The organism is Bacillus sp. KS1 (assembly GCF_020075515.1).
GTDB classification, from domain to species: Bacteria; Bacillota; Bacilli; order Bacillales; family Bacillaceae; genus Bacillus; species Bacillus velezensis.
Map to the genome: position 1 here is coordinate 1 of NZ_JACAWW010000013.1, position 115,343 is coordinate 115,343.

The 115,343-nt window shown below is 46.5% G+C and carries 106 protein-coding genes, 1 pseudogene and 2 riboswitches (1 of these 109 running past the window's edge); of the genes and pseudogenes, 25 read left to right on the forward strand and 82 right to left on the reverse strand.

Going from position 1 to position 115,343, the window contains the following annotated elements; all coding sequences use genetic code 11:
- The 5 genes from HWY38_RS19240 to HWY38_RS05940 form a co-directional block, all read right to left on the reverse strand.
- Positions 1–3,290 (reverse strand): NTTRR-F1 domain (locus tag HWY38_RS19240; RefSeq protein ID WP_411908466.1); only part of this gene is annotated, 3,290 nt, incomplete at its 3' end.
- A gap of 114 nt (positions 3,291–3,404) precedes the next feature.
- Positions 3,405–4,103: a hypothetical protein gene (locus tag HWY38_RS05925; RefSeq protein ID WP_224181436.1), complete on the reverse strand. Its 699-nt coding sequence runs from the start codon at positions 4,101–4,103 to the stop codon at positions 3,405–3,407.
- Between the two features lie 105 nt (positions 4,104–4,208).
- Positions 4,209–5,645: an anion permease gene (locus HWY38_RS05930; protein ID WP_007408966.1), complete on the reverse strand. Its 1,437-nt coding sequence runs from the start codon at positions 5,643–5,645 to the stop codon at positions 4,209–4,211.
- 124 nt (positions 5,646–5,769) lie between these two features.
- Complete coding sequence (locus HWY38_RS05935) at positions 5,770–7,035, reverse strand: polysaccharide lyase family 1 protein (RefSeq protein ID WP_224181437.1); 1,266 nt, start codon at positions 7,033–7,035, stop codon at positions 5,770–5,772.
- Between the two features lie 164 nt (positions 7,036–7,199).
- Positions 7,200–7,547 (reverse strand): general stress protein, encoded by a 348-nt coding sequence (locus HWY38_RS05940; RefSeq protein WP_003155650.1) that lies wholly within the window; start codon positions 7,545–7,547, stop codon positions 7,200–7,202.
- Between the two features lie 191 nt (positions 7,548–7,738).
- Between HWY38_RS05940 and HWY38_RS05945 the strand changes: the two genes are divergently transcribed.
- On the forward strand, positions 7,739–8,089 hold the full coding sequence (locus HWY38_RS05945; RefSeq protein ID WP_224181438.1) for a DUF3212 family protein: 351 nt from the start codon (positions 7,739–7,741) through the stop codon (positions 8,087–8,089).
- Between the two features lie 128 nt (positions 8,090–8,217).
- Complete coding sequence (locus tag HWY38_RS05950; RefSeq protein WP_224181439.1) at positions 8,218–9,237, forward strand: NADP-dependent oxidoreductase; 1,020 nt, start codon at positions 8,218–8,220, stop codon at positions 9,235–9,237.
- A 53-nt stretch (positions 9,238–9,290) separates the two neighbouring features.
- Here HWY38_RS05950 and HWY38_RS05955 read toward each other — a convergent pair whose 3' ends face one another.
- Together HWY38_RS05955 and HWY38_RS05960 are read right to left on the reverse strand one after the other, a co-directional pair.
- Positions 9,291–9,737, reverse strand: coding sequence for a GNAT family N-acetyltransferase (locus HWY38_RS05955; protein ID WP_224181440.1), 447 nt, complete (start codon positions 9,735–9,737; stop codon positions 9,291–9,293).
- A 71-nt stretch (positions 9,738–9,808) separates the two neighbouring features.
- Entirely contained in the window at positions 9,809–10,939 is a 1,131-nt protein-coding gene (locus HWY38_RS05960; protein ID WP_032872449.1) for a DEAD/DEAH box helicase, read from the reverse strand.
- A 171-nt stretch (positions 10,940–11,110) separates the two neighbouring features.
- Here HWY38_RS05960 and HWY38_RS05965 point away from each other — a divergent pair, with 171 nt between their 5' ends.
- Positions 11,111–12,667 (forward strand): ABC-F family ATP-binding cassette domain-containing protein, encoded by a 1,557-nt coding sequence (locus HWY38_RS05965; RefSeq protein ID WP_072588884.1) that lies wholly within the window; start codon positions 11,111–11,113, stop codon positions 12,665–12,667.
- Between the two features lie 43 nt (positions 12,668–12,710).
- Here HWY38_RS05965 and HWY38_RS05970 read toward each other — a convergent pair whose 3' ends face one another.
- From HWY38_RS05970 to HWY38_RS05980, 3 genes are all read right to left on the reverse strand, one after another.
- A complete protein-coding gene (locus tag HWY38_RS05970; protein ID WP_224181441.1) occupies positions 12,711–13,895 on the reverse strand; it encodes an MFS transporter in 1,185 nt (394 codons plus the stop codon).
- 63 nt (positions 13,896–13,958) lie between these two features.
- Positions 13,959–14,381 (reverse strand): MerR family transcriptional regulator, encoded by a 423-nt coding sequence (locus HWY38_RS05975; RefSeq protein WP_032872453.1) that lies wholly within the window; start codon positions 14,379–14,381, stop codon positions 13,959–13,961.
- 190 nt (positions 14,382–14,571) lie between these two features.
- Entirely contained in the window at positions 14,572–16,461 is a 1,890-nt protein-coding gene (locus tag HWY38_RS05980; RefSeq protein ID WP_224181442.1) for an ABC-F family ATP-binding cassette domain-containing protein, read from the reverse strand.
- Between the two features lie 158 nt (positions 16,462–16,619).
- Here HWY38_RS05980 and HWY38_RS05985 point away from each other — a divergent pair, with 158 nt between their 5' ends.
- The gene (locus HWY38_RS05985) at positions 16,620–17,687 is read left to right on the forward strand and encodes a glycosyltransferase family 2 protein (RefSeq protein ID WP_224181443.1); all 1,068 of its coding nucleotides are present in this window, start codon (positions 16,620–16,622) and stop codon (positions 17,685–17,687) included.
- A 46-nt stretch (positions 17,688–17,733) separates the two neighbouring features.
- Here HWY38_RS05985 and HWY38_RS05990 read toward each other — a convergent pair whose 3' ends face one another.
- The 3 genes from HWY38_RS05990 to HWY38_RS06000 form a co-directional block, all read right to left on the reverse strand.
- Positions 17,734–18,633 (reverse strand): SDR family oxidoreductase, encoded by a 900-nt coding sequence (locus tag HWY38_RS05990; RefSeq protein ID WP_224181444.1) that lies wholly within the window; start codon positions 18,631–18,633, stop codon positions 17,734–17,736.
- 128 nt (positions 18,634–18,761) lie between these two features.
- Positions 18,762–19,616, reverse strand: coding sequence for a methyl-accepting chemotaxis protein (locus HWY38_RS05995; RefSeq protein WP_007609984.1), 855 nt, complete (start codon positions 19,614–19,616; stop codon positions 18,762–18,764).
- Between the two features lie 15 nt (positions 19,617–19,631).
- On the reverse strand, positions 19,632–21,089 hold the full coding sequence (locus tag HWY38_RS06000) for an aldehyde dehydrogenase family protein (RefSeq protein WP_038457244.1): 1,458 nt from the start codon (positions 21,087–21,089) through the stop codon (positions 19,632–19,634).
- 244 nt (positions 21,090–21,333) lie between these two features.
- Between HWY38_RS06000 and HWY38_RS06005 the strand changes: the two genes are divergently transcribed.
- Both HWY38_RS06005 and HWY38_RS06010 read left to right on the forward strand, forming a co-directional pair.
- Positions 21,334–22,719, forward strand: a complete 1,386-nt coding sequence (locus HWY38_RS06005; protein ID WP_044802030.1) for an amino acid permease — start codon at positions 21,334–21,336, stop codon at positions 22,717–22,719.
- A 117-nt stretch (positions 22,720–22,836) separates the two neighbouring features.
- The gene (locus tag HWY38_RS06010; protein ID WP_224181445.1) at positions 22,837–24,066 is read left to right on the forward strand and encodes an MFS transporter; all 1,230 of its coding nucleotides are present in this window, start codon (positions 22,837–22,839) and stop codon (positions 24,064–24,066) included.
- A 29-nt stretch (positions 24,067–24,095) separates the two neighbouring features.
- Here HWY38_RS06010 and HWY38_RS06015 read toward each other — a convergent pair whose 3' ends face one another.
- The 12 genes from HWY38_RS06015 to HWY38_RS06070 form a co-directional block, all read right to left on the reverse strand.
- Complete coding sequence (locus HWY38_RS06015; RefSeq protein WP_224181446.1) at positions 24,096–25,034, reverse strand: putative nucleotide-diphospho-sugar transferase; 939 nt, start codon at positions 25,032–25,034, stop codon at positions 24,096–24,098.
- Between the two features lie 15 nt (positions 25,035–25,049).
- The gene (locus HWY38_RS06020; RefSeq protein ID WP_007408950.1) at positions 25,050–26,210 is read right to left on the reverse strand and encodes a glycosyltransferase family 2 protein; all 1,161 of its coding nucleotides are present in this window, start codon (positions 26,208–26,210) and stop codon (positions 25,050–25,052) included.
- 28 nt (positions 26,211–26,238) lie between these two features.
- Positions 26,239–27,150, reverse strand: coding sequence for a putative nucleotide-diphospho-sugar transferase (locus HWY38_RS06025; protein ID WP_014417151.1), 912 nt, complete (start codon positions 27,148–27,150; stop codon positions 26,239–26,241).
- Positions 27,151–27,174: 24 nt separating this feature from the next.
- Positions 27,175–28,143, reverse strand: coding sequence for a GDP-mannose 4,6-dehydratase (locus HWY38_RS06030; RefSeq protein WP_012117042.1), 969 nt, complete (start codon positions 28,141–28,143; stop codon positions 27,175–27,177).
- 6 nt (positions 28,144–28,149) lie between these two features.
- Positions 28,150–28,914, reverse strand: coding sequence for a glucose-1-phosphate cytidylyltransferase (rfbF, locus tag HWY38_RS06035; RefSeq protein ID WP_224181447.1), 765 nt, complete (start codon positions 28,912–28,914; stop codon positions 28,150–28,152).
- A gap of 215 nt (positions 28,915–29,129) precedes the next feature.
- Positions 29,130–31,058 carry an LTA synthase family protein gene (locus HWY38_RS06040; protein ID WP_082999075.1) on the reverse strand — a complete coding sequence of 643 codons (1,929 nt, stop codon included), beginning with the start codon at positions 31,056–31,058 and terminating at the stop codon, positions 29,130–29,132.
- 457 nt (positions 31,059–31,515) lie between these two features.
- Entirely contained in the window at positions 31,516–32,328 is an 813-nt protein-coding gene (locus tag HWY38_RS06045; RefSeq protein WP_224181448.1) for a class I SAM-dependent methyltransferase, read from the reverse strand.
- Between the two features lie 24 nt (positions 32,329–32,352).
- Complete coding sequence (locus HWY38_RS06050) at positions 32,353–33,030, reverse strand: type II CAAX prenyl endopeptidase Rce1 family protein (RefSeq protein ID WP_224181449.1); 678 nt, start codon at positions 33,028–33,030, stop codon at positions 32,353–32,355.
- Positions 33,027–33,836 (reverse strand): SagB/ThcOx family dehydrogenase, encoded by an 810-nt coding sequence (locus HWY38_RS06055; RefSeq protein ID WP_029973720.1) that lies wholly within the window; start codon positions 33,834–33,836, stop codon positions 33,027–33,029. The genes HWY38_RS06050 and HWY38_RS06055 overlap by 4 nt, the downstream gene beginning before the upstream one ends.
- A gap of 26 nt (positions 33,837–33,862) precedes the next feature.
- Complete coding sequence (locus HWY38_RS06060; protein ID WP_224181450.1) at positions 33,863–35,209, reverse strand: YcaO-like family protein; 1,347 nt, start codon at positions 35,207–35,209, stop codon at positions 33,863–33,865.
- Between the two features lie 2 nt (positions 35,210–35,211).
- On the reverse strand, positions 35,212–36,204 hold the full coding sequence (locus HWY38_RS06065; RefSeq protein WP_224181451.1) for a TOMM precursor leader peptide-binding protein: 993 nt from the start codon (positions 36,202–36,204) through the stop codon (positions 35,212–35,214).
- A 21-nt stretch (positions 36,205–36,225) separates the two neighbouring features.
- On the reverse strand, positions 36,226–36,921 hold the full coding sequence (locus HWY38_RS06070) for a hypothetical protein (RefSeq protein ID WP_224181452.1): 696 nt from the start codon (positions 36,919–36,921) through the stop codon (positions 36,226–36,228).
- A 968-nt stretch (positions 36,922–37,889) separates the two neighbouring features.
- Between HWY38_RS06070 and pznA the strand changes: the two genes are divergently transcribed.
- On the forward strand, positions 37,890–38,015 hold the full coding sequence (gene pznA / locus HWY38_RS06075) for a TOMM peptide plantazolicin (protein WP_157662605.1): 126 nt from the start codon (positions 37,890–37,892) through the stop codon (positions 38,013–38,015).
- Between the two features lie 61 nt (positions 38,016–38,076).
- Here pznA and HWY38_RS06080 read toward each other — a convergent pair whose 3' ends face one another.
- The 6 genes from HWY38_RS06080 to HWY38_RS06105 form a co-directional block, all read right to left on the reverse strand.
- On the reverse strand, positions 38,077–38,799 hold the full coding sequence (locus tag HWY38_RS06080) for a pentapeptide repeat-containing protein (protein WP_224181453.1): 723 nt from the start codon (positions 38,797–38,799) through the stop codon (positions 38,077–38,079).
- 54 nt (positions 38,800–38,853) lie between these two features.
- Positions 38,854–39,594: an ABC transporter permease gene (locus HWY38_RS06085; protein WP_007609959.1), complete on the reverse strand. Its 741-nt coding sequence runs from the start codon at positions 39,592–39,594 to the stop codon at positions 38,854–38,856.
- A 14-nt stretch (positions 39,595–39,608) separates the two neighbouring features.
- Positions 39,609–40,499 (reverse strand): ABC transporter ATP-binding protein, encoded by an 891-nt coding sequence (locus tag HWY38_RS06090; RefSeq protein WP_128575050.1) that lies wholly within the window; start codon positions 40,497–40,499, stop codon positions 39,609–39,611.
- Positions 40,500–40,811, reverse strand: coding sequence for a winged helix-turn-helix domain-containing protein (locus tag HWY38_RS06095; RefSeq protein WP_007609957.1), 312 nt, complete (start codon positions 40,809–40,811; stop codon positions 40,500–40,502).
- Positions 40,804–41,397 (reverse strand): hypothetical protein, encoded by a 594-nt coding sequence (locus tag HWY38_RS06100; RefSeq protein ID WP_088461609.1) that lies wholly within the window; start codon positions 41,395–41,397, stop codon positions 40,804–40,806. The genes HWY38_RS06095 and HWY38_RS06100 overlap by 8 nt, the downstream gene beginning before the upstream one ends.
- Before the next feature lie 478 nt (positions 41,398–41,875).
- Positions 41,876–45,058: a bifunctional cytochrome P450/NADPH--P450 reductase gene (locus tag HWY38_RS06105; RefSeq protein ID WP_224181454.1), complete on the reverse strand. Its 3,183-nt coding sequence runs from the start codon at positions 45,056–45,058 to the stop codon at positions 41,876–41,878.
- A gap of 164 nt (positions 45,059–45,222) precedes the next feature.
- Between HWY38_RS06105 and HWY38_RS06110 the strand changes: the two genes are divergently transcribed.
- Complete coding sequence (locus HWY38_RS06110; protein ID WP_007609950.1) at positions 45,223–46,293, forward strand: DUF3900 domain-containing protein; 1,071 nt, start codon at positions 45,223–45,225, stop codon at positions 46,291–46,293.
- A 36-nt stretch (positions 46,294–46,329) separates the two neighbouring features.
- On the opposite strand, the gene HWY38_RS06115 is transcribed toward HWY38_RS06110, so the two are convergent.
- Positions 46,330–47,451 carry an FAD-dependent oxidoreductase gene (locus HWY38_RS06115; protein ID WP_023356765.1) on the reverse strand — a complete coding sequence of 374 codons (1,122 nt, stop codon included), beginning with the start codon at positions 47,449–47,451 and terminating at the stop codon, positions 46,330–46,332.
- A 150-nt stretch (positions 47,452–47,601) separates the two neighbouring features.
- Here HWY38_RS06115 and HWY38_RS06120 point away from each other — a divergent pair, with 150 nt between their 5' ends.
- A complete protein-coding gene (locus tag HWY38_RS06120) occupies positions 47,602–48,114 on the forward strand; it encodes a MarR family winged helix-turn-helix transcriptional regulator (protein WP_224181455.1) in 513 nt (170 codons plus the stop codon).
- Between the two features lie 38 nt (positions 48,115–48,152).
- Here HWY38_RS06120 and HWY38_RS06125 read toward each other — a convergent pair whose 3' ends face one another.
- The 4 genes from HWY38_RS06125 to HWY38_RS06140 all read right to left on the reverse strand — a co-directional run bounded on the left by HWY38_RS06125 (position 48,153) and on the right by HWY38_RS06140 (position 50,573).
- Entirely contained in the window at positions 48,153–48,797 is a 645-nt protein-coding gene (locus HWY38_RS06125) for a Bax inhibitor-1/YccA family protein (RefSeq protein ID WP_007408941.1), read from the reverse strand.
- 90 nt (positions 48,798–48,887) lie between these two features.
- A complete protein-coding gene (locus HWY38_RS06130; RefSeq protein WP_224181456.1) occupies positions 48,888–49,190 on the reverse strand; it encodes a hypothetical protein in 303 nt (100 codons plus the stop codon).
- Positions 49,191–49,219: 29 nt separating this feature from the next.
- Positions 49,220–49,393, reverse strand: a complete 174-nt coding sequence (locus HWY38_RS06135) for a YezD family protein (RefSeq protein WP_003155693.1) — start codon at positions 49,391–49,393, stop codon at positions 49,220–49,222.
- A gap of 313 nt (positions 49,394–49,706) precedes the next feature.
- Positions 49,707–50,573 carry an STAS domain-containing protein gene (locus HWY38_RS06140; RefSeq protein ID WP_007408939.1) on the reverse strand — a complete coding sequence of 289 codons (867 nt, stop codon included), beginning with the start codon at positions 50,571–50,573 and terminating at the stop codon, positions 49,707–49,709.
- A 160-nt stretch (positions 50,574–50,733) separates the two neighbouring features.
- On the opposite strand from HWY38_RS06140, the gene HWY38_RS06145 reads away from it, so the two are divergent.
- Positions 50,734–51,096 (forward strand): VOC family protein, encoded by a 363-nt coding sequence (locus HWY38_RS06145; protein ID WP_029326180.1) that lies wholly within the window; start codon positions 50,734–50,736, stop codon positions 51,094–51,096.
- An 83-nt stretch (positions 51,097–51,179) separates the two neighbouring features.
- A complete protein-coding gene (hmoA, locus tag HWY38_RS06150) occupies positions 51,180–51,506 on the forward strand; it encodes a heme-degrading oxygenase HmoA (protein ID WP_003155696.1) in 327 nt (108 codons plus the stop codon).
- 32 nt (positions 51,507–51,538) lie between these two features.
- Here hmoA and HWY38_RS06155 read toward each other — a convergent pair whose 3' ends face one another.
- From HWY38_RS06155 to HWY38_RS06195, 8 genes are all read right to left on the reverse strand, one after another.
- Positions 51,539–52,228 (reverse strand): YetF domain-containing protein, encoded by a 690-nt coding sequence (locus HWY38_RS06155; RefSeq protein ID WP_007609925.1) that lies wholly within the window; start codon positions 52,226–52,228, stop codon positions 51,539–51,541.
- Between the two features lie 113 nt (positions 52,229–52,341).
- Entirely contained in the window at positions 52,342–52,620 is a 279-nt protein-coding gene (locus HWY38_RS06160; protein ID WP_012117023.1) for a YesK-like family protein, read from the reverse strand.
- 28 nt (positions 52,621–52,648) lie between these two features.
- The gene (locus tag HWY38_RS06165) at positions 52,649–53,182 is read right to left on the reverse strand and encodes a GNAT family N-acetyltransferase (protein ID WP_007609923.1); all 534 of its coding nucleotides are present in this window, start codon (positions 53,180–53,182) and stop codon (positions 52,649–52,651) included.
- An 88-nt stretch (positions 53,183–53,270) separates the two neighbouring features.
- The gene (gene cotJC / locus HWY38_RS06170; RefSeq protein WP_003155700.1) at positions 53,271–53,840 is read right to left on the reverse strand and encodes a spore coat protein CotJC; all 570 of its coding nucleotides are present in this window, start codon (positions 53,838–53,840) and stop codon (positions 53,271–53,273) included.
- A gap of 14 nt (positions 53,841–53,854) precedes the next feature.
- Positions 53,855–54,118 (reverse strand): spore coat protein CotJB, encoded by a 264-nt coding sequence (gene cotJB / locus HWY38_RS06175; RefSeq protein WP_007408934.1) that lies wholly within the window; start codon positions 54,116–54,118, stop codon positions 53,855–53,857.
- Positions 54,102–54,350 (reverse strand): spore coat-associated protein CotJA, encoded by a 249-nt coding sequence (gene cotJA, locus HWY38_RS06180; protein ID WP_003155704.1) that lies wholly within the window; start codon positions 54,348–54,350, stop codon positions 54,102–54,104. Before cotJA ends, cotJB begins: the two co-directional genes overlap by 17 nt.
- 144 nt (positions 54,351–54,494) lie before the next feature.
- Positions 54,495–54,788, reverse strand: a complete 294-nt coding sequence (locus HWY38_RS19245; protein WP_411908467.1) for a spore coat protein — start codon at positions 54,786–54,788, stop codon at positions 54,495–54,497.
- A 179-nt stretch (positions 54,789–54,967) separates the two neighbouring features.
- Positions 54,968–55,687, reverse strand: coding sequence for a YebC/PmpR family DNA-binding transcriptional regulator (locus tag HWY38_RS06195; protein ID WP_003155709.1), 720 nt, complete (start codon positions 55,685–55,687; stop codon positions 54,968–54,970).
- A gap of 298 nt (positions 55,688–55,985) precedes the next feature.
- Between HWY38_RS06195 and HWY38_RS06200 the strand changes: the two genes are divergently transcribed.
- From HWY38_RS06200 to HWY38_RS06230, 7 genes and pseudogenes are all read left to right on the forward strand, one after another.
- On the forward strand, positions 55,986–57,992 hold the full coding sequence (locus tag HWY38_RS06200; RefSeq protein WP_224181457.1) for a T7SS effector LXG polymorphic toxin: 2,007 nt from the start codon (positions 55,986–55,988) through the stop codon (positions 57,990–57,992).
- A gap of 1 nt (position 57,993) precedes the next feature.
- Positions 57,994–58,470, forward strand: a complete 477-nt coding sequence (locus tag HWY38_RS06205; protein ID WP_224181458.1) for an antitoxin YezG family protein — start codon at positions 57,994–57,996, stop codon at positions 58,468–58,470.
- Between the two features lie 84 nt (positions 58,471–58,554).
- Positions 58,555–59,043 (forward strand): immunity protein YezG family protein, encoded by a 489-nt coding sequence (locus tag HWY38_RS06210; RefSeq protein ID WP_224181459.1) that lies wholly within the window; start codon positions 58,555–58,557, stop codon positions 59,041–59,043.
- Between the two features lie 77 nt (positions 59,044–59,120).
- The gene (locus HWY38_RS06215) at positions 59,121–59,327 is read left to right on the forward strand and encodes a bacteriocin immunity protein (RefSeq protein WP_224181460.1); all 207 of its coding nucleotides are present in this window, start codon (positions 59,121–59,123) and stop codon (positions 59,325–59,327) included.
- Between the two features lie 85 nt (positions 59,328–59,412).
- A pseudogene (locus tag HWY38_RS06220) lies at positions 59,413–59,880 on the forward strand (antitoxin YezG family protein); the annotation flags it as partial.
- A gap of 88 nt (positions 59,881–59,968) precedes the next feature.
- A complete protein-coding gene (locus HWY38_RS06225) occupies positions 59,969–60,439 on the forward strand; it encodes a TIGR01741 family protein (protein ID WP_263433281.1) in 471 nt (156 codons plus the stop codon).
- 19 nt (positions 60,440–60,458) lie between these two features.
- A complete protein-coding gene (locus tag HWY38_RS06230) occupies positions 60,459–60,935 on the forward strand; it encodes an antitoxin YezG family protein (protein WP_224181461.1) in 477 nt (158 codons plus the stop codon).
- Positions 60,936–61,097: 162 nt separating this feature from the next.
- On the opposite strand, the gene HWY38_RS06235 is transcribed toward HWY38_RS06230, so the two are convergent.
- Together HWY38_RS06235 and HWY38_RS06240 are read right to left on the reverse strand one after the other, a co-directional pair.
- A complete protein-coding gene (locus tag HWY38_RS06235) occupies positions 61,098–61,973 on the reverse strand; it encodes an ABC transporter permease (protein WP_007609910.1) in 876 nt (291 codons plus the stop codon).
- Positions 61,974–62,927: an ATP-binding cassette domain-containing protein gene (locus tag HWY38_RS06240; RefSeq protein ID WP_224181462.1), complete on the reverse strand. Its 954-nt coding sequence runs from the start codon at positions 62,925–62,927 to the stop codon at positions 61,974–61,976.
- A 352-nt stretch (positions 62,928–63,279) separates the two neighbouring features.
- Between HWY38_RS06240 and HWY38_RS06245 the strand changes: the two genes are divergently transcribed.
- Positions 63,280–63,747 (forward strand): hypothetical protein, encoded by a 468-nt coding sequence (locus tag HWY38_RS06245; protein WP_224181463.1) that lies wholly within the window; start codon positions 63,280–63,282, stop codon positions 63,745–63,747.
- Positions 63,748–63,936: 189 nt separating this feature from the next.
- On the opposite strand, the gene rlmD is transcribed toward HWY38_RS06245, so the two are convergent.
- From rlmD to HWY38_RS06260, 3 genes are all read right to left on the reverse strand, one after another.
- Positions 63,937–65,322 (reverse strand): 23S rRNA (uracil(1939)-C(5))-methyltransferase RlmD, encoded by a 1,386-nt coding sequence (rlmD, locus tag HWY38_RS06250; RefSeq protein WP_224181464.1) that lies wholly within the window; start codon positions 65,320–65,322, stop codon positions 63,937–63,939.
- A gap of 147 nt (positions 65,323–65,469) precedes the next feature.
- Complete coding sequence (locus tag HWY38_RS06255) at positions 65,470–66,381, reverse strand: diacylglycerol kinase (protein WP_007609891.1); 912 nt, start codon at positions 66,379–66,381, stop codon at positions 65,470–65,472.
- 152 nt (positions 66,382–66,533) lie between these two features.
- Complete coding sequence (locus tag HWY38_RS06260) at positions 66,534–69,677, reverse strand: efflux RND transporter permease subunit (RefSeq protein ID WP_032872515.1); 3,144 nt, start codon at positions 69,675–69,677, stop codon at positions 66,534–66,536.
- 128 nt (positions 69,678–69,805) lie between these two features.
- Between HWY38_RS06260 and HWY38_RS06265 the strand changes: the two genes are divergently transcribed.
- Positions 69,806–70,654: a TetR/AcrR family transcriptional regulator gene (locus HWY38_RS06265; protein ID WP_224181465.1), complete on the forward strand. Its 849-nt coding sequence runs from the start codon at positions 69,806–69,808 to the stop codon at positions 70,652–70,654.
- Positions 70,655–70,717: 63 nt separating this feature from the next.
- On the opposite strand, the gene gatB is transcribed toward HWY38_RS06265, so the two are convergent.
- The 3 genes from gatB to gatC are packed head-to-tail and all read right to left on the reverse strand — an operon-like array spanning position 70,718 to position 73,924.
- Complete coding sequence (gene gatB, locus HWY38_RS06270; protein ID WP_003155730.1) at positions 70,718–72,148, reverse strand: Asp-tRNA(Asn)/Glu-tRNA(Gln) amidotransferase subunit GatB; 1,431 nt, start codon at positions 72,146–72,148, stop codon at positions 70,718–70,720.
- A 13-nt stretch (positions 72,149–72,161) separates the two neighbouring features.
- Positions 72,162–73,619, reverse strand: coding sequence for an Asp-tRNA(Asn)/Glu-tRNA(Gln) amidotransferase subunit GatA (gene gatA, locus HWY38_RS06275; protein ID WP_007609878.1), 1,458 nt, complete (start codon positions 73,617–73,619; stop codon positions 72,162–72,164).
- 14 nt (positions 73,620–73,633) lie between these two features.
- A complete protein-coding gene (gene gatC, locus HWY38_RS06280; RefSeq protein WP_003155732.1) occupies positions 73,634–73,924 on the reverse strand; it encodes an Asp-tRNA(Asn)/Glu-tRNA(Gln) amidotransferase subunit GatC in 291 nt (96 codons plus the stop codon).
- 421 nt (positions 73,925–74,345) lie between these two features.
- Between gatC and putP the strand changes: the two genes are divergently transcribed.
- Positions 74,346–75,824 (forward strand): sodium/proline symporter PutP, encoded by a 1,479-nt coding sequence (gene putP / locus HWY38_RS06285; protein ID WP_224181466.1) that lies wholly within the window; start codon positions 74,346–74,348, stop codon positions 75,822–75,824.
- A 120-nt stretch (positions 75,825–75,944) separates the two neighbouring features.
- Positions 75,945–76,637 (forward strand): MgtC/SapB family protein, encoded by a 693-nt coding sequence (locus HWY38_RS06290; protein ID WP_007609875.1) that lies wholly within the window; start codon positions 75,945–75,947, stop codon positions 76,635–76,637.
- Between the two features lie 37 nt (positions 76,638–76,674).
- Here the strand turns inward: HWY38_RS06290 and HWY38_RS06295 are convergent, their stop codons facing one another.
- The 5 genes from HWY38_RS06295 to HWY38_RS06315 form a co-directional block, all read right to left on the reverse strand.
- Positions 76,675–77,670 carry a phosphotransferase enzyme family protein gene (locus HWY38_RS06295; RefSeq protein ID WP_224181467.1) on the reverse strand — a complete coding sequence of 332 codons (996 nt, stop codon included), beginning with the start codon at positions 77,668–77,670 and terminating at the stop codon, positions 76,675–76,677.
- Between the two features lie 237 nt (positions 77,671–77,907).
- Positions 77,908–79,104, reverse strand: a complete 1,197-nt coding sequence (locus tag HWY38_RS06300; RefSeq protein ID WP_007609871.1) for a CamS family sex pheromone protein — start codon at positions 79,102–79,104, stop codon at positions 77,908–77,910.
- Positions 79,105–79,119: 15 nt separating this feature from the next.
- Positions 79,120–81,126 (reverse strand): NAD-dependent DNA ligase LigA, encoded by a 2,007-nt coding sequence (gene ligA, locus HWY38_RS06305; protein WP_224181500.1) that lies wholly within the window; start codon positions 81,124–81,126, stop codon positions 79,120–79,122.
- Positions 81,127–81,150: 24 nt separating this feature from the next.
- Complete coding sequence (gene pcrA, locus HWY38_RS06310; RefSeq protein ID WP_105938001.1) at positions 81,151–83,370, reverse strand: DNA helicase PcrA; 2,220 nt, start codon at positions 83,368–83,370, stop codon at positions 81,151–81,153.
- 57 nt (positions 83,371–83,427) lie between these two features.
- A complete protein-coding gene (locus HWY38_RS06315) occupies positions 83,428–84,117 on the reverse strand; it encodes a heptaprenylglyceryl phosphate synthase (protein WP_003155740.1) in 690 nt (229 codons plus the stop codon).
- A gap of 195 nt (positions 84,118–84,312) precedes the next feature.
- Between HWY38_RS06315 and HWY38_RS06320 the strand changes: the two genes are divergently transcribed.
- The gene (locus tag HWY38_RS06320) at positions 84,313–85,887 is read left to right on the forward strand and encodes an FMN-binding glutamate synthase family protein (RefSeq protein ID WP_045206930.1); all 1,575 of its coding nucleotides are present in this window, start codon (positions 84,313–84,315) and stop codon (positions 85,885–85,887) included.
- Between the two features lie 34 nt (positions 85,888–85,921).
- Here the strand turns inward: HWY38_RS06320 and HWY38_RS06325 are convergent, their stop codons facing one another.
- From HWY38_RS06325 to HWY38_RS06335, 3 genes are read right to left on the reverse strand one after another with little or no spacing between them, the layout of a single operon-like run.
- Positions 85,922–86,233 carry a YerC/YecD family TrpR-related protein gene (locus tag HWY38_RS06325; protein WP_029326169.1) on the reverse strand — a complete coding sequence of 104 codons (312 nt, stop codon included), beginning with the start codon at positions 86,231–86,233 and terminating at the stop codon, positions 85,922–85,924.
- A gap of 2 nt (positions 86,234–86,235) precedes the next feature.
- A complete protein-coding gene (locus tag HWY38_RS06330; protein WP_088461593.1) occupies positions 86,236–87,231 on the reverse strand; it encodes a DUF3048 domain-containing protein in 996 nt (331 codons plus the stop codon).
- A 24-nt stretch (positions 87,232–87,255) separates the two neighbouring features.
- Positions 87,256–88,998, reverse strand: a complete 1,743-nt coding sequence (locus HWY38_RS06335; protein ID WP_224181468.1) for an adenine deaminase — start codon at positions 88,996–88,998, stop codon at positions 87,256–87,258.
- A 121-nt stretch (positions 88,999–89,119) separates the two neighbouring features.
- Here HWY38_RS06335 and HWY38_RS06340 point away from each other — a divergent pair, with 121 nt between their 5' ends.
- Complete coding sequence (locus HWY38_RS06340; protein ID WP_017419030.1) at positions 89,120–89,350, forward strand: DUF2892 domain-containing protein; 231 nt, start codon at positions 89,120–89,122, stop codon at positions 89,348–89,350.
- 169 nt (positions 89,351–89,519) lie between these two features.
- Here HWY38_RS06340 and purD read toward each other — a convergent pair whose 3' ends face one another.
- From purD to HWY38_RS06435, 19 genes are all read right to left on the reverse strand, one after another.
- On the reverse strand, positions 89,520–90,788 hold the full coding sequence (gene purD / locus HWY38_RS06345; protein WP_032871756.1) for a phosphoribosylamine--glycine ligase: 1,269 nt from the start codon (positions 90,786–90,788) through the stop codon (positions 89,520–89,522).
- Positions 90,789–90,803: 15 nt separating this feature from the next.
- Positions 90,804–92,342 carry a bifunctional phosphoribosylaminoimidazolecarboxamide formyltransferase/IMP cyclohydrolase gene (purH, locus tag HWY38_RS06350; RefSeq protein ID WP_224181469.1) on the reverse strand — a complete coding sequence of 513 codons (1,539 nt, stop codon included), beginning with the start codon at positions 92,340–92,342 and terminating at the stop codon, positions 90,804–90,806.
- Positions 92,339–92,926: a phosphoribosylglycinamide formyltransferase gene (purN, locus tag HWY38_RS06355; protein ID WP_007609858.1), complete on the reverse strand. Its 588-nt coding sequence runs from the start codon at positions 92,924–92,926 to the stop codon at positions 92,339–92,341. The genes purH and purN overlap by 4 nt, the downstream gene beginning before the upstream one ends.
- A complete protein-coding gene (gene purM, locus HWY38_RS06360; RefSeq protein WP_224181470.1) occupies positions 92,923–93,963 on the reverse strand; it encodes a phosphoribosylformylglycinamidine cyclo-ligase in 1,041 nt (346 codons plus the stop codon). The genes purN and purM overlap by 4 nt, the downstream gene beginning before the upstream one ends.
- A gap of 91 nt (positions 93,964–94,054) precedes the next feature.
- A complete protein-coding gene (purF, locus tag HWY38_RS06365) occupies positions 94,055–95,485 on the reverse strand; it encodes an amidophosphoribosyltransferase (protein ID WP_007609856.1) in 1,431 nt (476 codons plus the stop codon).
- Positions 95,461–97,689: a phosphoribosylformylglycinamidine synthase subunit PurL gene (purL, locus tag HWY38_RS06370; RefSeq protein ID WP_224181471.1), complete on the reverse strand. Its 2,229-nt coding sequence runs from the start codon at positions 97,687–97,689 to the stop codon at positions 95,461–95,463. Before purL ends, purF begins: the two co-directional genes overlap by 25 nt.
- Positions 97,673–98,356, reverse strand: coding sequence for a phosphoribosylformylglycinamidine synthase subunit PurQ (purQ, locus tag HWY38_RS06375; protein WP_007609853.1), 684 nt, complete (start codon positions 98,354–98,356; stop codon positions 97,673–97,675). The genes purL and purQ overlap by 17 nt, the downstream gene beginning before the upstream one ends.
- The gene (gene purS / locus HWY38_RS06380; protein WP_003155758.1) at positions 98,353–98,607 is read right to left on the reverse strand and encodes a phosphoribosylformylglycinamidine synthase subunit PurS; all 255 of its coding nucleotides are present in this window, start codon (positions 98,605–98,607) and stop codon (positions 98,353–98,355) included. The genes purQ and purS overlap by 4 nt, the downstream gene beginning before the upstream one ends.
- Complete coding sequence (gene purC / locus HWY38_RS06385) at positions 98,607–99,326, reverse strand: phosphoribosylaminoimidazolesuccinocarboxamide synthase (protein WP_224181472.1); 720 nt, start codon at positions 99,324–99,326, stop codon at positions 98,607–98,609. The genes purS and purC overlap by 1 nt, the downstream gene beginning before the upstream one ends.
- 75 nt (positions 99,327–99,401) lie before the next feature.
- A complete protein-coding gene (purB, locus tag HWY38_RS06390; protein ID WP_007408896.1) occupies positions 99,402–100,694 on the reverse strand; it encodes an adenylosuccinate lyase in 1,293 nt (430 codons plus the stop codon).
- On the reverse strand, positions 100,694–101,875 hold the full coding sequence (gene purK, locus HWY38_RS06395; RefSeq protein ID WP_101670760.1) for a 5-(carboxyamino)imidazole ribonucleotide synthase: 1,182 nt from the start codon (positions 101,873–101,875) through the stop codon (positions 100,694–100,696). Before purK ends, purB begins: the two co-directional genes overlap by 1 nt.
- The gene (gene purE / locus HWY38_RS06400) at positions 101,829–102,317 is read right to left on the reverse strand and encodes a 5-(carboxyamino)imidazole ribonucleotide mutase (protein WP_007609846.1); all 489 of its coding nucleotides are present in this window, start codon (positions 102,315–102,317) and stop codon (positions 101,829–101,831) included. The genes purK and purE overlap by 47 nt, the downstream gene beginning before the upstream one ends.
- 132 nt (positions 102,318–102,449) lie before the next feature.
- A riboswitch (purine riboswitch) is annotated at positions 102,450–102,551 on the reverse strand.
- Between the two features lie 78 nt (positions 102,552–102,629).
- Entirely contained in the window at positions 102,630–102,827 is a 198-nt protein-coding gene (locus HWY38_RS06405; protein WP_007609843.1) for an NETI motif-containing protein, read from the reverse strand.
- On the reverse strand, positions 102,824–103,378 hold the full coding sequence (locus HWY38_RS06410) for a DUF2179 domain-containing protein (protein WP_007609840.1): 555 nt from the start codon (positions 103,376–103,378) through the stop codon (positions 102,824–102,826). The genes HWY38_RS06405 and HWY38_RS06410 overlap by 4 nt, the downstream gene beginning before the upstream one ends.
- 121 nt (positions 103,379–103,499) lie before the next feature.
- Positions 103,500–103,673 (reverse strand): Fur-regulated basic protein FbpA, encoded by a 174-nt coding sequence (locus tag HWY38_RS06415; protein ID WP_012116994.1) that lies wholly within the window; start codon positions 103,671–103,673, stop codon positions 103,500–103,502.
- A gap of 138 nt (positions 103,674–103,811) precedes the next feature.
- Positions 103,812–104,594 (reverse strand): hypothetical protein, encoded by a 783-nt coding sequence (locus HWY38_RS06420; protein WP_224181473.1) that lies wholly within the window; start codon positions 104,592–104,594, stop codon positions 103,812–103,814.
- A gap of 197 nt (positions 104,595–104,791) precedes the next feature.
- Positions 104,792–106,114 carry an NCS2 family permease gene (locus tag HWY38_RS06425; RefSeq protein WP_007408891.1) on the reverse strand — a complete coding sequence of 441 codons (1,323 nt, stop codon included), beginning with the start codon at positions 106,112–106,114 and terminating at the stop codon, positions 104,792–104,794.
- A gap of 131 nt (positions 106,115–106,245) precedes the next feature.
- A riboswitch (purine riboswitch) is annotated at positions 106,246–106,347 on the reverse strand.
- A gap of 123 nt (positions 106,348–106,470) precedes the next feature.
- Positions 106,471–107,913, reverse strand: a complete 1,443-nt coding sequence (locus HWY38_RS06430; RefSeq protein WP_224181474.1) for a DUF4179 domain-containing protein — start codon at positions 107,911–107,913, stop codon at positions 106,471–106,473.
- Positions 107,895–108,428 (reverse strand): sigma-70 family RNA polymerase sigma factor, encoded by a 534-nt coding sequence (locus tag HWY38_RS06435; protein WP_224181475.1) that lies wholly within the window; start codon positions 108,426–108,428, stop codon positions 107,895–107,897. Before HWY38_RS06435 ends, HWY38_RS06430 begins: the two co-directional genes overlap by 19 nt.
- A gap of 527 nt (positions 108,429–108,955) precedes the next feature.
- Here HWY38_RS06435 and HWY38_RS06440 point away from each other — a divergent pair.
- Positions 108,956–110,707 carry a retron Ec67 family RNA-directed DNA polymerase/endonuclease gene (locus HWY38_RS06440; protein WP_224181476.1) on the forward strand — a complete coding sequence of 584 codons (1,752 nt, stop codon included), beginning with the start codon at positions 108,956–108,958 and terminating at the stop codon, positions 110,705–110,707.
- Between the two features lie 87 nt (positions 110,708–110,794).
- On the opposite strand, the gene guaA is transcribed toward HWY38_RS06440, so the two are convergent.
- The 3 genes from guaA to HWY38_RS06455 form a co-directional block, all read right to left on the reverse strand.
- On the reverse strand, positions 110,795–112,336 hold the full coding sequence (gene guaA / locus HWY38_RS06445) for a glutamine-hydrolyzing GMP synthase (RefSeq protein WP_007408887.1): 1,542 nt from the start codon (positions 112,334–112,336) through the stop codon (positions 110,795–110,797).
- A gap of 163 nt (positions 112,337–112,499) precedes the next feature.
- On the reverse strand, positions 112,500–114,707 hold the full coding sequence (locus tag HWY38_RS06450) for a DUF4129 domain-containing transglutaminase family protein (RefSeq protein ID WP_224181477.1): 2,208 nt from the start codon (positions 114,705–114,707) through the stop codon (positions 112,500–112,502).
- Between the two features lie 18 nt (positions 114,708–114,725).
- Positions 114,726–115,343, reverse strand: the 3' portion of a protein-coding gene (locus tag HWY38_RS06455; protein WP_224181478.1) for a DUF58 domain-containing protein. 567 nt of this gene lie beyond the right edge of the window; the window shows 618 of its 1,185 coding nt (coding positions 568–1,185); its start codon lies beyond the right edge, outside the window; the stop codon is at positions 114,726–114,728.

Here is a 115,343-nt window from a genome sequence, read left to right on the forward strand (position 1 = left end):
GTTGAGCCCGTGACCCCAGTTGCGCCAGTCGCTCCGGTTGGACCCGTGATTCCAGTTGTGCCTGTCGATCCCGTTGGGCCTGTTATTCCGGTTGGACCGGTTGCGCCAGTCACACCCGTTGAACCGGTTGGGCCGGTTATTCCGGTTACACCAGTTGCGCCTGTTGATCCGGTTGAGCCCGTTATTCCGGTCGCTCCCGTTGGGCCCATTTCTCCAGTTATACCGGTTGCGCCGGTTGGGCCGGTTTCTCCTGTTGCTCCGGTTACTCCTGTTGCCCCAGTTACTCCTGTTGCTCCGGTTGCTCCCATGGCTCCGGTTGCCCCGGTTACTCCTGTTGCTCCGGTTTCTCCTGTTGGACCCATGATTCCGGTTGGACCAGTTTCTCCGGCTGAACCAGTTACACCAGTTGAGCCCGTGACCCCAGTCGGGCCAGTTACTCCTGTTGCCCCTGTTACTCCGGTTATGCCAGTTGGGCCGGTTTCTCCTGTTACTCCGGTTGCTCCTGTTACTCCAGTTGCTCCTGTTACTCCTGTTACTCCAGTTGCTCCAGTCAAGCCCGTTGGGCCTGTCGATCCTGTTGGGCCCGTTATTCCTGTTACTCCGGTTGAGCCTGTTGAGCCTGTTGAGCCTGTTGGCCCTGTTACTCCAGTTGCTCCAGTCAAGCCGGTTGGGCCTGTTACTCCGGTTATGCCAGTTACACCAGTTGGACCAGTTGCGCCGGTTGAACCTGTTACCCCTGTTGCGCCAGTTTCTCCAGTTACACCGGTTGCGCCTGTTTCTCCCGTTGAACCGGTTACACCAGTCGAGCCGGTTGGGCCTGTTACTCCAGTCATTCCGGTTGGACCGGCTTCTCCAGTTACCCCCGTTGCGCCGGTTGGGCCGGTTGATCCAGTAGCTCCGGTATCCCCGGTCGAGCCTGTTTCTCCGGTTGCCCCAGTAACTCCAGTTGGACCGGTTGCTCCAGTCACTCCTGTTGATCCTATTGGACCCGTTGCCCCTGTTATTCCTGTTGATCCGGTTGGACCGGTCTCTCCCGTTGGGCCGATTTCTCCAGTTACACCCGTTGCCCCTGTTGGGCCGGTTGGACCAGTTGATCCTGTTGCTCCCGTTGCTCCAGTCGATCCGGTTTCTCCAGTTGATCCTGTTGCTCCCGTTGCTCCAGTCGATCCGGTTACTCCCGTCGCTCCAGTTTCTCCTGTTGGGCCAGTTTCTCCGGTTGCGCCAGTAACTCCTGTTGGCCCTGTTGAGCCAGTCGCGCCTGTTTCTCCTGCCGATCCCGTTGGACCAGTTTCTCCCGTTGCACCAGTTACACCAGTTGAGCCCGTGACCCCAGTCGGGCCAGTAACTCCTGTTGCACCGGTCTCTCCAGTTAATCCCGTCGCACCAGTTGAGCCGGTTTCTCCAGTTGATCCTGTTGCTCCAGTCGCCCCTGTTACTCCAGTCGGTCCTGTTGCTCCAGTCGAGCCGGTTGGTCCCGTTACTCCTGCTGGGCCGGTTTCCCCGGTCGAGCCAGTTTCTCCGGTTGCGCCAGTAACTCCAGTTGGACCGGTTGGGCCTGTTGGACCGGTCTCTCCCGTTGGACCGGTTGGGCCGGTTGCTCCGGTTGCGCCTGTCGATCCCGTTACACCAGTTGGACCCGTTTCTCCGGTTGCGCCTGTTTCTCCAGTAGCTCCGGTATCCCCGGTCGAGCCAGTTTCTCCGGTTGGGCCGGTTGCTCCTGTTACTCCAGTTGATCCCGTTGAGCCAGTCGCGCCAGTTTCTCCGGTTGAGCCCGTTACTCCAGTTGATCCTGTTGAGCCCGTTACTCCGGTTATCCCCGTTGCCCCAGTCACTCCAGTTGATCCTGTTGAGCCCGTTACTCCGGTTGCGCCGGTTTCTCCCGTTGAGCCCGTGACCCCAGTTGCGCCAGTCGCTCCGGTTGGACCCGTGATTCCGGTTGTGCCTGTCGATCCCGTTGGGCCTGTTATTCCGGTTGGACCGGTTGCGCCAGTCGCGCCAGTTGAACCGGTTGGACCGGTTGGACCGATTTCTCCAGTCACACCAGTTGCCCCTGTCGGTCCTGTCGATCCTGTTGATCCTGTTGCTCCTGTTGGGCCGGTTGCTCCGGTTGAACCTGTTGCTCCTGTTACTCCAGTTGATCCCGTTGAGCCAGTCGCACCAGTTTCTCCAGTCGCTCCGGTTGGACCGATTTCTCCAGTTACACCCGTTGCCCCTGTCGGTCCTGTCGATCCTGTTGCTCCTGTTGGGCCGGTTTCTCCTGTTGCCCCAGTTACTCCAGTTGCTCCGGTTTCTCCTGTTGGACCCGTGATTCCGGTTGGGCCAGTTTCTCCCGTCACCCCTGTTACTCCGGTTGAGCCGGTTATCCCCGTCGCCCCGGTTGGACCTGTTGCTCCTGTTGACCCAGTCACTCCAGTTGATCCGGTTACCCCTGTTGAGCCAGTATTCCCGGATGCACCCTTTGAGCCGGTTTCTCCTGTTGAACCAGTTGGGCCTGTTTGACCGGTCGAGCCGGTTGTACCTGTGGCTCCGGTTGAACCAGTTCCTCCTGTTGGCCCGGTTGCACCCGTTGGACCTGTGGCGCCAGTTGAACCGATTGCTCCTGTTGCTCCGGTGGCTCCCGTTATTCCGGTTACCCCAGTCGTTCCTGTTGCCCCTGTTGTACCTGTTGCGCCAGTTGGGCCTGTAACCCCGGGTGCACCCGTTGACCCAGTCGCTCCTGTTGCCCCGGTTGAACCAGTTGATCCCGTGACACCAGTTACTCCGGTCGCTCCTCTTGGTCCGGTTACTCCTGTGGGGCCCGTCACTCCTGTGGGACCTGTAATTCCCGTTACGCCAGGTTCACCCCCGGTTTGCGCCAATGAAACATCGTCTATTAAAACCGTGCCGGTAGAAACTTTACTTAATACAATGACGGCAGAGGCCGCGCCAGAAGGCACACTGCTTGTTTTATAGATTTCAGACCATGTGTGGAAGAGCACGTTCGGCAAATTTCCGGGTGTTATATTTTCTTGAATGGAACTGATTTGTTCACCTGCCGCGCTGACATAGATGATCTGGAGAGTTACTTGGGGACTTGGCTCATTTCCGAGCGTTGCGAGTGATACGAATAGAGTCACTGACTTGGCTGAAATTGGAACGATTTGACTGAGGTAAGCATATGGCTGAGCTCCAATAAATTGCGCAGAATATCTCCCTGAATGTGCAAACAAACTGTTAATCTGGGTATTTGCCGAACTCCACCCCGCTAATGTGCCGGTTTCAAAGCTTCCGTTTATAATCGGATTATTCATTCAATCTTTTTCCCTCTCCTTCCCGTTGTTGACCGTCTTACTTATTAAGACAGCATATTAATACGGGCTGTGTTTTGACAACCTAAATAAAAAAGGTGATTTCTTTTCATCACCTTAATCCGATCCTTGAATGGGGAATCCCGTCGCAATGAGGGAGCGGTTTGCCGCTGCGACTTGTGTTACGTAGTTCGAAGAAAGGACGGATAAATAGAGCTGGTACGCGGCTGTTTCATCCGCCTTCATTTCGTCAATGTACGTAAAAGGAATTCCTATGATTTGTCCGCCTGAAGAAAAGAGGTTCCGCTCTTGTCTCTGTGTTTGTATCGATACGCCATTTCTTTGCAGATCGACAGCTAAGACCAATGAGAAATGAGACGCGAGCGGGTCTAATTCCACGTTTACTTGTATGACGGCATCCGTTTTCACCAATTGATCTGTCGGTGCGGATATCACTGCGCTTAACACGTTTATCGGTGTTCCTTCTAACGGAATCATCATCTGGTCTGCTGTATTTTGAAAAGCTACCGCAGGAACCGCTCCCGGCGGTCCCTCAGGCCCCGGGGGACCGGGCGGACCCGCCTCCCCTTGCGGACCGCGGGAGCCGGCGGGTCCTCTTTTGCCTTCGGGACCTCGCAGCCCGGGTACGCACAAGGCAGATCGATTTTCATCTGAAGACGGGAACCGTTTTTCCGTCCCTGTTTCCGGTCTTTCAAGTTCACATGGTAATTGTTCATACCGGCGTTTCATATGTCTGCTCATATATTTGTAAGGTTTCTGTTTCAATATCATGTATTGATTACGGCCGCTGCTCATATTATCACCCCGGCCATATTCTATTCGAACTGGAGTCATCATGTGCAGGCCTTTCCCCTTCCTTACAGAAATAAAAAAAGGCAGACCTGCGTCTGCCTTTTTCTTCTACCATAACCCTAATACTTTCCACCATAATCCGCCGATCACAAGCCATGTCACAATATGGACGATTGACAGGATAAAGCCGATGGACCACCATTTGCTTTGCGATATATAGCCCGCTCCGAAAAAGACCGGAGCCGCTCCTGAGCCGTAATGCGTCGTCGAACCGAAAAGGTTGCTGAAAAACGCCAGGCTGAGCGCCGCCAACAGCGGCGGAGCGCCTGCCGCCACGATGACGGCGAGAAATGCCGCATACATGGCGCTGATATGCGCGGTTGCGCTCGCAAAGAAGTAATGCGTGTAATAATACACGACAATCAGAATCATAAATGCCACAATCCATGAAAAACCGGAAACAGAAGATTTCATCATATTGCTGAACCAAGACACCATACCGAGCTCATTCAGGAAATTCGCCAGCATCACAAGCGCCGCGAACCAAGTCAGCGTATCCCATGCACCTTGTTCCTTTTTGATGTCCTCCCATGTTAATACCTGTGACAAAAGCAAAACGGATAATCCGATCAGGGCCGTCGTCGTTGCGTCAATATTTAAGCTTCCTCCGAAAATCCACAGCGCAAGCACCAATAAAAAGACGATGACCATGGAGAGTTCGGATTTTTTAAACGGACCCATTTCTTTCAATTTTTCTGTTGCGATTTTAGCCGCATCCGGTGTTTCTTTAATTTCCGGCGGATACAGCTTATAAATGACGAGCGGCGTAATGATTAAGCTCGCCAATCCCGGTACAATGGCCGCGATTGCCCAGCTTGTCCATGTGATGTCCACCCCTGCGACATCGTGGGCCAGCTTGGCGATCAGCGGGTTCGCCGCCATTGCCGTCAAAAACATCGCAGACGTAATCAAGTTTCCTTGAAAACCGGTTTTTAATAAGAAAGCGCCGATTTTCCGCTCTGTTCCGTCTGCCGGCGTTGATCCGAAAGTTTCGGATAATGATCTGATAATAGGAAAAATAATGCCGCCCGCCCGTGCCGTGTTGCTCGGAATGGCAGGTGATAAAATTAAATCACTGAAAAGCAGTGAATAAGAAAGGCCGAGTGTTTTCTTCCCGAACCGTTGTACGAATACGTAAGAAATCCTGGCGCCGAGCCCGGTTTTGATAAATCCCCGGGAAATAAAAAAGGCGATGACAATCAGCCAGATTGTCTTGTTTCCAAATCCGCTTAACGTATTTTCAATAGATAGCGTTCCCGTTAACGCGGTGACTGCCAATGCAAAAATTGCAATTGCGCCCATTGGCAAGGGCTTGGAGATAAAGCCGATAATTGTTGCGACAAAAATAGCGAACAAATGCCATGCTTTAGGTTCAAGTCCGGACGGCGCGGGAATAAACCAAATGATTAATCCCACAGCAACGGTAATAAGCAAAGGAATAATTTTTACCGCCTGCTGTTTTTTTGCGTCTTTTTCTGAAGCCATTACAGGTCTCCTCCTATTTTGTTGTCTTCCATCCCCTATCCCATTTTACTACTTAACTAAGTTAATAAACGTTTTTGTTAATTAAAAAACACAAAGGAATATTTTCCTTTGTGCTTCTTGTTTATTATTTTAATATGCCCGACCCGGCTTTAGATATAACATCTGATTTTACATTTGATGATGAGCCGATGGAACCGTGCAATGACGGTGTCCAGCCGACGGACTGACTTAATCCGTTGGCGGCTGACGCGTTAATGGCGGCGCCGTTTAAAAGAGTGCCGTCTTCATGAAGCGCTTTTCCGCCGCTGAAGACGCTGATGACTTTATCAGCAGCCAGTCCCGGCACTTCAAAAACATTATTCTGGGCATATATTTTCGACGCGTGGCCCGCGCCCCACGCATAGCTGAACGGGTATGCGGCGCTTTTAGAGCCTGCGTAAAAATTATTATAAATATGAACCTGCCCGTACCGGACCCGCGGCGCGCGCTGGACGATGTTCTGGTAATAGTTATGGTGAAGGGTCACCTTCAGTTTTCCCTCATCCGACGTCTTGCTGTCGCTGTTTCCGATGACGGAGCCTTTGTCATGGTCATGATATTTATTATAGGACAATGTAATATAATTCGCCCCGTTGGCTATATCCGTCTGGCCGTCATGGTGCTGAAATTTTCTCCCGTAATAGTAGGGAAAACCGCTGTCGGGATTCGATCCGTCATTAAAGGTGCAATGATCGATCCAGATGTGCGTCGCGCCGTTAATGGTGATATTGTCATATTCCGAGTTCCAGTTGCCGCTGCTGCCGTCCGTCGGGTCCCATTGCGGAAAATAGTCGTAAGCGTCTTGAAATTCAATGTTGCGGATGATGACATTGTCGACACCGTTCTTTATATTAAAACTTCCGCCTGTCACTTTGGCATTTGAACCCGAGCCGATGATCGTCGTATTTGAAGGGATGTCAATCACGACCCGTGCCTTCTGGTTTTTTTGCGATCGCTGTCTGGCGTCTTCCTGGGTGCCTGACGGCGCTTTTTTTCCCCATTTGTCCGGGTCGTACGCCTTCAGATAGGCGTTGAGATCATATGCCGGATCTTTATAATCATTAAAGCCGAGCGTTTTATTGCGGTCGTCCGTATTCATATTGATTGTGCCTTGTATGTAAATAATCTTCGGCGTGCTGTTGGCGCTTCCCCCTAATGCAGAAACGAGCTGCTGTCTGTTTGATACGGTGTATACATTCGATGAAGAGGCTTTCGCGCCGCCGGTTGTCCCGCCGGAAGCGGCTCCCCAGCCGTCATTTGTTCCTAACGTCTGCCGCCCCAGATCAGCGGCATAGACGTCCGCAGGGATCATACATAAACAAACCGCCAGCATAAATAACATTTTTTTCATGAATTGTGCTCCTCCTGATTTTTAATTCCAATTTATTACAACCAAATTGTATCAAATCAGTTGAGGACCAGCACCGAAAATGTACAGAATGTGCCTTTTCGGTTTTATTGCGGAAACCGCAAAAAAATCCCAAGGGACCGAAAACCCCTTGGGATCTGTTCAGCTTACGCCCATGATTTCACTTTTTCATTATCCGTGACAAACAGAAGAACTTTTCCTTCATCTAAGCGCTTTTCAAATTGTGACGCTTCCTCTTCTGAAAAGCCGATTTCGTGAATTTTGTTGCGGAGCTCGTCGCCTTTTTTATTAAACATATTGCCGACCGCGTGTTTAATGCCCGTTTCTTTCGCTCCGATGGTATTGACATCAGTATTATCGGCCAGGCGGTCCGTTCTGTCGTCATCATGTGAAAGCACATATACGTCCTCTTTTGCAACACCCAGCTGCTGAAGCTCTTTTACGTCCTGCATCAGTTTTTGATCATTTGTATATTCTCTTACTACCGGTTTCATTGATAAGTCCTCCCTTTTGTTTTTGTATATTTGATGTTTACCCGCTCAATCAAGGATCAAACAAAAGAAAGAGAGTTCCGTGAAAAAACGGGCAGGTTGTCGGTGGATATTTTCTTGCGGGACATGTTACAGTAGAGGAAGCTACATTTATCAGAAAAATAAAAATCTTCATGAGCCGATCAAGCAGGGAGGTGGTTCCTATTCATTACTTTTCACCGGAACAGCGATTTAACGCTTGGGTTGTCAGTGATTTAGTGAAGCAGGTATTCCGCCGGCATACCCGCTGCCCGGATGGAATAAAAGAGCTTACGGCCTTTGCTGAAGATACTTTTCATATTAATATCGATTTCGTTTTCTCTATCATTATCAATATCGGTGATATCGAATCCGTTCTGCCGAAAGAAATTGAAAATAGGCTGGGTTCTTATCTGACCACGCTTCAGCCCGTCGTTACCGCTGACATGCTTCATTCTTCAAAAACGAATGCCTATGAATATTTGGAACATGAGAAAAACACCGATGTATACCGATTATTCTATTAAATATGCATATAAGGAAAGAAGGGCCCTGGGCCCTTCTTTTTTTATGACCGCTGACGGTTTGATTTTGTAATCGGGAAATGGTTCGTGTTACATTTGGAACAACCACTTATCTTGAAGGAGGATTCAGTATGCCGAATAATCAGCAGCAAATTCAATTGGCAAGACGCCCCAAAGGCGTTCCCGCCCATGACGATTTCCGCTTTGAAACGATTGCCGTTCCCGAACCGAAAGACGGCGAAGTGCTTGTGAAAACGAGTTATGTGTCCGTTGATCCGTACATGCGCGGACGGATGCAGGATACAAAATCATATGTAGAGCCGTTCGCTTTAGATGAAGCCATAACAGGCGGAGTGATTGCCGAGGTTCTGACAGACGGCGATAAGCTGAAAAAAGGAGATGTTGTGATCGGAAATCTCGCATGGCAGGAATATTCAGCCGTCAATGAGTCCGCCCTCCGCAAGTTGGATACGGATATCGCACCCGCCCAGGCGTATCTCGGCATTTTAGGGATGACCGGACTGACCGCTTACTTCGGGCTGCTCGATATCGGCCGTCCGAAAAAAGGCGAAACCGTCGTCGTTTCAGGCGCGGCGGGCGCCGTCGGCTCAACAGTCGGACAGATTGCCAAAATCAAAGGCGCACGGGTTGTCGGTATCGCCGGATCTGATGAAAAAATCGCGTATTTGAAAGAGGAGCTTCAATTTGATGAAGCCATTAATTACAAAACGGCGGATAATATTCAAAAAGCGCTGGAACAGGCATGTCCTGACGGCGTCGATGTCTATTTTGACAATGTCGGCGGACCGATTTCAGATGCGGTGATAAACCTGCTGAATGAATTCGCCCGCATTCCGGTATGCGGAGCGATCTCATCGTACAATACCGAAAGTGAAGAAGAAGACATGGGCCCCCGCGTCCAGCCGAAGCTGATCAAAACAAAAGCGCTGATGCAGGGATTCATCGTCAGTGATTATGCTGACCGCTTTTCCGAAGGTGCGAAACAATTGGCCGAATGGCTTAAGGACGGAAAGCTTCATTATGAAGAAACGATTACGGAAGGATTCAACAATATTCCTGACGCGTTCCTCGGCCTGTTTAAAGGAGAAAATAAAGGCAAACAGATCATCAAAGTCAGTGATCTAAGTTAACATGATGATAAAAAAAGGAGGGCTTTGTCCCCTCCTTTTCTGTTTATTTGGGATCAGCCGCGAAGAATCAAAGTAAGAAAGCCGTCTTCATCCGGCTCCATATCTTCCAAAGTGAATCCCGCTGCTTGAAAGCAGGCTAAACTGATTTGATTGTCTTTTTCGATGCTTGCCGCCCATTCCCGCACGCCGGTAAACCCAGGATCAGTCAGCAGTTTTTGCAAGATCTGTTTTCCGTACCCTTGAAGCTGGTACAAAGGATTGACGATCAATCCGATATACGCCCGCTCCTCCACAAACTCTATAGAGACCATGCCTGCCGGAAGCTGCCCGTCATATGCCATAATGACAGTATCGTCTTCATCTTTACTCAATCGTGCATACCACGCGTCTAATGGCAGCATCGCATCCATTCTCCGTCTGATATTATCGTTCTTAAACCAGTGTTCAAGTATTTTCAGCTCAGGTTCCTTCAATATTTGAAATCTGTCTATTGAACCCATCTTCCCGCCCCCGCCTGAATCTTTTCTATTATTTTACAATAAAAAAAGAAGGGCTTCCCGCCCTCCGTTTCTTATTTCTCAGATAATTTTCCGCCTGAATAAACGGCCTCTTTCAGCTCAATTCCGAGTGATTTGGCCATTTTTTTCAGTTTGGATTCTTCCATCGGCGTGACAAGGCTGAGTACGGTTCCTTCTTTACCGGCCCGCCCCGTCCGGCCGGATCTGTGGATATATCCGTCTTCATTCGGTATGTCCGCGTGAATGACATATGGAAGATCATCGATATCGAGTCCGCGCGCCGCAATGTCAGTCGCCAGAAGAAGCGGAAATTCTCCCCGTTCAAACGCTGATAATATCTTTGCCCGCTCCATTTTTTTCGCTTCTCCGTGCAGGATGCCGAGGTCCACGTGATGATAGGCAAGTTTTTCCGCATAAACGCTTAAATTTCCGATATCTCTGACGAACACGAGCGCCTGCATGCCGTTCAGCCGTGACAGTTTTTGCAAAAGCTTCACTTTATCCCGCTGATCACAGACGAGATATTGATGTGTGACGCGCGCTTTTTCCGCCGTATTCCGCTCCACTTTCAAAACGGCCGGTTCGTGCGCGATGGTATTCAGCACCTGTTCTGTTTCCGGCTGCAGCGTAGCGGAAAAGCTTAAAAGCTGTCGGTCTTTCAGCGTCGTTTTAATGATTTTTTTCATCGTTTCGCGGTGTTCCTTTGTCACGAGCTGATCCGCTTCATCAAGAACGATCGTCTTGACTTCATGCATTTTCAGCTTTTTCGCCTGAATCAATTCGAGCACCCTGCCCGGTGTGCCCGCAATGATATGCGGTTTATTTTTTAGCTTCTCCACCTGCTTTTTCACGTTTGCCCCGCCGATCAAAGACAAAGCGCGAAGATCAGAGCCTTTTTTCCAATCCTGAATCACTTGAAAAATCTGCATCACAAGCTCGCGGGACGGCGCTAAAATGATCACTTGCGGATGTTTCTGTTCCGGGTTGATCCGCTCCAGAACCGGAAGCGTGTACGCCAATGTTTTTCCCGTTCCCGTCGGGGATTCGGCAATGACGTCTTTCCCTTCCATAATCACCTGAGCGGCTTTTTCCTGAATGACGGTCGGCTCCTGAAAACCTGAGGCCTCCCAGTTTTCGGCGATAAATGGTTGTGTATGCTGTAAAAATGGCCATGTTTGGGTCATGTCGTTCTCCTCAATTCTTAAAATCTACTCCATAGTATCTCAAATGCACGCGCCAAACGCAATTTTCTTTTTCCTTCCAAGCCTTTTAACAAACGGTCTCCTCCTTTATAATCATAAATGAGAAAGACACATGATAAATAAAGCGTGTCTGATAACGATAGAGGTGTAATGATGAGTATTTTATCCGTAAAAGATTTAAGCCACGGCTTCGGTGACCGTGCGCTTTTTAACAATGTATCGTTCCGTCTTTTAAAAGGGGAGCACGTCGGCTTAATCGGAGCAAACGGCGAAGGTAAATCAACGTTTATGAATATTATTACCGGAAAACTTGAGCCTGATGAGGGTAAAGTTGAATGGTCGAAAAACGTGCGTGTCGGCTACCTCGATCAGCATACCGTGCTTGAAAAAGGAAAAACGATCCGCGACGTGCTGAAGGATGCGTTCCATTACTTATTTGCAATGGAAGAGGAAATGAATGAGATTTACAACAAAATGGGCGAAGCAGACCCTGATGAGCTTGAGCAGCTGCTTGAAGATGTCGGTGTCATTCAAGACGCCCTGACAAACAATGATTTCTACGTGATTGACAGCAAAGTTGAAGAAATCGCCCGCGGCCTCGGCCTGCAGGATGTCGGACTTGACCGCGACGTCACAGATTTAAGCGGCGGACAGCGGACGAAAGTGCTGCTCGCCAAACTGCTTTTGGAAAAACCGGAAATCCTTCTGTTGGACGAACCGACCAACTACCTTGATGAACAGCATATTGAATGGCTGAAACGCTATTTGCAGGAATATGAAAATGCGTTCATCTTAATTTCTCACGACATTCCGTTTTTAAACAGCGTGATCAATTTGATTTATCATGTGGAAAATCAGGAGCTGACGCGTTATGTCGGCGACTACCATCAGTTTATGGAAGTATACGAAGTGAAAAAACAGCAGCTCGAAGCCGCCTATAAAAAACAGCAGCAGGAAGTGGCTGAGCTGAAAGATTTCGTCGCCCGCAACAAAGCTCGCGTCAGCACGAGAAATATGGCGATGTCCCGCCAGAAAAAGCTTGATAAGATGGATATGATCGAACTGGCGGCCGAAAAACCGAAACCGGAATTCCATTTCAAGCCTGCGAGAACGTCAGGCAAGCTCATTTTTGAAACGAAGGACTTAGTCATCGGCTACGATACTCCGCTGTCACGCCCGCTCAATCTCAGAATGGAGCGCGGACAGAAAGTCGCCCTGTACGGCGCAAACGGCATCGGGAAGACGACGCTGTTAAAAAGCCTGCTCGGTGAAATCCAGCCGCTGGAAGGCACAGTGGAACGGGGCGAGCATCAATACACGGGCTATTTCGAGCAGGAAGTGAAAGAAACCAATAACAATACGTGCATCGAAGAAGTGTGGAGCGAATTTCCTTCCTTTACCCAGTACGAAATCCGCGCCGCCCTCGCCAAATGCGGCCTGACGACCAAACACATTGAAAGCCGCGTCTCCGTTCTCAGCGGAGGAGAAAAAGCGAAGGTCAGACTGTGCAAGCTGATCAATTCAGAAACAAACCTGCTCGTGCTTGACGAACCGACAAACCACCTGGATGTCGATGCGAAAGAAGAGCTGAAACGCGCGCTGAAAGAATACAAAGGCTCCATTCTGCTGATTTCCCACGAACCCGAGTTCTACATGGATATCGCGACGGAAACATGGAATTGTGAATCTTGGACGACGAAAGTGCTGTAAACACAAAAAGGAACTCCCGCCTGTGCGGAAGTTCCTTTTTTTCTTAATGTCCGGCTTTTATTCCCGCGAGATGTTTGCGTCCCATGAGAAGGACAAGCATGCCGGCAAAAACGACGATCCCGCCTACTGTATATGGAGTGCTTGCGGTGAAGTGTTCTGACAGCATTCCCGCAATCCACGGAGCGAGCGCACCGCCGATAAAACGGACTGAGCTGTAGGCTGAAGACGCGATTGAACGTTCAACCGGCGCAGAACCCATCACAGCGGTTGTCATGATCGTATTCACCATACCGAGAACAGCACCGGCGACAACGATACACGTAATGATCAACGTCTGATGGTCAGTCCAGATCCCCATGACGATGAGAATGACCGCAAAGGCGATAAAGAGAACGACGAGCGAACGCACTGTTCCCAGCGCTTTGTGCAAGAGCGGCGCCGTAAAGACTGACGTAATTGCCAGCAATAACCCCCAGCCGAAGAAGACGTATCCAAGGCCGTGTTCATCTAAATCCAGCACGAACGGAGAATAAGCAAGCAAAATAAAAAATCCAAAGTTGTATAAGAATGCAGATACTGCCATTGTCAAAAGACCTTTATATTTGAGCGCCTTCATCGCATCAAACACACCGACGCGTTTCGCCGGTTTCGGCAGCTTCGGCAGCATGAGTGAAATCGCGCATAGCGCTATGAACATGAGGACAGACACTCCGAAGAACGGAGCGCGCCATGAAATGCTGCCAAGCTCTCCGCCGGCAAGCGGCCCGACGGAAATCCCCAAGCCGAGTGCGGCCTCATACAGAATAATGGCTTTGGCGCTGCCGCCGACAGATACCCCGACAATGACGGCAAGCGCGGTTGAAATAAAGAGAGCATTCCCAAGCCCCCAGCCGCCGCGATAGCCGACAAGCTGAGCGATTGAACTTGAGCTTCCGCCAAGGGCGGCAAACACGATGATAAAAATAAGTCCGAGAAGCAGCGTCCATTTTGCGCCGATCCGGCTTGAAATCGCGCCGGAGAAAAACATCATAAAACCGGTAACGAGCAAATAACTTGTAAATAACAGAGATACTTCACTAGGTGAAGCATGTAATTGTGCGGCGATCGCCGGAAGAATCGGATCGACAAGACCGATTCCCATAAAGGAAATAACACAGGCAAACGCAACCGCCCAAACGGCTTTCGGCTGGCTGAATAAGCCTGTTTTCTGTTGTGATGATGTATCCATTTGACCAGACCTCCTGTTTCATCCATTAAAAGAAACGCTATATACATAGCGTTTACAGCAAAATCATTCGATTGATTGAATGGCGCGTTCAGCTTTTTCTTTCATTCCGTTAAGGCGCGTTTTAAAATGCTGAAATGTGCTGATCTTCTCATCAATCATCTCAAGCTGGTGGTTCAAAGCGTGCTGAATCTCTTCCAGCTTTTCTTTCCGTTCCTTCGGATCCAGTGACAACAAGTACCCCTCTTTGTTTAATTCCAGCTGACGGCTCATCTCCATAAACTGCTGAAGCTCCTGAAGGGAAAAACCGAGCACTTCTTTTGTGCTGGTTACTTTTTCGAGCTCCTCCATATCATCTTCAGAGTAAAGCCGGACGCCGCCTTCTGTCCGTTTAGGAGCAGGAATCAAACCAATCTCCTCGTAAAAACGAATGGTTCGTTTTGTCAATCCGCTTCGCTTGGCAACTTGATCAATCTTCATCCATTCCAAGGTGAATCCCCCTCTTGTCGTATCTGTTTCTATTATACACCATTTGAACCTTAACGTAAACGTAAACTTTTTATGCCTGATAAACTTGGTTTGGACAAAACGTTTGTCTTTAAATCGCCGGGAAACATCTGTGCAAGATATAAAAAGCCGGTATGACCCGCCATCTTCTCGGGGGCCGTACCGGCTTTTCTTAATTCTCAAGTTCTTCAATCATCAGTGACAATTCGGTCCAGCGCTCCATCGCCGCTTCAAGCTCTTCAGCCGTTTTTGCCTGTTCGGCCATCAGTTCTTGAATCTTTCCGAAATCACTTCCCGCTTCAGCGATTTCCGCTTCCAGACGCTGATGCTTTTCTTCAAGGCCGGCGATTTTGTCTTCGATGCCGTCCCATTCGATCTGATCCTTATATGAAAGCTTTTTGCGCTTTTTCTTCGGCTCTTCTTCCGCCTTTTTCTCTTCGGCCGGCTGTTTTACCGCCGTCTTCTTCGCTTTTGCGTGTTCCATGTATTCACTGTACGAACCTTGGAAACGGGAAATGACACCTTGTCCTTCAAATACGATCAGGCGGTCAATGACGCGGTCAAGGAAATAGCGGTCATGGGATACGGTGATGACGACACCTGGGAACTGTTCGATATAATCTTCGAGCACGCTTAATGTTTCCGTGTCCAGATCATTGGTCGGCTCATCTAAAAACAGCACATTCGGTTCCTGCATCAGTACATTCAGCAAGTACAGACGGCGCTTTTCCCCGCCCGACAGCTTTCTGATATATGTCTGCTGCATCGGACGCGGGAACAGAAAACGCTCAAGCATTTGTTCCGCGGTGATGACATCGCCTTCCGCCGTTTTGACGATTTCAGCCGTCTCTTTTATATATTCAATGACTTTCATATCGCCGTTCATTTCGCTGTGGTCCTGGGTGTAGTAGCCGATCCGGACCGTCTGCCCGATGGTGATATTGCCGCTGTCAGGCTGAATTCTGCCGGCGAGGCTGTTTAAAAGTGTCGTTTTTCCGATTCCGTTCGGCCCGATGATGCCGATTCTTTCCCCCGGGATGACAAGCTCATTAAACCGGCTGATCAGCGCTTGGCCGTTATAGGTAATGGTCACGTTATCGGCTTCGATCACCTGTTTTCCGAGACGGTGTGAGCCGATCGCGAAATCGAGTGCTCCGGAGACTGCCGGCCCTTTTTGCTCCTTGAGCGCCTCCGCTCTGTCCACTCTCGCTTTTTGTTTCGTCGAGCGCGCTTTCGCCCCTCTTCTGAGCCACGCCAATTCGCGGCGCAGGAGGTTTTGACGTTTTGTTTCTTTCTGCTCCGCCAGCGCTTCCCGTTCGGCCCGTTTTTCCAAGAATACTTCATAGTTTCCTTTATACGTATAAAGGCTGCCTCTCTCAAGCTCGTAAATTCTGTTCGTCACCCTGTTCAGAAAATATCTGTCGTGCGTGACAAGCATAACGGCGCCCGGATATTGCGATAAGTAGCCTTCCAGCCATTCAATCGTTTCATTGTCCAAGTGGTTTGTCGGTTCATCCAAAATGAGCAGGTCAGCCGGCTGGATGACGTTTTTCGCAATCGCGACGCGCTTTCTCTGGCCGCCGGACAGCTCACTGACATCCTTCATCAGATCGGTGACGCCAAGTTTGGTTAAAACCGTTTTGGCTAACGTATTCGCCTCCCACGCATCATTCGCGTCCATTCGGGCCTGCGCATCAAGCAGCTGTTTCTGGCGCTGGTCATTTTCCGGTTCTTCATTCAGCGCCTGAAGCGCTTTTTCGTACTCTCTCATCGTTCTCATGACGGCTGATCCGCCGGAATAAATATGCTCAAGTACGGTTTGTCCGGCCGGAAGCTCAGGGTCCTGATGCAAAAACTCAATATGCACGCTTCCTGAAGCCGTAATCTCGCCTTCCTCCGTTGATTCAAGGCCGGCAATGGTTTTCAGAAGCGTAGACTTCCCCGTTCCGTTCGGGCCGATTAAACCGATTCTTTCATTCTCTTCAATATGAAAGGAGATATGGTCGAATAATGTCTTATCTCCGTATGTTTTATAAAGGTTTTCCGCTTTTATGATGCTCATGGTCCCTATCAATCCTCACGTAAGTTCATGTGTTCATTTTAAATCAGGCGCTGGAATAAAACTAGTAAAAGGACAGACAAATTTCTTGGAAGAGATCATTTTGTCCGAAGAATGTTTCCGCCTCTCCTTTTATACACTGGAGGGGAAGAGGTGATGACATGATCAGCGTCAGTTTGTGCGTTATCGTGAAAAATGAAGAGGAAGTGCTTTCGGGCTGTCTTGATTCCGTCAAAGACATTGCGGATGAAATTGTGATTGCTGATACGGGCTCGACCGACCGGACGAAAGAAATCGCGGCCCGTTATACGGATAAGATTTATGATTTTGAATGGATCGATCACTTTGCGGCCGCCCGTAATTTTGTGTTTTCGAAAGCGGAAATGGATTATATTCTGTGGCTGGACGCCGACGATATCCTGACGGAAAAGGACCGTGAAAAGCTGATTGAACTGAAGGCTTCGCTTTCAAAAGAGGTGGACGCGGTATCCATGTATTATCACGTCGGCTTTGATGCTCGGGGAGAGGTCAGCTTCAGATACCGCCGCAACCGACTCGTCAAACGTGAAAAAGGGTTCCGCTGGATCGGAGCCGTGCATGAGTATCTTGAAGTATACGGAAACATCATAGAAACCGATATTGCCGTCACACACCGGAAATCCGAGAAAAAGCACTCGCCTCCCTCAGACCGCAACTTGAAGATTTATGAGAAAATGGCGGAAAACAGTGAAACGATGACACCGCGCGATTTGTTTTACTTCGCGAATGAATTAAAGGATCACGGCCAGTATCAGCGCGCCATCACGTATTATCACCATTTTCTTTCCACAAAACAGTGCTGGATCGAAGACGAGATCAGAACGTGCCAATATCTATCCGATTGCTACAGGGCGGTCGGCCATGAAGAGGCCGCCATGACGTCTCTCTTAAAATCATTTCTGATCGATTGTCCGCGGCCGGAGTTCTGCTGCAGGCTCGGCGACTATTTTGCGGAGAAACGGCAATACCAGCAGGGCGTATTTTGGTATGAGCTCGCCCTATCCGCCAAAAGCAGTGATGCAGGCTTTACCCAGCTCGAATATTCCACCTGGTATCCCCATCTGCAGCTCTGCGTCTGCCACTGGCAGCTCGGCGACAGAGAAAAAGCGAAGATTCATAACGACAAAGCTGCCTCCTATCATCCATCACATCCGAGTGTCCTGTATAATCAAAACGTGCTCGGCACATAACATCAAAAAAAGAGCTGCCCCCGTATGTAGGGCAGCTCCTTATTGATTACGCTGTCGGAATTCCTCCGCTTACACTGTAAATCTGGGATGTCACATAGCTCGATTCTTCTGAGGCCAAAAAGACATAAATCCCTGCAAGCTCCGCCGGCTGTCCGGCGCGCTTTAATGGAACGGCCGGTGTTTCCTTGCCGAATTTCGGAATGTTTTCACCTGGCTGTCCTCCCGAAATCTGCAGCGGCGTCCAGATCGGCCCCGGCGCTACCGAGTTGACTCTGATTCCTTTATTCGCCAGCTGCTTTCCTAAGCCGACGGTAAAACCGATAATGGCATGTTTCGTCGCGGCATAATCCAACAGCATCGGGCTTGGATTATACCCTTCTACGGACGTTGTCGTGATAATAGACGCGCCTACCGGCAGATACGGAAGCGCGGCTTTGACGAGCCAATACAGCGAGAATACGTTGACTTCAAATGTTTGATAGATTTGTTCTGTGGCAAGATCGCTGATATCATCCACTGCCTGCTGTTTGCCGGCGACAAGAGCGAGCGTGTCAAGACCGCCAAGCTCTTGATACGCTTTTTCCGCCAATTCTCCGCAAAACGCTTCATCGCTTAAATCTCCCGGCAGCAGAACGGCTTTTCTTCCCTCTTTTTCAATTAACGCTTTCACTTCTTCGGCATCCGGCTGTTCCTCAGGCAGATAGTTAATCGCCACATCCGCCCCTTCCCGGGCATAAGCAATCGCGGCGGCCCGGCCGATACCTGAATCGCCGCCGGTGACGAGGGCTTTTCTTCCCTTCAGCTTGCCGGCTCCTTTATAGCTCGTTTCACCGCAGTCCGGCAAAGGCTTCATCTCTTTTTGCAAACCGGGCGGTTCTTGATATTGTTTTGGAAATTCATCATGATCATATTTCGTCAGCGGGTTGTGCAGATTTGCATCAGACATACAAGACTCCCCTTTATCATTGGTGATGTATTCGTATGTGTACCCCTGAGCATGATGGATCAAACGTGTAAGTGCAGTTTCCGATTGATAAAGGGAAAACAAAAAAGGAGCCCGTAAGCTCCCTTTTTTTATGACTCTCCGAGTACGTTTTCAGCCATTTTCGCTAAATGCTGGGCGCTTCCCGAAATTTCCTGCATCGTGGCAGAAATTTGTTCAACCGCCGCCGCTTGGCCGTTTGTGTTCTGGTTGATGGATTCAATAGAGTCCTCCAGCCCTTTCAGCAGGCTGTGGATTTTTTTCGTAATCTGATCAATTTGGCCGACATTGTCTTTTGAATGAGTGGCAAGCTTGCGGATCTCATCCGCCACCACGGAAAAGCCCTTGCCGGATTCTCCTGCTCTCGCGGCTTCAATGGCCGCATTCAAACCGAGCAGATTGCTTTGATCCGAGATGCCCTTGACAGTGACGGAAATGTCGGCGATTTCTCCCGCGCTTTCACTGACTTGTTTCGCCTGAGTGGAAATCCCGGTCATCTGTGCTGAGAAACCGCTGATGGATTCTGAGATATCCGCGATGGCCGAAGCGGTCTGTTCCACGACGGCGGACAGGCTTTCAGCGACATCGTGAAGCTTGGCTGATTTTTCAAGGCTGGTGCCGAGGCCGACGCCGCCGATGACTTTTCCGTTTTCATCGTGAAGCGGAATCGCTCTGGCGATCAGCGGAAATCCGAACAGCTCTTTCGGCACCATGCTTGTCTTCTTCTGATTCATGCGGATCGCGTCTGTAATGATATCCCCTTTTTGCAGCGGGTCTCCCGGCTTTACATTAAGAGAAAACGTTTTAGCCGGGATATTCACGATTAATTTTTCTGTATCATAAATTCCGATGGTGATGTCATCTTGGATCAGGCTGTTTAAAAAAGGCGCAACTTTGACAAAGGCGTCAAGCAGGCTGTGCGTTTGCTGCTCCGTCTGTATACTCATTTCTTTCACTCCTTCTTAATATGGGAATTGCCGTTTTTCATGCTGAACCGAAATCCATTTCAGCGTGGTGAATTCTTCAAGGCTCCATTCGCCGTTCAGCCTGCCGAGACCTGATTGTTTCTCGCCGCCGAACGCGACGTTCGGTTCATCATTAATGGTCGTATCGTTGACGTGAATCATGCCGGTTTCGATCCGCTTGGCAAACTCAACGCCGCGCTCAACGTTTGCCGTATGCACGGCTCCGCTTAAACCGAACGGTGTCGCGTTTGCTATGCTTACCGCTTCATCCTCCGTTTCAAACGGCATGATGCAGACGGCCGGTCCGAACAGCTCCTCCTTCGCGATGCTCATCTCAGGTTTCACATCTTTTAAAATGACGGGCTCAGCGACCGTTCCGCTGAATCGGCCGGACAGCACCGGAACCGCTCCCTCTTCTATCGCTTTTTCGACAGACCGTCTCAGACCTTCCGCCTGCCTCTCATTGATTAAAGGACCGATAACCGTATCAGGGTCCATCGGATCGCCGACTTTCAGCGATGACACTTTCGCTTCGTAAAGCTCTGTAAATTTGTCATATACAGATGTGTGAACGAGCACGCGGTTCGCCGACATACAGATCTGGCCTTGATGCGTAAACCGGCTGAATACGGCCGCATTGACGGCGTATTCAAGATCAGCATCCTCAAGCACGATCAGCGCGCTGTTTCCGCCAAGCTCCAACAGCGGTTTTTTAAAGTGTTTGACCGCAAGCTGTCCGATATAGCTGCCCACTCCGGTTGAGCCTGTAAATGAGATAATCCGCGGCACGGGATGCTCAACAAAGCTGTCGCCGATCTCCCCGATATCCGTCACGATAACATTGAGCAGCCCGTCCGGTACGCCGGCCGCTTCAAAAATTTTCGCGATAAGCGTTCCGCCGCAGATCGGTGTTTCTTCATGAGGCTTCAGCACGACGCCGTTCCCCGCGCCGAGTGCCGGCGCAACAGATTTCATCGAAAGGAAAAATGGGAAATTAAACGGGCTGATCACCCCCACGACTCCGGCGGGTATTCTGTACAGTCTGTTTTCTTTTCCGTCAATCGTGGACGGGAGAATTTTTCCTTCCATCCGCACCGGAAATGTTGCGGCTTCTTTTATCATATTTTTGACAAGTCCGATTTCAAACTCAGCCTTCAGCCGTGTTCCGCCAAGCTCCTCCATGATTAAGTAAATAATCGCTTCTTCGTGCTCTTCAATGAAAGAAACGGCGTTTTCCAAAATGGCCCGCTTTTTAAAAGGGTTTACTTTGTCCCATTCTTGTTTCGCAAGAGCCGCGGCGCGATATGCCGCATCCACGTCATCAGACGTCGCTTTTTGGAATGAGGTGATGACTTTTTGAGTATAAGGATTTCTGTTTTCCAATACGTTCCGGCTGCTTCCATCCCTCCATCGGCCGCCGATAAACTGCTTATTTAGTTCTTCATATTGAAACATGTAAACATCTCCCTTTCACCGAAACTTGAAATTAGTTGATGAGTCATCTTTTGTATCGGTCTTAAGGTGAGAAAATTGAACTATTTCACAATAAAATTCCCGTTCCTTCCGTGCATCGACGCTTTTTAGCTTTGTCCTTTTAAAGTGGAAAATTCTTTAATTGACTGCGAGAAATTTCGACAATATAATACAAACGTCAGTGTATATAATGATAAGAATATTATGAATTTTCAGGAGGACCCATATGTCTTTACTATTTCGGAAAAAGCCGCTGGCTGACTTAAAGGCCCAGAGCAAACAGACCAGCCTGTCCCGCTCGTTAAGCGCTTTTGACTTGGTTTTGCTCGGAATCGGCTGTGTTGTCGGCACTGGGATTTTTGTGATTACCGGGACTGTGGCTGCGACAGGCGCAGGACCGGCTTTGATTCTGTCGTTTGTGCTCGCGGGCCTTGCCTGCGCGCTCGCCGCGTTTTGTTATGCGGAATTTTCTTCATCGATTCCGATTTCAGGCAGCGTATATACGTATTCATATGTCACTCTCGGGGAGTGTCTCGCGTTTTTAATCGGATGGGACTTAATGCTTGAATATGTCATCGCGCTCGCCGCCGTCGCAACCGGCTGGTCATCCTATTTCCAGTCGCTTCTTGCAGGCTTCGGGCTGCATCTTCCGGAGGCGCTGACCGCCGCACCCGGCAGCAAAACGGGTGCCGTGTTCAACCTGCCGGCCGTTATCATTATTTTGGTCATCACCGCGATTGTTTCAAGGGGCGTGAAAGAAAGCACTCGCTTTAACAATGTCATTGTATTGATGAAAATTGCGATCATTCTGCTGTTTATCATCGTCGGTTTCGGCTACGTGAAACCGGAAAACTGGTCGCCGTTTATGCCGTTCGGAATGAAAGGCGTCATCACGAGCGCCGCGACCGTTTTCTTCGCGTATCTCGGATTTGATGCCGTGTCAAACGCGTCGGAAGAAGTGAAAAACCCGCAGAAATCAATGCCGGTCGGAATCATCGGCGCGCTCGCCATCTGCACCATCCTTTACATTACGGTATCGCTCGTCCTGACGGGAATGCTTTCGTACACCAAGCTGAACGTCGGAGATCCGGTATCTTTCGCGCTCCAATTTGTCGGCCAGAACAAGATAGCAGGCATTATTTCCGTCGGCGCGATTATCGGGATTACAACAGTGATGCTCGCTCTGCTTTACGCTCAGGTGCGCCTTACATTTGCGATGAGCAGAGACGGCCTTTTGCCACGCATGTTTTCCAAGGTTCACCCGCGTTTTAAAACACCGTTTCAAAACACATGGGTGACGGGGATCGTTGCCGCCGGGATCGCGGGTTTTATTGATCTGGGAACCTTGGCGCATCTCGTCAATATGGGAACCTTGGCGGCCTTTACGGTCATTGCGATCGCCGTCATCGTTTTAAGAAAGAAACATCCGGAGATCAAATCTTCCTTCCGTGTTCCTTTCGTGCCTGTTGTGCCGATCATCAGCGCATGCTTATGCGTGTATCTCGCAAGCAGCCTGCCGGGCGTGACATGGCTCGCCTTTGTCATCTGGATCGCCGCCGGGATCGTCGTTTATATGATGTATTCGAGAAAACACAGTTTGTTAAATAAATAAAAAGGGAGGCTCTTTTTTCTGTTTGAGAAAGAAGAGCCTTTTTTGCACTTGATAATTCATTCACCTTATGAATAATATGGTGTATGCTTCGTTTACATAAAAAGGAGGAGAATCACTTTGGCCATTGCCGCCCCGCTTAAAGAAAAACCTGTCCATCGTCCCGAGACAACCATGTATTCTATTTTGTTCATTATCGGGATTTGTCATCTGCTGAACGATTCACTGCAAGCGGTGATTCCGGCGATGTTTCCGATTTTGGAACGTTCCATGAATCTTACATTTACGCAGCTCGGAATGATCGCCTTTACGCTGAATATGGTGTCTTCCGTGATGCAGCCCGTCATCGGCTGGTATACGGATAAACGCCCGATGCCGTATGCTTTGCCGCTCGGACTCACCGCAAGCATGCTCGGCATTTTAGGTCTCGCGTTCGCCCCGTCTTTTCTGACGATTTTATGCTGTGTCTTTTTTATCGGCCTTGGCTCCGCCGTCTTTCATCCTGAAGGATCGCGTGTCGCTTACATGGCCGCCGGCGAAAAGCGCGGATTGGCGCAATCGATTTACCAAGTCGGAGGGAATACCGGCCAGGCGATGGCGCCCTTGATTACCGCGCTGATTCTCGTTCCGCTCGGTCAATTCGGCTCTGTCTGGTTTACGCTAGTCGCCGCAATCGCTGTGCTGTTTCTCATTTATATCGCCAAATGGTATAAAGGCCGCCTTATTCATTTGCGCGCCGCAAGTAAAAAATCACCGGCCGCCGCTGTGCAGACCGTGATTACAAAACCGATTATTCTTGCACTTATCATGATTATCTTCTTAATTTTCGCGCGCTCCTGGTATGTGAGCGCGATCGGCAACTTTTATACGTTCTATGTGATGAATGCCTATCATGTCAGCATTCAGCAGGCACAGAGCTACATCTTCGTCTTTTTATTTTTCGGAGCTGTCGGAACGTTTCTCGGCGGGCCGCTTGCAGACCGTTTCGGAAAGCGGAACGTCATCATCGTTTCCATGACGGCATCGGCTCCCTTGACGATTTTCCTTCCGTTTGCGGGACCTGTCATCGCCTATGGCGTACTGGCGCTGATCGGCGTTGTTCTGATGTCCAGCTTCTCCGTGACGGTCGTCTACGCGCAGGAGCTTGTTCCCGGCAAAATCGGAACGATGTCAGGGCTTACGGTCGGGCTCGCCTTCGGAATGGGCGCGATCGGAGCGGTTGCGCTCGGAGCTCTTATTGATTCAGCGGGATTGACGCCGACCATGACTGCCGTCGCCTTTCTGCCCGTTTTAGGTCTGCTCGCCTTTGTCCTGCCGAGTGACAAAACATTAAAAGAATGGCATTCATAAAAATAATCCCTGCCTTTTCGGCAGGGATTTTATGTTTCAACCGTATAAAAATGAGTGTCAGGAACAGCATATTTCGGAATAAACCCGTCTCTGAAATCAGGAAATGCTTTTTGAATTTCATCAATCCATTTTTTTACGTTTTTGATGTACGGCACGTAAATCATATTGACTGTCGCCTCGTCATCAATGTGATAGTACCAGCACAGATTGAATTCGTTCTCCGTGACGAGCGTAAAGCCTGAAAAATGATAAAAAATCAACGGGGTGTCATTGACATATACAGCCCCGTCGCGCAGGCTGACGTCATATTGCTCAATATTCCACAGCGCCGCATTCGCGCCGATCGACTCCGTGACATGAACGTCTTCAAACTGCGCGGGCCACTTTTCAACATACCTTTGGTCACCGTATGTCTTTTTTTCTTCATTCATCTCCACCGTACAATAGGAGATGCAATCCTGTCTCCACTGCCAGACCGCCCGATACGCTTCCCCGGTATTCCGCGCGCCGACAAACCCGGTGTTGTACTGCCCCGTCAGCTTGTAATAAGACGCAAACCGTTCTGAATTGCGGTGATCCGTCAGAAAAAGGGAAGCATCCGGCTTTTCCGCAAACAGCTCGCCCGCATCTGAGAAGAAAAAGAGATCGGTGTCCAAGTGGGCAAAATATTCAGCTTCATCATACTCTGTCATCACATGGAACAGAAATGCCGGCTTCAGCGTCCAGCAATATTCATGAAACGTCCGGCCGCCCTTTGCTTCAAGCAGCTCCGGGTCCTCCATTTCATGGAGCTGAACCGCCGTGACATGTTCCCACGGCACCTGCTGAATCAGTTCGTACGCTTTCTGGTCGACACACAGCACATACAGATGAAAATCCCGGCAATGCTCATGGAGAGAATGAATCATCGGCATCAGTTTAAAGATATGCGTTCTGGAAACAATGGTTGAAAAATGATATTTACTCACCATATCACATCCAATTTATTTAAGATCCACATGCAGTAAATCAGCAGCCAGCGCTTTGAACGCCCTTGCAAAGTGCGTGACGCCCAGCTTTTTTTCCGCTTTTGCCAAAAGCTTTCCGACCTCCGGCAGATTGAAGCTGTTCGCCGTGATACGCGGGCTTTTCGTCTTCCAGTCCGGGTCGAGGTTGCGGTCTTTAACCGCGTGCAGCAGCTCGAGAAAAATGTGCAGCAGACTTTCATATTTCTCATAATCAAGCAGCACTTCGATGTCTGCCATCATGCTGTTGGTTAACTCCGCGTCAAACGGGCCGTTAAACGCGAGGTGCACGTCAAGCGAATGAATGTCATTGTACTTGTCGCACATGTACGCGATATTCGCCCTGATGTCATCAACGGAAGCGCAGTTGCTCGGATGCTCCTGATGGACGCTCATGATATCGCGCCGCAGCTGAAATCTCATTCCCGACTGATGAAGCCTGATGCCGAGATCATAATCTTCAAAGCCGTATCTGACAATGCCTTCATCAAACAGGCCGAGATCTGCCACGTGCTGTCTCTTGACTGACGAATTGTTCGTAATGAAAAAACGCCACGGCAGACGGTAGCCGTTCAAATCATCTCCGTATTTTTCCAAAATGCTTTTCAGCACACGGATAAAGTCGGTATCTAAATCAAAACATTGGTCAAGAAAACTTCCGTCTCTGATGTCACTTTCATCAAGGAGCGGCTCTTTATCGCCCGGCAGCTCTTCATACAGTTCGGCGAGTTTTTCCTTATGCTCTTTTTCAAAACGGTCATAATAAAAGCTGTAAATCCGCTTCCAGAACATACCGCATACGACAAGATCGTCCCGGTTCTCATGAGCCTTGATATGCTTCGCCACCAAATCTTTTTCAGCAAGCATATCGCTGTCATGGAAGATCAAAATATCACCTCTGGCATTGCGGACCGCCTGATTCCGGCCGTAAGCGATCCCTCTGTTTTCTTTAATTCTCACAAAAATCAGCGGAAAATTCGCGCTGAATGATTCAAGCATGGATAAGGTTCCGTCTTCCGAACCGTTGTCAGCCACAATCACTTCGAACGGCTCTGTGCATTCCTGTTCATTCAGGGACAGCAGGCTGTTATAAAGCCTCTCCTTGGAATTATATGCGGGAACAATGACGCTTGCCTTCACTTTTCGTTCACTTCCTGTATATGATCATTTATTTGTTATCATCCTCAGATGCAAAACCGCTGAACTCCGGGCAGACGGCGCTGACCGTCCCGATCACCCGCTTCAGAATGTCCTGATAAAGCTGATGGACAAACGGCAGGTCGGTCCGGTCCGTCTCATGAATCTGCCGAATGTCGCCGGCTGTAACGATCCGGTATCCGCTGAAATGATAGAAAATCAGCGGACTTCCGTCTTCAAGCACAAGACGCCCGTCCTTCCATGAAAACGTGTGGCGGCCGTAATTCCAATGTCCGATATTCACGCCGGGCGTGGTGATGTCACACACATTCGGGAACAGGCCGGACATGTAATCCAAGTAGCCTTGATCTCCGAATTTTCCTTCGCCCGGCGCATTTTTGCATTCTTCAAGGCAGCGTTCTTTCCACCATCTGAGACAATCTGTGCCGGCACTGTCGGTTTTGAAGCTGAGAAAACCGGAATTATACCGGCCTAAAAGACGCTGCAGCATGTCGATTTCCTGTTTTTCAAATGAGGGAATGACGATATCGCCCCGTGACAGAAGCACCGAACAATCCGGCTGATTGTCAAAAATCGCGCGCGGATCAGCGAAGAAAAACAAATCGGCATCAATGTACGTGACACGCTCTAATTCCGGATGTCCGTCCAGCACGAATTCGAGAAATACCGGCTTCACCGTCCAGCAGTATTCGCTCTGATCTCTCGTCCGCTTCAGTTCAAGGAGCTCCTCATTTTCCAGTGCGGACACCTGAATCAAGGTAACATTATCCGGCCGCATTGCCTGAAGCACGTCATAGGTGTCTTGATCCATACACAACGTAAAAATGGGGGCGTCCGCCTGAACCGCTTTCAATGAGCCGAACAAAGCGATAGCCTGATACAGCCTTCCTTTTGATAAAACTGTGCAATATGCGCTTGTCACGTCTTTCTCTCACCTCTGTTTCTGTTACTTTTGAAAAAAGGCTTTATACCATTCGATCGTTTTTTCCAATCCTTCATCAATGGTATGCGCGGGCGTCCAATTCAGAAGCTTCCTCGCCTTTTCCGCCGATAAATATTGGTGCTTGATTTCATGGCTTCCCTGGTTGAGCACTTTCGGCTTGAGGTCACTGTCCATGGCCTTAAGAATTTTTTCTACAAGCTCCAGCACCGTCAGCTGAATCTCATTGCTGAAGTTGAACGCTTCTCCCGCGAGATTGAGCTCCTCCATCTTTTCCGCCAGCAAAAGGTATGCCTCGACCGCATCCTCGATGTAAAAATAATCACGGATAAATGTGCCGTCGCTGCGGATTTCCGGCGCTTCACCGTTCAGCACGAGCTGAATCGTCTGCGGAATAATCCGATTGAAGTTCAAATCTCCGCCGCCGTACAAGTTGCCGCAGCGCGTAATACAGACCGGAAGTCCGTACGTATTAAAATATGTGTGGCTTAATAAATCGGCACAGCTTTTTGATACGTCATACGGATGTTTGCCCTGAAGAGGCATGTTTTCATCGTACGGCAGTGTCGGCTGGTCGCCGTACGCTTTATCACTGGACGCGACGATCACCCGCTTGATGAGCGGATGCCTGCGGCACGCTTCAAGGATGTTCCATGTGCCGAGAATATTGGCTTCAAATGTGGAAATCGGATTGCGGTTTGCGACGCCGACGATCGCCTGAGCGGCTAAATGAAAGACCGTGTCAATTTCATATTCGCCCAGCGCCCGTTCAATCACATCCAGATCTTCAAGCGCGCCCTGCACGATATTCATTTGCTTCACTTGTTCTCCCTGATACAGGTTCGACTTGGGCACAGTGTCACGGACAAGTCCCGTCACATTAGCCCCCTGATCGATCAGTTCCTTCACCAAGCAGCTTCCTAAAAGACCTGTACATCCCGTCACAAACACATTTTTATTTTTCCAGAAACTCAAACTTGATCACCATACCTTCCATACATGTTGTCCCCGGTCCCACATGTTGTTGATTTCCAGCAGATTTTTATACGTATCGATCGCCGTCCAGAAACCGTAATGCCGGTATACCGCCAATTCGCCGTCTTTCGCCAGCTCCTTCAGCGGTTCTTCTTCAAACATGACGTCCCTGTCTTTCGGCAGATAATCAAATACCTTCGGGCTGAGCACGAAAAATCCGCCGTTGATGATGCCGTCACTTGAGGTTTTTTCAGAAAAGCTTTTCGCCATACCGTCTTCAACCGTCAGCGTTCCGAATTGCGAGGTCTTTTCTATACCGGTGACGGTTGCCGAAGCCCCTTTTGATTGATGATAGCTGATCAGATGAAACAGGTTGATGTTCGCCAGTCCGTCCCCGTACGTCATAAGAAAGGTTTCATCACCGATGATGTCCTTCGCCTGTAAAAGCCGTCCCGCTGTCTGCGTGTGTTCCCCCGTGTCTAAAAAAGTGATTTTCCACGGCTCGGATTTTCCCAATATCCGCACTTCTCCGGTAGAGCTGTCCAGCGTCATGCTGTGATTCTTCCAGTCATAATCTAAGAAATATTCCTTAATCATCTCTCCTTTGAAACCAAGAAGCAGGATAAATTCGTTCACGCCATAGTATTGATAGAGTTTCATAATATGCCATAGAATCGGTTTACCGCCTATCATGGCGAGCGGTTTGGGACGTTCATTGGTGATTTCGCTCATTCTCGTTCCTTTTCCGCCGCAGAGAATGACTGCTTTCATCTCTACCCCTCTTCTCTGTGAATATTGGATTCGAAACCGCCCGTATAAGAGAAACCAACCCGATAATTTGTCCGATTCTCTATCACCGGTTTCAAAATCTACTGTAAGATATGAGAGATTGGCGCCCTTTGTGACCAAAAGCTCTCTCTTTTTTCAGATTGGTGAAGATACACACAAAAAAAGAGCCTCACGGAAATTCCGTAAGGCTCTTTCTATTATTTATTATCCTGATTCAGCTTTTCTTTGCCGTAATGATATTTAGACGGATCAACCGGCGTAAAGTCGCTCAATTTGTGGAATCTGAGCAAGTCTTTGTACATCACGCTGTCAGACAGCTTCAGCTGCTCTGTGACTCTGGCTTTCAGGTTTTTCGTTTCCTGATTGCCTTTCAGTTCTTTACCTGTCTTCGTATCGTATACGACATTGGAGATGGAAGTATATTTCGGCGTGACGTAATCTCCGTTACGGAACGTCACCGTATCATCATGGTCTTTCGAGAAGAGATCGGTGCCGAAATTAATATATTTCTTAGAATCGATGCCTTCCAAGTGAAGGATCGTCGGCACAACGTCCATTTCACCGCCGTACGTATGGTTCACCCCGCCTTTTTTGCCGGGGATGCGAAGCATAAGCGGCACACGCTGATTCTGCGCGTTTTGATAAGGCGTAATTTCTTTGCCGAGAATTTCTTTCATCGCGCGGTTATGGTTTTCAGAGATTCCGTAATGGTCTCCGTAAAGCATAATCACCGAGTTGTCATATAAACCGGATGACTTCAGATCTTTAAAGAACTGTTCAAGCGCCTCGTCGAGATAACGCGCCGTCTGGAAATAGTCATCCACAGTCGCGTCGCCCGTTTTCGCTTTTTCGATCGTTGCGTCTTTTTCATCAAGCGTAAACGGATAATGGTTCGTCAGCGTGAGCAAATGCGCGTAGAACGGCTGTTTCAGCGATTGAAGCTTCGGTACGGATTCTTTGAAGAATGGTTTATCCTTCAGTCCCATATTGACAAGGTTGTCATCAGACATATCGTATGTGCTGGCGTCAAAGAATTTATCGTAGCCGATATGTTTGTAAATCTGGTCACGGTTCCAGAATGATTTGTAGTCACCGTGTAAAACGGCGCTTGTATAGCCCTCACTTTGGTCAAGGATGGCAGGAAGCGATTGATACGTGTTTTCCCCTTTTGTCACGAAGGCTGACCCTTCAGGCAGTCCGAACAGGCTGTTATCCATCATCAGCTCGGCGTCAGATGTTTTACCTTGGCCCGTTTGGTGGAAAAAGTTATCAAAGTACGTCATGTCCTCTCCGCCGCGGGCGAGTTTATTCAGGAACGGCGTGACTTCTTTTCCGTCAAGTTTGTAGTTGATCAAAAACGATTGGAAACTTTCCAAGTGAATCTTAATAATGTTTTTGCCTTTGGCCTTGCCGAAATACTCGGCGTTCGGCTTCGCATAATGCGACGATGTGTAGTTTTCAACGCTCGTCAGGTCATCGCTGCTGGCATATGCCCGCTGTGATTCCGTCTGCGCCGTCTGTACGCCGTCATAAATCGTGTAATTATAAAGGCCTAAGTATTTTACAATGTAATTGCGGTCAAACGTTCTTGTCAGCAGCTCCGGGCGGTCCTCTTCGGCAATCGCCAGGTTCACGAAGAACAAAACAATACCCGTCACGATAATTAATGACGTATACCGTTTTTTCAGCTTGAATTCCTTCAGCTCACGTCTCCACACCAGAAGCGCGATTAAGATAATAATATCAACAAAGTATAAAATATCATGGCCGGACATAATGCTGAAGATGCCGTCTCCCATATTTCCGACATTACCGGATTGCTTTAAGTTAGGGAATGTCAAGAAATCATCGAAGAATCGATAGAATAGGATATTTGCATACAAAATAAACGTCATGATGAAATCAATAATCACCATGATAATCGCTGATTTGCGACCTTTCGCAAACAATGCCAGTCCTAAAAAGAAAATGGCGCTTGAGAACGGATTGATCACAAGCAGAAACTGCTGCGTCGGACCCTTCACCCCAAGGTTGAATTCAGCATGATAGGCTAAATACGTTTTGGCCCAAAACAAAATAATAGCCAGTACAAAAAAACTAAGTCTGTAAGAAAATAATTTCTTCATGGCAACCTCTACTTTCCTAAACACTTTAAATCTGTATTCTTACTTTTTGCTTCAATTCCTGCTTTCCGAGCAAAACGAAAGCATCACACAGCCCCATAAACACACCATTTAAAAAAACGATATATTTATCATTCGTGTCATGCCCATTGAACATCTTATCCCGCCAGCCATTAGACGCAGGATATCCGTTCTTCGTTTCACATTTTTTTCTGGCATTAAAAGGTACCGTATTCAGACCCGGTCTGAAAATAGGAGATACCAAATATAAGAATAACACAAACTTCTAAAAACGAAAAATGAATATCAAAGACAGCCGCCCAACAGGCGGGCTGAAGTTATTGTATGCAAAGGGGCTGAAAAACTTGAAGGTTTTTTTGGCTGATGTAAAAAAAAGGACTGGAATCATCCAGTCCTTCACCTGTCAAATTATCGCTTAGACCCTAAAGATATACTTTCTTCATGTATACCTTTTGTTTTTTATAATCCAACCATGCAGCAGAGCTGGCATTTGTGACTGCTTAAACTGGTCCCCAACACTGGTCCTTAACGCGTCTTGCAAATTTCTGTTTCTCATTAGCGAAAAAAATTGTGAACTGGTTTCATCAAACCCGCCAATAAAGGAATTACCTACATGAAATGACACCCCATGTTGTTCTTTGGTCACAACATGCAGCAGCTGTTTAAATTCTTCAAGTGTTAAAGAAGCACGATATTGATCTTTTAAATAGGCTTCTTCCTCACGAGATTGCGCTGTGTTAAGGCCCTCTCCCAAACTGTTCCTGTTCAAGTCTACAATATAGATACATGATTGATCTGATAATAGATGGATGAGTGTATTTACAATAGCAATAGGATTCTTAAAGAGTCCAAAACATAGATGTATGAATATAATGTCTTGCTTCTTAGACACATATTGCATAATATTTTCTGCATTTGAACATATAAAAGATGCATTAATACCGAGTTTTTTTGCTGAAGAAATTGCTTGGGCAGAGGAATCAATACCTGTCAGTTCGATCTTTTGAAACCGACTGTTCAAATATTGAATTACTTGCCCCTGTCCGCAACCAATATCTAATACAGAATACGGCTCTCTATTAAATTTACTGGAGTAAAACGACAGAAATGTTTCAATTGAAATACTTCTAATGGATGAGGTTTCCCTCTCATCATACCGAAAGCTCACTTTACTTTTCTCGGGATGAGAAAACCATGTTTGTGCTTGAATTCTGTTGGCTTCTGACTCTCTAACAATTGTTTCAATTTCCATATAACTGTGACACCTCCAAAGAGTTTACCACTCTGCTTGAGACATTGTCGGCGAAGATGTATTTATTTTCTTTTTGCTGACAGGACGAAAATACTGGATAGTTAAATTGTGCACAATATGGAATGCAGCTGCTGATAAAAAATCAAATTGTGCAGCTATTACAGCTATTACAGTAAATACAGTCATATAGGGGGCTGACTTTACACCACCAAGGGGACTATGGAGCAGTAAAAATCCTATCGAGCTAATACACGTACACAATAAGACAGAATCAAAGAAGTATAGTTTAAATAGAAAAGGAATACAAATTCTCCATATTAATTCCTCTGAAACTGCGCATAAAGGCAGAAAAATCAATGTATCAAGTTTATTTACTTTTCTTTTAACAAATACAACAGATTTGTTTTTCCCCTTCCAGATAACATAAGGAAAAAAGAAACCTAGGGCACTAAATAATAAAACACCGTACGCATTATTGCTATGTATTAAAAAAAAGTTATCATCTATTAAGAAGATGCTGCAACACATAATTCCACCAAAAACGGTGATAATATCATAACTGCGCTGCGGTGTTATATGACGAGTCAGTTTATATTCCTTAGTTCTATGCTTGATTTGATACATAACTGTTAGCTTTGAAACATAGGGACCCATCAAATGAATCAGGATCCCTATAAAGATGCATGCCCTTAACTCCATCATGTTCCTGCAACTAAAGTATATATAGGGGCATCGTCTACTCCATTATGGCCGCCAATAAGATCCATGAGTTCATCATCTATAAACCCTCCGTATGGACGGCTCTGGATACATTGGGCTGTGGCCAATAAAATCATATTCTGCATCAGATGACCCGCTTCAATAAATATAAATCGATATGAACGATGGCCATATTTAAACCTTGATCTCCAAAAGCTAGCCGATATGATTACAGCGAAAGAAAAGTCCTTTACAGCTTCTTCTTGTAACATTATTCTTCCGAAATCCTCTTCAGAGTACTCACCTAGATGAACTAGGCCCTTTCGATAAGGATCAAAGTGATATAGACCTTTTTCCAAAGAATCCACCTTGTTGCTAACAACATACAGATCCAACGGATAAAGAGCTCCGCCAGAAGGAATAGGGCGTCTAGGACCTTCAGGGCGCTCTATTAATCCATAACTACCCTGCAGAATGGTAGAAAGCTGTGCTAGTGTTGTACTACCACCGTTAAACTGTTCGATACTTCTTCTATTTTGAATAACTTCATCTAATGATACACTTGTCCTCAATGGGGAAGGTAATGTAATCAATGGCAAGTCATCAAATCGTTTACCTGCATGAGTAGCGATCTTCTGTAATGTTGCGGATCTCATTAGGCCAGCTACTCCTGGCGCGTCCCACGCCATAGAATTTCGATAAACTTTTGAAGCCTCAAACCAGTTCTCAGAAGGATCATCAAATCTTAGTTTTTCATTGCCATAGACTACATCAACCAAATTAGTGGCATGCCTTTCAATCTCTTTCATTTCGTTAACCCCTTTCACGTTAGTATTTATGGGAATGGATGAGGTACTGGATTAAGTGTTTCGATTGTAAACGGCTCTGGTACTAACCCTAAATCGTAAGAATGTCGTAATATACGTTCTCCACCCAACATTCTTCCCCTGTAAAGGACATCTATAGGTTTAAACCCTGGAATGATGGACTTTACTACATGAGCTCCGGCATCTTTTATATCAGGACTTGTTAAATCAAATGTAGCCACTTTAAAACCTTTTTCATATAGGTGATTATTTAGATTATTCCAAAGTGCATCAGGAGAACTATCATCGAATGACTCAAATTGGTTTACATCAACTAAAGTGCTGTTGCTTGTAAGGAAATCAGCTTCCTTAACGATATCGGTTCCTGCGTAAAGCTTGATATGATCCTCAAAACTATTGATATCCCTATTAAAATCCGCATTCACTAATGCGTTACCTAAGCGCTGTTCTGTCTTAACCCAAGTTCTTGTATACATACCTTCAATTGCTGCCTTTTCACAAGCCTTTTCTATCGAATAGGAGGAGGCGGCTCCAATTGCAAAAGGGGCTAAATTCGTATGAGGGTTTCTGACAACTGCCAGCACAGAAGGAATACCTGAAAATACAGTCATATCAACTAAGTGCAGCCGCAATGATGTTGGTTTAATATATCTTTCATGAAAGCGTTTTAATCTCGGAGAAGAATTCACATCAATCTGAGGCAAGCTCAGCTTGTTATACCAGGTAAGCATAAAAGCATCCCGTTCAACCGTTTCAAATAAACCGGATATTGCTGCTTCTACAAAGGTAATTCCGCAAGCAAGACCGTTACTTGTAGCATGACCTATATTAGTGTCCCCAGGCCATTCCGTATGATTGGCGATATGGATTAGTTGCCCTGGGGTCCATACCTCCTCATTTGTTTTAGCATATGTCCCTTTTCTCCACCATAGCTTAGTATTTTCATCCCAAACTTCATGAGGAAATATAGGATCTTTGAATTGAGTTGGAGCGTACAATTCCCAATCTTTATATCCAATGAAACGCTTATTCTCCTTCTCTAATTCCTTTTGTGATCCAAAACATACAACATCAGAATCAAATGGAAGATAAGCTGCACTATATCTTTCCACCGTTTCCCCAATAGCAGCTAGTCTTGCCGCAGCCGCATTATCCGATCCGCCTCCATTATAAGAATTAGAGGGGATTCCGAATAAAATTTTACTGTCTGTCCCATGAGCACCGTACGAGTGTCCCCAAACGTCATCTACATCGCGTAATTTCCGATACTCTCTTCTTACTATACCTACATATGGATCAGCAAGACTATCAAGGACTTTCCATGAATCTTCTAATGTCGTCCATTTACTCACCATAATTATTTGGCCACCTCGCCGTGATACCATACTTGAGGAAACCCTGTGTCAGCGGCAGGAGAACACTTTTGGCATCTCGGTACTCTATATACACGATGATTATCCACTGAAACTCCCCTGTCATCCAAATTGACAGTTATAAAACCACCTGGAACGGCGCTTGGTGCATAGTCTCTTAGTGTAATCCACTCTGTGACAAGATTATTCGCTATTCCTGCCTGTACCAAATGAACTGGCTGATTATATACCGGTTGTTTCGCAGTGTTGACTGGCTTGACCTTCATCAATTCTGAACGAAATACCTCATCTGAAAAGTTTGCTGATTTACGTAAGTTATAACAATGGAGACATGCAGACTTGTGTGGAATGAAAAATGGACCAACCCAAGCTGTCTGACCATCATATGAAATAACACACAACCAAGGAACATGATCTTCTAATGACTGATCATTTACTTGTTCTAACAGCGGATCCAAATGTGAAGCTGCTACAGCAATACGTATCGAAGGCTTCCCATTATCCGGTTTTTCTTTCCAATCTATGTTTAACCCTGTTTCCTGCAAGCTATTAGTAAGGGTTATTGCTAGGTTATTTTCCCCATGTGCTACAACTTCCACTATGCTTGTCTTTAATCTATGTAAGATCTGGTTGACTTCCACTTGCCCCCCTGCCCTCTCATATGCCAAAAAAGCAGTCATGTCAAAACTAGAAGTAGATTGTATACACAATCCGTTCGTCACCAGGAAATCGAAGACGTTTCTTAACTGATCTTTCTCTAGGTTGAACCTTTGGTGCAGTTCTTCAATTGAGACTCCATTCTCACATACAAGATATTCTGAAATTGCATCAAAGAATTCAACGATTCCTTCTCCATCAACTTTTGTAATGGATTGTGCTTTAAAGCTTAACAGGCTTCCTTCCAATTCTCCCAAAGTAATATGAGGAGATAATTTGAACCTTACAACCGTTTGAATAGATTGAGTTTGTTGAGACATCTGTATTCCTCCTTAATTAATTTATTTATTTTCAAATAATTGAGCTGCATTTGGCGGATGCCCAATTATCTGTTCCAGAATATTTGTAGTTGGTTCTAGTCGGTCATCGGAAGACAGTATCTGATATTCTACTAACCATTCTATTAGATCCAATGGCATGTTATTTTGCATCAGCATACTAATCGCTTCCTCTTTATTTTTACATTGTAAATCTATCTGCATCTCCAAATCTTGTTCAAATATATCTTTGAGTCTTTTCATACTAATAACTTCCGCTCCGGTTAGGTCAAAGGCTTTCCCTGCGCGAACATTTACATCTTTTTTTGAGATTAAACATGCAGATGCAACATCTTGAGTGGAAATCCAATTTACACCTACCGGAGAAAAAGCAGTGAGCAGTATTCCTGTGGCTGCTGCCCATCCTCTGTACAACTCGATTCCAATGTCCAAAGGGGATGTTCTGTACAAAATACTTTTTTTATATTTTTGTAGTAACTCTGTTTCCACGTAACCCAATTCATCATTCAAATTATATCTCCGGTTTGAAAGTATGATTGTTTCAGCATCCAAGTCAAAAGAGTTGATGAAAGAATCACTTTCGTACTTTATTGATCCGCCTAAATCTACAATCTGCAATGGATAATCATGGAGCTCAGCCGCCTTATCCTCCAATATTTGTTTCAGGGGTTCCCTAACTCCCATGTAGTGAATTTTCACGTCCAATACCTCCTAATCAATAATCTCACACGATCTATCTCATGATTTGTCATCAGAAAGATAAGCAAAAAGTTAATATAACCAATTAATACTCAATATGGAAATTATAAGTTTGATAATCGCCGTGATCTTAACAAAAGATGGTTGAACCATAACAGTTAGGACAATGCAGCAGCAAATAGAAAACAGCATACAAGATTAAGTTAGTTAGGATCAGAAGTTAAATACCTTTCTTAAAAGTAAACAAAGGATGGTGTCCTGAGAAAAACAAATAAGTTAATAACGTATTACTTCTCCCTACTTTAGATCGCCAGGGGCGGCCTGGTTCATCTCTCTGCGACAAAATAATACAGGGAGTTACGAATACACAAAATATCATTAAATCAATTATTGATTTTGTAATACTATCTGAAGAGCTTCTGAAGAATGCTGAGGTAATACAAAGAAGAGTAAATCTTTCGTAGGTGACACCAGAATCATTACAATACCAATGGGGTACAAAAAGCCTTAGTAAATTTAAGCTTTATTCTAAGCAGTCGGGCAGTCACCCTTTTGTCCAACAGACAAAGCTCAAGCTCCCTTGAATTTTGACATTTCCTGTTAATAATCACCCAGAGCCCCGATCAGCCTATGCGATTCGCCTGAATTGGCTTAGCTTTAACTTCAAACAACGTTTCCTTTTTCCTAACAAGTTGGGTTATTCCGCTTAAAAAATAGTATTTATTCCCATAACTCTATTAAAACACATACTAACCCTCTGATCAAATATAAAATTCAGAATTATTAATTTTCATTTTTAACTAAATTTAGAGTGATTCAGCTTCTTAAACCAAATTGCTCATTATAAATTCATTATCTATGTCACAAATAATTCCATATTTAGGTTGACAATATTGTCCATATAAATCACAATATGGTACATATCGATGAATTCTTTGTCGATAAATTTTATGGAGGAGGTAACAATTATGACTCAAATTAAAGTGCCAACTGCTCTTATTGCAAGTGTACACGGAGAAGGTCAACATTTATTCGAGCCAATGGCTGCACGCTGTACCTGTACTACAATCATCTCTAGTTCATCTACGTTCTAACCTCTAAGACAAATAGACCAATAAGATGATTCTTATTGGTCTATGCTTCTTTATATTAAATTTAAATTAATTCTACTGAATGTAATGAAGTCCCCTCTTCTTGCAGTATATGGTATGTTGTTTTATCCATTTTGCCTCCTGTAATTTTAACGTTTGCAATATCACAAGATTCAAATCGAATATTAATTAGATTGCAGTTCGTAAAGGATACTTTCTTTAGATAGCAGTTCTTGAAGAACGTATGCAGGATGGAGGTGTCTGTAAAACTGACTTTTGGCAGGTGACAACCGGTATAAAGCATATACTCAAGTTTACATGTGTCATAATTTGACTGGCTGAGATCACTTTTTTTAAATGTCGATTCTATGATGGTGGAGTCTTTACATGAGAAATTCTTGAAGTAGCAGTTTTTGAAGACAGAGTGTTCGACATCGATATTCTGAAGAGTTGCACTTTTAAAGTCACTGAGATAGTACTCGGCATTTACCGGCTCAAAATCCTCCGTTTTTTGCAAATTCTTATTTACAAAAGTCTTTTTTTTGAGTTTTAAGACATTGGATTTATCTATATTCAGGTCACTGGTATCGACCGCCAAGCTTTTGGATTCTATTTCGCGTATAAGCAACTTCTCAATATCCAGCTTTGTCATACCCTCTGCTTCCAGGCTAATATTTCTATCATGAATCTTAGTTAAAAGCTCCGTTTTTTTTCTGCTCAGTAACGAATTTCTTTCGTACTTTTTAAATAGAGCCTCGACATACAGTTTTAGTTTTTCACTTATCATTTCCCGCTCTCCTTTTAGTCCCAGCTGCGTTTTAATGATCCATTCTTCAGCGGTCTAATTTCTTGCCATTTTAATGTAATGCCGGTATCCAATTAGAGAAACTATAAATCCCAGTATTGTATAGCTCAGTACAACAAGGGTTACCCATATTAGACTTTCTCCTCCCGATATCGTCGAGACCGATTGAATTAACCCTTGATGCGCCCAGTACTGAGGAAAGAGCATTCCAATAGTTTGAAGATAGCTTGGCAATTGATCATAAGGGGTCCATAAACCACATACAACAGCGGTACCTAATGCAATCACATTTGTCATGACCAAGCCGGTATTTTCAGTCTTTGCAAAGACTGAAATAGCAACTCCCCAGGATGTAACCAGTAAAGATATCAATACAACAACCCACATATACGCCGGAAAATTATTAATTTCAATATCATACAGAAATATTCCTAAAACAGATAGGAGAAGAATTTGCATAAAAGTTATGACTAAAAAAGGAATGCTTTTTCCTAAGAAGAAGTTATAAGGCTTTAAAGGGGTACTTGCCAGTCTTGATACAATTCCTTTTTCCCGATCCTTTACAAAACTTATAACGATGGAGATAATAATGAATGTAGAAAAGAATACGCTCATACCGGTTACGGATTGAGAAGCTACTAAAGTTTTGTTTGTACTGTCTGTCGTAAATAGCTCAATCAGCAATATGATGGACACAATGGGTAATATAATCGTCCAAAAAAACAGAGACTTATCCTTTAACTGTTTTAGCGTTTCAATTTGAGCGAGCGGTAACATGATAAATTCCCCCTTTATTCTTCATCACGCAAATCAGTGCCGGTGAGTTTAAAGAATACATCTTCTAATTTTGGCTTATATAAAAACAACTGATGAGGCACAATATTGTTTTCCTTACTGATCCTAATTAAGTGCTCCATGGTTTCTAAAGGTTCTTTGGTTTTTATTATCAGCCCTGAATTAACGACTGAAAACTCAAAACCATGGCTCTTTATTAATTCATGAGACAATGAGGAGTTAAACATAATAGATGATTCTTCATGTCGTTTAAGCAGTTCATTTATTTCTCCTTCATCGATAATCTGCCCTCTGTCGATAAAAGCTACATAGTCACAAAGAGTTTCAATCTCTTCCATGTAATGACTCACATAAATAATGGTTTTACCGGCTTTTTTGAGACGATTTACGATGTTAAAAATGTATCGGCGTGATTGCGGATCCACGCCTACCGTCGGCTCATCTAGAATAATTAAGTCTGGATCGTGCATTAATGCACACCCGATATTTAAACGGCGCTTCATTCCTCCGGAAAAGTTCTCCACAACGTCGTTTGTCCTTTCTGACAACCCGATATCTTCTAACAGTTTTTTTGTTGTTTGCTTTAGTTTTAAGCCATTCAGTCCATGCACCTTTCCGAAAAATTCCATGTTGGTCTTTGCGGTTAATTTTTCTTCAAGGCTGATATCCTGTGGAACATAACCCAATCTGCCATTTTCATTACCGACAAATTCAACCTTACCGTCATATTCCCGGATGATGCGCGAGATGATCTTAATTAAGGTAGATTTGCCGGATCCGTTCGGTCCAACAAGTCCATAGCAGACTCCTTTCGGAATTGTTAAAGCAACATTGTCCAAAGCCAGAGTCGTGCCATAGCGCTTACTTATATGTTCAACTTGCAGCATTTACACCATTCCCCCACTGTTATTTATTTTAAAAATGGATTCAATCGTATTAATGTACTCCTTGTAGGCTGCTTTCCCTTCTTTCGTAATCTGAACAATAGTCTTCGGCTTTTTGGATACGAACTTCTTGGTTAGTTCTATATAAGCTGCATCTTCTAACTTTTTCAGATGCGAACCTAAATTCCCATCTGTGATGTCTAATGACTTTTTCAAGAAAGTAAAATCACATTGATCATAAGTCATCAATAAACTCATAATTCCCAACCGTACTTTGGCATGTATTAAATCATTGATATTGTTAACATTACTCATTTCCTTGCCCTTTTCTTTTCAAAATCATTCCTGTAAGTAATAGGCTGCCTCCGCCAATAAATGCAAAAACAATATTCATTGCCTCAGGAAATAAACAGAATGTAAGCATACCGAGTATGCTCAGCCAAAACCCCATAACAAAAATCTCTTTTGTTAACACGATGCCTAAGAATATGTACATAATAGACACCATCAAAACAATCAAAAATGATAGAAATTCTCCTGTTCGAGGCAATAATCCCATTAAAATCAGGAAAACAAAAATGAATACCATGAAGCTGAATCCAATCCATGCATATTTTAATTGATTCTTTAAAAAAGTGGGCATAGGATCAAATTGTTTCTGCTTAAGATATGTCTTCAAAGTTAGTATCCATCCTACTATTGCCAGTATAAACCAGACACAAGCGAGGACTACAGAAGGTACCTTACATAAAGAAACGGAATACGCAATAATCCATATACAGCCCCAAATAATGAAATATGGACTGGTTTGCCTTGAGTACTCAGTCTTGTAATTCGTCAAGACCTTGATATGAGATAGGTTTTCGGCTATCTCTGTTTCACGAAAATTCTGATTTGACATAAGACAGGCTCCTCTTTTTGCAAAGTACTTTGTGAAACAGAGTATATTCTAATTCCATATATTTGTAAAGAGGTTTTATCCAAAATAGGCGCAACTATTTAGTCTTGGAAACAGCAGATGGGACTTCTTGCGCCGGTATGCCTCCAATACAGCCGAGACGTCCTTTATATAAACATGCTAATAAAAAATAACAAAGCAAGCTTATCTCCAAACAAAATGAAATGATTAATTAATAGCATGCAATGGCTGTCTGAATTTCTGGCTTAACGGAGGAACATGCGGTAAAGCTTTTAAAGACACACTTCTGATGACAATTTCTGCAGATTTTAGAAATGACCAAAATAGAAGGTCCGGGAGTCAAGCAGGGAAGACATCTTGACCAGGCGGCTGGACAAACCGAATGTATATCGATTGGAAAGCAATTCATTTTATTGAAGGAAAAAGGACTGGAGTCATCCAGTCCTTTTCATCAAATCGGTCAAATCCCCGCCCAAACATCTTTTGCGTAAATGCCTTTTGTCTGGAGGTCCAAAAGCCATTCTTGCGCTTGCCGCTCGTCTGTTTCGTGGACCGACTGATACGCTTTTTGCAGCGTTGCCTCTACATCGGGCGCCATTTTGCTGCCGTCGCCGCATACGTAGAGGCGCCCTCCACGGCCGAGGATGAAAATTAAAGCGCCGGCGTCTTTCGCCATTAAGTGCTGCACATACGTTTTCGGTACGCCTTCTTTGCGGGAGAAAGCCGTATGAAGCGTCACGATTCCGTCTTTTTCATAAGCTTCAAGCTCGTCACGGTAAATAAAATCATGATCGTTTCTGCATCCGAAATACAAATGAGCCTCCCCCAGCTCTTTTCCTTCTTTTTTTAACGCCGCCCGGGCTTGCAGAAATCCGCGGAACGGGGCGACTCCTGTGCCGGGACCGACCATAATAATCGGTTTTTCCGGATCTTCCGGCAGCCGGAATCGTGTTTCCGGAGTGCGGACAAACATCACGATACCATCCTCAGGGCCGCGGTCCGCTAAATAATTCGAAGCGACTCCGCGATACTCACCCAAACCGCTCCGGGCGGGGCCGCGAACGACGCCGACGGTAATTGAGGCCTGCCCGGGATGTTTCCGAGGCGAGCTTGAAATCGAATAATACCGCGGCTTCAGCGGACGCAAAAGCTCCAGAAATCGCTCAAACGGAAGTTCACACGCTTCATATTTTTCAAGGAGATCGAGCATCGAGACGCGCGATGTTAAGATTTGCTCCTGATAGACGCCCTCCTCCAGAAAATCTTCCAATTCCCGTTTGTGCGGCGGACAGACCGTATAAGCGGCCATTTCCCGGATTTGAGCCCTTGATGCCGCTTCCTGCAATTCGACACAGCTGCTCAGAAGATCATGCAGCCTGACCGGCCGATCGAGCGGGAGATGAGCCGCGCTCTGCCCGCTGGCCGTCAGCAGCACTTGATCATTCCCGTTCAGATTGAACCGGCGGAGAACACGGCTGACCTGCTCTTTGCTGTTTACCGGCAGCACGCCGAGATGATCCCCTTCATGATAGGCAGCCTCTTTCGGCAGAGTGATTTCGATATGCCTTGTGCTCCGGCCGCTTTCCGGCGCCTGAAGTTCCCTGTTTTCCGCAACGGATGCGTAAACCGCTTCATACGTCTGTGCCAAAGGAGACCCGCCAAGCCCGCTGACAAATTGAAGGCCCAGCGCACTCCGCTCTTTTTCGGCATTTTCATTCAGCTTGAGACCGAATGCCTTCATGGCGTCCGTCCACATGCTTTTTTTCCATTCATCAAGCTTTCCTTCAAAATCGCCGCTGACGTCCCCTTCGCCCCGGGAGGAAAAGCGTTCCGCCCCTTTTTCGGCAAGCTTCTCATCAATAAGCCTCGGTACAGCCTGATATGTCGCCGCCCAGTTATGATCACCGCAGCCGAAGACGGCATATCGGACGCCTTCAAGTTCCCCGGGTTTGACTTCTTCAAGCCATTGAACGAATTGTGCCGCGTTGCTCGGAGGCTTTCCGTTATAAGAGGACGTAATGATCAAGAGAGCCCCTTCTTTCGGCAATTTTCCGATCCGGTCATTTAAAGGCGCCGTTTCAGTCCGGACGCCGTGCATCCCGGCAGTATCGGCAAGCTCCCGCGCCACGCCTTCTGCGGTTCCCGTATCTGAGCCGTACAGAATCAGAAGCGGTCGGTTATCAAGCCCGATAATGGATGCGCCTTTTGTTTCCCGTTTTTCTTTTTCGACGTCTTCCGCCGCTTTTTCAGCCGCCGGGAGAGCAGCCGCAACGGCTTCTTTGTTTCTCGGCCGCACCCGGATATGAAAGTCGCCGGGCTTGATCGTTAGTGTCTGTTTAATATCGAGCTCATAATCGGTGTGATCGATAAAGGTAAAATGCTGCAGAATCATCCCCAGAACAAGGGTTGCTTCATGCAGGGCGAACTGCATACCGATACACGCCCTCTGACCGTTTCCGAACGGCTTATACGCATGGTGAGGCACTTGATCAGGATGTTCAAACCGCTCCGGATAAAATTCCTCCGCATTGTCTCCCCACGCGTCTTTATCACGGTGAAGCCGGGGAATTAAGACGGAAATCCTGTCTTTCGGCGTGATCGGATATTTCCCGCCGATCACCGTATCCTCTTTCGCATAAAGGCTGAACGCAGGCGCAGTCGGCCATAAGCGCAATGACTCCTGCAAAATCATTCGGATATAAGTAAGATCCAGCACTTGTTTATATGAAGGAACGGGATCAGTCAAAACCCGATCGGCTTCTTCATAGGCTTTTTCCAAAACACGGGGATGTTTCAGCAGAAAGTAGATGGCAAAGGAAAGCAGGCCGCTGGTCGTTTCGTGGCCGGCAATTAAAAACGTGATGATTTGAAACCGGATATTTTCATCATCAAGTTTTTCGCCCGTTTCCGGGTCTTCCACATTCAGCATTCTGGCCAGCAGATCCTTTTCATCCCGGCCGCCTGACCGGCGCTCTGCGATAATACTGTCAACTAACGAAAACATCGCCTGAATGTCATGATGAAATTGGCGCTTCGTCCTGATCATAAGCTTATCCTGAACATCAAGGCGCTGCATTTGGTGCATCGCTTCATCAAGGGCGCGCACCATGCTGTTGATAAACGGATGAGGCGTTTCCCTGTAATAACTGTTAAACCGATAGTTAAAGCCACAAAGCCCGATCGTATCGAGCGTCAGGCGGGTCATATCAGCAGGCACATCAACGGCCTCATCCGGGTTCAGCCTAACCCATTTTTGAATCAGCTGCACCGCGATATCAGTCATCATCGAATGATAATCTTTCATCGCGCGCTGGCTGAAGGTCGGCATCAGAATATTATGCGCCTTTCGCCAGTTAGGCTCATGCGTCCAGCTTGTAAACAGCCCGTCACCGGCAAACGCCCGGACTTTCTCCAAAGCACCTTCAATGCTTTTATCGAACCGCTCTTCATCACATACCTCTTTCACCAGTTCATGTCCGGACACGACGATAATGGCGCCCGCCGGGGTATGCAGCTGAAAAATAGGCCCCTGCTCGTTTGCCAGTTTGATCAGCGACATTGTAGGCTTGTCTTTATCAAGCAAAGGAAGATTGCCGAGAGGACCGAATGTCTTCGGCTGCGGAATCGGACCTGTTTCCTTCATGAATAACACCCTTTCTTACACATTGATGCGTTCCTTCCAACTACAGTGCCCTTTTCACCGGCCAATTATCCGCCGTTACGGATCAATCCCCGGATTGACGATCAATAACGGTTTTTTCTATACTGGAGAGGCTTGTTAAATACAGAAATAAGGTGAGTTCACATATGGATTTTGAAATCAAGTTTTTATCGTTTTACGTCATTCAAGTGGAAGGAAAAGACGAACAGGCAAACAAACAGTTCAAACATTTCCAGACGCTTGACACGGAAGAATTTGAAGAAAGCGAGCTGAAGGATTTTCTTGACGGGGAATTGAAGAAAATCGTCAAACGGAAAGCCGAACGGCATCCGCAATCCGAGCAGGTCCCAACAAAAATCGGCCATTTTATCACGGAGCCGGGCCATGAGCTTGATTCAAATCCGAATTACAACCTTTTCAACCGCGCCAGACTTGCGGATACGAAGGAAGCATTTATCGAGGCAAGCGAGCAGTTCGTCCGCACTTACCTTGACACGAGCGCCGTGCGCGGCGGTGTCTTTATCGTGGCATCGGCCGTTCCGCGCAAGTATTTTGAAGACAAATTCGTCTTTATGATGAAATGCGATTTCGAGCCGAAGGTCGCCCGCATCTCAGACGCCTCTTCTCTCATTAAAAAGGTCGAAATGGCCATCACGACAAAAAACATGAAAAGCATTCAATATCCGTATATGCCGGAAGAAGGCATGACTGAGGAGCATGAGCTGAAAATCCACCAGGCCTCGCACGCCCGTTATTTCGAAGATTTTCTCAAATTTGTCGAATACGGCGAATCGATGCCGGAAATCATGAAAAGCCAAGTCATGAACATGGTGCAGGAACACGTGTATGAAACGTTTGAAGAAAACAGCGAAGAGCTTCAGCAGTTTGAGCACGACATTGAAATTTGGGAAGCAAGTGAAAAGCGGGAAATTCAGGAGCGCCTCGACACCCATCAAGTCATCGAGGCATCCGCGCAGATCATTGAACACACGCCGGAAGCCGAGCTGAAAATGAAAGTCGGAGAAACAGAGATTAAAGGATTACTGGCTGATTTCGGCGAATCCATCCATCTCGCAAAAGTGAACGGGCGCTATGTCGCGCTCATTGAGGCGGAGACGATCTCGTTTGAAAAAGGCAGTTCGCCGGTGGAGTTTCACAAGCCTGAGGGGCTGCATGAGGTGATTGAGCGGATACGGAATAAATCTGAACAAGACTGACAAAAGTCCAGACGCTATGTTCTGGACTTTCTTTATTTAATAAGGCTCTTTGAGCAATCGATAGCATTCACTTATGATGTCTTGGACGCCGGGCGTTCCCTTTATCTCGCGGCGGACGATTTCAGATGAGAGATTCTGCACCTGTAATGCCCGCTCCGCCCGTCTTTCGAAGTATGCTTGACATGCAGTTTCATGGTTTTCGTGCTTTTGCAGTTCTTCACTAAGCACAATCGCGTCTTCAATCGCCATCGCCGCTCCCTGCGCCAATGTCGGCGCCCCTGCATGGACGGCATCCCCGCCCAGAACGACGCGGCCTCTGTGCCACGGTTCTTTAACCGCCATCTGCTCAATCTTATGAAACAAAACGGGATATTCCTTTGACATATTCTCTGTCACAAACTTCACTCCCGGAATTCCGCGCAGCAAGTCTTTCACCCGTTCAAAACGCGTGTCCTCGTCATCCCTGAAGTCAGCGTCATACGGCCGGATGATAAATACGTATCCTGTTTTTTCAGAGAGAGGCACGACTCCGACCTGCGTCTGCCCTTTTTTATACATCAGTGTCGAATCATGAAATATCGGCTCGGGAAAAGAAATGTAAAATCTGTGCGCTCCCATGCCGAGATACTCCGTTTTCACTTCTCTTTGCAGCATTTGATCGCGGACAGCGGAGCGGATGCCGTCAAAGCCGGCGAGAATGTCAGCCGTCATCGCGGTTCCGTCTGCACAATGCACCGTTATGTCATCTGCCGTTTCTTCGTAAGACACGACTTTTTTACCGAGCAGAATCGTGACCCCCGCCGCTTCAGCATGCTTTTTGAGGATATCGTTTAATGTTTGCCGCAATATATTATTCCGCCCCGGCAATGAATCATCTAAAAACGCCTCACTCACTTTAAACTGCAGCGTTCCGTTTTCATCATGCTGCTTCAGCCATTCCGTTTGAAAGCCGTGTTGACAGCATTCATCATACACACCGATTTCCCGAAGCACCCGCAGCGCATTTTGAGGCTGGAGAATGCCCGCTCCGCTTTTTCGCATGTCGGACGCCGCCTCGCAAAGGGTCACTTCAAAACCCGCTCTGCCGAGAGAAATCGCTGCGGACAGGCCGCCGATCCCTCCGCCCGCTATGATGATCTTTTTCACTTCATGGTTCATCACGATACCGCCTTATCTATTTATTTATTATTCATTAACTATTAGCCACCTTACTATATAGGCTGAAAAACTGTCAATCTTTATAGGTTGCCTTTTGAATCCGGCAAGCTTATACTTTGAATCACTAAAATGGTACGGAGGCTTACAAAAATGGAGTTGAGACATTTGCCGGATTACTCGCAGATTGCCGGACGCGCTGAGATTTACGCCGATATGGATGCTGAATCATTGAAAACATTTTTGACGTTATTTGATATGTCTAAAAAAATGAATCAGGTCATGGAGCATTATTTCTCAAGTCACGGATTGTCCGAAGGGAAATTCAAAATTTTGATGTTTCTGTTTGACGCACCCGGCCACAGCCTGAGTCCGACGGAGCTGGCGAAAAAATCCAATGTCACCAAAGCGACCATCACCGGATTGATCGACGGACTCGCACGGGACGGCTTTGTAAACCGCAGCCGGCATACCGGCGACAGACGAAAAATCAGCATCGAACTCACAAGGGAAGGAAAAGAAAAGCTGATGCTGTTTCTTCCCGGCCACTTCTCCAATATTTCAGGAGTCATGGAAAGCTTCACCGCTGAACAAAAAGCGGAATTGACAAAAATGCTTGAAGTATTATTTGATAAGCTTCTGCTGTTTTCCGGCGGCAGAACATAAAAAGGCGCCCCTCTCAGCAGGGCGCCTTTTTCGCGCGGTTAATCATCACTGTTTAAAATTCCGAAAAACCGTAGCAGGTTGATAAACAGGTTAATAAAGTCGATATAAAGCGTCAATGCCATCAAAGGAATCAAGTCAGCCGTGATGTCCCGGTGCTTGATCTGGTTCAGATCGTATAAGATGTACATTGAAAACACAATCGTCCCGATGACGGAATACGCCATCATGGCGGCGGAATTCAGCGGGCTGAAAATATTAAAGATCCCCACTGCGAGAAGCGCGATAACAGCGACAAGCAAAAAGGACCATAAAAACGACAAGTCCTTTTTCGTCTTAGCGCCGATCGTGCCGAGCACCGCAAAAATCACAAACGATGAACCGAATGCCTCCAATACGACATAGGCCCCCGCTGCGGACGCATAATGGCTGATAATCGGAAACAGCGTCATTCCGGAAATGAAAGCGAATGAAAACACAAACACATATCCGACGGCTTTTTTTCGGCGCAGCCAAAATGCGGCGATGATCATGACGACCTCTAAGACCGACAGCGGCAGCATCAATGCCGGCGGAATGAACTGGCCCGTATACAGGCCGATTGTCGCAACTAACAGTGTAAACACAAATACCGTTATAATGCGCTGCATAATAGATTGTTTGCTCTCATAAGCAGCAGTTTGCATGTCAAAAGTCCTCCCAAAAAATGATCGTGATAGGTCTATTATAAATAAAATGGGAGAAATTTGTATGATTTTAAGAAGATTTTAAGGATGTCAGGCCTGACGTTTTGCTGCGCACTCCTGCATATCCATGAAATCATTCAGTTTTTTCGTCAATCCGCCGTGCCCGAATCGGATATTCCCCTTCTGCCCCGGCGTTTTCGCGAAATCGAGGAATGCCAGCACATAAAGACGCCTGACGGGAATCGGAATGACGCCCGCATCATAAAACCAGCCGTCAATTGTATTGAGCACGCCTTTGTTAATGCCGTATTGCTTCGTGCACCAATGCAGAAAGCGCACTTCGGGCAGGTGCAGATACCGGCTCTCCCGGAAAGGAACAGTTGAATGCTTCATATGTACCGCCTCCTGTCATTGGCTGTTTTTTAAGATTGTTTTACTTCTTTGCTCTTCAGGGAAAATCGATATTTCTCCACCTTATCAATTTGTGTCACTTGGGAATTATGAACCGTAATCTGAACTGTCCCGAAATCGAGCGTTTCCAGCGCGCTGATAATCTTTTCGATCACATGCGGATCTACGTTTCCTTTGGACGTCATCATGCTCCCCCTTTATGTCTGGCCGTTCGTCTTTTGACAATGAGCGTTTTAATTCATACTATTCTGATAAGAAATATATAATTATACTATTATGTTTTCATTCAGAAATCAATAACATTTACACAATTTTTGGATATGTTTTCTTTGCGATTACTTTCACTTCCTTCGCTTTGACATAAACCGTGTCACCGACACCGGACCCCAAGGCGTCATATTGCTCTTTTTAAGAACGCAATCTTCACGTTCCGACATATTTACGTTGTTTTCCGCTGACAAAAAAAGCGCCCCGCCTCTGGCCGGAGCACCTTTTTTTCTATGCTTTTGCTTCCTCGATCACACATGTGACGCCCATGCTGGCGAGCGCCTGCTCCAGGGAGCCGTAGGTTTGATACTCTGAAAAATCAAGCCCCAATTGGATAGAAGTCTGTGCCACATCAGGCCGAATGCCGGAAAACACGGTTCTGATGCCGAGGAGAAATAACGTTTTCGACAGCATATACAATTGCTGCGCCACCATCGTATCGACAATGGGTACACCGGACAGATCAATCACAAGATTTGTGATCCGTTTGGCGACACAGTTTTCCGGCACCGACTCCAAAATCACGCGCGCCCGTCTCGTATCAATCGATCCGATGAGCGGCAGAGTGCCGATCGTATCCGCGATCAAAATAACCGGACAGCTCAATTCGGAAATAAGCTCCTGCTGAGATGACAGCCTCGCGATCATTAATTTCTGAAACTGTTCAGTAAAATCCGTCATCAGCTGATCAAACGAGCCGTTGACAAGGTGATTCCAGCGGCGGGCATCCTCGTTTGTTACGATGTCCTGATGCTCATCCATAAAACGGGTGACCGCCTCCCAAAAGACGGTTCTTGAATTGCCGATCGCCTCAACAACCTCATGAACCTCCGCGTCTTGCTCCACTCTGCTTTTCGCTACCTGTGCGGCCCATTTTTCTTTGTTATGCTGAAAAACGGCCGGATCTTCCAAAAAAGCGCTTGCGATGACCGTGTTTGTAAAGGTATGCTGCTCGATCAGCAGCCGTTTCATTTCCTCACTTAATTGATCCGCAGAATAAAAACGCCCTCTCAGCTTCCGTCTCAGCTTGAGCCATTTTTCCGTCAGCTCTGCCGAATGTGTAATAATATAATCATGAAGTAATTGGTCTTTGTTCACTGCCGTCTCCTCTTTCAAGAATATGTACTTTTGTCTAAATTATAAATCGGAATCGCCGATCGCACTAGAGAAATTAAAAAAACCTGCACATTAAAGCTTTTGATTGCTTTTTTCGGCAGGAGGATACACTATAAAAGAAATGAAACAGGAGGTCAGTATGATGATCAAAAAAATCGCGACAGTCGCCGTATACACTGATGATCAGCAAAAAGCGAAAACATTCTGGACGGAAAAAGCGGGGTTTGAAACCGTCGCCGAGCATCCGATGGGACCGGGCGCCTTCTGGCTTGAGGTAGCGCCCAAAGGAGCCGCCACTCATTTGGTTATTTATCCGAAAGCGATGATGAAAGGGGCCGAGCATATGAAGGCTTCTATCGTATTTGAGTGTGAAGATGTCTTTGCCGCATATGAACAGATGAAAAAGAACGGCATCACCTTTTTAGATGAACCGAAACAAATGGAATGGGGCAGCTTCGTGCAATTTAAAGATGAGGATGGTCATGTCTTTCTCCTGAAATCGTAATCCGTCAGGCACCCCAATTGACTTTGAGAATCATTTTCATTTAAAATGTTGGATAAAGCGTGAAATGATTGGAGAGCTGCCAGATGTTCGTACAAATCAGAAAAATGACCGTAAAAGAAGGACATGCCGACAAAGTAATCGAACGCTTCAGTTCAGAAGGCGTGATTGAAAAGCAGGAAGGTTTAATAGACGTAACAGTCCTGGAAAAAAAAGTCCGCCGCGGTGATGAAGAAGTCGTCGTGTTAATCCGCTGGGAGTCAGAAGACCATTGGAAACAATGGGAAAAAAGCGAAGACCACATCGCGGCCCACAAAGCAAACCAAGGCAAGCCAAAACCTGATTATATGCTTGGAACGGATGTCGGTATGTATCATGTCAGAGCCGTTAAAACAGGCGTACATGAAAAATAATAAAGAGCATTTGCCCCAGGGCAATGCTCTTTTTATTTTTTCTCCTCATACGGCAGGACAAACAGCGGTTTATCGGGCTTCCATTCTGCATACAGCACGTCCTCCGTTTTTTTGATGTTCAGCTTTTTCAGCTCCTGAGTCAGCTGCTTTTCTTCCAGCCCGGCTTCTTTCAGATTTTCATACAGCACTTCGCCGTCAATAATCAGTGTGACCGGCAAAGAGACCTGCTTCGGCTTTATTTGCATGTCGCCGTTTTTCGTCGTGTCATATTGAAATTTCGGCAGGACACTGACCATCCCGTTTGTTTCTAAAATCGCGTACTCCGCTTCCTGTATGGAAAAGCAATTCGCCTGTCTGAGAAGGCTTTGCAATTGATTAATGTCCAGCTTATTCTTTTTCAGCACATCATATTTCAGTTTTCCTTTATGTATGATAATACTCGGCTCGCCTTCCAACAGCTTTCTGGAGCTTTTTACTTTCTGCGTAATCAGTTCGATGAGATAAATTAAAATCCCCCATAACAGAGAGGCAAAAATGATTTCAAAAATCCTGACGCCTTTATCATACACCGCATTTCCGACCAGTTCGCCGAGGATGAGCGCGGAAATAAAATCAAACGGCGTAATTTGCGAGAATTGAGTTTTTCCAAGCAATTTTAAAATCACAAATAAAATACCCAAACCGCATACTAACTCCCAAGCCACTGTAAGTAAATGTCCCATATTCGCACCTTCTTCTTAAAAGTCATTACCATTATGGACATTCGCCTGTTTTCTATACAGCGGCCGGCAACACACAAAAAAACGCAGCCGAGGCCGCGTTTTTTCACTTCTGCTTACTGTTTTCGATTCGATCTGACGACCCGTAAGCACACCTCAGCGGCATAACCGGCGGCCGCTCCGGAACCCGCAAACATCGCGGCAAGCCCCAAGCCCATTCCTTCCCAGCCGCCGACACCGAAAATGCTGTAAACAACCGTACCGAAAGCAGTCAGGCCCAGCACCGCCAAAAGGCACTCAGGCCACATCTTTTTCGGCCATTTCTTGCGGAGCACAGCCGATACGGCAAAGTTAAGACAAAATGCGGCCAGACAGATCAGATAAAAAAACCCCATGTCTTTTACCTCCGTCATGAGAAGCTTTTTATTTACTCACCTTTTTTTCAAACAAATGATAACCCGGCGCGAGTCCTTTTGATTCGTACCCCATTCCGCTGTAAAACGACTGAAGCGCCTTGTTTTCGGACACGCAATCGAGCCGGATTTTCGTTTTTCCCGGACAAGACACACCCGTCTCCGCCCAAGTCATGATCGTCCGGCCGAGCCCCGCCCCTGCAAACCTCCTGTTAATCGCCAGCCGGTGGAGATATACGGACTCCTCATGTCCTTCATCGCCCCAAAGACGTCTGTCCCATCCGCTTGCTTCGGGAAGCAGCATGACGACGCCGGCCAGCTCTTCATTCTGCCTGAATAAAAAAACATACCCTTGGGCGATCGCCTCCCGCATATTGTGGGTATCTTCCCCTTCTAGAAGGCCGCTCCACTGGTTCGACCCTTTATCGCGAAGCCATTCTGCCGCTTGCACGAGCAGATCCATGACCTCTTCTTCATCATCCTTCCGGGCGGAGGTGACCCGGAATGCCCCCGCCTTCTCCTCCGTGATCGTAAATGGTGTCATAAAATCCTCCTGTAATCAGAATATTCGACACCTTTATTATAGACCAAACGCAGAAAGGAAAAAAACAGCCGTCGTGTTTGAGGGCCGTTTAAAAAATTTTCTTCTTATCACGTTCTTCTTTTAAAATCTCAACCGCTTCCCTGAAACGCATAGAGTGGACGATTTCACGCTCACGCAGAAAACGGAGTGAATCATTCAGGTCAGGATCATCGGAAATATCAATAATCCATTGATACGTCGCTCTCGCCTTTTCTTCAGCCGCAATATCCTCATATAAATCAGCGATCGGATCTCCCTTCGCCTGTATGTAAGACGCTGTGAACGGAACTCCGGCCGCATTGTGATAAAACAGCGCGCTGTCATGGTTGACGTAATGATCACTGAGCCCTGCATCACGCAGCTGCTCCGGGGTCGCATCTTTTGTCAGCTTATAAATCATCGTCGCAATCATTTCTAAATGCGCAAACTCCTCCGTGCCGATATCCGTCAGCAGGCCGATCACCTTGTCAGGAATCGTGTAGCGCTGGTTTAAGTACCGGAGCGCTGCGGCCAATTCGCCGTCCGCCCCGCCGTATTGTTCAATGAGAAACTTAGCCAGCATCGGGTTGCATGTACTGACTTTAACCGGATACTGCAGCTTTTTTTCATATACCCACATTTACAGATCCCTCCTTATACTTGCCATGGCCAAGGACCGCGGCCCCAGTCCCATTGAGCGCCGACCTGACTCACGCCGAATTGCAGAAGCGGTCCGTACTCAGGCTCAAACCGCTTTCTCAGCTGTCTTGAGTACCGGGAATATTCATGAAACTGCTGAAGCGCGAGACGGTCATGGGGATGCGTATCCAGATAAAGCGTCAGCTCCACCAAGACAAAGTCCGCCGCCTGAATTTGTTCCAGCAGCCGATAGTATTCATCATCAATCTTTTTCGCCATATTCGATTCCCCCCCGATAAGGATTATCATAGAAATCGTAAAGATCCTTCCAAAGGGTCCCTTTTCTCAATGCCTCCATCGGAGAAAACTGCTCCAAGTGATACGGCTGAAACCGCATATAAAGATGCGGCGGCGTTCTGTAGTATTTTCTCCCGATCGGCGGGCAGGGATCAAACCGGCTGTGGAAGGGTTTATAGGATTTGACCGGTGTAAACGGCTGATTTTCTTTCATTACGATCCTCCTTTCCTAAACACATGACCTTAATAGGTATGAATCCGTATCGGCATTTATGCCCTGTAAGAAAATAAAAAAGCCCGTTAAAAACGGTCACAAAAAAACACTCTTGCTGTTCCAAGAGTGCTTTTTCCCGAATGATCAGATATATTGGCTGTCCCGATGATGATGATGGAACGGGTAGCCGCCGTAGCCTCCGCCATAGCCGCCGAAACCGTACCCCGGATATCCCCCGAAGCCTCCGTAGCCGCCAAAACCGCCGTAACCGCCAAAACCGTATCCCGGGTAGCCGTAGCCTCCGCCGAAACCGTATCCCGGATATCCTCCGAAGCCGCCGTAGCCGCCAAAACCGTACCCCGGGTAGCCTCCGAAGCCTCCGAAGCCTCCATAGCCGCCGCCATAGCCTCCGCCGTAAATCGGTCTTCTTTCATTCATGATTTATCGCTCCTTCACATAGGTTACAGTCCAGTTTATGACATCCGGAAGGAAACGTATGGGCATCCGCCCAGTTTTGGCGAAATAATCAATAATTGCTTACGGAGATATACGATACAGGCCGACCGCATAAGCAAAATAAAAAGGCCGGAACTTATGCCGCCCCGGCCTTTTTGTCTTTATTCGCCTAAATCTACATTGTGATAAACCTGCTGTACGTCTTCCAGATCTTCCAGCACATCGATCAGCTTTTCAAATTGAGCTTTCGCATCTTCCGGAAGCTCGACTTCATTTTGCGCAAGCATCGTCAGCTCCGCAACCGTGAACTCTTCAACGCCGGCATTTTTGAATGCCTCCTGTACCGCATGGAATTGATCAGGCTCGGCATATACGATAACACTGTCATCCTCTTCTAATATATCGCGCACGTCCACATCAGCTTCCATCAGCAATTCCAGCGCTTCATCCGCCGTCTTGCCTTCAACGCCGATAACGGCAGTCGCATCGAACATGTAAGCGACAGACCCGCTCACACCCATATTTCCGCCGTTTTTCCCGAATGCGGCGCGCACTTCAGGCGCCGTGCGGTTTACATTATTCGTTAACGCATCAACGATGATCATTGAACCGTTCGGCCCGAAACCTTCGTAACGCAGCTCGTCAAAGTTTTCCTCCGCGCCGCCTTTCGCCTTTTCAATCGCACGCTCAATAATATTTTTCGGCACACTGTACGTCTTCGCGCGCTCAAGCACCACTTTTAACGCCTGGTTCGATTCCGGATCTGGCTCGCCTTGTTTTGCCGCCACATAAATCTCACGGCCGAACTTCGCGTAAATCCGGCTCGTATTTGCGTCCTTTGATGCTTTCTTTTCTTTAATGTTGTTCCACTTACGGCCCATTTTGTTCCACTCTCTTTCACGAATTGAATCTGTATGATAAATACTCTGCTTCTATTATACCTCAGCGGTTGGGTTGTTTCGAGTGTAAGACATTAGAAAAAACAGGCACGCTTAAAATCCCCGGATCGCAGTTAGCCGAATTTGAGGGTTATTGTACAAAACATAAAAAGCCTCTCTTCATACAGGAAGGAAGTCGCAAGCCAAAAGATTCATTTTATTCTTATTACCTATTTCCTACACTGTATATCCTGACTCACGTGGTAAAATTTTGATATCGAACAAAAGAAAGGATATGGTCATGAAAGTTTTCGAAGCAACCACCCTCCTCGCCGCCGCCAAACAGCGCGCGGGTGAATACAAAAAACTGCGCGGTCAGATGGTCAATCTAAAAAAAGCGTTTCAAGGCATGGCTGATCTTGGTGACAATGATTTCTCAGGCCGGGGTGCAAATAACATCAAAGCCTTTTTCCAAGACCACGCCGGCGTCACAGACAGCTGGCTTGATCTGATCGACATGAAAATCGCATTTCTCACAAGCCTTCCCGGTAAGGTCGAAGATGCCGGACTTTCCAATTCGCATGTGGAGGAATCATTTCTGGAGCACGAGCTCACTCACGCCCTCAGTAAATCAAAGGCGATTATGGAAGAGCAGAAAAAGGACATGCGCTCCATCCTCGGAGAGATCGATGACATCATCTCGCTTGATCTCTTTTCCACCGAAAGCGTGGATCACAAGCTCCAATCAGCCGACAAAAAGAGAAAAGAAACGATACATAAACTCGGCAAGCTTGATCACGATCTAACGAAGGAATACGCAGAAACCGAAGCGAACGAACAGTTCATTCAAGCTGACTTCCAACAGCTCCAAAACGCCACAGGTAAAGGAAAAAACGCCACGCCGCTTCACTACAATGCCAAGGCGTACCGTGAAAGTGATATTCATAAGAAAAAAGGCGATATCTCAAGACATTCGGATGCTTATTTGAAGATGAAGAAAGAGGAAGCGAAAGAACGAGAGATTGAAAAACTGAAAGAAAGACTGAAAAACTACGATTATGCGAATGCCGATGAATTCTACTCAATGGCCAAAACAATCGGCTATAAAAACCTGACAAAAGAACAGCAGCGCTACTTCACTCAAATTGAAAACACGCGTGAACTTACAGACGGTTTCAAAGGCGTTGCCGTCGGCCTTTATGATTCCGGAAAAGACGCGGTCACAGGCCTGTGGGATATGGTCACAGATCCGGGCGGAACGGTTGAAGCCATTACAGGAGCGGTGGCTCACCCGATCAAAACGTATGAAGCGATTTCAGCGGCAATCGAAGAATCGTACCAAAAAGACATGGTGAATGGCGACACCTACTCCAGAGCAAGATGGGTGTCATATGCAGTGGGCACCGTTGTGACATCAGTTGTCGGCACAAAAGGCGTCGGCGCCGTCTCAAAAACAGGCACAGCCGCCAAAGTGACAACCAAAGTCAAAACAGCAGCAAGCAAATCCGCCACAGCACAAAAAGCGATAACGGTCTCAAAACAAACCGTTGATCACATCAAACAAAAAGTAAACACAGGCATGGAAGTATCAAAAAAACGCGTCAAAACCAAGTTAAATCAAATGGGAGATCTCACCCTGGCTGATATTCTCCCGTATCATCCGCGTCACGACTTAGTGCCGGCGGGCGTTCCTTATAACGCAGTCAACGGAGTCACACTTAAAGAAGGACTTCAGAAATTCGCCAAGGTCATCCTGCCGAAACCGTACGGAACCTCCGCAAGCGGCAGGCGGACACCGGCACCGCATGTACCGCCGGTAACGGTTAAATACGGCGAGCATTTTGCGAAATGGACCAGAAAGAAAGTATTGAAGCCGAATGTCATCTACAAAACAAAAGAAGGCTACACGTACACCACTGACAACTATGGTAGAATTACAAGTGTCAAAGCAGACTTGCAGCTGGGAGAAGCAAAACGCAACCAATATGCGCAATCAAAAGCAGGTAAACCAGACCGTCTGACTGATGACGACGGAGGCCACCTAATCGCCACCCAATTCAAAGGCTCAGGCCAATTCGACAATATCGTGCCGATGAACTCTCAGATTAATAGGAGCGGCGGGAAATGGTATAAAATGGAGCAAGATTGGGCATCGGCTTTGCAAGCAGACCCTCCCCAAAAAGTATCAGTTGAAATTAATGCATTGTATAAAGGTGATTCATTAAGACCTACTGCTTTTAGGGTGAAATATAAAATTGGTGATCAAGAAGCTAAACTTATGAGAATCAAAAATCAGGCCGGAGGTTAATATGGAGACAAAAAAAATGGGGCAATTATATCAAAAGATAGCAGAAAGCATTAATGAAATCATTCCATCTGAATGGGAAAGAGTTATTCTTTATGCAGAAATACTTGACGATTCATCTGAAGTTTTCTTTTATTTCAATACTCCACATAGTGAAGATTTTATATATTCTCATAATATCCCTGAACACTATCATGTCAGTGAGGAGATTTATGAGGAGCTGTTATTTGACTTGCATGACTTATTCGAGGAATTACGAGATGAATTTAAAGAAAACAATCAAGATATATGGACTAATCTAACACTTAATCTGGGGATAAGCGGAGAATTTTCGATAGACTATAATTATGAAGACGTTATTCAATCTCCATTTACCATCTCTCAAAGACAAACAATCTGGACTTATAAAAATGTAGGAATTTATCCTAAGAGTAAACCTTTAAAATCCTTTTTAGAACAGTATTTAAATTCTCAAAATTAAAAACCCCCCTCCTTTATTGGGGGGTTTTTTTGATACAAATGATCCTTACAAATTACCAATTATAATGCTGGAGGCTGATCCTTGTTGGAAAATGAATTAAATGCATTATATAGAAACATAGCTGAAACCGTTAACGAAATGATACCAGAACCATGGGAGAAATTTTTGTTCTATGCTCAGGTTTCAGAGACAGGCGGAGGCACTTACTTTTTTTATAATTCTCAAAATGAACCTAATCTTTTTAAGTACAGTCTTGAAATTCCGTTTGAATTTGGTATTGACGAAAATGAATTCGATCAGTATGAGATGGAATTATTTAAACTAAGCGAAAAAATGAGAGATGTTTTCAAAGATCATGATCAAGAATTATTTTATTCTTTCACTCTTAGCCTAGAAAGATCAGGAAAATTAACTGTCAACTTTGATTATACAGATTGGTTTAAGACAGATTATAGTTTCAGTGATCAGCTTATCATCTGGAAATTCAAATATTTAAGGGAAGAACCTAAGGATCCATCATTACAAAAATTAATAAAAAAATATTTAGATGAATATCCTGAAAATCCAATTTAATAACATGATAATGCTGTATTAAAATAAAAAAATATTCAAATGTCATAAACGAATTATTCTCTAAAGGGAGTATAAAAATGGATAATCTGACAAAAGAAGAATTAATCTCTCTTGTAAAGGAAATAATGAACCCAACATTAGATGATGATAAAGTCAGTGAATATCTTGCTTTATTAGAGAAAAGTGTACCTCATCCGTCACCAAGCGATTTAATATTCTGGAGCAAGGAAAATTACACAGCGGAGCAAGTCGTAAGAATTGCTCTAAACTATAAAGATGAGTAGTCTATCAAACCATTAAACTGATATAGCAACTCTCAAATGGGATAGAGATGATAAAGTTACGAGATTAAAAGAGATTGAAAAATAAAAGAGTAGTAAATTATATCGAGAGCTAGCAGAACAAATTAATGAAATGATTCCAGCAGAATGGAATAAAGTTGCTCTATACGCAGAGATTTTAGATGACTCTAGAGAAGTATACTTTTTCTTTAATACAAAAACTAGTGAAGCGTTCATTTATTCACATGACATTCCGGAACATTATCAAGTAAGTGAACAAATTTATGATGACTTGTTAATCGAACTACAAGATTTATTTGATGAACTAAGAGATGAATGGAAAGCGAATAACTCAGATGTGTGGACTAACCTTACACTCAAGCTAGAGCATACCGGAAAGTTTTCAATTGACTACGATTATGATGATGTTATTGCTTCAGAACTAAACGGTACTCAACGTCAAGTAGTTTGGGAATATAAACATTTAGGTTTGGTTCCTACTGGTAAGAAAAACAGGGAGTTCTTGGAACGCTATCTCAATTCGGAAGAAGAATAATCTATTTTACAATAATCAAAAATAGCTCAGCCTTCACTGCTGGGCTATTTTTATAACTAAGATTTCTCGACGATTAAAGGTGAAAAGATTGGAAACTAGGAAAATGCCAGATTTGTATCAGCTTATTAGTCAGAATTTGAATGACATCATACCTTGTGAATGGACAAAAATTTATCTTTATGCAGAAGTATTAGATGATTCCACAATGGTTCTTTTTCACTTCAGAACACCAGAAAATAATCAAATTATTTATTCACAAGACATACCTAGCCACTACAACGTAAGCAAGGACATTTTCAAGACGTTGTTAAGAGAGCTAAGAGAACTTTTTGAAGAATTAAGAACTGAACACAGAAATAATAACAATGATGTTTGGACGAACCTTACACTAACATTGGATAGCAGTGGAGAATTCCAATTAGAATATAATTCTGATGATATTTTAGCATCAGAATTAGATGGTTATGAAAGAATCGCAATATGGGAATATAAAAACCTTGGTATTTTGCCTGAAGATGAGGAAGATCAAGAATTTTTAATTAGCTACCTAAATCTATAAATTTGAACTGGAGGTTAGCATGGAAACAGAAAAAATGGGTGAATTATATCAACAGATAGCAGAAGGCATTAACGAAATCATTCCTTCTGAATGGGAAAAGGTCATTCTTTATGCAGAAATACTCGACGATTCTTCTGAAGTTATCTTTTATTTCAATCCTCCGCAAAGTGAGGATTATATCTATTCTCATAATATTCCTGAGCACTTTCAAGTAAGCGAAGATCTTTATGACGATCTATTAATCAAACTTCAAGAAGCCTTCGAAGAACTGCGCAAAGAATATAAAGAAACTAATCTGCATATTTGGACGAACTTGACTTTGAATCTAGATAGAACAGGCCAGTTTTCTATAGATTATAACTATGAAGATGTAATCGGTTCAGAGCTAAACGGAGCTCAAAGAAAAGCTGTTTGGCTGTATAAAAACCTAGGCTTGATGCCAAAAAGGAAAACGTTAAGAGCCTTCCTAGAAGATTTCATCAAGACTAGCGAATGAAAAATGAAAAGCTGACAATCAGGATATCTTGACTAATGTACACAAAGATAGGATTTGAACAAGCAAAAATAAGGGCATGCTCCCAGAAGACTAAACTAAAAAACAGGCAGCATCCAGTAAACGGATGCTGCCTGTTACATCGTTATGTATCGTCTGAAGAGGTCATTTATTTTGTTTTTTAAATATGAAAATAGATATGACGGTAAATATGATGGCTGTAATAACAATGATCCACAAGCTTGCTGCCGTACTGATAAAATGGCCGTTTAACTTGTAGACGATCCCGTAATGCTTTTCATATTCCTGTATTTGGTCCGCAGAGGCATGTTTAAATACTTTATCAACTGAGTCTGTCATAAACGCTTTTCTGAACAGAACGGCGGTGTGGCTGATAGGGAAGTACATAATAATCTTTTGCACAAACACCGGTACGCCGCCGATCGGCACATATACTCCGCATAAAAAACCGATGGCTGTTCCGACAATCGTACTTAACGTCGAAAATGCATTTTGTGTGTGAATAAACAGCGTTAAAAATAAATTTATGGAACTTGACAGTGCAACTGAAAGAATAATGATCCCCAATACTTCAAGTATATCTGTTCCGCTTAAAAGCTTGCTGCCTGTTGAAACGAGAAAAATTTCACAGCCTAAAAAGGCGATGAAAGAAAAGATCAAGCCGATGACAAATGAATGAATGACATAGCTCAATTGGATGGTCGCCCTTGATAAAGGAGCTGTTAAAAAGTCATACGTTCTCTTGCTTTCTTTATCTTTCACCATAATTCCGAAAGCGCCTAAAGTCGTTGTCACAGCTGTAATGGACAGCAATCCCGCCACCATCCATTCGTTCACCATTGCTTTGGAATCATCTGTCGAACCGACCAAGGCCTTAATGGCGTCCAGCTGTGTCTGCTGTAAGAACACGGCATATAACAGAATGACGATAAATACTGACAGCAAAGAAAGAAGCAAAAGCGTTCGATCACGGAAGTATATTTTTATATTTCTGCTGATTAAACTGGATAAAGACTTCATTTATGCAATGCTCCCCTTTACTGGCAAACTGCTTCCTTGTTCTTCGATAATGTGGATAAACACATCATCCATATTCCCTTTAATCACCTCGAAAGATTCAATTTTTCCTTCAAGACCTTTCAAAATGTCAAACGCTTGGAGAGTGGACTCTACACGAAGAGAATAAATAGAGTTTTTAACCGTAAAATCCAGTTGTTTATTTTCAAACCATGCAGTCGGATCAACGCCTTGCTTAAACATCATATGCAGACTGTCAAACGCATATTGATCTTTCAGCTGACTCGGTGTACCCTCTGCGATCAGACGTCCTTCTTTGATGACCACAACGTTATCAGCCACAGCGGCCTCCTCCATGTAATGGGTCGTTAAAAAGATCGTCATGTTTGTTTCTTCCTGCAGCCTTTTAATCGCATTCCAAACAAAAACTCTCGTTTGCGGATCAAGACCTGTAGTAGGCTCATCTAAAAATAATATAGTCGGTTTATGGATGATGGCACGGGCAATATCCGCTCTTCTTCTTTGTCCGCCTGACAAATGGCTGTATTTTTTCTCCTTAATATCATCCAATTTTAAATAGTCTGTTACAAACTGATAGTTCTCTTGCACTTGTGCCTTGCTTAAATGATAATATTGTCCGCGGTTCATAATATTTTCATAAACGGTCAATCGTTCATCCAAAATGCTCTCTTGGAAAACAACTCCGATCTTTTTGCGGATATGATTATTCTCTCTTCCCTCACCAAGCGTATAACCGTCTATTACCACTTTTCCGGATGTCTTTTTAATCAGCGTACAGAGAATATCGATAGTGGTCGATTTCCCTGCACCGTTCGTTCCCAAAAATGCAAACAGCTCGCCGCGTTTGACAGAAAAGGATACCCCTTTCACTGCTTCAAATGATCCATATTTTTTACGGAGATCCGTTACTGTAATAATGTCTTGTTCTTCTCCCATTCTGTTCACCTCGAAAAGTAAGATTCTATACCGTTGTTCACTAACTTTATATCGTCATTCCCGCCAGGATTTTCCTCATTTTTACCCAACTTTATTATCTTTTTATAAATAATTATCTTGATTATAACGATATAATTTATTATTTTCGCGTTTTGTTATTGGGTTTAGGATCGGTGGATTTTCTATACATGGGGATCACTATTGATTTTGCATGAAATTTATACAAGCTGTAATCAATAAACCTTTTATCATAAAAAGGGTTTTTATTGGTTAAGAATCTCTAATACTATTTAAAATTCTTGTTTGTAACCGCAATACATATTATCTTAGAATATTCAGAAAGGAGAACGTAATGGAAACATGCCCTTATTGTGCAACTTCAATTCAAAAGGATAATCAGTATTACTGTAGTTTTTGCTTAATGTACATACATAATGTTCAGAGAGGTGGCAAACGTGAAATCATAGAATATCGTGAGCATACTTCTGAATTAGATTTGGATAAGTCTACACCAGAAATAATGACTCTGCCAACAATTGAATTATTTCATTTACTGCGGCTCTCAAGAAAAATACGCAAACAGAAGTATGATCAGCTATATAAATCTCGACTTGAATCAGAAAAGGGAAATGAATCAGAAAGTGTTCAAATCGCAACGGATAGTTACCAATATTACACAAAGAAAATGTATATCATAGAGAATATATTAAATAAACGTCTGGGTTACATTCCAGATAGGATAGATAATGTATTTCTTAAGAGTTATTTAGAAAAAGTAATGATTAGTAAGGAGAAAAAACAAGATATGAAAGTGTATTAAAAAAGCTGCCCCTCTAGAGTGAATATTAATAAAGGGTTCCTAAAAAGGTACCCTTTATTACATAAAGAGATGTATAGAAAGCTATATTATAGTCGTTAACCAAACATCTTCTGGCACTCCTCTCATGTCACGAGTTCGTCCTGAATGCAAAAAAAATGCGGATTAAAAAAAGGCAACCATCCCTAAGGGCTAGTTACCTTCTCTTAATTCCAGCACAGCCACACACTCCACATGATTCGTATGCGGGAACATATCCACCGGCTGCACTTCGAGCGTCTGATACCCGACATCCTCAAGCACCCGCAGGTCTCTTGCAAGCGTTCCTGGATTGCAGGACACGTACACCACCCGCTTCGGTTTCATCTCGATGATTGTCCGCAGGAGGGCTTCGTCGCAGCCTTTTCTTGGCGGGTCGACGACGAGGGTATCGGCCGTGATGCCTTCTTCGTACCACTTCGGAATGACGGTTTCCGCTTCTCCGACTGCGAATTCCGCGTTTGTGATGCCATTCAGCTCAGCGTTGCGTTTCGCATCCTCGATGGCTTCCGGCACGATTTCAACGCCGTATACTTTCTTCGCCTGCTTCGCTAAGAAGAGAGAAATGGTTCCGATGCCGCAGTAGGCGTCGATGACGGTTTCTTCCCCTTGCAGCTCCGCGTACTCAAGCGCTTTGTCGTAGAGCACTTTTGTCTGTTCCGGGTTGACCTGATAGAACGATCTGGCGGAGATGGCGAATTTGACGTCTCCGATGAGGTCGTAGATGTATTCTTCGCCCCAGATGACGTTTGTTTCGTTCCCAAAGATCACGTTTGTTTTGTTTGGGTTGATGTTCTGCACGATGGATTTCACGTGCGGGAATTGCGCCGTAATGTCTTCGATGATCTTCGCTTTGTGCGGGAAATCGCTTGTTCTTGTGATGAAGACGATCATCATTTCGCCCGTGACGACGCCGTATCTGACCATAATGTGACGGAGCCAGCCTTTGTGGCGTTCTTCGTTGTAGGCTTTGACGCCGTATGATGCGCAAATGTCTTTGACGGCTTGGACGGCTTCGTCGTTTTTGGATTGCTGGATCAGGCAAGCGCTCATGTCGATGATGTCATGGCTTCTTTGCTGATAAAATCCGGCGACGAGTCCGCCTTCTCTTTCACCGACAGGCACCTGTGCTTTGTTTCTGTAGTTCCACGGGTCTTCCATGCCGAGCGTCGGGTGCACGGTGACATTGGACAGATCCAGCTTGCCGATCCGTTCTAAGACGTCTTTGACTTGTTTCTGTTTAAACAAGAGCTGGCCTTCATAGGTCATGTGCTGAAGCTGGCAGCCTCCGCATTGCTTGTAGATCGGACACGGGGCATCCGTTCTGTGCGGGCTTTCTTCTTTCAGTTCAATCAAGCGGCCGAAAGCGAAGCCTTTTTTGACGCGTGTCACTTTGATTTGCGCTTTTTCCTCAGGCAGGGCGTTCGGCACGAAGATCGGGAAGCCCTGAACCTTTGCGACGCCCGCTCCTTCGTGCGTCAAATCCTCAAATGTCACATCATAGTATTCATTTTTTTCTATCGGGGGTTTCATTTTCATCTATAATCACCTCTAGTTTTACCAATAGCCTTGTTTCAGCGTGCTGGCAAACCTTCAAATTCAATGTCAGCCTTCAAAGGTTTCCGATCACGCTGAAAAGATGACAAAATCCTAAAACGAATACTGTTTTAGGATTTTGTCCGCGTATTAGTCATCCAGCTGTTCCGCTTTCTCCTTCGGCATGATGACGTGAATATGCCGGTACAGATTCACGAATTCACCAGGCAGCATGCCGCCGTATTCGCCGTCCAGGTTCAGCTGCATCTTTTCTGATACATTGACTTTCACACGGTTCGCTTTTGTGTAAATAATGTGCTGATCGTTAATATGATCGCCTCTGAGCGCCATGCTCGCGACTCTGATAAACTCCGCGAGATTGGCTTTTTTCAAAATAATCAAATCAAACATGCCGTCATTCAGGCTGGAATCAGGGGCCAGCTTCTCGAATCCGCCGACCGAGTTGGTCAGCGTCACTAAAAACAGCATAATTTCGCCTTGAAACAGCTTGCCGTCATATTCAATCTCGACTTCTGTCGGTCGAAGTGAAGGCAGCATTTCCATTCCCTTTAAATAATAAGCAAGCTGGCCAAGCATCGTTTTCAGTTTACTCGGCACATCATACGTCAGCTCCGTCAGACGGCCTCCGCCAGCGATGTTGATAAAGTACTGACCGTTCACCTGGCCGATGTCGATCGGGCGGGCCACGCCGTTAATGACGGTATCAGCGGCATTCAGTATATTCTCTCTCGGAATGCCCAGCGCTCTGGCGAAGTCATTTGTCGTGCCGACCGGAATGATGCCGAGTGTCGGGCGTTTGTCTAACGGCGCAAGACCGTTGACGACTTCATTAATCGTTCCGTCTCCGCCGGCAGCGATAATCAGGTCAAACTCCCGCAAAGCGGCTTCTGTTGCGGCGTGGGTGGCATCCCCCGCGCATGTGGTGGCATGGGTGGAGGTTTCATAACCGGCTTGTTCAAATTTTTGCAGGACCTGGGCAAGATTTTTCTTAAAAAGCTCCCGTCCTGAAGTCGGATTGTATATTATGCGTGCACGTTTCATTATCTCATCATCCTACTTAAGAGTATCCGATCCATTATTAACACTAACAACCTTTAATTATACTATGACTTGAGAAAATCGCAACAATATGTACAGGAATTGCCAGAAGAAAAAAGGCCTTAGCTCCGTTTAAGGAGCCAAGGCCCGCTGTCTTACTCTTCTTCCATTCCAGGTTTTTTCTTACGGAATTTCGCCAATACTTCATATACGATCGGCACAATCAGAAGGGTAAGCAGAGTCGAACTGATTAAACCGCCGATAACGGTGACACCGAGTCCTTTAGAAATGACCTGGCTGCCGCCTTCGAAGCCCAATGCCAATGGAAGCAGGGCGCCGATTGTCGCGATCGCCGTCATCAGAATCGGACGCAATCTCGTAGAGCCGGCTTCCAGGAGCGCTTCTCTCGTCGATAAGCCTTCCGCTTCTTTATGGATGACGCGGTCAATTAAGACAATCGCGTTTGTGACGACGATTCCGATCAGCATCAGCATACCGATCATGGCATTCAGACTGATCGTCTCTCCGGATACATACAGGCCGGCTAATGCGCCGATGACTGTAAACGGAAGCGAGAACAGAATCGCAAACGGTGCTAATGCTCCGCCGAACGTGATCACAAGAACGAGGTATACGATGGCGATTGCGGCAAGCATCGCTAACCCGAGTTTCGTAAAGGAATCAGCAATATCCGCTGATACACCGCCGGTATCAATGGATACATTGTCCGGCTTATCCAGTTTGTCAACTTTCTTTTGAACGGCTGATGACACCTTCGTGACGTTGTCAGAAGTGACGGTTGCCGTTACGTCAGCGTACACTTTGCCGTCGCGTTTGGAAATGGTATCGGATGTCGTGCCGTTTTTCACTTTCGCCACATCGCCGATTTTAACTTCTTGGCCTGCAGGCGATGTGATGGTTTTATCCTCTAATTCTTTTACACTCTTATACTGGTCTTTTTCTGTTTTGATGTTGACGTCAAGCTCTTTGCCGTCTTTTTTCACCGTTGTCAAAGGAGACTGTGACGTTTGGGACATCAGGGCTTGGGAGATTTGCGAAGCCGTCAGGCCCTGCTTGCTGAGTTTCTCCTGGTCAGCGGTGAACGTGTACTCATCATATGTGCTGGAAAGGCCTGAGTTGATGTCTTTCAGATCCTTCTGCTTTTTCATGATGCCTTCGATGTCTTTGACCGTGCCTTTAATATCAGACTCTGAATCTCCGTACACATAGTACGTTAATTCGTTATTGTTGCCTGACGAACTGAAATTTTGGGATTTCCATTCGCCGCGGCTGGATGTTTTTTTGATTTCTTTTAAGACATTGTCTTTTTCTTTGTCAAAATCAGGCGTGTCATCCTCGTATTTCACGTAGAACAATGCGCCGTTTGAGCTTCCGCCGAGCGGACTTTGCGAACCTAAAGAATACTGAACGGTATCGACATGTTTGCGTTTAAGCAGCATATCTTCCGCTTTTTGCGCAGCTTTTTCAGCTTCGCTTTTCGTTTCGCCCGGTTCAGGCGTATATGTGAGCTGCATCGTTTTGTCCGCTTGCGCAGGCAGGTAGCTCGCGCCGATCAGAGGTACGAGGAACAAACTGCCGACAAGCATCAGAACCGCGATGATAGATGTAATCCATTTATGTCTTAATGACCAATTCAGCACTTTTTTATAGAAATTGGCCAATCTGCCCGGCTTATGCTCTTTCGCTTTAACAGGCGCGCCTGTTAGCGATTTTTTGAATAAGCTGTGCGCAAGCATCGGCACCAGTGTGATCGAAATCAACAGCGATGCGGCAAGCGCGAAGACGATTGTTAATGCAAACGGCATAAACAGTTCGCCGATCTGTCCGCCGACCATGGCAAGCGGCAGGAATACGGCAATGGTTACGATCGTTGATGACATGATCGGTTTAAACATTTCTTTCGTCGCTTCACGCACCAATTGCTTCCCGCGTAAAGGTTCATCTTTCAGCCTCATGCGGCGGTAAATGTTTTCGATCACGACAATCGAGTCGTCGACTACCCGTCCGATGGCGACCGTCATCGCACCGAGCGTCATTATGTTCAATGTGACATCAAGCTGATTCAGCACAAGAAGCGCAATCAGCAGTGACAGCGGGATAGAAATGATAGAAATCATCGTTGATTTAATATCTCTTAAGAATAAGAGAATGATCACGACCGCAAAGATCGCGCCGAAAATCGCTTTGCTTAACATCGTATCCACCGACTCTGTAATCGGCTCTGCCATATCAAGAGTCGAGCTGTACTTGAACCCTTTGTGGTCTTTTTTGTATTGATTCAGTTCATCTTTAATCGCATCGGCCACTTCTACCGTGTTGGCGTCATTGGCTTTTACGATATTAATTCCGATGCTGTCCTTTCCGTTCGTGCGGGAAATGGATTCAGCTTTTTTCACATCTTTAATGTCGGCAATGTCAGAAAGCTTGACTGTCGGCACTCCTGCTGCCGCGCTTTGCTGTGCCTGCTGCATAGCCTGAGCGTCCGCCGCAGATGCCGCACCGGCTCCGCCCGCTTGACCTTGAGCGGCAGAAGAAGATGTGACCGGAATTCTCATATCTTTCAGATCTTTAATTGACGTAATATTTCCGTTAACGACAACTGATTTTTCTTTGTTGCCGAACGTGTACAATCCAAGCGGCGTATTGACGTCAGAGCCTTGGATCACTTTCTTGACGGTATCTTCATCAAGTCCGTACTCTTTCATTTTTTTGTCTTTGAAAGAGAATTCCACCTGCTCCTCCTGCTGTCCGGAAACTTGCACAGACGCAACGCCCTGAATGCCTTCAAGCTTAGGAACGAGAGTGTTTTCCACATTTTTGGTCAGGTCTTCAAGCGAGCTTTTGCCGCTTGTCACACTGAGCGTCAAAATCGGGAAAGAGTTGAGGCTGTAACGGGAAATGTCAGGTTTTTTCGCGTCGTCAGGAAGGCTGACGCTGTCCAGCGCTTCAGCGACTTCGGTTTTCGCCTTGTCCATATCCTTGCTGTAATCATATTCAATCATAACCGATGAGACGTTTTCAGAGGATGTGGACGTTACGACGCTCACTCCTTCTAAATTCTGGACCGCCTGCTCGATCGGTTTTGTCACGTCATCCGCAACTTGACTCGGAGCAGCTCCGGGATAAGTCGTATTTACTGAAAGGTAAGGCATGTTGACGTCCGGTATGGATTCCTGCTTCATATTCATACCGGCATACAGCCCTGCTACAGTAACGATAATCGTCATCAGCCAAACTGCGAATTTGTTCTTCAGTACAAAGTTAATAATGTGGTTCATCATGTCCTCCGTTAATTTTTATTGACTGACTGGTCATTCTATATAATACTAAACGGTATAACTCAACATCGTCAACTAATAAGGCAGTAAATTTTTCTAAATTTTTCAGGATTAAGGGGAAGCACGTCATGAACGAAAAAAAAGAGAAAATCATAAAAACAGGCATCCATTTATTTGCCAAAAAAGGGTTTTCTTCAACAACCATTCAGGAAATCGCCGGTGAATGCGGAATTTCAAAAGGAGCCTTCTATCTCCATTTCAAATCAAAAGAAGACCTTTTGCTGTCAGCATGTGAGTATTACATCGGCATGTCTATGGAAGAAATAAAGAAAATCAAAACAGAACATCAGCATAAACCGCCTAAGGACGTATTCCGAAAACAAATCGCTTATCAATTCCAGGAATTTATGGAGCACAAGGACTTTATCATTCTCTTGCTGAGCGAAAAGGTCATTCCTGAAAATCAAAAGGTCAAACAGTATTTTCATGAGGCCAATATTCAATTTAACATGCTGTATCGGGATGCGTTGCTCTCCGTTTACGGAGATGCCGTCTCACCGTTTTTAGCGGATGCGTCCGTTATGGCGCAAGGAATTGTGAGCTCCTATATTCATTTCTTGATTTTTAATGAACATACGGCATTCCGGACGAAAAACGTGGCGGCCTTTCTGATTGCCAGAATCGATGATCTGATTACGGGACTGATAAAAGACAACCCCGATCCGCTGCTGCCTGAGGATATCTTCACTCAGCCCGCGGCGGACAGAGAAAGACTGCTTGCGGATATTCAAAAGATAAAAGCACAGCAGGGACTGCCTGAGGACGTCCTCGTATCGCTTGAAGTCATTGAAGAGGAATGCGCAAAGGAAGAGCCGCGAAAACCGATTATTAAAGGAATGCTGTCCAACTTGGCAGGCAGCGGAACTGAACAGATTGAAACGCTGCGGGCTTCCATTGAAACCTATTTCAGCTTATAAAAAAAAGAGACCGGCGCTTACCGGTCTCCGTGTCAGCAGCGCCCTTAGAGGCGGCTGCTTTTTTTATCGTTTTTTGATTTCTTCAAGTAAGATCTTGTTGACCATCGGCGGGTTGGCCTGTCCTTTTGAGGCTTTCATAATCTGCCCGACAAGGAAGCCGATCGCGCGGTCTTTTCCGTTTTTGAAGTCTTCAATTGACTGCGGGTTGCTGTCAAGCGCATCTGTTACCAGCTTCAGAAGCACGCTTTCGTCAGAAATCTGCACGAGGCCTTTTTCTTTGACGATTTTTTCTGCGTCGCCGCCTTTTTCAATTAATTCTTTAAAGACTTTCTTCGCGATTTTGGACGAGATGGTTCCTTTTTCAATCAGCTTAATCATGCCGGCAAGGCCTTCAGGAGTCAGGGCGACATCCTCAAGCTCTTTTTGTTCGGCGTTCAGGTAAGCTGAGACTTCACCCATCAGCCAGTTTGATGCCTGCTTGGCTTCTGCGCCTTTATTGACCGTTTCTTCGAAGAAATCAGCCATTTCTTTCGTCAGCGTCAGAACCATTGCGTCATAAGCAGGCAGACCGAGCTCTTCGATATAACGCTTGCGGCGCTCGTCCGGAAGCTCAGGAATGGTTGCTCTTACGCGTTCTTTCCATTCGTCATCAATGTAGAGCTCGACAAGGTCAGGCTCAGGGAAATAACGATAGTCGTCAGAACCTTCTTTGACACGCATCAAAATGGTTTTTTTCGTCGCTTCATCATAGCGGCGCGTCTCCTGCTGAATGACTCCGCCTGACAGAAGCACCTGCTCTTGGCGTTTTTCTTCATGCTCAAGTCCTTTTTGCACGAACGCGAAGGAGTTCAGGTTCTTCAGCTCCGTTTTTGTGCCGAATTTCTCCTGGCCGATCGGACGGAGGGAAATGTTGGCGTCACAGCGCAGTGAACCTTCTTCCATTTTACAGTCGGAAACGCCTGTGTATTGGATAATTGATTTCAGCTTTTCGAGATATGCGTAAGCTTCCTCCGGTGTGCGGATATCCGGCTCAGATACAATCTCGACAAGCGGCGTGCCCTGGCGGTTGAAGTCAACGAGGGAATAGCCGTCGCCCGTATGCGTCAGTTTTCCCGCATCTTCTTCAAGGTGAAGACGGGTAATGCCGATTTTTTTCGTTTTTCCGCCGACTTCGATTTCGATCCATCCGTTTTCGCCGATCGGCTTGTCAAATTGAGAAATTTGATATGCCTTCGGGTTGTCCGGGTAGAAATAGTTTTTCCGGTCAAACTTCGTATCCGTTGCGATTTCACAGTTCAAAGCCATTGCGGCTTTCATCGCGAATTCGACCGCTTCTTTGTTCAAAACGGGCAGCACGCCGGGATAGCCGAGGTCGATGACGCTCGTTTGGGTATTCGCTTCCGCGCCGAATGGCGTCGGTGAGCTTGAGAAAATTTTAGATTTTGTTTTTAATTCCACATGGACTTCAAGTCCGATTACCGTTTCAAAGTTCACTTCATTTCACCCCTTACAGTTCAGGTTTCGCTTTATGATGATCTGTTGCCTGCTCAAAAGCATGAGCGACACGGTATACAGTGCCTTCATCGAAGTGTTTTCCGATGATTTGCAGTCCGAGCGGCAGTCCGTCCGCAAATCCGCACGGCACGCTGATTCCCGGCACACCCGCGAGGTTGACAGGGATCGTTAAAATATCGTTGGCGTACATTGTGAGCGGATCGCTGGTTTTTTCGCCGATTTTGAATGCCGGCGTCGGCGTTGTCGGTCCGACGATGACATCGTATTTCTCAAATACGTCTTCAAAATCTTTCTTAATAAGCGTGCGCACTTTTTGCGCTTTTTTGTAATACGCGTCATAGTAGCCGGAGCTGAGCGCGAAGGTGCCGAGCATGATGCGGCGCTTCACTTCATTGCCGAATCCTTCAGAGCGTGTCTGTTTATAAAGGTCGATCAGGTTGTCCGCATTGTCTGAGCGGTAGCCGTAGCGGATGCCGTCAAAGCGCGCAAGGTTTGCAGACGCTTCGGAAGAAGACAGCAGATAATACGTCGCAAGCGCGTATTTGCTGTGCGGCAGAGATACTTCTTCCCATGTCGCTCCGAGGTCTTCAAGCACTTTTAAAGCGGCTAAAACCGATTCTTTCGCTTCTTTGCCGACGCCTTCTCCGAGATATTCTTTCGGTACGGCGATTTTTAAGCCTTTAATATCGCCAGTTAATGAAGAAAGAAAGTCCGGCACTTCGACATTGGCGCTCGTAGAGTCCATTTTGTCCGGGCCTGAAATCGCCTGAAGCAGGAATGCGTTATCTTCTACGTTTCTTGTGATCGGTCCGATCTGGTCTAATGAAGACGCAAAAGCGACCAAACCGTAACGTGACACGCGTCCGTATGTAGGCTTTAATCCGACGACGCCGCAGAAAGAAGCCGGCTGGCGGATGGAGCCGCCCGTATCAGATCCGAGTGAAAACGGCACTTCGCCCGCGGCAACCGCAGCTGCGGAACCGCCGCTTGATCCGCCGGGAACCGTATCGAGATTCCAAGGGTTTTTCGTCGCTTTGTACGCGGAGTTTTCAGTAGAAGAACCCATCGCGAACTCATCCATATTCAGCTTTCCGATCGTGACGGCTTCAGCAGCTTGAAGGCGCTCCACGACCGTCGCATCGTAAATCGGATCGAAGTTTTCGAGGATTTTGCTTGAGCATGTTGTGCGAAGCCCTTTGGTCACGATGTTGTCTTTGACGCCGATCGGCATTCCGAAGAGAAGACCGTGTTCAGACCGTCCGTCAACCGCTTCGTCAAGTTCTTTCGCGTAAGCGCGGGCTCTTTCTTCATCAAGCTGTAAAAACGCCTGCACCTTATCATCCACGGATGCGATCCGTTTGTAAGATTCATCGACAAGATCGGAAATCTTGATTTCTTTTTTATGTATCATTTGTTTCAGTTCTGTGATTTTGTGATCAAATAATGACATACTGTCTCCCTCCTTTAATCCAGAATAGATGGCACACGGACATAGCCGTCTTTATGATCGGGAGCATTTTTCATGACATCCTCGACCGGAAGGCCTTTACCCGCTTCATCTTCTCTCATTACGTTTTTCATTTTCAGCACGTGTGTTGTCGGTTCCACGTTATCCGTGTCCACTTCATTAAGCTCCTCGGCAAACGAGATGATGCTGTCAAGCTGTTCTGTGAACATTTCAGCTTCTTCATCCGTAATGGCGAGTCTCGCCAAATGAGCGACATGCTTTACTTCTTCTATAGAAATTCGTGACATAAGATCCACCTCCGCATAATTCTCCGTTTCGTCATATAATACTGATCATATCAAAAACGAGCCCTCTAAAGCAACAAAACGCCGCCTTCTGAGGCATGATGAAACCCTCTCTATTTTATCCTAAATCGGGGAGAAAGAGAAACGAATTATATGTCAGAAAATTTTTACTTTTATAATCTATTGGTAGCGTTTTCATCTCTAAGCTGTTCTATGTTGGCGGGGATTTTTTCCTTGAGCGGGCCAGGTTTCGAGAGTTGATTGATCGGGGATACTTTGTTAGGTTTAGTAACCATAGCCAGCACTAAATCATGCGATCCGCATGGAATGATGACTAAAGGCTGGATCGCCGGCGCATATCCCGGCACTACTAATCTACAGAGGTGATGCAACATTTACATGAAAGAAGAGAGGGACCAAAAACGTGAGTATTGAACTAATTATATCTCTTGGCATTTACTTTGCTGCCATGCTGTTAATCGGCTGGTACGCATTCAGGAAGACAACGAATATTAATGATTACATGCTGGGCGGAAGAGGACTCGGCCCGTTCGTAACGGCGCTGTCCGCAGGTGCGGCCGATATGAGCGCATGGATGCTGATGGGAGTTCCCGGCGCAATGTTCGCAACGGGGTTATCGACCTTATGGCTGGCGCTCGGTTTGACGATCGGCGCGTATTCAAATTATCTGCTGCTTGCTCCGAGGCTGCGCGCTTACACGGAAGTTGCGGATGATGCGATTACGATTCCCGATTTTTTCGATAAACGGTTCCGCCACTCGTCATCATTGCTGAAAATTGTTTCCGCCGTGATTATTATGATCTTTTTCACACTGTACACATCGTCCGGGATGGTATCCGGAGGCAGGTTATTTGAATCGGCATTCGGCGCCGACTACAAATTCGGTTTGTTTTTAACGGCCGGTGTTGTTGTGCTTTACACGCTGTTTGGCGGTTTCCTCGCTGTCAGTCTGACTGACTTTGTGCAGGGAGCGATCATGTTTGCGGCATTAGTGCTTGTGCCGATCGTTGCTTTTACCCAGCTCGGGAGCGTTTCAACGACGATTGATTCGATCAACGCCGTTAACCCGAAACTATTGGATATCTTTAAAGGCGCGAGCGTCATTAGCATTATTTCTTACTTGGCATGGGGACTCGGCTATTACGGGCAGCCTCATATCATCGTACGATTTATGGCGATTAAAGAAGTGAAGGATTTAAAACCCGCCCGCAGAATCGGGATGAGCTGGATGGCCATTTCAGTTGTCGGCTCATTGCTTACCGGGATTGTCGGGGTTGCGTATACTCATCACTTCGGGGTCTCCGTAAAAGACCCGGAAACGATTTTCATTATTTTTTCTAAAATCTTGTTCCATCCGCTGATTACGGGCTTCTTGCTGTCCGCGATTTTAGCGGCGATCATGAGTTCCATTTCCTCACAGCTTCTCGTAACAGCAAGCGCCATTACGGAAGATTTATACCGCGCCTTTTTCAGACGGGAAGCGAGCGATAAAGAATTGGTCATGACCGGACGCCTGTCGGTATTGATCGTAGCCGTTATCGCCATCCTGCTTTCCATGAATCCGAACAGCACCATTCTTGATCTGGTCGGATATGCGTGGGCAGGCTTCGGTTCGGCTATCGGACCGGCGCTCTTGCTCAGTCTGTACTGGAAACGGATGAATGAATGGGGAGCGCTTGCGGCGATGATTACCGGGGCCGCGGCCGTTTTAATCTGGATCACAACAGGGCTTGCCGCTTCAACCGGCGTATACGAAATCATTCCGGGGTTCTTCCTCAGTCTGATTGCCGGTATTGCCGTCAGCCTGCTGACCAAAAAACCGGCCGATGCTTCTTATCAGCTGTTCAGCCGGATGGAAGCTCTTTTGAAAAACAAGAAATAGACAAAAAGCCGTCAGATTTTATCCCTGACGGCTTTTTTCTTCCGCACTTGTCCTGCTATAAATACTGTGAGAAAATCATATCAATTTATTATAAGAAAAATAGCGGAGGTGCTGTGCAAATTGAGCTGGCCTATCGAACCAGACATTTTATTAAAGCTGGGCATTGCCACGCTGATCGGCATGATCATCGGTCTTGAACGCGAGCTGAAAAACAAACCGCTCGGACTGAAAACCTGTATCGTCATCGCCGTCAGCTCCTGTATGCTGACGATCGTCAGCATTAATGCGGCATATCATTTCCCAAAATATTACCGTATCATGATGGATCCGCTCCGCCTTCCCGCCCAGATCATTTCCGGCGTCGGTTTTATCGGCGCGGGCGTGATCCTGCGTAAAAGCAATGACGTCATATCCGGCCTGACGACATCGGCAATCATCTGGGGCGCAGCCGGGCTCGGTCTGGCTACAGGCGCCGGCTTTTATAAAGAGGCGTTCGCAAGCCTCTTGTTTATCCTGATCAGTGTCGAATTTCTTCCGTGGCTGATCAGAAAAATCGGTCCCAACCGCTTGAAGGAGAAGGATATCCGCGTGAGAATGTCTCTTTCCGATAAAGACAAAATGACCGAGATTCTAAAAGAAATGAAAAGCAAACGGCTCCGCATTCACTCCGTCCGGATTGATGATCTGCGCGAAAAAGAATTTCCGATTATGGAAGTGAAAGTCAGTGTTCACAAAAACCGCTACACCACTGACGTCTATTATGATATTAAAGAAATTCAAGGTGTCGTCGGAGTGAAGTGTGATACGTTATAAAAAAACGCCGGGCTGGATTCAGCCGGCGTTTTTCTATTTATACGAATGCAGAAAAGTTATACTCAGTAATCGGCGTTTCATTTTCGATATCGCGCCTGAAGGCTTTCAGCATCTCACGTTCCTCGTCCCCGAGTGAATTGAGGTCAAACGCCTGATGCAATAATCCGTAGATCAGCATATGGCGCAGCCGGAGAAAATCCGGGATGTGTTCAAGCCAGGCGGGGTCAAGGTCATTTTCTTCCCTGTAGCCTTTCATAAAGTGTGTCATGAATTCACCCGTAAACGCGGCCTTGTCTTCATACGGGATGACCGGATACCACAATATGTTGTACAGCAGAATACTGATATCATTCACAAACCAATTGTAGCCGATATCATCAAAATCAAATGCAGTAATTTTTCCGTTGTCCCAATTGAAATTGCCGTGGTGCAGATCGGCGTGCACAAGGCCGTAGTTTTCAGGATTCTTCGGCAAACGGCGCAGTTTTTCCATTAGAGCATCCGCCCGCTCAAATACGAGATGCTGATCTGCGGGCACGTATTTTCTCAGCTTCAGCTGCTCCTCTTCATCCCATTCCTGCCTTTTATATGCCGGGTCGCTCAGACGGTAGCTTTTTGTCAGCCGGTGCATGTTCCCCGTGTACTTTCCAAGCTCATAAAACAGAGTTCCGTTCCAGTCTGATTCCTCCACTTTGCGTCCGGGCGCTTTTTCATAGACTCTTACTAAAAACGCTCCGCCTTTTCCATCCGGCACTTCTTCGACATCTCTGCCATTTAATGAAGGAATCGGCTTTGCTGCTGAAAGCCCTCCCTTTGCCAGATGATGAAGCCATTCCATTTCTCCGAGAATATATTCCGGTGTTCTTCTGATCGTATGCGTAATTTTTAAGATATACGGTTCGTTATCTTTCACAATTTCGTATACGTAGTTCTCTGCGTCCGCAATAAATTGAAACTTGGTAAAGCCGTATATTTCACCGGCCTCAGCCAGTACCTTATCTTCCTCAAAAATCGCTTTAATATCTTTATGCATGCTGATTCACCCTTTTCATAACGTTTGTAGGCGGTGTGTGTACTCAGCAAATGTCATTCATCAACATTCCTGCCCTTCTTTTTTCACAGCAGATTCGTAACATCAGCTTAGAAATAAAATGCGTTTTCCTGTTAATTCCTAATTATACAAATATCTTAACATACCTCATCCCTCTCTCCAACGATATTCACAATAAAAAAACCCTTGCTCATACAGAAATGAACAAGGGCATCTTGGTTAATCGTAAATATGGACGGTCGGTTCTTTGTCACCCGCATTACGGACGATCAGCGCTTCCTGGCCGTCAGACGAGGTAATGTTAATTTCGACATCAACTGAGCCTTTTGAATAATAATCCATCAGCTCACCTGTTAAGTATTGGGTAAAGGCGATGACTTCGCTTTTCCCGTAAAATTGCATCGGGATTTCAATCTTCATTTTTCTCATTTCATCGTTTTCGTACATTGCCGTTCCGACGACTCCGGTGTAATTCGGGAAGTAGCTGTCGATGGCGTTTTTGAAGCGTTTAAATACTTCGGAATCATCAGGGTATTTCTTTGCCGTGTCTGTATCCGCCGGATAGAAGACGTACTTTTCTTTGACATCATCCCAGTTTGAAATGGTGGATGAGCCGGCCTTGACTTCTGTTTTCGCAATGTAATTCCCCGGTACAATTGATGTTTTCGGCGCTTGTTTATAAAGGGCGACGGTAATCGGCACATTTTTCAGGTTATCCATTTTCCGAAGGCGGTTAACGACTTCCTGGGCGATTTCTTCACCGTGGCTGCGGATCGTTTTGTCACTGAGCTCCACTTCCTGCTGCGGATCACCTGTGTTTTCGCGGTAATAGTATACAGAGTTGAGAGCGAGACCGATCATGACACCGCCAAGCTGGATGGAATTTTTATCTTTTCTTACTAAGTAATCCTGTTCAAGCATGGACGCTAAGTAAATCGGGCTGTTTTCATTTTTCTCTTTTGCCGATCCCGAGCTTGGCAGCACAGGGTTTAAGCCGAGATTCTGAAAATTGGCATCTGCCTTTTTCGCCTTTTTCAGATCACTGCCCTCTTTTTTGCGGTCAAGCCAGCTGAGTACCGTGTCCTCATCTAAATACTGGCCTTCCTGATACAAATAGTCATCCGTCGGGAACGTGTCTTGAGCGAGCCGCATCAGACCCGTCTCGAATTCATCGATGTCCAGCCTCGTGTTCAGCCGGTCCGCGGTCAGGCCGCGCGCTTTTCCGGCCTTAAACGGAAGCACCATTTTATAGTAGGAATCAGAGATATTATATTTCGGTATGATCGCTTTTTCAGAAGACTTTGCCGTTTTCTGCGTGATCTCTTCCTCTTTGTTCCCCCCGAAACTCGGCGAACAAGCCGACAGCATGAGTACTGCCGCCGTTGCCGTCGCCGCCAATGCCAACATCTTTTTCAATAGAAAACACTCCTCTTATTTCTTTAGCTCTCCCAATAGCTGTGCTTCATTCCATACTTCAATGTTTAATTCCTGCGCTTTTGTCAGCTTGCTTCCGGCCGCTTCTCCGGCAATCAGCAAGTCTGTTTTTTTGCTGACAGATCCCGTCAGCTTTCCGCCGAGCGCTTCAATCTGCGCCTTGGCTTCATTTCTGGACAGCTCTTCAAGCTTTCCGGTTAACACGATGGTTTTGCCGGCAAAATAAGAGTCGCTGTCCTCCGCTTTTACTTTTTTCGGGCCTTTGTAGAGTGTGTTCACACCGAGTTCCTCAAGTTCATTCAAAAGCTCAAGCATTTCTTCTTTGCGGAAATAGGTGACAATGGCATCGGCCATCTTTTCGCCGATTTCATCTACCGCAAGCAGCTCTTCTTCCGTGGCTTGTTTCAGATTTTCCAGGCTTTCAAAATGCATGGCGAGTGTTTTGGCCGCTTTTGAGCCGATAAAACGGATGCCGAGACCGAACAGCAGGCGTTCCAGCGAATTCTCTTTTGACTTTTGGATGGAGCTGATCAGATTGTCAGTTGATTTTTCCCCCATCCGCTCAAGCCGGATGACCTGCTCTTTCGTCAGCTTATACAAATCAGCGACATTACGGACGAGATGTTCACGGAAAAGCTGTGTGATGACACGTTCTCCGAGTCCGTCAATATTCATCGCGTTGCGTGAGACAAAGTGAATCAGGCCTTCTCTGATCTGCGCCGGACATTCCGGATTGATGCAGCGCAGCGCGACCTCTCCTTCGATGCGCACTAGTTCGCTTTCGCACTCAGGGCAGCTGGTCGGCATATTGAATTCTTTTTCTTCCCCGGTCCGCTGTTCGATTAAGACATTGACGACCTCAGGGATGATGTCGCCCGCTTTTTTGACGACCACTTTATCGAGAATGCGGATATCCTTCTCTTTAATTAAATCTTCGTTATGAAGGGATGCTCTTGAGACCGTCGTTCCCGCGACTTTTACCGGTTCCAGAACGGCGGTCGGCGTAATGACGCCCGTTCTTCCGACATTCAGTTCGATATCGAGAAGTTTTGTCACGACCTCTTCCGCCGGGAATTTATAAGCAATCGCCCAGCGCGGGCTCTTTGCCGTATACCCGAGCTCTTCCTGCTGGTCGAGCGAATCGACTTTGATGACGATTCCGTCAATTTCATACGGGAGATCGGCCCGCTTCGCCTGCAGCTCTTCGATCATTTCAATGACTTCATCTATCGTGGCGCATTTTTTCCGTTCCTGGTTTGTTTTAAAACCGAGCTCATCCAGAAAATCCAGGCCCTGACTCTGTGTTTCCACACCCATCTCGTCAAGCTCCGCTATACTGTAGACGAAGATGTCAAGATTTCGTTTCGCTGCAATTTTCGGATCAAGCTGTCTGAGTGAGCCCGCAGCCGCGTTCCGGGGATTGGCGAACGGCTCCTCTTCATGTTTCAGCCTTTCTTCATTGAGGGCTTCAAATGACTGTTTCGGCATGTACGCCTCTCCGCGCACTTCTATGGAAAGATTCCGTTTCATTTTCAGCGGAATGTTGCGGATCGTTTTTAAGTTTTCCGTGATATCTTCGCCCGTCGTTCCGTCTCCTCTTGTCGCGCCTCTGACGAAATAGCCGTCTTCATAACGGAGAGAAACAGCAAGACCGTCTATTTTCAGCTCCACATTATAAGCGACGCCGTCACCGACAGCCTGACGGACGCGGCGGTCAAAATCGCGGAGATCATCATCGTTAAATGCGTTGCCGAGACTGAGCATCGGCGTGCCGTGCTGCACCTTTTGAAACGATTCAAGCACCGCTCCCCCGACCCGCTGTGTGGGCGAATCAGGCGTTCTGAGCTCCGGGTGCTCTTCCTCTATGGCAATCAGCTCCTGCATCAGTCTGTCGTACTCGGAATCCGGCACGCTCGGTTCATCTAAGGTGTAATATTCATAACTGTACTGATCGATGGTGCGGCGCAATTCTTCTGCCCGGTGTTTCGCTGTTTCTTTGTCCATCATGTTCTTCCTTTCCTCTTCAGGTTACTGCTTTTCAATCGGCGCAAAAGCGGCAAGCAGACGCTTCACGCCGACAGGGCTTGGGAATGCGATATCAAGCTCGGTGCTTTCGCCTTCTCCTTTTACGCTGACAACCGTTCCGGTGCCCCATTTTTTATGGCCCGCTTTATCGCCGACCGCCCAGCTGAGCGAGTCGCCGCCTGTTTTGTTCGCATAGGAAACGGGACGGGATACGGGGCCGCGTTTCGGCTGCACTTTTCTTCCCGGCTGCATGCGAGGTGTTTTCTTCTCATTTAGGTTCTCCAATAAATCGCCAGGTATTTCCCTGATAAAGCGGGATTCCGGATTCATATTGGTGCGGCCGAATAAGGTGCGCATTTTGGCATTCGTTAAATACAGTTCTTCTTCCGCCCTCGTAATGCCTACATATGCGAGCCTGCGTTCTTCTTCCATCTCGGCTTCTTCCATCAGGGAGCGGCTGTGCGGGAACACGCCTTCTTCCATGCCCATTAAGAACACGACAGGAAATTCAAGCCCCTTAGCGGCGTGCAGTGTCATTAAAGTGACGGCATCCTTTCCGCCTGATTCTTCTTCCTTCTGGTCGAGCTGGTCAATATCCGCAATCAGCGCCAAATCAGTCAGAAACGCGACGAGAGACTTGTCTTCGCTTTTTTGTTCGAAGTTTTTCGTCACGGAAAGAAACTCGTCGATATTTTCAAGGCGGCTTTGGGCTTCGATTGATTTTTCGGCCTTCAGCATTTCTCTGTATTCCGTTTTCTCGAGAATTTCTTCCGTGAGTTCCGTAATGGACAGGTAATCCTGCATGTTCGTCAGATTTTCAATCATCGTGCCAAAGCCGTCAAGCGCGTTTGCCGCTTTCGCGCTGACGCCGATGAAATCAACCTGTTTGATCGCCTGGAACATTGACATTCCGTTCATCGCCGCATATGAAGCGATTTTTTCTAGTGAAGTTGCGCCGACGCCCCGCTTCGGCACATTGACGATCCGCGTAAAACTGATGTCGTCGTCCGGGTTTGACACAAGGCGCAGGTATGCGAGAATGTCTTTAATTTCTTTCCTGTCGTAGAACTTGGTTCCGCCGACGATATTGTAGTTCAGTCCGGATTTTAAAAGGGTTTCCTCAATGACGCGCGACTGGGCGTTTGTCCGGTATAAAATCGCGATATCGGAAAGCTTCCGCCGGCCCGAGCTGTGCAGCTCATAAATTTTGCCCGCGACGAATTGGCCTTCGCCGAATTCATTGTCGCCGCTGTAATAAGAAAGCTTGATGCCTTCGTCATTTTCCGTCCACAGGTTTTTCGGCTTGCGGTTTGAGTTGTTTTTGATCACTTCGTTAGCCGCCTGCAGAATCCGCTTTGTTGAGCGGTAGTTTTGCTCGAGCAGAATCACGTTTGCGCTCGGGTAATCTTTTTCAAAGGAAAGGATATTCGCGATATCCGCCCCGCGCCATCTGTAAATGGACTGGTCGGAGTCACCGACGACGCAGATATTTTCAAGACGGGCCGCAAGCTGCTTCACAAGCAGGTATTGCGCCCTGTTCGTATCCTGATACTCGTCTACGTGAATGTACTGGAATTTGCGCTGATAAAACTCAAGCACTTCCGGCACACGCTCGAAAAGCTTAATCGTCGTCATGATTAAATCATCAAAATCGAGCGATTGGTTTTTCAGCAGTTTTTTCTGATAATCGGTATACACGTCACTCGTGACCTGATCGTAGTAGCCGCCGGCCGTTTTTGCGAATTCCTCAGGTTCGATCAGCTCGTTTTTTGCGCTGCTGATGGAGCCTAAAATACTTCTCGGATCAAACTTTTTCGGGTCGATATTCCGCTCTTTCAGAATCCCTTTAATAACGGAAAGCTGATCAGCCGTATCAAGAATGGAGAAATTTCGGTTGATGCCGATTCTGTCAATATCCCTGCGCAGAATCCGCACGCACATGCTGTGGAAGGTGGAAATCCAGATTTCATCCGCGCCGGGTCCGAGAATGCTCTCCACCCGCTCCTTCATTTCTCTGGCGGCTTTATTTGTAAATGTAATCGCCAGAATGTTCCATGGCGCCACGTGTTTTTCTGCCATTAAGTATGCGATTCTGTGCGTCAGCACACGTGTTTTTCCGCTTCCCGCGCCCGCCATCAGAAGCAGCGGACCGTCCGTCGTCTTGACTGCTTCCTGCTGAACGGGATTTAATCCGCTTAATAATTGATTGCTAATGTAATTCATATCCGTTCACCGCCTATCAAACATATGTTCTATCATAAATCAATTTCGTCCGCTTGGCTACTTTGTCTTTACAGCCGCCACCGTTTTAAGCGCCTGATCAAAATCTTCATATACGGCATTTCCGACAACGATGACATCGGCATGACGGCCGAACCGTTCCGCCGTTTCCGCGTCTTTAATGCCGCCTCCGTAAAACAGGACGGACTTGTCCAGCACAGCCTTCGTTTTCTCCACCGTTTCTATGTCCGCCAGCATCCCGCTGTATTCCAGATAAAAAATCGGGAGATGAAGCAAATGTTCCGCGACCCGCGCATAGGCGAGAATATCTTCTGTTTCTATATGTGTATCCGCCTCCGTCAAAGCGGCCGCCTTACAATCAGGGTTGACGATGCAGTAGCCCTCCGTCACGATTTCCTCCATTGACATGAGCTCTCCGTATTCTTTCATCGCCTGATGATGCATGCCGACAATCCAGTCCGCCTTTTTGCTGTTGAGCACACTCGGAATGAAATAAAGATCAAACCCGGGCACAATGGAATCAATCGTCGACACCTCAAGTACGCACGGCACTAAAAACCGCCGCACCTTTGACATCAGTCTGAGCACATTGTCCTCGGTGATATTGTCGCTTCCTCCGATCACAATGGCGTCAGTCCCTGATTCACAAAGCCGTTCCAGCTGTTCATCCGGTAAATCTTTATTCGGATCGAGTTTAAAAACATGCTTCCACTCGTTAACATCGTACATGCGTTTTCGTTCCTCCATTCGTTTCTTGCCATTTAAACATTATAACAAATTCGTTTGGCCCGGAAAAACGGAAAAAGACGTCATTCACCTGATTCACAAAAAAAGATTGCGCTCCGCCGGACGGGAAACGGCTATGTTTGAAAACAGACAATATGTGGAATGTCAAAGAGAAAAAAGACAAGGAGTCTGATCTGAATGGAACAAGCCATTATCGTACTGATTTGTATATTGATTTTTATTATTTTAGTTCCCGCCGTATTGTTTCTCTGGATATACATAAGAGACGAAAAGCAGGAAGAACATTCAGTGCTGCGCAATTATCCCGTAGCGGGAAAACTGCGCTATATATTTGAAAAAATCGGACCTGAGCTGCGGCAGTATTTATTCAGCAATGATAACGAAGAACAGCCGTTTTCCCGGAGAGAATATGAACAGACGGTCATGTCGGGAAAGTATAAAAGCAGAATGATGGGCTTCGGCTCAGAACGGGATTTCGATCAGCCGGGCTATTATATCCGTAACGCCCTTTTCCCGAAACAAAGGGAGGAGCTGCGCACAGATCAGACGCCGAAGATCGACACGATGGTATACAAGATTGACAAAGACAACCTGCTGAAACGCAGCGAACACCGTGAAAAAGCAAAAGCGGACCCTTATTACCTGCATCCGGACGATGTGCAAGTGATCGGCCGCGATACATGCAAGAAGCCGTTTTATGTGAAAGGGTTAATCGGACAATCAGCGATGAGCTACGGCTCACTTGGCGACCGGGCAATCACCGCCCTGTCAAAAGGGCTGCACCAGGCCGGCGGCACATGGATGAATACAGGCGAAGGCGGCCTGTCTGAGTATCACCTGAAAGGCGGCGCGGATATTATCTGCCAAATCGGCCCCGGGCTGTTCGGCGTCCGCACTGAAGATGGAGAATTTTCATGGGAAGAATTTAAGAAAAAAAGCCGCCTCGAACAGATTAAAGCCTTTGAATTAAAGCTTGCGCAAGGGGCGAAAGCAAGAGGCGGGCATATTGACGGTTCAAAGGTGACCGAAGAAATTGCCGCCATCAGAAATGTGCAGCCCGGACAATCCATTGACAGCCCAAACCGCTTCAACGAGTTCTCAAATGTTCCGGACATGCTTGATTTCATTGAGAAATTAAGGACTGTCGGCGAAAAACCGGTCGGCATCAAAATTGTCCCGGGCAGCCGCAAAGACCTTGAAGACCTTATTTCCTGTATGAGTTCATCTGGCAAACTTCCCGACTTTATTACGATTGACGGCAGTGAAGGGGGAACGGGAGCTTCTTTCCATGAGCTGGCGGATTCCGTCGGCCTGCCGATTCTGACCGGCCTCCCCCTTGTTGACGGCCTTTTGAAGACATACGGGATAAGAGATAAGCTGAAAATTTTCGCATCCGGAAAGCTGCTCACTCCGGATAAGATTGCTGTTGCCCTCGCGTTAGGGGCGGATTTTGTCAATATTGCCCGGGGAATGATGTTTTCAGTCGGCTGTATCCGCGCTCAAGTATGCCACACCAATCATTGTCCTGTCGGAGTGGCGACAACAGACCCAAAACTTCAGCGCGCGCTCAGTATCGAGGATAAACAGCACCGCGTCTGCAACTACGTGCTCTCGTTGCGTGAAGGGCTGTTTCACCTCGCCGCGGCGGCGGGCATCAGCTCGCCGATTCATTTCTCAGCTGAACACATCGTATACCGGGAGGAAGACGGAAGCCTGAGGGAACTTCCCGGCCTTTTGAATCAGCACGCATAAAAAAACCGCCTGCCGTCATCGGCAGAGCGGTTTTTTACGTAGCTGAGGAGGATTCTCCTTCGTTTACGCGGTCAAGCGCCATTTCATAGGCGTCGTTACCGTAATTTAAGCATCTCTTCACCCGGGAAATCGTCGCTGTGGAAGCACCCGTTTCGCTTTCAATTTTGTGATACGTATTTCCTTCGCGGAGCATTCTTGCCACTTCCAAACGCTGCGCCAGCGATTGGATTTCATTAATCGTACAAAGATCATCAAAGAAACGATAGCATTCCTCCAGATCTTTCAGCGATAAAATAGATAAAAATAACTGGTCCAGTTCTTTTCCGCGTAATTTATCGATTTGCATCGTCAAACACCTTCTCCTTTACTAATGGAAGCTGCATCGAGATCAGGCACGATATTAATCCATGTCTTTCCTGGCACAAACGGAAGAATCTCACCGCCTTTTACGGGCAGAATACGGCCGTCTTTATATTCCCAGTCTGACTCCATAACATCGCCGTGCTGAAGCAGGAGGCCCTTCCCCCCTGACTGAATATCGATGGCCCGCCTTCCATCTTTGTCTGTCATGCGATGGCCGGCTTCAACAATAAAAATGTTGTGCATGGCTAAAGGCTTTCCGGTCTCCCGGTCTGTCGCTTTCACACCATCAGAGCTTCTTGTATAAGTATCAGCTTTTTTATCATAATCGTATTCGACAAGATTTGTAACGTTTTGTGTTCCATAATCTATCCGAATATTGTAGGTTTCGTTTCCGGGTTTTGCATCTGATGTCTGAAATGGGAGCGGTTCTGTTTTTCCGTTCAGCTTGTATCCTTTTTGTTCCGCCGCCTTCCTGATATTGTCATACGACGTGTAGGAATTGTGGGGCGGCTTGCTGAAATCGGCTCTCCAAAACAGGCTTCCGTCAAAATCCAAACCGTTTATATAATCGTAAGCTCCGGACTCCAGCTGCTTTTTTGCGCCGGGACTCCAGCCATGATGGACAAATATGCTGTTAAACCCGCTGCTGAGCGTGACAAAATATTCCCTCGCGCTCCGCACAGGCCCGACCGTTTCCGGCATCTCACTTTGAAAAATCGCGAGAAACCGCGTAATCCGGCCCTCCGCGAGCGCTTCGATGACAACATCCGCCTTTGACAGCCCGGATTGGGGCCTCGCCTTCGGATGATTGTTCACTGCGACTGCAATCGGACGGCGTTCTGCAAGCTTCTGCTCAGTTTTCAGCCCCGTTAAAGGAGCTTCCGCTTCTTTCGGCTGCACCTGATCGGCATTGTTCTGCCGGCAGGCGGCAAGCAGCAAAAACGCAAAACAAAGCATACAAACGGTTTTCCATCTTTTCATATGTCGGCTCCCTGCTTTTATATTTTAACGCATTATCGATGGAAAGAGTACAGTTTTTTTCATCACGTCGAATATTCCTCTCGGCGTAATGCGGATATAAGGCAGGTGTGTGCTCTGCAAAAAGAGCAGCGTATAGATCGGATCGCAGAATCGGTAGCCCCGCTCCTCCAGCAGCGTCCTCAGTTTTTGTTCTTTCTCAAGCACTTCTTCATACTTCTCCGCAGATGCAGAACCGTTTAAAGCGAGGGGAATCTCATGCAGAATCTTCCCGTTTTCGGCAAGCACGATTCCGCCGCCGATTTCTTTCATCCGAGAGAAAGCGAGCAGGATATCTTCTTTATTTTTTCCGGCAGTGATAATATCTCCGGTTGTCGTGTAGGAACTGACAAAGCCCTGCACCCGATCGGCAAAACCTTTCAGCATTGTATTAACCCGCCATTTTCCATGCTTATCGAGAAGCGTGAGATAGCATTCATCATGATCAAAAGAAAGCTGGTCAACAGAATTATCAATCGCAATCATATACGGCTCCATAATGACCGCGTTGCGCATGGTCACACCCATCGGCATTGAAAACTGTAAATCATCCATCGTCATATCATATGAAAGCTCAAGAGGGACAAGACCGCCCTTTTTCCAATCCGTTTCTGTAAACGCATTCATATTTCGGCCGTCTTCCCTCAGCAGGATGCCTTTGGAGATTACCGTGACCGGGTCCGGATTCATCGGGTCATCGAGAATGTTCAATGAAGCAAGCCGGCCCGGACCGATCACACCGAGAAAGTCGTCCATCTGATAGTACTTCGCGATATTAAAGGAGGCCATATTGTAGGCATCGATCGCCGGAACCCCTTCCTCCAAAGCGATTTTGATCAATTCATTCGTCATGCCGCCTTTATAAAAATGCGGCGTCGCTCCATCCGTCGTATAGAAGAAATGATCATAATGCCGGAAGCCTTTTTGATGGAGATCCTGCAAAATCGTTCTCAAATCAGGGCGGATGGATGAATGTCTGAGCGAAACATAGTAGCCCAATTCAAGCCGTCTCATCACCTCGCCGCCATTCATCGCCTCGTGGTCGGAATCCGCTCCGAACAGTTTCATCTTCGTCAGTGTTTTTTCAGAGGCTCCGGGAAAATGCCCTTCTATCCGCTTGCGCAGTTTCTTTGTCGCCTGCATGCAATGAAGCATCAAGTCATCGCCGTCCATGAGGCGCGGCCATCCGGTCAATTCTCCGCCTTGAATGACATCCGGGTGCTCCATCCATTGCTTGCGGACATCAAAAGAAAGAAGCTGATCCTCATTCAGCACTTCAGTCTGCAGATCATATCTGGACCACCAGAAATATTGCACCGGCTGTTTTTTCAGTTCCTCCAATATAGTAAGCGCTTTCTTTTTACCGCTGTGCAAAAGAAAAAACAAGTTATCATTAACAAACGTCGTTGTTCCGAATTGAGACACATATTCGGCGAGCGTTTGGGGATTATATATTTGAAAAGGATGTGTATGCGGTTCAATGTAACCTGGCACAATGTATTTTCTTTCACAATTTATGGTATGAATGTGCTCTGCTGCATCAGGAAGCTCATGACCAACATATACAATTCGGTCTCCATAAATCCAGACATTCTTTTTCAGCCATTGTTTTAAAAAAGGATTTAATACGAGAGCATCCCGTAAAAGTAGCGTTGGAAGCAGCTTTGAGTCTACAACATCCGCCTGTGATCTGATGTCTTTATTTTTCCAGTTAAAGGTACGTTCGGACATTCACATACTCTCCTTCGCTTATATTAGACCCATCGTATCACATCCGCACAATTATCGCACGGCTAAAACGTTACAAATTATTGAAGATGAATGAAAAACTTTTTCTAAGGGAGCTGAAATGATGAAACCGAATATCAGTTTATTAAATGCCGTTATGCGCATCACTTGCGGCCTCACCATTTTGTCTGCTGCGTCAGCGAAATACACGAGAAAACCTTGGTGCAAGATGCATCTCTTCTGTATGATGATGGGCGCGATGAAAGCGGCGTCCGGCATCCTCCGCTTCTGTCCGGTGACATATATGTTCCAAACCGGAATGAATCAGGATGACAGCCATCAGCAAGAAAAATAACAAGCCGTTTCGGCTTGTTATTTATTTTCTCCTGTCCCGCGAGTCTGAGAAGAATCCGTCTATACGCCGGAAGACTTCATCGATGACTGCGTGTCACACGGCAAACCGACAGTCTTAGTCGTCTTTTCAGAAGAAAACCCGCATCTTATATGACACGGGGTTTTCCTCTTTATCGCTGCGATGCTTTCAGCGCACGGGCGCCGATGTCGCTTCTGTAAAACAGTCCGGGTTTTGTCAGCCCTGAAACGGCGCTGTACACTTTATCTCTCGCCGCTTCAAATGTCTCAGCAAATGCCGTGACATTGGCGACCCGGCCGCCGTTTGTAACAAATTGTCCGCCGTCTTTTTTCGTTCCGGCATGAAAAACGGCGATCCCGTCTTCAGCGGACGTCAAACTGCCGATCGGCGTGCCTTTTGCATAGCCTTCCGGATAGCCTTCAGAAGCCAGCACAACGCTGACAGCGGCCGTATCCTTCCACCTTAGGTCAACATCCTTCTCATGCAGCAGATCCAAAAGCACCTGGATGAGGTCAGATTCCATTCTCGGCACGACAACCTGTGTTTCCGGATCTCCGAAGCGCGCGTTGAATTCAATGACTTTTGATCCGTTTTCCGTCAGAATCAGCCCCGCGTACAGCACGCCCGTGAAGGAACGTCCCTCTTTTACCATTGCTTTTGCCGCCGGCTTCACAATCGTTTCGACTGCGCTTCTGACGATATCATCGGAAATGTGCGGCACCGGTGAGTAGGCGCCCATTCCGCCCGTATTCGGCCCTTTGTCTCCATCGAAGGCGCGTTTATGATCTTGAGCGATTACCATCGGATAGACGGTCTCCCCTTTTACAAACGCCATTAAAGAAAATTCTTCGCCGGCGAGGAACTCTTCAATGACAACGGATGCGCTCGCCTCGCCGAATTTCTCATCCTCAAGAAAATCGTGCAGGCATTCAATCGCCTCTTCTTCCGTCATCGCGACCGTGACACCTTTTCCGGCGGCAAGTCCGTCCGCTTTAATGACAATCGGCGCACCTTTTTGCTGCACATATGCTTTCGCCTCTTCAAATGAAGTAAACGTCTCATACTCCGCCGTCGGAATGCCGTATTTTTTCATTAAATCCTTGGCAAACTGTTTGCTCCCTTCAATGATTGCCGCTTTTTCAGACGGTCCGAAAACAAGCAGTCCGGCTTTTTCAAACTCGTCGGCTATCCCTTCAATCAGAGGAACTTCGGGGCCGATAATCGTCAGCCCGACATGATGTTCTTTCGCAAACGCAATGAGTGCGGCATGATCGCTTTCTTCAATGTTGACCAGCGTCGCGCAGTCTGCCATACCGTCATTTCCGGGCGCGGCGTACACCGTGTCAACAAGCGGGCTTTGCGCCGCTTTCCAAGCCAATGTATGCTCTCTGCCGCCTTTTCCGATAATCAATACATTCACGCTTCGTTCCCCCTCTTAATGTTTGAAATGTCTGATGCCGGTGAATACCATGGCGATCCCGTATTCATCCGCTTTTTTAATCGAATCTTCATCGCGGACCGATCCGCCTGGCTGGATAATCGCCGTGACACCGGCTTTTGCGGCTTCTTCGACTGTATCCGGCATCGGGAAAAACGCGTCTGATCCGAGCGCGCTGCCTTTTGCTTTTTCTCCGGCCTGCTCAATGGCGATTTTAGCTGAACCGACGCGATTCATCTGCCCCGCTCCCACACCGACCGTCATATGGTCTTTTGTAAGAACGATCGCGTTGGATTTCACATGTTTGACGACTTTCCAGGCCAGCTTCAAATCTTCCCATTCCTGCTCGCTCGGCTCTCTTTTTGTCGGGATGCTGATGTCGGCGTCATCAAATCCATGGACGTCTAAATCTTGAATCAAAAGACCGCCCTGTACGGATGTCAGCTGTTTTTCTTTCTTCCCTGAAGCGGACACGTCAAGCGTGAGCAGACGAAGGTTTTTCTTCGCCGTCAGTACGTTCAGCGCTTCTTCACTGAAAGAAGGGGCGATAATGATTTCTAAAAAGATGCCGTGAAGGGCTTCAGCCGTTGCCTGATCAACTTCACGGTTCAGCGCGATGATGCCGCCGAAAATGGAGGTTTTATCAGCTTCATACGCTTTATTGAATGCTTCCTCAATTGAAGCTCCCGTACCGACTCCGCACGGGTTCATATGTTTAACGGCAACAGCTGCGGGTTCTGTAAATTCCCGGACGATTTGAACAGCCGCATCTGCGTCCTTAATATTGTTGTAAGAAAGCTCTTTGCCGTGAAGCTGTTTTGCCGCCGCGATGGAACCGGAGACGGGAAGTGCGCTTTGGTAGAAAACCGCCTCTTGGTGAGGGTTTTCACCGTAGCGGAGCGATTGTTTTTTCTCAAATGTGACGGTGAATTGCTCAGGGTCTTTCTCACCGGCCTCGCGTGTTAAGTAATCAGCGATTAATGCGTCGTATGCCGCGGTATGGCGGAATACTTTGGCCGCAAGCTCGCGTTTTCTTTTAAGCGAAACGCCGCCGTGTTCTTTAATCTCATTGAGCACGGAGCTGTAATCGGCCGGATCTGTGATGACCGTCACATCCTGATGGTTTTTCGATGCGGCGCGCAGCATGCCGGGACCGCCGATATCAATGTTTTCTATCGCTTCATCGTATGTTACGTCTTCTTTTGAAATCGTTTCTTTAAACGGATAAAGGTTGACAACCACAAGGTCAATCGGTGCAATGCCGTGCTCATTGATCTGCGCCATATGCTCTTCATTGTCTCTTACGGCAAGCAGGCCGCCGTGAATATTAGGATGGAGGGTTTTTAACCGTCCGTCCATAATTTCAGGAAATCCGGTCACTTCTGAAATGCCGATGACATCCACACCGTTTTCCTGAAGAAGTTTTTTTGTTCCTCCGGTCGAAATGACTTCGACGCCGAGCTCTGTCAGTTCCTTTACGAAAGGGACGAGATTTGTTTTATCAGAAACACTGATTAGTGCGCGTTTGATTGTCATGCCTTTTCACCTCTGTTATTTAGTCCCAGCAGCTGTTTCACAACGCTCGGATACCATTTGTGCTCAAGCTCGTGTATTGTATGCTCTATGTCTTCAAGCGTATCGTTTTCCTGTATTTCGAATGCTTTTTGCGCGATAATCGGTCCGGTGTCCATGCCTTCGTCGACGTAATGAACGGTAATGCCCGCCACTTTCACACCGGCCCGATACGCCTGTCCGACAGCGTCAATCCCGGGGAATGCCGGAAGAAGCGAGGGATGTATATTAATAATGCGGCCCCCGTATGCTTCAAGCAGCGTATCTCCAATCAGTCTCATATAGCCGGCGAGAACGATTAATTCCGCCCCGTGCAGGCGCAGCTGTTCAATAACGGCCCGTTCAAAGGCCGCTTTGTTTTCAAAAGATGACGGTTGAAAGGCGAATGACGGAATGTGTAAAGCCTCCGCCCTTTCCACCGCCTTTGCCTGAGGCTTATCCGTCACGAGAAGCGAGAGCTCCGCATCCCACTTCTCTTCTCTCATGCGTTTGGCAATGGCCTCGAAGTTCGATCCGTTTCCTGAAGCAAATACCGCAAACTTTTTCATGAAAGAGCCGCACCGCCGAAAGAAATGCCTTCGCCCCGCTTGACCCGGCCGATCAGATAAGCCTTCTCGCCCTGAGCTTCAAGCGTGTCGATGACGTCTGTCAGGTTTTCTTCTTTAACGGCAAGGACAAAACCGATGCCCATATTAAAGACATTGAACATTTCTTCTTCTTTCAGCTTGCCGTGCTCCTGCAGAAACGGAAAAATCGGCGGGATCGGCCATGATCCGTGATCAATTTCCGCGCTCAATCCGTCCGGCAGCATCCGCGGGATGTTCTCGATGAATCCTCCGCCTGTCACATGCGCCATGCCGTCCACCTTACCGCTTTTCACCGCCTTAAGCACCGGCTTCACATATATTCTCGTCGGTTCCAGCAATTCTTCTCCGAGAGGACGCGCAAACGGTTCATAGACAGTATCCAAATCAAGTCCGCCGTCATCAAGAAGCACTTTTCTCACAAGGGAAAATCCGTTGCTGTGAAGGCCGCTTGAAGTAAGTCCGATTAAGAGATGCCCCTCTTCGATATGTTCACCGGTGACGATTTCGTCTTTTTCCGCGACGCCGACTGAAAAGCCCGCAATATCGTATTCATCAGCCGTATACAGCCCCGGCATTTCCGCCGTCTCACCGCCGATAAGCGCTGATGCTGACTGCTCGCATCCGTCCGCCACGCCCTGAACGATCTGCTCAATTTTTACCGGATCGGCCTTGCCGACTGCTAAATAATCAAGGAAAAACAGCGGCTCCGCTCCTTGGGCAAGCACATCATTTACACACATCGCGACCGCATCGACGCCGATCGTGTCATGCTTATCCATTGAAAATGCGAGTTTCAATTTGGTGCCGACACCGTCTGTTCCGGAAATTAAAACAGGCTTTTGATACGGAAGCTCTGACAGATCAAACATTCCGCCAAAACCGCCCAGGCTTCCCATAACGCCGAGCCTTTTCGTGCGCTCCACGTGTTTTTTCATTCGTTTGACGGCTTCGTATCCGGCTTCGATGTCAACTCCGGCATTTTTATAAGCATCAGACATCCCTATCACTCCTTGTCAATTCGTTTCTCCTTAAAAGGCAGAAAGAGAAAGGCAGCCTGAATTCCCGCTGCCTTTATATCATTTTCAGATTTTATTTTGTCAGCACCGCTTCTTTTACGTGAGGAAGCACTGTATCCTGATAAATTTCCGTCGGATATTTGCCCGTAAAACAAGCGAGGCATTGTCCGCAGTTGGTGTCTTCAAATTTTCGGCCGACTCCTTTTAACAATCCGTCTACACTTAAGAAAGAAAGCGTGTCGGCACCGATGATCTGGCGGATTTCTTCCACAGAATGAGAGGAAGCGATCAGCTCCTCATGTGTTGATGTGTCGATGCCGTAGAAGCACGGATGAGCGATCGGCGGTGAACTGATCTTGACGTGCACCTCTGTCGCTCCCGCTTCTCTGAGCATTGTGACAATCCGGCGGCTTGTCGTCCCGCGCACGATGGAATCATCAACCATGACGACCCGTTTTCCTTCAACAACACCGCGGACGGCGGACAGCTTCATTCTCACGCCTTGCTCACGGAGAGCCTGTGACGGCTGGATAAACGTTCTGCCGACATAACGATTTTTAATGAGACCGAGTTCGTACGGGATACCCGTTGCCTCGGCATAGCCGATGGCTGCAGAAATACTGGAATCTGGCACGCCTGTGACGACATCCGCTTCAACCGCGGACTCCTGGGCAAGCATTTTTCCGAGGTTTTTCCGGGCGCTGTGCACGTTAATGCCGTCGATATTGCTGTCAGGTCTTGAGAAATAAATGTACTCCATGCTGCAGATGGAACGGTTGATATTCATGGAGAAACGCTCTGATTTCATGCCTTCATCATTGATGATCAGCATTTCGCCCGGCTCTACCTCGCGAAGGTATGTCGCACCGACCACATCGAATGCGCACGTTTCTGAAGCGACGACGTAAGCATCACCCATCATGCCGATTGACAGCGGTCTGAGTCCGTTCGGGTCAAGCGCTACGATCATTTCTGTTTCAGTCATAATCAGGAACGCGTAGGCGCCTTTCAGCATGGACAGCGAATTTTTGATCTGATCCTTCAGCGAAAAGTGTCCGCTGCGTTTAATCAGATGAGCCAGCACCTCCGTATCGGAGGAAGTCTGAAAGATGCTCCCTTGGTTTTCAAGCTGCTGCTTCAATTGTGTGGCGTTGACCAAGTTGCCGTTATGGGCGAGCGCGAGGCTGCCGTTGTTTTGCGAACGGAACAGGAGCGGCTGGACATTTTCATATCCGCCTCCGCCTGCAGTCGCATAACGGACGTGCCCGATCGCGCCTTTTCCCTTCACTTTGCTCAGTTCGCCGTTTTGAAAAACCTCGGTAATAAGCCCCTGTCCTTTATGCGCCGTCAGTTTTTCACCGTCAGTCGCCACGATGCCGGCGCCTTCCTGTCCTCTGTGCTGGAGGCTGTGCAGGCCGTAATATGTGATCTGCGGAGCTTCTTCATGTCCCCAGATGCCAAACACACCGCATTCTTCATTCAGGCCTTTGATTTCAGCAAGCATGGAATAGCTCCTTTCCACGCGCGCTCAAGTTCTTTCGTTTGCGCGTGAACCAATTGTTGTCCGTCCTGGTTTTGAATCGCCAGAAGTCCGTCAGCCGTTACCTCGCCGATATGAACCGCATCAGCCACAGCCGCTTCAAACGCCGCTTGGTGTTCTTTTTTCACCGAAACGACGAAGCGGGATTGAGATTCAGAGAATAATAATGCCGCTTCCCCTGCAACAGTTACGTTGGCGCCAAGGTTTTCCGTCGTCATGACGCTTTCTGCAACCGCTACGCCTAAGCCGCCTTCTGATACGTCATGCGCTGATTGAACGAAGCCTTTTTTAATCGCGTCAAGTAATGCTTTTTGACGTGACAGCTCTATATCAAGATCGATTTGCGGCGCTTTGCCGTAAATGCGGCCTTCTGTCATTTTTTGCAGTTCGCTTCCGGCAAACTCAGGTTTTGTTTCGCCGATCACGTATACAAGATCCCCCGCTTGTTTGAAATGCTGTGTCGTAATATGAGCGGTATCTTCAATTAAGCCGACCATGCCGATAACAGGCGTCGGGTAGATCGCCGTTCCGTTCGATTCATTATAAAGTGATACGTTTCCGCCGATGACGGGTGTGCTGAGAACATTGCACGCCTCGCTGATGCCGTCGGCCGCTTTTTCGATCTGCCAGAAAATTTCAGGTTTTTCCGGGTTTCCGAAATTCAGATTATCCGTGACCGCAAGCGGTTCGGCGCCTGAACATACGATGTTGCGCGCCGCTTCGGCAACGGCGATTTTCCCGCCTTCTTCTGGATCAAGATATAAATAACGCGCGTTGCAATCCGTCGTCATCGCCAGCGCTTTTTTCGTGCCGCGGATTCTGAGCACTCCCGCGTCAGAGCCCGGAGCGACCACCGTATTTGTGCGCACCATGTAGTCATATTGATCGTACACCCACTCTTTGCTGGCGATTGTCGGCTGCTGGAGGAGCGCCTTCAATGTTTCATTCGCATCATCAATTTGAGGCGCGGGAACTTCTGTTTCCTGAAACTCGCGGTAGTACGCGGGTTCTGCTGACGGCTTGTGGTATACAGGCGCTTCTTCCGCCAGCGCGTCGACCGGAAGCTCGCAAACAACCTCTCCGTTATGGCGGAGGCGGAGCATTTTATCATCCGTAACATGACCTACGGAAACCGCTTCAAGATCATATTTATCAAAAATATCGACAATTTCCTGTTCACGTCCGCGTTCAATGACGAGAAGCATGCGTTCCTGAGACTCAGAAAGCATCATTTCGTAAGCGGTCATACCTGTTTCCCGCTGCGGAATGAGATCAAGGTTCATTTCAATGCCTGAGCCGGCTTTGCTTGCCATTTCAGCACTCGAACTTGTCAGACCGGCCGCCCCCATATCCTGAATGCCGACTAAGGCGTCGCATTGGATGACTTCAAGGCATGCTTCCAGGAGAAGTTTTTCCATGAAAGGATCGCCGACCTGCACCGCGGAACGTTTTTCTTCAGATGAATCTGACATTTCTTCCGATGCGAAAGTAGCGCCGTGTATGCCGTCGCGGCCGGTTTTAGCGCCGACGTACATGACCGTGTTGCCGACACCTTTCGCCTGGCCTTTTTTAATATCTTTATGATCAATTAAGCCGACGCACATTGCATTAACAAGCGGATTGCCCTCATAGCTTGCGTCAAACTGCACTTCTCCGCCGACCGTCGGAATTCCGATACAGTTTCCGTATCCCGCGATTCCCGCCACTACTTCTTCAAACAAGTACTTCACACGAGGTGAAGTGAGCTCACCAAATCGAAGAGAGTTTAATACAGCTATCGGACGGGCGCCCATTGAGAAAACATCACGGATGATGCCACCCACTCCCGTCGCAGCACCTTGGTATGGCTCAAGCGCTGACGGATGGTTATGAGATTCAATTTTGAACACGACCGCCTGATTGTCACCGATGTCAACGATTCCCGCGCCTTCTCCGGGACCCTGCAGCACGCGTTCGCCGCTAGTCGGGAATTTGCGTAAAACCGGTTTTGAGTTTTTATAGCTGCAGTGCTCTGACCACATGACGGAAAAAATCCCGATTTCCGTGTAGTTCGGCAATCTTCCGATAATAGATTCAATGAGTGCGAACTCGTCATCACTGACACCCATTTGCTGATAGAGTTTCTCTTCTTTTATTTGTTCTTTACTTGGTTCAAGCAGTAGCGACATGAGTTTCCCTCCAATTTTTCACGATAGACCGGAACAATGTAAGACCGTCTGCGCTGCCGAGCAGTTCATCGACTGCGCGCTCAGGGTGAGGCATCATGCCTAATACGTTGCCTTTCTCATTCACGACGCCGGCAATGCCGCTGACGCTTCCGTTAATATCGCCGCCGTATGTGAAGGCGATTTGATTGTTTTCTTTTAATCTTTCAAGCGTTTCGTCATCACAGTAGAAATTGCCTTCTCCGTGGGCAACCGGAATCGTAATCGATTGTCCATTTTCATATGAAGATGTGAATAACGTATCGCCGTTCTGCACGATTAATTCAACCGGGCGGCAGATGAACTTTAAATCTTTGTTGCGTCTCATCGCGCCTGGCAGAAGTCCGAGCTCCTGCAGAATCTGGAATCCGTTGCAGACGCCGAGAACCGGTTTTCCTTCGGCAGCCGCTTTTTTCACGGCCGGCATGATGTTTGCGAATCTGGCGATGGCGCCGCATCTCAAGTAGTCGCCGTATGAAAACCCGCCGGGGATGAGCACGCCGTCAAATCCGTCAAGGCTTGTTTCCTCGTGCCAGACATACTCGACTTCTTCGCCGAGTTCATCCTTTACGGCGTGGAACATATCAATATCACAGTTGGAGCCGGGTAACACAATCACCGCAAATTTCACTGTGCGACAACCTCCTCAACTTCATATCGGTAGTCTTCAATGACTGTATTGGCAAGGAGCTTTTCACACATTTCTTTCACGAGCGCGTCAAGATCGCGGTCGGATTTTTCAATCGTCAGCTCCATGTATTTTCCGATGCGCACATCCTGCACTTCATTGTAGGTCATGCTGTGCAATGCATGCTGCACCGCGCTTCCTTGAGGATCGAGCACACTTTCTTTTAAGCTGACATAAACTTTCACTTTATACATTATGAAATGCCTCCCAGTCTTTTGAAAATCTCTTCATATGCGTCGGTTAAGCTTCCCAGGTTCCGTCTGAACAAATCTTTATCGAGCTTTTCGTTTGTGTCTTTGTCCCACAGACGGCACGTGTCAGGAGAAATTTCATCCGCTAAAAGCACCCGTCCCTCTGCGTCTAAGCCGAATTCCAGCTTAAAATCTATTAATCTGACGCCGCAGTCTTCAAAAATATGCTGAAGTTCTTGATTCACCTGGTTTGTAATCGATTTGATCATTTCGACCTGCTCAGGAGCTGCCGCTTTCAAGAGCCAGATATGATCTTCTGTGATGAGCGGATCACCCAGCGCGTCATCCTTGTAGTAAAATTCGATAATCGGCTGCGGAAGCTCAGTTCCTTCCGGGATGCCGAGACGTTTCGACATGCTTCCGGCGGCAATGTTTCTGACCACGACTTCAAGCGGAATGATGTTCACTTTTTTGATAAGCTGCTCTGATTCTGAAACACGCTCCACAAAGTGGTTGTCAATTCCTTTGGCGTGCAGATGTTTGAAAATCAGGCTTGAAATTTCATTGTTCAGACGGCCCTTTCCGCTGATCTCCGCTTTTTTCTCACCGTTAAAGGCTGTTGCGGAATCCTTGTAGACCACGCGGAGAATCTGTTCGTCTTCTGTTTGATAAATTCGTTTCGCTTTTCCTTCATAAAGAAGATTATTGTTCACAATATTCACGGAAGGCCTCCTAACCCGAATGTTGGGAATATTCAATCTATGGCGGCTGAAGAAGCCGCCTCCGGCTGGCTTCTTCTATAAACCTAAACGCTCAAAGATCAAGTCGACGTTTTTCAGATGATAATTGTAGTCAAAGCAATCGGCAATCTGTTCCGGTGTGAGACGGGACGTGATTTTTTCCTCCGCTTCGACAAGCTGGCGGAACGGCACTTGTTTTTCCCACGCTTCCATCGCTTTCGGCTGAACCGTGTCATATGCTTCTTCACGAGGCAGACCCGTGTCGATTAAAGCAAGCAGCACGCGCTGAGAATAGATCAAACCGAGTGTGCGGTCCATGTTGCGTTTCATATTTTCCGGGAATACCGTTAAGTTTTTGACGATATTGCTGAATCGGTTCAGCATGTAATTCAGCGCGATTGTCGCGTCAGGAAGAATGATGCGCTCAGCTGATGAATGAGAAATATCACGCTCATGCCATAACGGTACATTTTCGTATGCCGTCAGCATGTACCCGCGGATCACGCGCGCCATGCCCGTCATATTTTCCGACCCGATCGGATTCCGTTTATGAGGCATAGCCGATGAACCTTTTTGTCCTTTCGCAAAAAACTCTTCCACTTCACGTGTTTCACTCTTTTGCAGACCGCGGATTTCCACTGCGAATTTTTCAATGCTCGTCGCGATCAAAGCCAGTGCCGCCATGTAATCCGCATGTCGGTCGCGCTGTAAAGTCTGAGTGGAAATCGGCGCCGCTTTCAGGCCGAGTTTTTCACAGACATACTGCTCTACGAACGGATCAATATTCGCATATGTGCCGACCGCGCCGGAAAGCTTCCCGACTTCGATCCCTTCTTTTGCCTGCTTGAAACGTTCAAGGTTGCGTTTCATTTCTTCATGCCAAAGCGCGAGTTTCAGGCCGAATGTCGTCGGTTCCGCGTGTACGCCGTGCGTGCGGCCCATCATGACCGTGTATTTATGTTCTTTCGCTTTTTCTTTTATAATGTCAACAAATCTCTCAATGTCCTTGAGCAAGATCTCATTCGCCTGTTTTAATAGATAGGAAAGAGCGGTATCCACGACATCTGTTGACGTCAGGCCGTAGTGAACCCATTTTCTTTCTTCGCCTAATGATTCTGAAACCGCACGGGTGAATGCAACGACGTCATGGCGCGTATCCTGCTCGATTTCCAAAATGCGGTTGATGTCGAAAGACGCGTTTTCACGCATGACCTTGACGTCTTCTTTCGGAATGACGCCAAGCTCAGCCCAGGCTTCACAGGCTAAAATCTCGACTTCCAGCCATGCCTGGTATCTGTTTTCGTCCGTCCAGATCGCGGACATTTCAGGTCTTGAATAACGTTCGATCATTATGCTCGTCCTCCGTCTCTTTTCATCCATATGTTCGTGATGTCCTGAATCCATGTTTCATCAGGCTTCCGCAAAAATGTCATATGTCCCATTTTGCGGCCTTTTTTTATCTCATGTTTCCCATACAGGTACAGTTTGGCTTCCTTTAAAAGCTCCGTATGCTCCTCCGCAAGCTTCACTTCATCACCGAGCAGATTCACCATCATTCCCGGTTTGAGAAGATCGGTTCTGCCGAGAGGAAGTCCGCAGACCGCTCTGATGTGCTGTTCGAATTGGCTCGTTTCACAAAGGTCGAGCGTATAATGCCCTGAATTGTGAGGACGCGGCGCCAGTTCATTAATCAAAAGGTCTCCGTCTTCCGTGACGAACATTTCCACCGCAAGGGGCCCGACAAGTTCCAATTTCTCCGCGAGCTGAACGGCAAGCGCCTCTGCCCGCTTTTGAACCGTTTCCTCCGCTCTCGCGGGTACGATGCTTTGGAACAGAATATTATTTTTGTGGATATTTTCAGCAGCCGGAAAGGTTGAAATCTCACCGTGCACCGATCTCGTCACGATAACGGAAAGTTCCATCCGGAACGATACCCAGCTTTCAAGTATGCATGTGCCGTTTTCTAACAGCGCAGCCGCTTCATCTATCTGTCCTTCTTCCTTAATGACAAATTGGCCTTTGCCGTCATATCCGCCGCGGCATGTTTTCAGCACCGCCGGGAGCCCCAGTGCCTGAACGGCTTCCTCAAGCTCCCGTCCGCTGTTTACGATCCGATAAGGAGCGACTTGACAGCCTGCTGACTGGATCGCCTTTTTTTCCGTTTCCCTGTTTTGGGTGATGAGCAGCAGCTCGCTTCCCTGGGGAAGATATGCATGTTCTTTGAGCCAGTTGAGCGCCTCGTAATCGATATTTTCAAATTCGTAGGTAATGATGTCACTGACTCCGGCCAATTTTTGAATCGCTTCACGGTCATTGTACTGGGCGGTAATCTCAATATCGGCGATCTGTCCGCATGGCGAGTCTTTCACGGGATCGACGACAGCGACTTTATAGCCCATCTGTTTTGCGGCGACAGCCATCATTTTTCCGAGCTGTCCGCCTCCGATAATGCCGATGACGGCGCCGGGAAAAATCGTTTTTTTATCAGACAAGCTGATCACTGCTTTCCAGCACCGTTTGTTTTGTCGCATTTCTTCTCGCCTCTAGTTTATCCGCAATGTCATCGTCAAATGCCGACAAAATTTGCGCGGCTAACAGACCCGCGTTCACTGCGCCCGCTTTCCCGATCGCCGTCGTTGCGACCGGCACGCCGCCGGGCATCTGTACGATAGACAGAAGAGAATCAAGCCCGTTAAGCGATTTCGTCTGAACCGGTACGCCGATCACCGGCAGCGTCGTTTTGGCCGCCGTCATTCCCGGCAGATGCGCCGCTCCTCCTGCTCCGGCAATAATGACTTTTAAACCCCTGTCTCTTGCGCTTTCTGCATATTCAAACATCAAATCAGGCGTCCGGTGCGCGGATACCACCTGTTTTTCATAAGGAATGTGAAGTTCGTCAAGTATGTCGCATGCATGTTTCATTGTCTCCCAATCGGAGGTGCTTCCCATGATGATTCCTGCTAGCGGCTGCATTCTGTTCCCACCTTCTCATGCTTTGTTTTTCAGAAAAAAAAGCCCGGCTTATATTGCAACTATGAGGAAGCAATACAAACCGGGCATGGCGCGCGTATCGTCAGTCGTTCGCTTCTGCGATATCCATGTCAGCTGTTTATCACTTTCCTGCATAGTCCGGCCGTTTACGGCAGCCGGGTAGAAACTTATGGGCCATATTCCCAAGATTATATGAGGTCGTGTTTTGATTTCATGTTTATCTTAACAACGGACTTGGATAATGTCAACGACATTATCGAACGATATAAAAATTCTTTCTTTTAATGTTCGTGTTTAGATCAATTTCCCTTCAAATACGATTTTTTTCCCGCAAGGAACGACTTGAATTGATCCATTTTCTTTCTTTTCTGTAAAGATCGGCTCTTCCATCCGCCGGACGGGCATATAACCCTCTTCCTTCATTAAAGTGAGAATGGTGTCAATCGTTTCATCTTCCGTTACTTCAAACCGTTTCTTTTTTGGCTTTGTCATTCCTTAATTCTCCTCTTCTTCACTGCTTTCACCCAGAATCCGCCATGGATCGTTTTCGGCTCAAAGGCGATCATAAACGCTTTTTCATCAAGCGTTTTAATCGTATCATAAAGCTGAAGCTCATATTTGCGCGGTGTCAGTATCTGCATGGCGGTCCGGTCTCCTTCAAGTCCTCCCGCAACCCAGCTTGTAACCCCGTATCCTTTTTCCCGGAGCTGTTTCGGCAGGTCCAGATCGAGCTCCTTCGTAATGACGTTGACTGTAATATAGCCGAGCGCCAGTTTTTCTTCAATTTTCATTCCCACTATGACACCGAGACCGTAGCCGAGCGCATAGGCAATGACGTTTTGAATTTGATTCAGATTGCCGAGCACGAGACTCAGGCCGGTCACATACACAAGGATTTCAATCGTACTGATGCCCGCGGCGAAATAGCGCTGTCCCTTTAATGTCAGAATCATCCTGATCGTAAAGAAAGAGACATATATAATGTTAATGATGAGAATAATGAGAACCATACCTATACTGTTGGATAAAATCGTCTGCATCATTGATTCCCCCTCCTCTGATAATTTGAAAGGCCAATCTTTCAATTAAGGATAGTTTACCCTCTTTTGATCATTTTCAAAAGAAAAAAAAGCCCGCCCCGCAAGGCAGACTTTCAAGCTCTTATCAGTGAAGCTCGGCTTTTTTCAATCGTTTGACGGCTTCATATTCCTTCTCAAGCTCACTCAGCGTGTATCCGGACAGTTCCTGAACATGGTTTTGGTAAAACCCTGAGCGGATCAGCTTTGTCCTCAGATGCTGTTTTTTCCGATTAATGGCTTCTCGCAACAACGGGGCCATCTTCATCATCCCTTTCCGAATCATAAAGAGTAGTGCCGCTTTCGAATTGCTGTTGCTCTCATCATATCTCGGCCGGGTCTTCAAAACAACACGCTTTATTAGAAATATTTGTAAACATTGTGAAAGACAAATTTCGACTTATAAAGGGATCAGCGAAGCAGTAAAGTACTCTGAAATGAGCGGCCATGTCACAGCCGTAAAAATGAGCATGATGATGACCGCCGCGGAAATACAGTACATCACGTCAGCCGCAGGCTTTTCAGCCGATTTGTAAAGAATCTGCACAAACTGCACCATCGCCGAGGCGGCCAGAAACAAGGTCAGCGCCGTAAACACCACGGTGACGACCGGCAGATTCAATATCGCGAAAATCATCCACACGATAGAGCAGGCGACAGCCGGAACCAAAAGCGATCCGACCCCCGCGGCCGCATCCCGCATCGTAATTTTCTGTTTCATCATATAGCGTGATACAAGCCAGACCGCGCCCGCCGCAGCGGCAAAAAAGACGAACGTATACACGAGAACGACGGTAAAGCCGTCAAAAAACGTATGATGCCGCTCTCCGTATCCGAGAGGCCTTTGCTGGCTTGCCCTCAGCTGAAACCAATTTCCGATTGAGAAAAAGATACTGAATACAAGCATTGAAATAAGAGCATATTTAAAGCGGGAAAAGCCGTCTTCCCCAACGACCTTCACCGGTGATGTCAAAATGCGCAGCGCGAAACGGCAATAACGTTTGACCGCGGCCCATGCAGAAGCGAGTTTTTCCGTAAAGGCCGGAGCCGGGCGCCGTTCCTTATCTTTTTTCTTTTGCTTTTGATAACGTCCCGCATTTCTGGACATTCTCGACAGCGGTTCTTCATCAGTTCCCTGATGCTGTTTTTCTTCTTCCAACGTTTCTTTTCTTTCTTCCGTCATGTCAGCAACTCCTATCAAAAAAATACGGCGGAATTTGTTAAGCAAGAAAATAAAACACTTATATAAGGTACCGAAGCGTCCTTAAACAGTCAAGCGGTTTTCTTCACCCGGACACCCACATGACGTTTTATATTATGTATTGGTTTTACGGAATAGGACAAAAACAAAAAACCGGCTGAACTCAGCCGGTTTTTCCGTTATTTCAAGAAGATGAAATACAGGATAAAGATGACGAACAGCCCGTACATAATCGGGTGAACGCTTTTTCCTTTTCCTTTGCAGATCATTGTAATCGGGTAGAAAATAAAACCGATCGCAATCCCCGTCGCAATGCTGTACGTCAGCGGCATCATAATCATCGTTAAGAATGCCGGCACAGCCACCTCGAATTTATCCCAGGCGATCTTACCGAGCGGCGCCACCATCAGCGCGCCGACAATAATTAAAGCCGGAGCCGTCACATTCGTGGTGACAACTGACAGAAGCGGCGAGAAAAACATCGCCAGCAAAAAGAGAATGCCCGTCACAACAGCCGCGAAGCCGGAGCGCGCCCCCGCCGCAACGCCTGAGCTGGATTCAACATAAGAAGTCGTAGTAGACGTACCGAGTACGGCTCCGATAACGATTGATGTCGAATCCGCCAGAAGCGCTCTTCCCGCACGCGGAAGTTTATTTTCCTTCATCAGTCCGGCCTGTGTCGCTACAGCCACCAGCGTTCCGGCCGTATCGAAAAACCCGACGAACAGGAACGTTAAAATGACAATCAGCATTTGTACGGAGAAGATATCCGGAAGATGCATCCACGCCTGTCCGAAAGTCGGCGCAAGACTCGGCACGCTGCCGACAATGTGCGTCGGAACCGGAATCAGTCCGCAGACCATGCCGGCAACCGCCGTCAGAAGCATTCCGATAAATACGCCGCCGTTTACGCGAAGCACCATCAGAATGACCGTCACAATAACACCGAAAACCGTCAGCAGCACAGGTCCGCTGTGAATATTGCCGATAGACACCAAAGTCGATGAGTTCGCTTCAATGATGCCCGAACCCTGCAAACCGACAAATGTGATAAACAAACCGATACCCGCGCCGACCGCCAATTTCAGCTCAGGCGGAATCGCATTAATGATTTTTTCCCGCAATCCCGTCAGCGAAAGCGCCACGAAGATAATTCCGGAAATCAAGACGCCGGAAAGCGCAGCCTGCCATGAAATCCCCATGCCGAGGACGACAGAGAAAGCAAAAAACGCATTTAATCCCATACCCGGCGCAATCGCGATCGGATACTTTGCAATGAGCCCCATTAAAATACAGCCGGCCGCAGACGCCAAGGCTGTAGCGGTGAACACCGCGCCCTGATCAATTTTTAATGCTTCGGGAAATCCCTTCACACCGTTTAAAGACAATGTCAGCGGATTGACGAACAGAATGTACGCCATTGACAAAAAGGTCGTTAAACCGCCGATGATTTCATTACGATAGCTTGTCCCCAGCTCATCAAACTGAAAAAATTGCTTCAAGCCAATTGCCTCCTTCATTCTCTCCCATTTATTCTGCCCGATATCCGCCAAATAAAAAACGCCCCAAATACATTTGGGACGCTTGACTACATACGTTCAGTCTGAATAAATAAGAATGGATTATTTATATCAAACGATTGAGATTGATCCGTAGTCAAGCCATTTACGGTAGCTTGGTAGAAACTTGCGGGCCATATCCCCGCCATTATACGATATCTGCATATTTGATTTCTGAGTCTATTGTATCAATTCAATTTTGAAAACTCAATAAAAAAAACGAACAATCCCGTTAAAAAAATTTGGTTTATTCGTTAATTGACCAAAAATGGAAGACGGCAAAAGCCGCCTTCCCGACATCATTTTCCGTCCGCATGCCGGACCGGCACCGAGAATGTAATCTTGCCGTCACCTGCTAAAGTGTTCATGAACGTTCGATTGACATACAAAGCGTATGAATCGAATGAGAAATCGCGCAATGAATAGTCTTTATCTGATGAATCATCTAATTCAAAAACGGATTCCATTTCACCCGTTTTAAGGTTCGTGACTTTCGCCTTATTCCCTTTCAGGTAATAGCCTTTTTCATACTCATTAAGCGATGGCCAGGTTTTCATTTTTTTCGTATTGCCGAGACCGATTGACTCACCGACATTCATCAGCTGATCTTTATCCGTTTTGCTGTCATTAATTCCTGTGAATTGATAATCGACGATCACCCGTCTGCCTTGCTGTTTGATTTTTTTGATGGTGATGCCGACATGATGATGTTTCGTTTTATAGCTGGCGGGCAGTTTTGTTTTCAGAGGGACGATTTCTCCAGGCTCTGATTCTGATTTTAAATTACCCGTTATGAAAAGTGTTTTCGCTTTCGGGTCTATCGGTTTGCTGAATTGAGATTGGCCGCGTGCTCTTTTCCCGCCGCCGGGAAGATTGTTCCTGCTGCCAAGTTCAATAGCCGACGCTGTCGTTCCATAATGGTTTCCTGCATCATCCGTTGCTTCGTCAATCGAGATCGTATCATTTTTAGCTGCATCAGAGAAGTCGACTGAATACAGGAGAGCCGATCCCGTCGTTCCGTTTTCCGCCCGGATATCGAAAAAGCGGTATAATCCGTGATTTACATTCACAGCTTTCGTTCCTACAAGAGAAACGGACTTTTGTTTTTTAATCGGGAGTGTAAAGCGCCAGTTTCCGGGGATATCCTTAATTTGTGTAATGACAAGCGGAAGCTTATCACCGTCTTTCATCTTTGGCCCGTCCGCAAAAAAGCGAAGCTGCCCCCCGTACTGCCCGTCTTTCATTTTTTTCATGCCCTGACTGTCATAATCCAAAGATAATATATTCCGGCTGTCTTTATAATCGACTTCAAAAGGAATATCCTCCTCATCAGATTTCAAATTGTCAACGGTAAAATTGTAAACGAGCTGCCCGCTGTCGTAATACACACTTTTCACTGTAACCGTAATCCCGCGTGATTCCGCTTCCTCGTTCAGTTTTGTCACCAGATTGCTTTTAAACAGCGCAGAACCTGCCTTATCCTGAAATACCCTGTAAATCTGCCCGGCAACAGGGATGTTTCCCATAGCCGTATTAACGGAGGGCATGAACAAGCCTGAGGACAGATACAGAATAAACAAAGCAGCAGCAACCGCGAGTCCGTTTATCACTTTTCGTCCCCATCTCCGTCTGACGGCGCCTTCTTTTCCGGCACGGACAGCGGCGCTATGTATCACGTTTTTCAATTCAGCTTTCGGCACGTCAATGTCCTGATACAATTGCTTCATTTGATGCTTTTCCATATATGTTTATCCTCCTTTTCCAGCTCCTGCTTCAATGCTTTTCTCGCCCTGTGGAGATGCGTTTTTACAGTGCCTTCCGCCATACCGGTCTGTTCAGCGATCATAGCAATCGAGAAATCTTGAAAATAATAAAGCTGAATGGTCAGCTGTATATGTTCGTCAAGGGTTTCCAGGGCATTCCGAAGATCTATGTATTCTTCAATGTTCTTATTCTCCGCGCGCGTATCATGTTGCGGCTCAAACGGAATGACGTCTCCGTGCTTTTTCCTCATCGCAAAAATCGTATGAAGCAAAATCCGGATCAGCCACGTTTTAAAATATTTCGGCTCCTTCAGCTGCGCGATATGAAGAAAAGCCTTGTAAGCCGTTTCCTGAACAGCGTCCAGCGTATCTTCCTTGTGATGCAAATAGAGATAAGCTGTTTTATATAAAGTATCCTGGTGTGCTGTGATCAGTTTTTCAAAGGATGCGGCATCACCTTTTTTCGCCTTTTTGATCAATCGTTCTTCCTTCACCTTATCCACCTCCTATGCTGTTAGATATGAATCGGGGCAAAACGGTTTCAAAAAGATGAAAAAAAAACGCCTCTTTTTTAAAAAGAGACGTTTTTTATTGATTTATTCTAAACAGTATAAGAATCAATTTATTGAATAGCAAATCTTTTGGGTTGTTTGTAGTTCCTTGATGTAGAAGTTACCGTTAAAAATATTGCTCCTCCGTGTTCAGAATATTATGGGAGGGTCTAAATCTAATAGGCTTAAAAATGTTATTAACGTGCAACATAATAAAGTTGCTGATAGAAAGATGGTTTCAAACCAGTACGTAAAAAGAAATATATAAACTTTAATAATTAGACATATAGTATTATAATGATTAAGAACGTGTGGTTAGATTTTTTAACTTGTGTTTCGCAAGTTTTGACAAAAATGGTAGGGAGATTTGTTCCTTATTACTCGTATAATTGTATTGTATCGTATAGTTTCGATTCCTATAGAACGTAATGAGTAACCACACGTTCTATTTTTTTTTGGAGGCAATAACTATGAACACTTTTGAAGATATAACATCAATAGACAATCTCTCAAATATTTTGAGAACACCGAAAAAAAAGTTAACTTACATATTATATATTAAGAAGATTCAAAATTCATATACAACTTTCCAAATTTCCAAAAAAAGTGGTGGACAGAGAATTATTAACGCTCCATCTAAAGATTTAAAGGATATTCAAAGAAATATTGTGAATATGTTATTAAATCAACAAAAAAAATTCTATTATGAAAATAAGATTAGGTTGAACATTGCTCATGCTTTTACCAAAGAAAAAAGTATTATAACAAACGCTAAAATACATAAAAACAAACGTTTTGTTCTTAATATAGATTTAGAAAATTTCTTTGAAAGTTTTCATTTTGGAAGAGTACAAGGGTACTTTGAAAAAAACAAAAATTATTTGTTTCCCAAAAATATAGCAACAGTATTAGCTCAATTAACTTGTTATAACGGTTCTTTACCGCAAGGTGCTCCTTCCTCCCCTATAATAACTAATCTAATTTGCAATATTTTAGATATGAAAATATTAAAAATTGCTAAAAAATATAAATTAGATTACACAAGATATGCTGATGATTTAACTTTTTCAACAAACAATAAAGGTTTCGATGAAAAATCAGAAGAATTTATAAGTCAATTAGAAATGATTATTAAACAATCTGGCTTTAAAATTAATCGAAAAAAAACTCGACTTCAATATAAGCAATCTAGACAAGTTGTGACTGGGCTAGTCGTAAATAAAAAAGTGAATATGCCCAGAAATTTTTATAAAAACACTCGGGCAATGGCAAACTCTTTATATAAAAATGGATCATTCACTATAAATGGGGTAGAGGGTAGTTTAAAACAGCTTGAAGGTCGTTTTTCATTTATAAATCATATAAACAAAGAGAATAATAAAGAAAAGAAAAAAATTGATAAAAATTCGAAATTAGGTTTCAGAAATTTAAATGGACAGGAAAAAGAATATCAAAAATTTCTGTTTTATAAATATTTCTTCAATAATGAAAAACCTTGTATTTTAACAGAGGGTCCTACAGATATTATTTACTTAAAAAGTGCCCTTAAAAATCTTTATACAGATTATCCAAAACTAATTAAAAAAGTAAATGATGATTTTATATTCAAAATTTCTTTTTTAAAGAGAGGAGAAGATCCAAAAGCATCAAAAGCACACAAAAAAATAAAAGGGCAGAAGACATCAAAATTGCAATACTTCTTTGGTTTAGAGAAAGATGGTGCGGATACCATGAAACAAATCTATAATTTCTATGTTTCTGATAAACAGAAAAAAGATTGTCCAAACTATAGTGAAATTTTCAAAAACATGAATGTGAATTCTAAAAACCCCTGTATATTTATACTAGATAATGAACTTAATAATAAAGATAAACCAATAAAAACTCTAACCAACTATATGGATTTAAAACCAGACAAACTTGATGAGTTATGCGATAAAAATTATTTAAAAATCATTTCGAACCTTTATATCGTTACTAATCCATTGGTTAACGAGCTAAACGAATGTGAAATAGAAGATTTATTCGAATTAGATACCTTAAAAACAGAACTTAACGGGAAAACATTTGAACGATGTGAAAAAAAGTATAATCCCTCTGAAAACTATGGAAAAAGAGCTTTTTCCAAATATGTATGGAAGAACTATGAGGATATAAATTTCGAAAACTTTAGACCTCTATTAGATAACATCAATCAAATTGTAACAAATTATAATGATTAATGATTTTTTTGTTTGCAATATTTGTTTGCACACGCTTAAAAAAGAGCCTCAAACCCTTTTAAATAAGAGTTTGAGGCTTTCTTTTTACTATTCCCACTCAATCGTTGCAGGCGGCTTGCTCGTAATGTCATACACGACGCGGTTGATGTGTTTCACTTCGTTGACGATCCGTGTCGAAATCACTTCAAGCACATCCCAAGGGATACGCGCCCAGTCAGATGTCATGCCGTCGATTGATGTTACGGCACGGATACCGATTGTGTAATCATACGTTCTCGCATCTCCCATGACGCCGACGCTGCGGATGTCAGGAAGAACCGTGAAGTACTGCCAGATGTCGCGCTCTAGGCCGTGGTTCGCCACTTCTTCACGCAGAATCGCATCTGATTCACGAACGATTTCAAGTTTTTCTTCCGTTACTTCGCCAAGTACGCGGATGCCAAGGCCAGGACCAGGGAACGGCTGACGCCATACGATATCATCCGGAAGGCCGAGCTCTGTGCCAAGCGCGCGCACTTCGTCTTTGAAAAGGGTGTTCAGCGGCTCGATCAGTTCAAACTGCATATCTTCAGGAAGTCCGCCGACATTGTGATGCGATTTGATCGTTTGCGCCGTTGCAGTACCGCTCTCGATAATATCCGTGTAAAGCGTTCCTTGCGCAAGGTAATCGATGCCTTTCAGCTTGTCCGCTTCATCATCAAACACGTAAATGAATTCGTTGCCGATGATTTTGCGTTTTTGCTCAGGATCAGAAACACCTTTCAGCTTGTTTAAGAATCTGTCTTTCGCATCAACTTTAATGACATTCATATTAAAGCCTTCGCTGAACGTTTTCATGACGCCTTCCGCTTCGCCTTTACGAAGCAGGCCGTGATCGACGAAAATACAAGTCAGCTGGTCGCCGATCGCTTTATGAATCAAAGCAGCCACAACAGAAGAATCAACACCGCCGCTTAGCGCGCAAAGAACCTGCTTGTCTCCGACTGTTTCACGGATTTTTTGCATTTCGATTTCGATAAAGTTTTCCATTGACCATTTGCCTTCACAATCGCAAACGCCGAATACAAAGTTTTTCAGAAGATCATTGCCGTATTCAGAGTGGCGCACTTCCGGGTGGAACTGAACGCCGTACCAATTCTTGTCCGCTTTGCTCATCGCTGAATTCGGGCAGTGATGGCTTGTTGCGTCAACAGTGAAGCCTTCAGGAACTTCTACAACCAAATCGCCGTGGCTCATCCACACAACCTGTTCTTCCGGAAGATCCTTGAACAAGTCAGGAGTTCCTTGAATCTGAATGTTCGCTTTTCCGTATTCGCGCTGGCTTGCCGCCTCGACTTTCCCTCCGAGGTAATGAGTCATCAGCTGCATGCCGTAGCAGATGCCCAATACAGGAATATCGAGTTCAAAGATTTTTTCGTCACAGCGGAAAGATCCTTCATCATATACACTGTTCGGTCCGCCTGAAAGGATAATTCCTTTTGGATTCATTTCTTTGATTTCCTCAGCTGTCAACGTATGGGGGTGCAGCTCGCTATATACGCCAAATTCACGGATCCGGCGGGTAATCAGCTGGTTATACTGACTGCCGAAATCAAGAACAAGAATCATTTCATTCACTAACTTCGTCATGGTTGTCACCTAATCTCCTCTAAGTTTTTGACACAGAAAAAACGGAGGACAAACGTTCAGCCCTCTGTCGCGCAAGACTTGTACGGAAGCCCGGCTTTTTAACGCTCCCGGGCTCCCATTTAACATTCATTTATTCTAACAACAGGACGATATGCGGTCAAGACTATCTTGTTTTAATTATATTTTCCCACAACTGTCCCGATTCATTCCAAAGCTTTGCGGCATTATCCCTGCGGTATAAGGCCCGCTCATAGCGCAGCGTCAGCTCGGACATGTCGTTTGTATGGTGCGCCTCGTCAATCCTCGCGGCAAAATCGCGCAGCGTTTCTCCGTCCCCTCTGCTGAATCCTTTTCGTTTCAGCTGGCGGAGCAGCGCGGCATATGCGTCGAAAAAGACGTCTTCATCCGTTCGCCGCTTCAATCTGGCTGCTGTAACGTGCGGAATCCAGCGCGCCCGGAACAGCCAGGCGAGTGCCGCTGCGGCTGAAATCACGATGACGATGGCTGCATACGGCCACAGGTGTGCCGCGGTTTTGTTGCGGATCACAGGCTGCGGTGCCGCATTGTGATCCCGCTTTTTCGGTGTTTCTTCTTTTTCCGGCTTTGTTTCCTGACGCTGCTTGTCAGACGGTGAATCCGAATTCCCCGCTGAGCCTCCGCTGTCTTTTGCCGCGGTATGATTTTGCTCTGACGTAAACTCCGTCGGATTGGTGAAGCCTTTTGTTGGCTCAAACGTCACCCAGCCCTGATCGGGAAAATACACTTCTACCCACGAATGGGCGTTGTTGTTTGTGACTTCATAAATGTGGCCGTTATGGTCGCCTGCCCCTTTATATTCGCCGGATGTATAGCCCTTCACCCAACGGGCGGGAATTCCCGCGGAGCGGAGCAGCACGGCCATTGCCGATGAAAAGTTATCACAATATCCTCTTTTCGTTTCAAACAGGAATTGATCGACATAATCCTGATTGTGCTCCGGAACCGCGACATCCTGTGTATTATACGAAAATGCGGAAGATCCGAGATAATCCTCGATCGCCTTCGCTTTATCGAACATATTATGATGATCCCGCGTCAGTCTGTCCGCAAGCTGTCTCACTCTTTTCGGAAGGCTGTCGGGGACCTGTAAATACCGGTCATTGAATTGATTCTGCTCACGGTATCGTTTCACCTTCACTTTTCTGAGATCATTCAGCTTAAAGACTGGCGCCTGAAAAGTCACCGTGTACCGTCCCATATTGCGGATGTTGCCCACTTGCTCACTGACCGGCGTAATTTGCTCGGTGTTTCCGTTCATTTCAAGCTGAATCGAGTGCTTCGGTTTAATATTGGAGACGCCGATCGGATACATGACGTGATTATAGAGATAATTCTCATCAATGGACACCTGTGCCGTATACCGTCTCGTCTGCACACTCCGGTCAAACCATATATCTTCCACGTTGCCGCCGTTCAGTTTATAGGACATGCCCTGATCGGTCTCCACCCAGCCTTTCCCCGTGTATGTATCCTTCGTTTCCACCCGGAAGTACGCCCGTTCTTTTCCCTTCCATGTAAAAACCGGCGTATCATCCTCCTGAAAAGGGCCGCCCAATGTTTCATCATGATTGCCGTAGCCGATTTTGCTTTCGGCGGCGGGCACTTCTTTGTGGTTTGTTATTTTTTTTAGAAACGGGACGGGATCCGGCCAGTTCGGGTCTGATTTCGGAGCCGCCAGACCGAACACGACGGAAGCGCAGATAAACAGCATCAGCGGCAGAAACCATTTGAGTATCAATCTTTTTTTAAACGCTATATGTTCCGTAAGCCGGATGCGCTCCATATACAAAAGCCCCATCATCAAAAAGCCGATAAAGACGATTCGGATGACGGCGTACGCGGCATCATAAGGAGTAAACGTATCAAGCACGGTGATATACGCCACCGTCATGATAAAAAAGAATAATATTTTCCGCTGATAGATCACCCAGTAATGCAGCAAATACACGAGCAGCCATAAAAGCACAAAAAACAGCAACGTGCGGAATGACGGATTCATATCATTCCATCTTCCGGACCCGATGTGGCGGGCATTTTGCATCACGTCCCGCAAAAAAGAAACGAGCCATTCCGGCTGAAAAATAGAACCTTTATAAAACAGGATGTGAATACTGATCAACGTAAACAGAATGCAGGACGGCACGGTGACGTACCACCTCATCCGGAAGAATGACAGCAGAAATGCCAAACCGATAAAAACGATGAAAAAACCTGTATGTTTTGTATCCGTAAAATTGTGCAGCGGCCTGAGCCATTCCCATAACAATAAAAAAGCGAGAAAATAAAACAGCAGCAGACTCAGCCTGCTTCCCTGGTTCTCGTCATGCGGCATGGCGCGCCACCTCTCTTTCTAAACAACATGGGACACCCGTTTGTCCCTGATCATTTGCACCTTAATATTTTTTTGAGCGAAGATGAGAGCGAGTTTCCGTTCTTTCTCCGAAAGCGCGGCATTCGTTTCTTTCGCCAAAAACACCGTCATGTCAGCACGGCCGGGCTCAGCCTGTTTGAGAAGGTCTTCTGTAAGACTGCCCGTCACGACGGCAATGGAAGCTTTGCGGACGCGCGGATCCGAAAGCTCTTTTCCTAAACGCCCGCCTGCATCGGCTTCTTCTGATTCTGAAGCTGATGCCAGGTAACGCAGCATCTTTCTGAAATGCCGGTCTCCCTCCCGGACGGGAAATACGGTCCGGTCGCTCCCCAATGAAATAAATCCTGCGGGAGAGCCCTTCACAAGCGCCGTGTAAAGCAGGGATGCCGAAGCTGATACCGCGGCTTCAAACGATGGGGACGGCCTGCAGTCCAAAAGGAGAATCATATTTACACTCTGCAGCGGGTCAAATTCCTTCGTCATCAGCTCATTTCGCCGTGCCGATGTTTTCCAGTCAAGTGCGGAAAACCGGTCGCCCGGCTGATAATTTCTGACGCTCGCAGCCATTGCGGAGCGGTGTACCTGAAACGGAGCGCC

What these genes read in the sequence shown, in the direction of transcription:
- purB (WP_007408896.1), bottom strand. Translation starts at nt 100,694, where the DNA reads ATGATCGAACGTTATTCAAGACCTGAAATGTCCGCGATCTGGACGGAC.
- HWY38_RS06235 (WP_007609910.1), bottom strand. Translation starts at nt 61,973, where the DNA reads ATGAAGTCTTTATCCAGTTTAATCAGCAGAAATATAAAAATATACTTC.
- HWY38_RS06080 (WP_224181453.1), bottom strand. Translation starts at nt 38,799, where the DNA reads ATGATAAGTGAAAAACTAAAACTGTATGTCGAGGCTCTATTTAAAAAG.
- HWY38_RS05970 (WP_224181441.1), bottom strand. Translation starts at nt 13,895, where the DNA reads ATGGATACATCATCACAACAGAAAACAGGCTTATTCAGCCAGCCGAAA.
- HWY38_RS06095 (WP_007609957.1), bottom strand. Translation starts at nt 40,811, where the DNA reads ATGAGTAATGTTAACAATATCAATGATTTAATACATGCCAAAGTACGG.
- HWY38_RS06165 (WP_007609923.1), bottom strand. Translation starts at nt 53,182, where the DNA reads ATGACACCATTTACGATCACGGAGGAGAAGGCGGGGGCATTCCGGGTC.
- HWY38_RS06085 (WP_007609959.1), bottom strand. Translation starts at nt 39,594, where the DNA reads ATGTTACCGCTCGCTCAAATTGAAACGCTAAAACAGTTAAAGGATAAG.
- ligA (WP_224181500.1), bottom strand. Translation starts at nt 81,126, where the DNA reads ATGGACAAAGAAACAGCGAAACACCGGGCAGAAGAATTGCGCCGCACC.
- HWY38_RS06215 (WP_224181460.1), top strand. Translation starts at nt 59,121, where the DNA reads ATGGATAATCTGACAAAAGAAGAATTAATCTCTCTTGTAAAGGAAATA.
- cotJA (WP_003155704.1), bottom strand. Translation starts at nt 54,350, where the DNA reads ATGAAAGAAAATCAGCCGTTTACACCGGTCAAATCCTATAAACCCTTC.
- HWY38_RS06115 (WP_023356765.1), bottom strand. Translation starts at nt 47,451, where the DNA reads ATGAACCATGAAGTGAAAAAGATCATCATAGCGGGCGGAGGGATCGGC.
- HWY38_RS05950 (WP_224181439.1), top strand. Translation starts at nt 8,218, where the DNA reads ATGCCGAATAATCAGCAGCAAATTCAATTGGCAAGACGCCCCAAAGGC.
- guaA (WP_007408887.1), bottom strand. Translation starts at nt 112,336, where the DNA reads ATGACGAAGTTAGTGAATGAAATGATTCTTGTTCTTGATTTCGGCAGT.
- pznA (WP_157662605.1), top strand. Translation starts at nt 37,890, where the DNA reads ATGACTCAAATTAAAGTGCCAACTGCTCTTATTGCAAGTGTACACGGA.
- HWY38_RS05980 (WP_224181442.1), bottom strand. Translation starts at nt 16,461, where the DNA reads ATGAGCATCATAAAAGCGGAAAACCTTTATAAAACATACGGAGATAAG.
- HWY38_RS06245 (WP_224181463.1), top strand. Translation starts at nt 63,280, where the DNA reads ATGGAAACATGCCCTTATTGTGCAACTTCAATTCAAAAGGATAATCAG.
- cotJC (WP_003155700.1), bottom strand. Translation starts at nt 53,840, where the DNA reads ATGTGGGTATATGAAAAAAAGCTGCAGTATCCGGTTAAAGTCAGTACA.
- HWY38_RS06100 (WP_088461609.1), bottom strand. Translation starts at nt 41,397, where the DNA reads ATGTCAAATCAGAATTTTCGTGAAACAGAGATAGCCGAAAACCTATCT.
- HWY38_RS06410 (WP_007609840.1), bottom strand. Translation starts at nt 103,378, where the DNA reads ATGATGCAGACGATTTTATCCAACAGTATAGGTATGGTTCTCATTATT.
- HWY38_RS06200 (WP_224181457.1), top strand. Translation starts at nt 55,986, where the DNA reads ATGAAAGTTTTCGAAGCAACCACCCTCCTCGCCGCCGCCAAACAGCGC.
- HWY38_RS06045 (WP_224181448.1), bottom strand. Translation starts at nt 32,328, where the DNA reads ATGGAAATTGAAACAATTGTTAGAGAGTCAGAAGCCAACAGAATTCAA.
- HWY38_RS06265 (WP_224181465.1), top strand. Translation starts at nt 69,806, where the DNA reads ATGAACGAAAAAAAAGAGAAAATCATAAAAACAGGCATCCATTTATTT.
- HWY38_RS06260 (WP_032872515.1), bottom strand. Translation starts at nt 69,677, where the DNA reads ATGAACCACATTATTAACTTTGTACTGAAGAACAAATTCGCAGTTTGG.
- HWY38_RS06130 (WP_224181456.1), bottom strand. Translation starts at nt 49,190, where the DNA reads ATGAAGCATTCAACTGTTCCTTTCCGGGAGAGCCGGTATCTGCACCTG.
- HWY38_RS06330 (WP_088461593.1), bottom strand. Translation starts at nt 87,231, where the DNA reads ATGAAAAGATGGAAAACCGTTTGTATGCTTTGTTTTGCGTTTTTGCTG.
- HWY38_RS06005 (WP_044802030.1), top strand. Translation starts at nt 21,334, where the DNA reads ATGTCTTTACTATTTCGGAAAAAGCCGCTGGCTGACTTAAAGGCCCAG.
- HWY38_RS06420 (WP_224181473.1), bottom strand. Translation starts at nt 104,594, where the DNA reads ATGACGGAAGAAAGAAAAGAAACGTTGGAAGAAGAAAAACAGCATCAG.
- gatA (WP_007609878.1), bottom strand. Translation starts at nt 73,619, where the DNA reads ATGTCATTATTTGATCACAAAATCACAGAACTGAAACAAATGATACAT.
- HWY38_RS06320 (WP_045206930.1), top strand. Translation starts at nt 84,313, where the DNA reads ATGGAACAAGCCATTATCGTACTGATTTGTATATTGATTTTTATTATT.
- purH (WP_224181469.1), bottom strand. Translation starts at nt 92,342, where the DNA reads ATGACAATCAAACGCGCACTAATCAGTGTTTCTGATAAAACAAATCTC.
- HWY38_RS06440 (WP_224181476.1), top strand. Translation starts at nt 108,956, where the DNA reads ATGAACACTTTTGAAGATATAACATCAATAGACAATCTCTCAAATATT.
- HWY38_RS06000 (WP_038457244.1), bottom strand. Translation starts at nt 21,089, where the DNA reads ATGTTTCAATATGAAGAACTAAATAAGCAGTTTATCGGCGGCCGATGG.
- HWY38_RS06055 (WP_029973720.1), bottom strand. Translation starts at nt 33,836, where the DNA reads ATGAAAGAGATTGAAAGGCATGCCACTAATTTGGTTGATGTAGTCTAT.
- HWY38_RS06340 (WP_017419030.1), top strand. Translation starts at nt 89,120, where the DNA reads ATGAAACCGAATATCAGTTTATTAAATGCCGTTATGCGCATCACTTGC.
- HWY38_RS06110 (WP_007609950.1), top strand. Translation starts at nt 45,223, where the DNA reads ATGGATTTTGAAATCAAGTTTTTATCGTTTTACGTCATTCAAGTGGAA.
- HWY38_RS05925 (WP_224181436.1), bottom strand. Translation starts at nt 4,103, where the DNA reads ATGAGCAGCGGCCGTAATCAATACATGATATTGAAACAGAAACCTTAC.
- purL (WP_224181471.1), bottom strand. Translation starts at nt 97,689, where the DNA reads ATGTCGCTACTGCTTGAACCAAGTAAAGAACAAATAAAAGAAGAGAAA.
- HWY38_RS06040 (WP_082999075.1), bottom strand. Translation starts at nt 31,058, where the DNA reads ATGAAGAAATTATTTTCTTACAGACTTAGTTTTTTTGTACTGGCTATT.
- HWY38_RS06160 (WP_012117023.1), bottom strand. Translation starts at nt 52,620, where the DNA reads ATGGGGTTTTTTTATCTGATCTGTCTGGCCGCATTTTGTCTTAACTTT.
- hmoA (WP_003155696.1), top strand. Translation starts at nt 51,180, where the DNA reads ATGTTCGTACAAATCAGAAAAATGACCGTAAAAGAAGGACATGCCGAC.
- HWY38_RS05930 (WP_007408966.1), bottom strand. Translation starts at nt 5,645, where the DNA reads ATGGCTTCAGAAAAAGACGCAAAAAAACAGCAGGCGGTAAAAATTATT.
- HWY38_RS06230 (WP_224181461.1), top strand. Translation starts at nt 60,459, where the DNA reads ATGGAAACAGAAAAAATGGGTGAATTATATCAACAGATAGCAGAAGGC.
- purN (WP_007609858.1), bottom strand. Translation starts at nt 92,926, where the DNA reads ATGAAAAAGTTTGCGGTATTTGCTTCAGGAAACGGATCGAACTTCGAG.
- HWY38_RS06205 (WP_224181458.1), top strand. Translation starts at nt 57,994, where the DNA reads ATGGAGACAAAAAAAATGGGGCAATTATATCAAAAGATAGCAGAAAGC.
- HWY38_RS05985 (WP_224181443.1), top strand. Translation starts at nt 16,620, where the DNA reads ATGATCAGCGTCAGTTTGTGCGTTATCGTGAAAAATGAAGAGGAAGTG.
- HWY38_RS05955 (WP_224181440.1), bottom strand. Translation starts at nt 9,737, where the DNA reads ATGGGTTCAATAGACAGATTTCAAATATTGAAGGAACCTGAGCTGAAA.
- purM (WP_224181470.1), bottom strand. Translation starts at nt 93,963, where the DNA reads ATGTCTGATGCTTATAAAAATGCCGGAGTTGACATCGAAGCCGGATAC.
- rlmD (WP_224181464.1), bottom strand. Translation starts at nt 65,322, where the DNA reads ATGAAAATGAAACCCCCGATAGAAAAAAATGAATACTATGATGTGACA.
- HWY38_RS05965 (WP_072588884.1), top strand. Translation starts at nt 11,111, where the DNA reads ATGAGTATTTTATCCGTAAAAGATTTAAGCCACGGCTTCGGTGACCGT.
- HWY38_RS05935 (WP_224181437.1), bottom strand. Translation starts at nt 7,035, where the DNA reads ATGAAAAAAATGTTATTTATGCTGGCGGTTTGTTTATGTATGATCCCT.
- HWY38_RS06065 (WP_224181451.1), bottom strand. Translation starts at nt 36,204, where the DNA reads ATGTCTCAACAAACTCAATCTATTCAAACGGTTGTAAGGTTCAAATTA.
- cotJB (WP_007408934.1), bottom strand. Translation starts at nt 54,118, where the DNA reads ATGGCGAAAAAGATTGATGATGAATACTATCGGCTGCTGGAACAAATT.
- HWY38_RS06430 (WP_224181474.1), bottom strand. Translation starts at nt 107,913, where the DNA reads ATGGAAAAGCATCAAATGAAGCAATTGTATCAGGACATTGACGTGCCG.
- purK (WP_101670760.1), bottom strand. Translation starts at nt 101,875, where the DNA reads ATGCGACAAAACAAACGGTGCTGGAAAGCAGTGATCAGCTTGTCTGAT.
- HWY38_RS05995 (WP_007609984.1), bottom strand. Translation starts at nt 19,616, where the DNA reads ATGAGTATACAGACGGAGCAGCAAACGCACAGCCTGCTTGACGCCTTT.
- pcrA (WP_105938001.1), bottom strand. Translation starts at nt 83,370, where the DNA reads ATGAATTACATTAGCAATCAATTATTAAGCGGATTAAATCCCGTTCAG.
- gatC (WP_003155732.1), bottom strand. Translation starts at nt 73,924, where the DNA reads ATGTCACGAATTTCTATAGAAGAAGTAAAGCATGTCGCTCATTTGGCG.
- HWY38_RS06335 (WP_224181468.1), bottom strand. Translation starts at nt 88,998, where the DNA reads ATGTCCGAACGTACCTTTAACTGGAAAAATAAAGACATCAGATCACAG.
- HWY38_RS06145 (WP_029326180.1), top strand. Translation starts at nt 50,734, where the DNA reads ATGATCAAAAAAATCGCGACAGTCGCCGTATACACTGATGATCAGCAA.
- HWY38_RS06120 (WP_224181455.1), top strand. Translation starts at nt 47,602, where the DNA reads ATGGAGTTGAGACATTTGCCGGATTACTCGCAGATTGCCGGACGCGCT.
- HWY38_RS06325 (WP_029326169.1), bottom strand. Translation starts at nt 86,233, where the DNA reads ATGCAAATCGATAAATTACGCGGAAAAGAACTGGACCAGTTATTTTTA.
- HWY38_RS06090 (WP_128575050.1), bottom strand. Translation starts at nt 40,499, where the DNA reads ATGCTGCAAGTTGAACATATAAGTAAGCGCTATGGCACGACTCTGGCT.
- HWY38_RS06415 (WP_012116994.1), bottom strand. Translation starts at nt 103,673, where the DNA reads ATGGCCCCGTTGTTGCGAGAAGCCATTAATCGGAAAAAACAGCATCTG.
- HWY38_RS06405 (WP_007609843.1), bottom strand. Translation starts at nt 102,827, where the DNA reads ATGACAAAGCCAAAAAAGAAACGGTTTGAAGTAACGGAAGATGAAACG.
- HWY38_RS06155 (WP_007609925.1), bottom strand. Translation starts at nt 52,228, where the DNA reads ATGGGACATTTACTTACAGTGGCTTGGGAGTTAGTATGCGGTTTGGGT.
- HWY38_RS06135 (WP_003155693.1), bottom strand. Translation starts at nt 49,393, where the DNA reads ATGACGTCCAAAGGAAACGTAGATCCGCATGTGATCGAAAAGATTATC.
- HWY38_RS06195 (WP_003155709.1), bottom strand. Translation starts at nt 55,687, where the DNA reads ATGGGCCGTAAGTGGAACAACATTAAAGAAAAGAAAGCATCAAAGGAC.
- purF (WP_007609856.1), bottom strand. Translation starts at nt 95,485, where the DNA reads ATGCTTGCTGAAATCAAAGGCCTGAATGAAGAATGCGGTGTGTTTGGC.
- HWY38_RS05960 (WP_032872449.1), bottom strand. Translation starts at nt 10,939, where the DNA reads ATGACCCAAACATGGCCATTTTTACAGCATACACAACCATTTATCGCC.
- HWY38_RS06315 (WP_003155740.1), bottom strand. Translation starts at nt 84,117, where the DNA reads ATGTACGATGTTAACGAGTGGAAGCATGTTTTTAAACTCGATCCGAAT.
- HWY38_RS19245 (WP_411908467.1), bottom strand. Translation starts at nt 54,788, where the DNA reads ATGAATGAAAGAAGACCGATTTACGGCGGAGGCTATGGCGGCGGCTAT.
- HWY38_RS06060 (WP_224181450.1), bottom strand. Translation starts at nt 35,209, where the DNA reads ATGGTGAGTAAATGGACGACATTAGAAGATTCATGGAAAGTCCTTGAT.
- rfbF (WP_224181447.1), bottom strand. Translation starts at nt 28,914, where the DNA reads ATGAAAGCAGTCATTCTCTGCGGCGGAAAAGGAACGAGAATGAGCGAA.
- HWY38_RS06050 (WP_224181449.1), bottom strand. Translation starts at nt 33,030, where the DNA reads ATGATGGAGTTAAGGGCATGCATCTTTATAGGGATCCTGATTCATTTG.
- HWY38_RS06255 (WP_007609891.1), bottom strand. Translation starts at nt 66,381, where the DNA reads ATGAAACGTGCACGCATAATATACAATCCGACTTCAGGACGGGAGCTT.
- HWY38_RS05940 (WP_003155650.1), bottom strand. Translation starts at nt 7,547, where the DNA reads ATGAAACCGGTAGTAAGAGAATATACAAATGATCAAAAACTGATGCAG.
- HWY38_RS06240 (WP_224181462.1), bottom strand. Translation starts at nt 62,927, where the DNA reads ATGGGAGAAGAACAAGACATTATTACAGTAACGGATCTCCGTAAAAAA.
- HWY38_RS05990 (WP_224181444.1), bottom strand. Translation starts at nt 18,633, where the DNA reads ATGTCTGATGCAAATCTGCACAACCCGCTGACGAAATATGATCATGAT.
- HWY38_RS06125 (WP_007408941.1), bottom strand. Translation starts at nt 48,797, where the DNA reads ATGCAAACTGCTGCTTATGAGAGCAAACAATCTATTATGCAGCGCATT.
- HWY38_RS06295 (WP_224181467.1), bottom strand. Translation starts at nt 77,670, where the DNA reads ATGCATAAAGATATTAAAGCGATTTTTGAGGAAGATAAGGTACTGGCT.
- HWY38_RS06105 (WP_224181454.1), bottom strand. Translation starts at nt 45,058, where the DNA reads ATGAAGGAAACAGGTCCGATTCCGCAGCCGAAGACATTCGGTCCTCTC.
- HWY38_RS06450 (WP_224181477.1), bottom strand. Translation starts at nt 114,707, where the DNA reads ATGCCGCATGACGAGAACCAGGGAAGCAGGCTGAGTCTGCTGCTGTTT.
- purE (WP_007609846.1), bottom strand. Translation starts at nt 102,317, where the DNA reads ATGCAGCCGCTAGCAGGAATCATCATGGGAAGCACCTCCGATTGGGAG.
- purS (WP_003155758.1), bottom strand. Translation starts at nt 98,607, where the DNA reads ATGTATAAAGTGAAAGTTTATGTCAGCTTAAAAGAAAGTGTGCTCGAT.